We start from the raw sequence: 85,000 nt of genomic DNA, 5'->3' as shown, positions 1-85,000 counted from the left end.
CCGGGGAAAACTCGTGGCTGAGCGGCGTGTCGGGCTTCAGGCTGGCGGCAACGAAAGCGGCAAGCTGGATGATGAACAGCGCCACTGCGACGATCATGATGATACGAGAAACGAGACCAAGTTTCCTCATGGCTCAGACATCCCTCACTTCAGCGGTCAACAGATAGCCGGCATTGCGCACCGTGGTGATCAACTGTGCGCCATCCGGCAGATACTGCGCCAGCTTGGTGCGCAGCCGCGAGACAGTGACATCGATGGTGCGATCGAAGGGGTCGGCACCGCGACCGCGCGTCCAGTCAAGCAGCTGATCGCGCGACAGTACCCGGCGCGGCCGTTCGAGGAAGCAGATGAGCAGGTCGAACTCGGCAGTCGTCAGGCGCAGCGGGCCTTCGCCTTCCATCTCGATCGCCCTGCCGTCGAGATCGACGATCAGGCCGGCGAAGCTCTTGCGCCGCCGCTGGCCTCTTGCCTCTTCCGAGCGCTCCGGCCCGGCACGGCGCAGAATGGCCCGGATGCGCGCCAGAAGCTCGCGCGGATTGAAGGGCTTGCCGAGATAATCGTCGGCGCCCATTTCCAGGCCGAGAATGCGGTCGATATCCTCGGATTTCGCGGTCAGCATCAGGATCGGTACGCGACTGCGCGCCCGAATGCGGCGGCAGGCCGACAGACCGTCCTCACCGGGCAGCATCAGATCGAGGATGATGAGATCGGGAAAGCCCCTGGCCAGCGCGCGATCCATGGCGGCAGCACTTTCGACCGCCTCGACGGCAAAATCCTCGCGGCTGAGGAACTCCTCGAGGAGTGCTCTTATTTCGCGGTCGTCCTCGACCAATAGCAGCGATGCGGAAGCCATGGCACATCCATGCGAGGCAAAGGGTGTGTTTGACAACAGGGAAACGACCGACGTTACAAACTGTAACAAATTTCCGCCTTTCTGAAAAAGCCCTGAAACAGACGCCAGGCAGGTTTATCGCCGTCCCTCCGGAGCGAAGGGCGACACCGGCCCCGATGTCGTCCTACCCGACCCCATCGCCGCTCCGGCTCTCCGGTAGGGCTCGTGTCGACAAGGCGCGAGCCCTGCCAGACCTCACGCATTTCCCCGTTCCGGGATTTGCGTCGTGGCGATCCTCATGCGAAAGGATTGGCATCGTCAGGCCGGCGCGCCTGACCATGGCAGCACAAGGAGGAGGCTAGGGTGAGCCAAAGGCATTCTCCGCAGAGATCGGGCAAGCCGGCGAAGGGCCGGCAGGAGAGCGACGGCAAACGCGTGACGTTGCCGCGGGCGCTGTCGAAGCTCGGCTATTGCTCGCGTACGCAGGCGGAAGCTTTGATTGCTGCCGGCCGCGTGACGGTCGACGGCCGGGAGATCACTGACCCCACCGCCTGGATCGATCTCGACCGGGCGCGGATCGCCATCGACGGCGAGGCGATAGCTGCGGAAAAGAAGCTCTATTTCATGCTGAACAAGCCACGCGGGCTGGTGACGACGCGTGACGATCCCGAGGGGCGGCCGACGGTCTATGATTGCCTTAGGGATATCGACGCCCGGCATCTGGCGCCGGTCGGACGGCTGGACAAGGCAAGCGAAGGGCTGCTTCTCTTTACCAATGACACCGTGCTGGCGCAGACGCTGCTCGATCCGATCAGCCATGTGGGCAAGATCTATCATGTGCAAGTCAATACGATCATGGAGCAGGAACTGTTGGATCGCATGGAGCGCGGTGTGATCGACGACGGCGAACTCCTGACCGCGACCGCCGCCCGCCTGCTGCGCAGCGGCGATCGCAACGGCTGGATCGAGGTCGAGCTCAAGGAGGGCCGCAACCGGCAGATCCGCCGGATGCTGGAGGTACTCGGCGTCGAGTGCCTGCGGCTGGTGCGTGTTGCCTTTGGCGACATCGCGCTCGGCGATCTCGCGAAGGGCGCGGTCAGGGCGCTGACAGAGGCGGAGGTTCTCGGGCTGCGCCGGCGCGCCGGCATGGAAAAGACCGGACGAAACGGAATGAAGGCGGGACGCAATGGAGCCCCATGATTTCTGGCAGGAACTTCATCCACCGCAGAGCTTTCCGACATCGGGCGAATTCCGCGATGTCTACGTGGCGGAACTGCCTGACGGGCGGCAATTGCGCCTGCCGATCCGCTTGCTGGCCGACGGCGAGCACGCGCTGGCGTCGCTGATCATCAACCAGGCAGGCTTTTCCGTGCAGGAGGCGCTGGCGCAAGCACTTGCTGATCGCATCGCGGCCTATAATGTCGACGTCGTCGCCGGGCTGCCGACGCTCGGGCTGACATTGGCAAGCGCGGTCGCCCGGGCACTCGGCCACGAGCGCTATGTACCGCTCGGGACATCGCGCAAGTTCTGGTATCGCGAGGAGCTGTCGGTGCCGCTGTCCTCGATCACCACGCCGAACCAGGAGAAACGTCTTTATATAGACCCACGCATGCTGCCGCTGTTGCAAGGGAAGCGGGTGGCGCTGATTGACGACGTGATCTCCAGCGGCGCCTCGATCGTCTCGGGCCTGGAGCTTTTGAGCGCATGCGCCATCGAACCAGTGGTCATTGGTGCGGCCATGCTGCAATCCGAGCGGTGGCGGGAGCGGGTCAATGCATCCGGCAAGCCATGGAGCGAGCGGATCGTCGGCGTGTTTTCGACGCCGATCCTCGACAAGACCGGAAATGGCGGCTGGCGCCGGCCTTGATTGGCGGGTTCCGGATTTGAGGCCGCGCTTTACTTGACATCGGCGGAACACAAATTAAGGGTCCAGTGATGAAGCGTCCGCAGGGCGGATGCACGAGCTTGCTGGTGACCGTGTTGCGAATTCTCTCCGAAGCCCATTTTCCGGAACTGCCCAATTATTACCGCGGCAAGGTGCGCGAGAATTACGATCTGCCGGACGGCAGTCGCATCATCATCAGCACCGATCGGCTCAGCGCCTTCGACCGCATCCTCACCTGCATTCCTTATAAGGGCCAGGTGCTGACGCAGACGGCGCGCTACTGGTTTGAGGCCACCAAGGACATCTGCCCGAACCATGTCATCGCCTATCCCGACCCGAATGTCGTCGTCGGCAAGCGGCTCGACATATTGCCGGTGGAAGTCGTCGTGCGCGGCTACCTCGCCGGCACCACCGGCACCTCGATCCTGACACTCTATAAGAAGGGTCAGCGCGAGATGTACGGCATCACGCTGCCGGACGGCATGCGCGACAACCAGATCCTGCCGACCCCGATCATCACACCGACCAGCAAGGAATTCGACGGCGGCCACGACGAACCGCTGACGCCGGCGCAGATCATCGAAGGCGGACTTCTGACCAGGGAGCAATGGCAGACCCTGTCGGACTACGCGCTGGCCCTGTTTGCGCGCGGCCAGGAGATCGCCCGCAAGCAAGGGCTGATCCTCGTCGACACCAAGTATGAATTCGGCACCGACGAAAACGGCACCATCATCCTTGCCGACGAGATCCATACGCCGGACAGCAGCCGCTACTGGCTGGCCGACAGTTACCAGGACAGCTTCGACAAGGGCGCCCGCCCCGCAAGCTTCGACAAGGATTTTGTCCGTGCCTGGGTGGCCGAACGCTGCGACCCTTATAAGGACGAGATACCGGAGATCCCGCTTGACCTCGTTGAGCAGACTTCGAAAGTGTATATCAGCGCTTACGAGGCTATCACGGGCACGCCTTTCGTTCCCGACGACCGCGGTGCAACACCGCGCGACCGGGTTCGCGCAAGCCTCCAGCGCTATTTCTAAGCGCTGGCGGGTCGTCGTTGCGACCGCTCATCAGGCAAGAGCACCGCCCCGAAGTTGCATTTGGCGCCAAATTTAAGGCTCTCCACCGCTTTAGGTAGCGGTGGATAGGGTATGTTTTTTGCAACACTTTATAATTTTTTTACCAAAAGCCTGATATTTGTCACGATCCCCCATATGTTCGCCGACGAGAAATGGCAAAAGGTACTGTGCTATTGCAAAACTCGTTGCTAGATTGGCGCCGACTGCTTCGGGCCATTTATTGTATTGCGTAGGCAGGAGCGCCGACACATATGGGGTCATGTTGACCCCGTTAATATAATGATCATGTAAATTGAATTGTGGGATAATGTGATGGTATCCATTCGTACTGCCGCCCCCGCCCTGCTTCTTCTTCTAGCAGGTTGCGTTAGCGGCCCCGATCATAAGCCACCGGAAATGCCTCTCCCGGCCAAATTCTCGGAGGGCGGTACGAAGATCAACAATGACGTGGCCGGCTCCAAGTGGTGGACGGCCTTCGGCGACTCAAAACTGACTTCGTTTGCCGAACAGGGACTTGCAGAGAACCTTAACATCCAGCAATCGCTGGAACGCATCAATCAGGCGCAGGCCGCGGTCGTTACCGCTGGTGCTGGCGGATTGCCGAGCCTTACCGTTTCCGGCGACCATACGACCAGCGGCCAGAAGGGCAGCCTGCGCACGCAGGACGAAACGCAAAACTCCAGCAGCGGGGGAGCTTCGGCTTCATGGCTGCTCGACCTCTGGGGTCAGTACCGCCGCGCCAAGGAAGGCGCCGTGGCATCGCTTGATGCGGCCTATTCCAATGTCGACACCGCTCGCCTGACCTATCTGCAGGATCTGGCGAACAGCTACGTCAACGCTCGCTACTATCAAGCCCGCATCCGGATTGCGCAGGACAACTTGAAGTCCCGCCGCGAGACGCTGTCCCTGACCAAGTTCCAGCTTGAGGCCGGTGCCGCCTCGCGCCTCGATGTCGTCCAGGCCGAAGGTCTGGTCAATTCGACGCTTTCGGAAGTTCCTGGCCTCGAAATCAGCTATCGCCAATCCGTGCACCATATCGCAACCCTGCTCAACGTGCCGTCGGCAACCATTATTGCCCAGCTGCAGGGCGGCGGCAGCCAGCCGGTATTCCGCGGTCGCGTCAATTCGGGTATTCCAGCCGACCTGATCCGCAACCGGCCTGACATTCGCGCCGCCGAACGTACGCTCGCCGCCGCGACTGCCCAGATCGGCGTGGCGGAAGCACAGCTCTTCCCGACGATTACGCTGAGCGGCGCCATCTCGCCGTCCTACGTTCACACGTCGTCCAGGAGCGGTAGCCTGACGACCTGGTCGTTCGGTCCGACCTTGACGCTGCCGATCTTCGACGGCGGCGCACTTCGCGCCAACGTCAAGACCGCCGAATCGTCGAGCCGCGAACAGTATGTCGTCTGGAAGCAGACCGTGCTGACCGCCGTCGAACAGGTTGAAAACGCCCTGTCGGCCGTCAGCCGCGATGCCCAGACGGTCTCGGCGCTGCGTGCGCAGGTGAAGTCCTACCAGGAAGCCCTCTCGCTCTCGACGGCTAGCTATAAGGACGGCGCCTCCTCGCTGCTCGACGTTCTCGATGCTCAGCGCAACGTTTCGACCGCGCAGGAAAGCCTTGCAACGGCTATCCAGCAGAGCGCTATCGATTACATCTCGCTGAACGTCGCGATCGGCGCCGGCTATGTTCCGGCTGAAAAGGGACCTGTTGCCGCAAAGTCGGTCAAGGTCGCTGCCAAAGCCGTCAACTAAAGGATTTCGCCCGGCTGCGTCGGGCGCTTCTTTCCATGAAACCGCCGCGGGCAACCGTGGCGGTTTTTCTTTGGGCAAAATAATGGGCCAAAATAAAATGGCGCGCTCCGCTTCCGCAAAGCACGCCACCAACAGTCAATAAACAAAAAGGCCGGAATAAACCGGCCTTTCGTCATCCATCTTCACATCAGTGCCAGTACATCCGTGGTCAAAGTTGAAAGATGGATACTGCAGCCAGATTGATTGCGAAAGGTTAACACATGGTCAACGTGACTTTCGCAACATCCAGGGAATACAAGGGGCTCGCTTTGAAGCGCGCCACGCATTCATAGGCTGCATGACTGAACCCTATATCGGGTGGGAATGCGGTGATTTCAAGGTCGATAGAATGAAATCGCGATGCCGCCCGAAATAATAAGTAAACCTTCCTAAATATTCCCAGAGATTTTGATGGCTTTGCGCGCACCCGTTCAAGCTGCATTCATGCAAACTCTCTTAAAACCATGGAAAAGATTGAAAGAATGGCATTGGATCTTCCAAAATCCCGAAAATGCGCCAGCTTTGATCTTGTCGAAACTGGAAACGGCATGCCGGATCCTGTAATCGCATCGTGCGCCTCTTGCCGACTATGCGAGGCAGGCAGGCAACAACAATCGGCGTAGCCACCAGGCAATACATAAGCCGGCGGCGCGCAGGGGGAGAGCATTCATGAGACACAAGCTTCTTGCAGCCATCACGCTGACCGCACTCATTGCGCTACCGGCACTCGCGCAAGCTGCGGAAGGTTTTGCCACCGCCAACGTCAACATGCGGTCCGGCCCAAGCACGCAGTATCCAGCGGTGACCATGATTCCCGCCGGCGTACCGCTGGAGATCAACGGCTGCCTCAACGAAACGCCTTGGTGCGACGTCTCCTTCGTCGGCGGACGCGGCTGGGTCGCCGGCCGGTATATCCAGACAAGCTATCAATCGCGCCGCATCTATGTCGCCCCGCAATATTACCGCCCGCTCGGCATCCCGACCATCACCTTCAATGTCGATGACTATTGGGGTCGCTATTATCGCGGCCGCGACTTCTACCGCGATCGCGACCGTTGGCGCCGGGGACCAGGCTGGGCCGATCGCCGTCCGGATTCGAGCTGGGATCGCCGCCCCGACCGCAATCCCGGCTGGGATAATGATTCGGGCCGCAACTGGGATCGTCGCCCGGACCGGAACCGCGACTGGAACAACCAGCAGGACGGTAACGGGGATTGGGGCCGGCAACGCCAGGATCGCAATCGTGATTGGGGCAACCAACAGGACAACAATCAGGACTCGGGCCAGCCGCGCCGGGATCGCAACCGCGATTGGAACCAGCAGCCGGACGACAATCAGGGTTGGGGCGGAAACCGGCAGGATCGCCGGCGCGACGACAACCGCCAGGACAACCAGCAGCGCCGTCCAGAGCCCCAGCCGCAGCAGGCACAGCCGCAACCCCAAGCGCAGCCGCAGCCGCAACGGCAGGATAATCAACGGCCGAGTGGCCGCCCGCCAGGGCAGTACAGCCAGGACAATGTCGCTCCCTGCCCAACGTCGCAGTCCGATTGCCGCATGACCCCGAGAGGCTTCAATCGATAAGCGCCTTGATGGCGGTAAAACAACAAAGGCCAGCGATCCGCATCGCTGGCCTTTTTCATTGGTACCGTATGCATGGCAGCCGCAATGCTGCCCGCCGGCAAAGCATGATTAAAGGAAACGAATGATCTTGGCGGAGAAAGCACGCCCCAACAGGTTGCGCGACAGCGCCCGGCACCCGCCGACACGAAAGGTTTGACGATCAGGCGGCGTCATGGCGCCGCTCTGCCCTCAATGGGTTTTCAAATGCGCTTCGCGCATGGCGGAAATGAATATCTCTCGGGCTTCCTCGGCGGATTTTCGCCCGTCGATCGCGGCCCGGCAAACACTTCTCGCGGCCACATAGAACGGACCGCGCCGATCCGGCCAGAGATTGGCCATGCAATTCAGCGCCTCGGAAGGGCCGCTTACTGTCTGGAAACTGTCTTGAGCGAAGCCGATTTCGATCGGATTGCTCCATCTGATGTGTCGCATGAATACTCCTCCTCACGCGCTATCAAGTCTTAGGCACCGTGCGGCAAGACGGCCACAAGCGGTCACTATAGCCTCAATCAGTGCATTCGAAAATATGGAATTTGGCGGGAGCGGCGTATGGAGACGAAGCGCTCCAAAGAGGGTAAATGGAGGTTCGCATCCCGGGGATGAGATCTGTCATATTTCACGCCAGGATACCGCTTTATGGCGTGAAAATTCATGAGAAGGCGACATCGGAACCCAGGTGTTCCGGCCTATTTCTCGCGCGCGATGCGCTTCGCGTCATCGGCTGAAAAGCCGGCGCGGCGGGCGAGTTCTTCCAGACCGAAAACTCGGTCCAACAGATCAACCAGCCACAATTCAAAACGTTTCCACATGATAAGCCTCCACCGTAGCAGACCCCGCCGTTGTAGCGATCCCGCGATGAACATCCCATGAACACCGCTCCGGCCTGCCAAACCGGGTCAGCGGAACAGGGGTGGCCGCTGCGCGTTCGATAGCAATTCCTGCTTGGTAGCGAAGTCGCCGAACAGGGTTTTCAGCCGGACTTCCTCCTCCTTGCAGATCCTGTGCCGCCGCGCGAAATCCTCGATACTCCAGACTTCCCGAAGCTTGGTCTCGCCAACATTCTCTATCGCAACATGTGAACTCATTGCGCTCGCCCTCGTGTTTTTGTGAAAAGAGAATGCCCGAGAAGAGGAAAAGTTCCTTGCACGATACCGTCATGAACAGACAGATGCCGTCGCCACGATCCCTGGTTGAGGATTCTTAATCCCTCCTTAAATCGCCGCATTTACAGTTCACTCGGGCTTCAACGTCTTCACGACCATTTCGTGGGCGAATGCCGGCAGCGCATAAGTTCGAAAATCATCATCGATTTTCGAACTTATGCGCCGGTAGAAAGCGCTGGCTGCGTCCCTTGCGCGTCCCCAAACGGGTGCGAGGTGCGCGGTCATAGCGACGCCGGCATCAGATATCGGTCCATGGAACCATCAGGGGTACGACCAGTCCGCAATGGCAGGCAAAAGCAGATCAGGCCAGAGGGTAGAACCATCCTTCTCAAGCGGTAAGGAACGTAGCGATGATGGTTTCAGCGCCGGCGAACGCATTGCCGGCGGCGGACGCTCATCGGGACGTGAAAATTCCAAGCGCGATAACTCCCCTGAACCCGACAAACCACGGCGATCGAGCCGCCGGCGCAAGCAGCAAAAGCGGCGCTCCGGCGGCGGCTTCTTCGGCTTCATCCGCTCCGCGATCTATTGGGGCATCGTGCTCAGCATCTGGGCTGGCATCGGGCTCGCTGGACTGGTGGTCTATTACGGATCGCGCATGCCGAGCGCCAGCACCTGGGCCATTCCCGAGCGGCCGCCGAACGTCAAGATCGCCGATCTCGACGGCAGCATCATCGCCAATCGCGGCACGACCGGCGGCGAGGCCTTGGCGCTGGGCGACATGTCGCCCTACATTCCCGAGGCGCTGATCGCCATCGAGGATCATCGCTTCTATTCCCATTTCGGCTTCGATCCGATCGGCCTTGGCCGCGCGGTGGTGACGAACGTGATCACCGGCCATGCCGTTCAGGGCGGCTCAACGCTGACGCAGCAGCTCGCCAAGAACCTCTTCCTGTCGCCGGATCGCACGCTGGAGCGCAAGGTGCAGGAAGTGCTGCTCGCCATCTGGCTGGAGCACAAGTTCACCAAGGACCAGATCCTGGCGATGTATCTGAACCGCGTCTATTTCGGCTCGAACGCCTATGGCGTCGAGGCGGCCTCGCGGCGCTACTTCAACAAATCGGCGCGCGACGTCAACCTCGGCGAAGCAGCCATGCTCGCCGGCCTCGTCAAGGCACCATCAAAACTGTCGCCGGCACGCGATCCCGCCGCTGCCGAAGCCCGCGCCCAGCTCGTGCTGCAGGCCATGCGCGACCAGGGCTTCATTAGCGAGGCCGATATCAAGACGGCAATGTCGCAGCCGCCGACGCGAGCAAAGAGTTACTGGAGCGGGGCTGAAAACTATGTGGCCGACATGGTCATGGGTCAGCTTCCCGGCCTGATCGGTGGCGACGTCAAGGAAGACCTGACCGTCGACACCACCATCGACATGTCGCTGGAAGAAAAGGCCGAACAGGCGCTGAACGACGTGCTCGCCAAGGACGGCAAAAAGCTCAATGCCTCGCAGGCCTCGCTGGTTTCCGTGGACGCAACGGGTGCAATCCGCGCGCTGGTCGGCGGCCGGGATTATGCGCAGAGCCAGTTCAACCGCGCCGTCACCGCCAAGCGCCAGCCGGGCTCGGCCTTCAAGCCCTTCGTCTATACAGCCGCGCTGGAAATGGGCCTGACGCCCAACTCGATTCGCAACGATGCGCCGGTGAAGATCGGCAATTGGGCGCCGGTGAATTACGAGCAGAAATATACTGGTCCGGTCACGCTTGCGACCGCTATCGCCCACTCGCTGAACACGGTCGCCGCCCAGCTTGCGAACGAAGTTGGGCCGGATCAGGTGATCAAGGTTGCCCACAGGCTCGGCATCGAATCGGATCTGCAGGCCAATGCCTCGATCGCGCTCGGGACATCGGAAGTGTCGCTGCTGGAGCTGACCTCGGCCTATGCCTCCTTCATGAATGGCGGCTTCAAGGCGACGCCGCATGTGATCACCAAGGTGACGACGGCCTCCGGCAAGGTGCTCTACCAGGCGAATTTCGACAATCCGCCGCGGGTTCTGAACCCTGATGTCGTCACCAACATGAATTCGATGATGGCCGGCGTCATCAGTTTTGGCACCGGCAAGGCCGCTCGCATCCCCGGCTGGCAGGCCGCCGGCAAGAGCGGCACGACGCAATCCTTCCGCGACGCGCTGTTCGTCGGCTTCACCAGCCATCTGACGACGGGCGTCTGGTTCGGCAATGACGACGGCAAATCCATGAAGAAGGTGACCGGCGGCGGGCTGCCGGCCAAGGCCTGGAAGGAATTCATGATCGCCGCGCACAAGGGCCTGACGCCAACCCCGATCTTCGGCGGCGGCCAGATCATCGACAATGGTTTGCCGATGGCGCAAACCGCACCTGGCGCTGACCAGCAGCAGACGACGATCGGCAGTATCATATCCGGCACGCTCGGCGGCGGCCAGGCCGTGCAGCATCAGAACCAGCCAACGCTCCAGCAACGGCCGGCGCAACAAACGATCCAGCAGCAGGGCAATCAAACCGCTGATAACGGCGACCTCGAGGATCTGCCGCCCGCAAACCTTGCCAACGACAACAACCCGTATAGCTCAACGCCCTACGATACCAGCGATGTCCCGCCCGCCGACGTCGGCGATACCGGCCCGACGACGGCAACGGTCAGGCCGCATCGCACATCGCTTCTGGACGTCATCCTGGGACAATAACAATGCGATTCCCGTGATTGGCGCTTGCGTGGCCGAAGCAAGGCTGATCTGATACATGGTCGCTCCAATTCCTCAGATCCGCAGGCGCAATGCGGCACTGTGGAGTTTGAGCGACAAACCATTCGTTTTGCTGGATTCCGGGTAATTTCCTGCCTTGCAGTCAGTAAAACCGCTACTTATATACGCGACATCACCGCAGTCATGGCTGCGCAATCCTCAAGACCATCCCGTAAGGGGCTGTCAATGGAATGCCTGACAGGGGTTCCGATAGCTTGCTTCAAGGAGAGAATGACATGGCAAAAGTAATTGGTATCGACCTTGGAACGACAAATTCCTGCGTCGCCGTCATGGACGGTAAAGACGCGAAGGTAATCGAAAATGCCGAAGGCGCCCGCACCACCCCGTCGATGGTAGCCTTCTCGGACGACGGCGAACGCCTCGTCGGCCAGCCGGCCAAGCGCCAGGCGGTCACTAACCCCACCAATACCCTCTTCGCTGTCAAGCGCCTCATCGGCCGCCGCTACGAAGATCCGACCGTTGAAAAGGACAAGCATCTTGTCCCGTTCACGATCGTCAAGGGCGACAATGGCGACGCCTGGGTCGAAGCACAGGGCAAGGGCTATTCGCCCGCACAGATTTCCGCAATGATCCTTCAGAAGATGAAGGAAACCGCCGAAGCCTATCTCGGTGAAAAGGTCGAAAAGGCCGTCATCACCGTTCCAGCATACTTCAACGACGCACAGCGCCAGGCAACCAAGGATGGTGGCCGGATCGCCGGTCTTGAAGTCCTTCGCATCATCAACGAACCGACTGCCGCAGCACTCGCCTACGGTCTCGACAAGAAGGACGGCAAGACGATCGCCGTTTACGACCTTGGCGGCGGCACCTTCGATATCTCGATCCTGGAAATCGGCGACGGCGTCTTCGAAGTGAAGTCGACCAACGGCGACACCTTCCTGGGCGGTGAAGACTTCGACATGCGTCTCGTCGAATATCTCGTCGCCGAGTTCAAGAAGGACAATGGCATCGATCTCAAGGGCGACAAGCTTGCTCTGCAGCGCCTCAAGGAAGCTGCCGAAAAGGCGAAGATCGAACTGTCTTCGGCACAGCAGACCGAAATCAACCTGCCGTTCATCACCGCTGATGCCACCGGCCCGAAGCACCTGACGCTGAAGCTGACGCGCGCCAAGCTGGAAAGCCTGGTCGATGACCTCGTGCAGCGTACCATCGCGCCTTGCAAGGCTGCCCTCAAGGATGCCGGCGTCACGGCTGCCGAGATCGACGAAGTCGTTCTCGTCGGCGGCATGAGCCGCATGCCGAAGGTACAGGAAGTCGTCAAGCAGCTGTTCGGCAAGGAGCCGCACAAGGGCGTCAACCCGGATGAAGTCGTCGCTCTCGGCGCCGCCATCCAGGCCGGCGTTCTGCAGGGCGACGTCAAGGACGTCCTGCTGCTCGACGTGACCCCGCTGTCTCTCGGCATCGAAACTCTGGGCGGCGTCTTCACCCGTCTGATCGAGCGTAACACGACGATCCCGACGAAGAAGTCGCAGACCTTCTCGACCGCCGATGACAACCAGTCGGCCGTAACCATCCGCGTCTCGCAGGGCGAGCGCGAAATGGCTGCCGACAACAAGCTGCTCGGCCAGTTCGACCTCGTCGGCCTGCCGCCGTCCCCGCGCGGCGTCCCGCAGATCGAAGTCACCTTCGACATCGACGCCAACGGCATTGTCCAGGTTTCGGCCAAGGACAAGGGCACCAGCAAGGAACAGCAGATTCGCATCCAGGCTTCCGGTGGTCTTTCCGACGCCGACATCGAAAAGATGGTCAAGGATGCCGAATCGCACGCTGCCGAAGACAAGAAGCGCCGCGAAGGCGTGGAAGCCAAGAACCAGGCCGAAAGCCTGATTCACTCCAGCGAGAAGTCGCTGAAGGACTTTGGCGACAAGGTAACCGAAGCTGATCGCAACGCGATCTCCGAGGCTATCACGGCACTGAAGACGGCAACCGAAGCATCCGATCCGGATGCCGAAGACATCAAGGCTAAGACCCAGACGCTCATGGAAGTCTCCATGAAGCTCGGCCAGGCTATCTATGAAGCCCAGCAGTCGGAAGCTCCTTCCGCTGATGCCTCGGCAGGCGGCCATCACGACGACGTCGTCGATGCCGACTACGAGGAAATCAAGGACGAGGACGACCGCAAGCGGTCTGCATAAGCGCGAACCTTAAATGGTTTTGCGGAAACTTAGCTCCGGCTGCCTTTGGGCAGCCGGAAATCCATTTCCGGGGTCTAATCCTTAATGGCAAAAGCGGACTATTACGAGACATTGGGCGTCTCCAGGACAGCAGACGAAAAGGAGCTCAAGAGCGCTTTTCGCAAGCTGGCAATGCAATTTCATCCGGATAAAAACCCTGATGACAATGACTCCGAACGCAAGTTCAAGGAGATCAACGAAGCCTACGAAACGCTCAAGGACCCGAACAAGCGTGCGGCCTATGATCGTTACGGCCACGCCGCTTTCGAGCATGGCGGCATGGGCGGCGGCGGTTTTGGCGGCGGCGGCGGTGGCGGTTTCTCCGACATCTTCGAGGACATTTTCGGCGAGATGATGGGTGGCGGCCGCGGCCGCGCGCGCTCCTCCGGCGGTCGCGAACGCGGCGCCGATCTTCGCTACAACATGGAAATCTCGCTTGAGGAAGCCTTTACCGGCAAGACGGCGCAGATCCGTGTCCCGACCTCGATCACCTGCGACGTCTGCTCCGGCTCCGGCGCCAAGCCGGGCACGCAGCCGAAGACCTGCGGCACCTGCCAGGGCTCGGGTCGCGTGCGTGCCGCGCAAGGCTTCTTCTCGGTCGAACGCACCTGTCCGACCTGCCACGGTCGCGGCCAGACCATTCCCGATCCCTGCGGCAAGTGCCATGGCCAGGGTCGCATTACCGAAGAGCGCTCGCTCTCGGTCAACATCCCCTCGGGCATCGAGGACGGCACGCGCATCCGCCTGCAGGGCGAAGGCGAAGCCGGCACGCGCGGCGGACCATCGGGCGATCTCTACATCTTCCTCTCCGTCAAGCCGCATGAGTTCTTCCAGCGCGACGGCGCCGATCTTTATTGCGCGGTGCCGATCTCGATGACGACGGCGGCACTTGGCGGCACCTTCGATGTCGCCACGCTCGACGGCACAAAATCGCGCGTCACCGTTCCCGAAGGCACGCAGGTCGGCAAGCAATTCCGCCTGAAGGCCAAGGGCATGCCGGTGCTGCGCTCCAGCCAGATCGGCGATCTCTACATCCAGATCCAGATCGAAACCCCGCAGAAGCTGACAAAGCGCCAGCGCGAGCTGCTGCAGGAATTCGAACAGATCTCCTCGAAGGACAACAATCCCGAATCAACCGGCTTCTTCGCCCGGATGAAGGATTTCTTCGACACGTTCAGCGATTAAGCAGCAAACCACGCTGCTTTTCCTAAAGCCGGCCGGTGATTCGGCCGGTTTTTTTGTTTGCAGGCGAATCACCCGCCCTCGTGGTTCGAGACGGCCCTGTGGGCCTCCTCACCATGAGGGCTGATCTTTTGTGGCTCAATCTTGGGCGCTCCACCCTCATCCTGAGCCTGTCGAAGGACGAGGGTGGCCCTCGATGTCGGGTTGGGCAACCTCTCGTCATCGGCGCAGGCAAAATCCTTGCACTTGACCAATGTTCAGCATACCCCTCGGCCATTGACCAAGAATCCGGATGACCGATGCCGCATAAGGTTTTCATCTCGCGCCTGAAGCTGACCGACTTCCGCAATTATGCGGCGGCGGCGCTCACGCTTGACGACCGGCATGTGGTGCTGACCGGCGACAATGGCGCCGGCAAGACCAATCTGATGGAGGCGGTCTCTCTGCTCTCGCCCGGGCGCGGCCTGCGGCGCGCGGCCTATGCGGATGTCGTGCGCGTCAGCGCGCCGAACGGCTTTTCGATCTTCGCCGAGCTTGAGGGCATGGAGGACAATGTCGAGATCGGCACCGGTGTCGACGCAAGCGACGAGACGACGTCGCGCAAGCTCCGAATCAACGGCACGCAGACCAAGACTGTCGACGAACTTACCGACCATCTGCGCGTGCTCTGGCTGACGCCGGCGATGGACGGACTGTTCACCGGCGGCTCCTCCGAGCGCCGCCGTTTTCTCGATCGGCTGGTGCTGTCGCTCGATCCGGCGCATGGCCGCCGCGCCAGCGACTTCGAGCGCGCCATGCGCAGCCGCAACAAACTGCTATCCGAAAGCCGCTTCGATCCCTCCTGGCTTTCCGGCATTGAGGAGCAGATGGCAAGCCTCGGCATTGCCATGGCGCTCGCCCGGCAGGAAATGCTCGGCCTTCTCACCCGGCTGATCGCCGAGACGCGCGAGGCGACGCCCTTTCCCTCGGCGGCGCTTGAGCTCTCCGGCTTTCTTGACGGACAATTCGACCGCCCCGCCCTCGATCTCGAGGATCACTATGCCGGGATGTTGCGCGACGGGCGCTACCGCGACGCGGCCGCCGGGCGCACGCTGGACGGGCCGCACCGGACCGATCTGCTGGTGCGTCATCGCGAGAAGGACATGGAGGCGGAGCGCTGCTCGACGGGAGAGCAGAAGGCGCTGCTGGTCGGCCTCATCCTTGCGCATGCCCGCCTCGTCGGCAATCTGACCGGCCATGCGCCGATCCTGTTGCTCGACGAAATCGCCGCACATCTGGACGAAGGCCGGCGCGCCGCCCTCTTCGACCTGATCGACGGGCTCGGCGGCCAAGCCTTCATGACCGGCACCGACAAGGCGATGTTCTCCGCACTCGGCGAACGGGCGCAATTCTTCACCGTCTCGCATGGCGGCATCGCAAAATCGTAGCGACAAATTTTCCGCGGAGCGTGATATTATCATTGCCATGGACCCTTTGACCCCCGACGAAATCGCCCGTTATCAGCGCCATATCCTGCTTCCCGAAGTGGGCGGCGCGGGCCAGCAGAAATTGAAAGCAGCGCGTGTTCTGGTAATCGGCGCTGGCGGGCTCGGCGCGCCGGTGCTGCAATATCTCGCTGCCGCCGGTGTCGGCACGATCGGCATTGCCGATGACGACCGCGTCTCGCTCTCCAACCTGCAACGCCAAGTGATTCATGACACCGGCACCATCGGCGAGCTGAAGACGCAGAGTGCGGCTGACGCCATCGCGCGGCTCAACCCGCATGTACGCACGATCCGCTTCGAGGAGCGCTTTTCGACAGAGACCGCCGCGCGGCACCTCGCCGGCTTCAATCTCGTCGTCGACGGTTCCGACAATTTCGACACGCGCTACGCCGCCGCCGACGCGGCCGAATTGGCCCGACTGCCACTGGTCACCGGCGCGGTCGGCCGGTTCGACGGATCGGTGACGACGCTGAAGCCCTACGAGGCCGGCGTGGACGGCGTCTTGAACCCCGGCTATCGCGACCTCTTTCCGACGCCGCCGCCCGAAGGCCTCATTCCCGCTTGTGCCGAGACCGGCGTCATCGGCGCGCTCACCGGCGTCATCGGCACGCTGATGGCGATGGAAGCGATCAAGATCATAACCGGTACCGGCGAACCGCTGATCGGCCGGCTGCTGCTCTATGACGGACTTGCCGCACGCTTCGACACCATCCGCTATCGCCGCAAGCGCGCCAGGGCCGCCGCCGAATGAGCAAAATCATCTTGCAACGCCTCGATGACAGCTTCGACCGCTGGGATGAGCTGCTGAAGCTCATTCTCGCCTCCTTCGCCTATATGAACGACCGAATCGACCCGCCCTCCTCGGCGCTGTCGCTGACGCCGCAATCGGTGAAGGAAAAGGCGAGGAGCGAAATCGGTTATGTCGCGCTGGATGACAGTCAATTAGCCGGCTGCATATTCTGCCGCCCGGAGCCTAGCAGCCTCTATATCGGCAAGCTTGCCGTCTTGCCGGCAGCGCAGGGCAAGGGGATCGGCAAGCGCCTGCTGGAGCTTGCGGAGACGGCGGCGCGGCAGCGTGGACTCGGCGTATTGCGGCTGGAAACACGGATAGAGTTGACCGGCAATCACGCTACTTTCGCACGCTGGGGCTTCCGGAAAACCGCCGAGAACCGCCATGCGGGCTTCGACCGCACGACGTCGATCGAGATGTGCAAGGCTCTGATTTAGGCCACAGCCACGATGACGTGCGCCTGAATTTTGGCGGAAACTTCGCCGCTACCATGCCTGTCTGCAATCACTGATGTGGCGTGGTCGGTTGCAGCTTCCAGCTTTGCCGCGTCCCTCGCCTCGATTTCATTGCGAAGAAGAGTTCCCTGACAATAAGCGAGGGCCGGAATGCGCGGCGAAGATGCACGGCTTTGTTCGGCTCTCGTCTCAATCGCCACATGAGAGAAGCCTGCATCTTCCAGCTCGCTGCGAATCAGTGCCGTATCGTGATAGCCGTGCGGCGTGCGTGCCAGAAAGCGCGGCGGATCGTTCGGGAAAATCTTTGCGAGAGCATTCGTGACATCATTCGCAAATACATTCTCCTCTATCCGATCCCAGACATTGAATAGGAAATGTCCTCCGGGCTTCAGGACCCGTTTTGCTTCGCGGTAAGCAGATGACCGGTCGGGAAAGAACATCGCGCCGAACTGACAACAAACGAGATCGAAGGCCGCATCTTCAAACGGTAGCGCCAGGGCGTCCGCCTGGCGCCATTTGATGCGAATGTCGGGGCCTTGTCGCGAAGCGGCGTAGTCGAGCATCGGCTGGTTGAGATCGGTGACGATATAGCTTGCGTCGGGGGATAGTTTCGGCGCCAATGCGCGGGTGACGACCCCGGTGCCTGCGGCAATTTCCAAAACGGCACTTGGAGACAAGGACGCTGCCCGTTGTGCAAGATCCGTGGTGAACGGCTCGAAAATCAACGGCACCATATAGCGGTCGTAGTTTTCCGGGATAGAGCCGGCGAATACCTTATCCGTTTCCAGCATTGCTATCACCCGTCGTCCGTTTGATAGCTCGCAAGTATAGCACATAATTGTCGGCTTTGGTCGTTTTCGACCAAAAGATGCCCTACAGCATATGCGCCCGCGGTTTGGCTCAGCGGAACGGCAGAACGCGGTTCGGCGGGCGGTGGCCGTCGATGAAGGTGCGGATGTTGATGATCACCTTGTCGCCCATGTCGATGCGGCTTTCGAGCGTGGCCGAACTCATATGCGGCAGCAACACCACCTTACCCTCGTTGGCGAGCTTCACCAGCTTCGGATTGACTGATGGTTCGTTCTCGAAGACGTCGAGGCCGGCGCCGGCGATCTTGCCCTCGCGCAGGATCTTGATCAGCGCCGTCTCGTCGATGACATCGCCGCGCGATGTGTTGACGATGTAACTGGTTGGCTGCAACAGCGCCAGGCGGCGCGCCGAAATCAGATGGAAGGTGGCCGGCGTCGACGGGCAGTTGACCGAAACGATGTCAACGCGGGCCAGCATCTGGTCGAGGCTATCCCAATAGGTCGCCTCGAGTTCGTCTTCCGTTGCCGCGCTGACGCGCTTGCGATTGTGATAATGGATGGCAAGGCCGAAGGCCTTGGCGCGACGGGCAACGGCGGTACCGATGCGGCCCATGCCGACAATGCCGATGCGCTTGCCGTGAATGCGGCGGCCGAGCATCCATGTGGGCGACCAGCCAGCCCATTCGCCAGGCTTGTCCGTCAGCACCCGCGCACCTTCGGCAAGCCGACGCGGTACGGCGAGAATGAGCGCCATGGTCATGTCGGCCGTATCCTCGGTCAACACATTCGGTGTGTTGGTGACCGTGATGCCCTTGCGGGCGGCGGCCTCGACATCGATATGGTCGGTGCCATTGGAAAAGCTGGCAATCAGCTTCATCTGCGGCCCGGCTTCCTCGATCAGCGCGGCGTCGATGCGGTCGGTAACCGTCGGCACCAGCACGTCAACTGTCCGGACAGCTTCGGCGAGTTCCGCCTGCGTGCGCGGCTGATCGTCTATGTTGAGTTCGGCATCGAAGAGCTCGCGCATCCGCGTCTCCACCGCATCGGGCAGTTTGCGCGTGACGTAGACCTTCGGTTTTTTCTTCGTCGTCATGGCGAGCGGCGATGCCTTGTTTAGATGTTTTTAACCAAGAAGCAGGATAATTTTCCCGTTCCGGGCATTTCTACCAGACCCGCAGGCGAAGACAAACAAAACTCGCTGGCGGTGCCGAGGATTTGCCGATGGTCGGAGCGAAAAGGCAGCCTGACAGCGCCTTGATCATGATGAACGAACGGAAATCCTATGCGTGGCAAAGTATTGAAGTCCTGCGCTATTTTCGCGATCGGCCTGATGATGGCCGGCGCCACGGCCGATCTCGCCGTGGCCCAGGCCGCGAAGGGGCCGAGCGGATTGCCGCTACCGCGATTCGTTACGCTGAAGTCGAAGCGCGTCAACCTGCGCGTCGGACCGAGCGCGGACTATGCCGTCTCATGGCTCTATCTCAAGCAGGGATTGCCGGTCGAGATCATTCAGGAATACGATAATTGGCGGCGCGTGCGTGACGCCGACGGCACCGAGGGCTGGGTCAACCAGTCGCTGCTCTCCGGCCAACGCTCGGCGCTTGCAGCCCCGTGGATGAAGGGCAAGGGCAAGGCGGTCTTCGTCAACATGCGGCGCGATGCCCAACCATCCGGCACCGTCATCGCCAAGCTTCAGCCGGGCGTAATGATGAATGTCCGCGAATGCACCGGCGACTGGTGCCTTGCGACTGTCGACGGCACCGAAGGCTGGGTGGCGCAATCCGAGATCTGGGGCGCCTATCCCGGCGAAGCCTTCAAGTAAGCAAGAGCCCTCGAGCTCTATGACAGCCGCCGCGTGACTTGGCCGCGCGGTGATGCATCCGACATCGGAAGCGGAAAACAGTGATCGTGGATAATATCTTCGGGATTTTCGGCCTTGCCGTCGTCCTGTTCGTATCGACGAATGTCGATGACATCTTCGTGTTGCTCGGTTTTTTCATCGATCCCAAATTTCGTACCCGGCAGATCGTGATCGGCCAATATCTCGGCGTTGCCGCCCTTTGCGGCGCAAGCCTGCTGGCCTCCATGATCTCCCTCGTCATCCCCGCCACCTATATCGGCCTCCTCGGTTTCGCGCCGATCCTTCTTGGCCTGAAGAAGCTCTGGGAGTGGCGGAAAGGCCCAGAGATCGGCGATGATCCGCAAAATCATAACGGGGCATCCCTTGGGCACGGCAAGATCGCGGCGGTTGCGATGGTGACGATCGCGAATGGCGGCGACAATATCAGCATCTACACGCCATTATTTGCCACGCGCACTATGAGCGAGATTACGGTGATCGTCGCCATCTTCGCCTTGCTGACGGCCATGTGGATCGGTGCCGCCCACTACCTGGTCAATCACCGCACAATTGGCGCGCCGATCAGGCGCTATGGAAACCGGGTGGTGCCCTTCGTGCTCGTAGCGCTTGGGATGCTGATTATCCACGAGGCCGGAACCATTGAGCTGCTGCGCCGGTAGCATGCATCCAGGAAACATCGGAAATTATTCGCTTCAGCTTCTCGCTGACTGCGGTGACATTCATCGATCGGCAGTTCTTTCGCCGACGTATTTTGCCAACCGTGCCAGTACATCCGGAAAATCCGCGCTCACCGCTTCTCCAATCGCCTGAGCGTCAGGCCCTTGAGAGTTGACGGCATAGATGACCCGACATTGATCGTCGGCCATGGCTTCGATGCTATGCTCAACCTGAATCAGCGCTTCGCCAACCAAAGTCTCGTCGATGAAACGCTGTGGCGCACTGACATCGACAAGTTTGCTGCGGATAATGTCTCCGTCCGGCAGCTCCATCGAAAACCAGGTTCCGGTGGCGAAACTTCCATCCAACTGGACTGATTTCACGCCCGAGTTCCACAGCTTCCATCTGCCGGCGTCGGCGAGCACCTGCCAGATTGCCTGCTGCGAAGCATTGACATCGCAGCTGTAAGACTTGCTCCAAGAGACATCGCTTTTCATGGGAAACCCATTTTTGAGGCGTTCGCCCATGATGTGGGAACTTAGGAAATAGTCAACAGGCCGCACTCGCCTCATGGCTCGACAAAAAACCGCCCGCAACGATCTGCTGCGAGCGGCTTTGATTCGATTGGAAGCACGAACGGGCTTTTAGAGAAGCCCAAATTCCTTGGCGGCTTCCGACAATGATTTCATCGGCCGAGGGCCGATCTGCTCGATAACGATAGCAGCCGCGAGGTTGCCGAGCTTGCCGCAATCTTCGAGGCTGCGGCCCTGGGTATAGCCGAACAGGAAACCGGCGGCGAAGAGATCGCCGGCGCCGGTGGTGTCGACACGCTCCTCGATCGGATGAGCATCGACGACATAGCGCTCATTGCCGCGCACGATCACTGCCCCGTCCTTGCCGGTGGTGACGGCCGCAATCTTGCAGTCGGCGGCGATCAATCGCAGCGCCGTGTCGAAATCCTCGGTCTCGTAGAGCGACAGGGCCTCGTCATGATTGGCAAAGACGATGTCGACGGTGCCGGAACGCATCAGGTCAAGGAATTCGTCGCGATAACGGCCGACGCAGAAGCTGTCGGACAGCGTTATCGACACCTCCCGGCCATGGGCGTGAGCGATGCGGGCGCATTCACGGATTGCTTCCTTGGCGCGCGGCGGATCCCAGAGATAGCCCTCGAAATAGGTGACCTTGGCTTCGGCGACGACATCGGGTTCGACGTCTTCCGGGCCAAACTCGACACAGGCGCCGAGATAGGTGTTCATCGAGCGCTCGCCGTCCTCGGTGACGAAGATCATCGAGCGGGCCGTCGGCGGGAACGTGCCCTTCGGCTTGGTCTCGTAATGCACGCCCTGGGCGCGGATGTCGTGCTCGAAGATCTCTCCGAGTTGGTCTTCCGCAACCTTGCCGAAATAAGCGGCCCTGCCGCCAAAATTCGCCACACCCGCCGCCGTGTTGCCGGCGCTGCCGCCGGAGGCTTCGAGCGCCGGGCCCATGCGCGAATAGAGAAGTTCGGCGCGCTCGGCATCGATGAGATTCATCGCTGCCTTGGTGATCTTGTTGTCGATCAGAAATTGATCGTCGCAGCGCGCGATAATGTCGACGATAGCATTGCCAACGGTCAGTACATCGAAACGAGTCATCAAGAAGGAGCCCCGGTATTGGTGATAGCCGTTAATCGGTATTATCGGTTTTTCGGAAGTTTGGAAGAAGAATCCGCGTTCTGCCGAATAACAAAATCGCGCTCGGTCATTTGCCTGTCATTTTCCACCTGTAAATGCTTGTGAAGCGGCTGGCATGGGATGCTGACAAGGCATCCAAAGCCAGTCTGGGAAGGTATGATACCTTCCGCCTCACCGGTACGCGCGCTGACCACGGATGAACTGGCGGCTTGTGCACCGGGAGGACTCCGGCGGGGACCGGACGCTGAAAAGCGGGCTTTGCCCGCTTTTTTTGTTCCCGCCTGCTTTTCGGCTTTCCAGGATGAGACAAGCTGTTACAACTCTGGGATCATATCCTTGGATCCCACCCCACATATTCCTCGCCCAGCATGTCCGAAATCTTTTCCGATGTTCTCCCGGTTTTCCTGCTGATCCTCGTCGGCTGGGTGATCGTGCGCACCGGTGTACTGACGGCGAGTGTCGGCGAGGCGATGAGCGAGTTCGTTTTCAAGATCGCCGTGCCGCTCCTGTTGTTCCAGACGATTGCAACGGCAGATTTTCGCGGCGCCTCGCCGTTTCGGTTGTGGGCAGCCTATTTTGCCGGCGTCGCGGTCACCTGGACGGCCGGCCATCTGATGGCGACACGGCTGTTCGGGCGGGACGCACGCATCGGGGTGCTTGCCGGCGTGTCCTCCGCCTTCGCCAACACGATTTTCATCGGCCTGCCGCTGGTGGGACGCACCGTCGGCCCTGACGGCATCATGGCGATGTCGATCCTGATTGCCGTGCATCTGCCGACCATGATGATCGCCGGCACGCTGCTGATGGAGCAGGCCGAACGTAAGGAAAACGGCGGTGGCGGCCGCAACGTGCTGCAACTCCTGCAACATGTCGGCAAGAACCTCATCCGCAATCCGCTGGTCATCGGGCTTCTCGGCGGGCTTGTCGTGCATCTCGTCGGCATTCCCTTGCCGGCAACGCTTAGCACCGTTGTCGACAACATCGCCAATATCGCCGGCCCGGCCGCATTGATTTCACTCGGCATGGCGCTCCGGCAATATGGAGTTTCGGGCAATCTCGGCCTTGCCAGTGTCACAGCGGCCTTCAAGCTCGTCCTCTTACCGGCCTGCGTATTGGCGGCGAGCTATCTGCTCGGCCTCAGCCCGGAATGGCGGGCCGCCCTCGTGCTGACCGCCGCGGTCCCGACCGGCGTCAATGCCTGGCTGATTGCCAATCGCTTCGGTGTCGGTCACAGTCTCGCTGCATCGACGATCACGCTGACAACCGCGCTCGGCGCGTTCACGGTGTCGCTTTGGGCCTATTTGCTCGGCTAGAGCATGCGGCAGGCTTATGCCGGCTTGAATGCCGCGACGATATATCTCCGGTTTCGGAGAAGCAGGCAGGAAAATGGTCATATATTTGCGCATAGCCGCCGCTAAGAATGGAGCGCAGCTAAGGATGGAACCATGAATATTGCAGCGCCACTGACCAGCAATCCGGCCTCGGCCTATGCGCAGAAGGTTTTCGTCCTGCAGGGCGGCGGTGCGCTCGGCTCCTATCAGGCAGGCGCCTTCGAGGCGCTGAGGGAACAGAATATCGAACCGGACTGGATCGCCGGCATCTCGATCGGCGCCATCAACGCCGCGATCATGGCGGGCAATGTGCCGGGCGAGCGGCTGGAGAAGCTGCGCTCCTTCTGGAACAAGGTCAGCGTGCAGATGCCGGTCGACCTCCTGATGGAGAAGCAGCGCAGCACCAACCCCTTTTACCGTACGGTCAGCAGCTGGTGGGTCTCGACCTTTGGCGTGCCCGGCTTCTTTTCGCCCTGGCAGATCCCATCCTGGTTACAGGCGCGTGGTTCGGCGAGCGCGACCAGCATCTATGACACGGAGCAACTGCGCCAGACCCTGCTCGACCATATCGATTTCGATCGCATCAACCATGGACCGGTGCGGCTCAGCCTTGGCGCCGTCAATGTCCGAACCGGCAATTTCGCCTTCTTCGACAACCGGGAAGTCCAGATCAAACCCGAGCACATCATGGCAAGCGGCGCATTGCCGCCCGGCTTTCCGGCCATCAAGATCGGCAGCGAATATTATTGGGACGGCGGCCTGGTCTCCAACACGCCGCTGACCTACGTGCTGCGTAATGCCGCCGACGTGGATACAGTGGTCTTCCAGGTCGATCTCTTCAGCGCCGTCGGCCCGCAGCCGCAGGATCTCGAAGAAGTCGAGGAGCGGCGCAAGGATATCACCTATTCCAGCCGCACCCGGCTCAACACCGACCTGTTTCTCGAGCGCCACCGCCTGCGCCGCACCATCTCGGAGCTTTACGCGCTCCTGCCGGACGAAGCCAAGGTTGACCCCGCGATCCAGAAGCTGAAAGCGCAGTGCTCCGACTACAGCGTCACCATCATCCACCTGATCTATCGTAACAAGCAGTTCCGCTCGCATTCGAAGGACTATGAGTTTTCCGCGCTGTCGATGCACGAACATTGGGAGGCTGGCCTGTGCGACGCGCGCAAGGCGCTACGGGCGGAGGACTGGCGCGTGCCGCCGGGCGCCGAAGACGGGCTTAAGGTCTATGACCTCGATCAGAGAACGAGGTCGCGCCGGCATTCGGTCTGAAAGTCGCCGGAACGGCCAAAAGCCCGGCCGAAACGACCGGGCTTTTGGCAATCATTCGCCTGGAATTGCTCTAGTTCGTCGCGGCAGGCGCCGGCGCTGCGTTCGGATCGGGCAGCGGTACCGGCGTATCGGCCAGCGTACGCAGATAGGCGATCAGATCGGCGCGGTCCTTTTCCTTCGGCAGACCGGCAAAGCCCATGGCCGTTCCGGAAATGAACTTCTTCGGCGCGGCTACGAAGTGATAAAGATGATCGTAGGTCCACTTTTCCGCGCCGTCCTTGGAGAAGGTCTTGATGCCGGCAGAATAGGCAAAGCCCTCATGTTCGGCGACCGGACGGTCGACGATCCCCCAGAGATCGGGGCCAACCTTGTTCGGCCCTCCCTTTTCCCCGGAATGACAGGCCTGACACTTCTTGAAGATCGTTTCGCCGACCTTGGCATCGGCCGTCTGCAGCAATTGCGCGATCGGCGTTTCCTTTGCCTCGGCAGCCTTGCCGCCGGCATCCCCAGCCGGCGCCTCGGCGGCGACAATTTCGAAGCCGGGCTTTTCCGGCACCTCTGAATGGAAAATATATCCTGACGCAAGCGACACGGACTTCAGCACAAAAAGTGTGGCTAGAAGTGCCCCGACACCCATGTTCACGTAGGATGAATTCATCTGCTATGCTCCCCTCGCCTCCGGCAGTAACTGCCGGCCCATCTTGAATTCGCGCGAAACCTATGTCTTTTGGCTGTTTCTTGCAACTCTGTAAACGGTCTCCACCGTGAGACGTTTTGACACTTTTACGGCGGGAATAGAAGGCCCAACGATGACAGATTCCAACTTAGACAAGACGCTGGTGCTCATTCCGGCCCGGATGGCGTCCACACGCCTGCCGGGCAAACCGCTTGCCGATATTTGCGGCCTGCCCATGATCGTACAGGTTGCCAAGCGGGCGCGCGAGGCGGCGATCGGTCGCATCGTCGTCGCCGTCGATCATGATGACACTTATGCCGCCGTCGCCAATGCCGGTTTCGAGGTCGTCATGACGCGTAGGGATCATCAATCCGGCTCGGACCGCATTTATGAGGCCCTGAAGGCCGTCGATCCCGATGGACGCGTCGAGATCATCGTCAATGTTCAAGGCGACCTGCCAACCATCGATCCCCAGACCATTCACGCGGCGCTGCGCCCGCTCGACAATCCGGCCGTCGACATCGGAACGTTGACCGTCGAGATCAAGGATGAGGAAGAAAAGACTCTGCCGAGCGTGGTCAAGGTCGTCGGCTCGGCGATTTCCGAAAACCGGCTGCGCGCGCTCTATTTTACGCGCACCACCGCCCCTTACGGCAAGGGTCCGCTCTATCATCACATCGGCCTCTATACCTATCGTCGCGCAGCACTTGAGAAGTTCGTCAGCCTCGGCCCGTCGCCGCTCGAACTGCGCGAATCGCTGGAGCAATTGCGGGCGCTGGAAGCCAGCATGCGCATCGATGTCGAGATCGTTGACACGATCCCGCTCGGTGTCGATACTCCCGCCGACCTCGAAAAGGCCCGACGCATCCTTTCCGGCGCCTCTCGCTGACGGAACCTCTCCCCTAAAGGCAGTCCCATGACCACCATGACCAACAAGATCTCGTTCCAGGGCGAGTTTGGCGCCAATTCCGACATGGCCTGCCGCGACATGTTCCCGACCATGGAGCCGCTGCCCTGCCAGACCTTCGAGGATGCTTTCGCCGCCGTCGACAATGGTGAGGCCGATCTCGGCATGATCCCGATCGAGAACACGATCGCCGGTCGCGTTGCCGACATCCACCATATGCTGCCCGAATCGAACCTGCATATCGTCGGCGAATATTTCATGCCGATCCGCTTCCAGCTGATGGTGCTGCCGGGCGTGAAAAAGGAAGAGATCCGCACCGTACACAGCCATATCCACGCGCTCGGCCAGTGCCGCAAGATCGTGCGCGCCAATGGCTGGAAACCGGTCGTCGCCGGCGATACGGCGGGTGCTGCCAAGCTGGTGCAGGAAACCGGCGACCGTACGATGGCAGCCCTTGCACCGCGGCTTGCCGCCGACCTCTACAAGCTCGATATCATTGCCGAAAATGTCGAGGATACCGAGGACAACGTGACGCGCTTCGTCATATTGTCGCGTGAGGAGAAATGGGCGGAGCGCAGCTCACCGGAAGAAAAGATCGTCACCACCTTCGTCTTCAACGTCCGCAACATTCCGGCAGCGCTCTACAAGGCGCTCGGCGGCTTCGCCACCAACGGCATCAACATGACGAAGCTCGAAAGCTACCAGCTCGGCGGCCGTTTTGTAGCGACGCAGTTCTACGCCGACATCGAAGGCCATCCGACCGACGCGAATGTGCAACGCGCGCTGGAGGAATTGCGATTCTTCTCGGAAAAAGTCAGGATTCTGGGTGTCTATAAGGGGCACCCGATGCGGGGGCAGCTTTAGTAGCTGCCGCCAGCCCCCGGGGGCCACCTCGTGGTTCGAGGCCCTACCGTTTTCACTCCGCTCCCACCGCAGCGCACCTCACCATGAGGTGGAGTGGGCTCCGTGACGGGACCCAAAAGATCAGCCCTCATGGTGAGGTGCGAAAGCCCGGAGGGCTGTAGCCTCGAACCACGAGGGCGGGTGACAGCCTCACAACTCACTTATCCGGCTCACAAACCCTCAACCGATGCCCATCCGGATCCAGCACGACAAAGGTCGGGCCGAAATCCAGTGTCGTCAGCTCTTGTGCGACCGGCAGGCCGCGCGCTTTCCAGTCCTTGTAATGTTCCGCGACCGCGCCTTCGCCCTCGACCATGAAGGCGAGTTCGCCGCGGCTGCCGATGGCGGATGGTTGCGGTTCGACGCTGCTGCGGCGCCAGAGGCCGAGCGTGAACCCATTGTCGAGCGGAAAAGCCACGAAATTCGGCGCGGCGACGGCCGGCTCGCGGCCGAGCAGGTCGCGATAGAAGGGTATGCTTTCGGCCGGGTCCTTGACGTAGAAGATGATGAGGTTCGGGCTGGTCATTGGGATATTCCTCTTGGCATTAGGGGATATGACGGCAATATCAGCCCCGGCCGGCAGGTCATGATGGACCGTGCCGGAGCAGATATTTGTCGAGGGGTTGGCTTGGATGCTTTTCAGGGGGCGCTTATCGCAGGCGGCTGTCCTCGCGATACGGTGCGCAGCCGTCGAGAAAACCGAGATCGCGTTTCACAACATCGGGCGCTTCGTCGAGATCGAGGCGAGAATGGTGCCACGCAAAACAGTGACGTGCCGCCTGCGCAAGACGTTGCGGCCAGGCTTGCGCCCAAGACGCCTCAACTGCTGAACGACGCCTGTCCTCTCTGGCGATGAAAGCGGGGCTTTCCATGATCGGTCCTCCTTCCTGTGTGGAATGGAACCGATACTAACCGCCCATGCTGACAGTTTCTGGCAGTAGTCTACTGCTCAGGAATCAATCATGGGCAAGGCCCTGCTGCTTATGCCATTCCTTGGCCAGGACGACGCGGCGGCGCGGGTAGCGGGTCTCCAGCACCGCGAAGTCGACAATGCGATCGGCACGGAAGTGACGAAAATCCTCGCGCAATTCGCACCAGCCCATGACCATGCGTACCTCATCGAAATAGCCAAGCGCAAAGGGCCAGATGCGCCGGGTCGAAATGGCCCCGTTCACATCGCCATAGGTGAGTTGCACGATGCGTTCGGAGCGGATCGCCTTGCGCATGAGGGAGAGGTCGGCCTTGTCCTCCAGCGCGCGGCGGGTGGCAACGACAAGCGTCGCCTGCTCGACGGTCTCCCGCATCTCATCGGGCAATACGGCGGCGATCTTGGCGAGCGCGTCCGCGCCGGCGGCGGCCAGGCGCGCGTCGGCGGCACGCGCCACCCAGCGGGAGCCGAGCACCAGGGCTTCGATCTCGTCCTGGGAGAACATCATCGGCGGCAGCATGAAGCCGGGTTTCAGCACATAGCCGATGCCCGGCTCGCCCTCGATCATCGCACCCTGCGACTGGAGGCTGGCAATATCACGATAGAGCGTGCGCAGGCTGACGCCGGTTTCCTCCGCCAGAACCGCGCCGCTGACCGGACGGCGATAGCGCCGGAGCGTCTGCAGCAGGGTCAGCAAGCGTTCCGAGCGCGCCATGGGGAAGGAGTACCTATCGTTTCCATTCCACCCAATCGCGCATCAGGCGGTGGGCGATGGCGCCCTTGGGCGGGGAGGTGTTGCCGGAAGCCGAGACGCGATCGAGCATTTCGAGCGTCTCTTCCGGTGTGAACCAGCGGCAATCGTCGAGCTCGGTGGCGTCGATTTGGATCTCCGTTGACTTCGCCTCGGCATAGCAGCCGATCATCAGCGAATGTGGCATCGGCCAGGGCTGCGAGGCATGATAGCGCACGCGGCCGACCTGGATTCCCGACTCCTCATGCGTCTCGCGGCGCACGGCATTCTCGATGGTTTCCCCCGGCTCGACGAAACCGGCGAGACAGGAATACATGCCCGGCGCGAAATGGTGGCTGCGGCCGAGCAGGCAGAGATTCTTCTCCTCATCGACGGTCAGCATGATGACGACAGGATCGGTGCGCGGGAAGATCATGTGTTCGCAGCCCGTGCAGACCCGCTTGTAGCCGCCGATACGGCTTTCCATGACCGAGCCGCAGCGGCCGCAGAAGCGGTTGTCGCTGTTCCAGCGGATGAGGCTTACGCCCTGCGCCGCCTCGCCGAGAATTTCGCCTTCAAGCAGGAAATCGCGCCAGAGCGAGCGCATGTCGGCGGGCTTATAGTGGCTGGCGAGATCGTCGGCGTTGATGCGCACCGGCACGGCCAGCCGTGGCTCGCCAGTCTTGCGGTAACCGAGCAGCACGGCCGCTTCCCAATCCGGATCGAGTTCCTGCAGTTCGTAGCGCGCAAACAGCGGATCGAGCACCTGCCCGTCATGCTTCAGAACCAGCCTGTCCCTGGCAAAAGCAAGAATATGCGTGCCTTCCTTCGAAAGCGCGCGCTGGACCGATTCCTCGTCACGATGCTCAGCGTCCCGGTTTAGCTGGTTTTCCGCAAAGGCCGTGAGGCTGCTGGCTTCCGGGTGAGGCGCATCCGAAGAGAAGATCGAGTGGTTCATTGTGAAAGCGTGTCCCGCAACTTGGCTATGAAGCTGTTCATGTCTTCGTCCGTATAGGGTTCCGCCTTGCCGTGGCCCCAGATCGGACCGGGCCAGTTCGCGTCCCCTTCGAACCGTGCAATCACATGAACATGAAGCTGTCGGACGATATTTCCAAGAGCCCCGACGTTGATTTTTGTCGCCCCGGTCACCGTCTTCAGGGCAGCGGCCACCTTGTTGGTCTCGAAGGTCAGGAGAATCTGGTCGAGCGGGGTCAGCTCGAATATTTCCGATATGCCGGGCCGGCGGGGCACCAGCACCAGCCACGGCCAGCGGCTGTCCTTCGACAGGCGCACGTCGCAAAGGCCGGTGATCGTCACGGAAACGCTGTCATTCGCCAGACGATCGTCGAGCGTAAATTCCTTCAATGGTTGATCCTCCGGTGTTTTTTCAAATGTTTAGCAGTTTTTTTTGACCTTGGCTTGCTTTTGATGACGATATTGCCGATATGTGCCTCCGGGAGGTTGGTGGTGGACGAGCCACTCGCCAACTGGGTCAGGTCCGGAAGGAAGCAGCCCCAACGAGCCCGGCACGGGTCATCGTGCCAGCCTCCCACCCTTTTTGAAAGCAAGGCCCGGCTTTCTGCGGGCAATAAGCAGGGCCATGAGCGACACCGAGCGACAAGCAAAAGATGCCGCTTCGACCGGCACCGGTTACCGGGTTCTGGCCCGCAAATATCGTCCCAAGGATTTCACAGACCTGATGGTCGGCCAGGAACCGATGGTTCGCACGCTGACCAACGCGTTCGAAACCGGCCGTATAGCCCAGGCCTATATGCTGACCGGCGTGCGCGGTGTCGGCAAGACGACGACGGCCCGCATCCTGGCGCGCGCGCTCAACTATCGAACCCCCGAGATCGACCGCCCGACCATCGACCTTCGCGAGCCCGGCGAACATTGCCAGGCGATCATGGAAGGCCGGCATGTCGACGTCATCGAGATGGACGCCGCTTCGCATACCGGCATCGACGATATCCGCGAGATCATCGAGCAGGTGCGTTACCGCCCGGTTTCGGCGCGCTACAAGGTCTATATCATCGACGAAGTGCACATGCTGTCGACGGCCGCCTTCAACGGATTGTTGAAGACGCTGGAAGAGCCGCCGGAGCATGTGAAATTCATCTTCGCCACCACCGAAATCCGCAAGGTGCCGATCACCGTGCTGTCGCGCTGCCAGCGCTTCGACCTGCGCCGCATCAGCGCCTCGGATCTGGTGGGATTGTTCACCACCATTTCGGCCAAGGAAGGCATCGAGGCTGAGCCGGAAGCGCTCGCCATGATCGCCCGCGCCGCCGAAGGCTCGGCCCGCGACGGCCTGTCGCTGCTCGACCAGGCGATTGCGCATGGCAGCGGCGTGGTCGTTGCCGACGCCGTCCGCTCGATGCTCGGGCTTGCCGACCGCGCCCGCATCGTCGATCTCTTCCACCACATCATCCAGGGCGATGTCGCGGCCGCCTTGGCGGAGTTCAACAGCCAGTACGAGGCAGGCGCCAATCCCGTCGTCGTACTGACCGACCTTGCCGACTTCACCCATCTCGTCACCCGCCTGAAATATGTCCCCGACGCTGCCAACGATCCGTCGCTGAGCGAAGTGGAACGCAACAAGGCGGCGGAATTCGCACAGGGCGTGGCGGTCACCACGCTGTCGCGTATCTGGCAAATGCTGTTGAAGGGCATACCGGAAACCGAGAGCGCGGCGCGCACCGCCGGTGCCGCCGAAATGGTGCTGATCCGCCTGGCGCATGCCGCCCATCTACCGGCACCGGAAGATGCGGCGCGGCGGCTTGCCGAATTCTCCGACGGCAATGGCAATGGAGGCGCACGTCCCTCGCCCGCTTCGCCCAATGGCAATGGAGGCGGAACACAGGTTTCCTATCAGGGCAATGTCATGGCGCGGGCGGTCGAAACTGCTCCGCCACGGCCCACCCCACAGGCACCGGTCGCCATGCTGCGTGCGGTTCCGAATACCCAGCCGGATTCGGCTCCGGTCGGCCGCATCGAACAGAAGCCGGCGGAAGCACCAAAGCCGCTGGTTGCCATTAATTCGATGACCGATATTGCCGAACTCGCCGGCCAGAAGCGCGATCCGAAGCTGAAGGCGATGGTGCGCAGTTTCGTCCGTCCCGTGCGGCTGGAACCCGGCCGGCTCGACGTCAGCCTGACGCCGGGCGCGCCGGGTACGCTGCTCAACGAGCTTGCCGTCAAACTGAAGGAATGGACCGGCATCCACTGGATCGTCAGCCTCAGCCGCGACGAAGGCGAGCCGACAGTGGTGGAAGCCGAAGCGAATGCGCAGCGGCAGCGGGTCGCCGATGCCCGTCAAGACCCCGATGTCGCGGCAATCCTGACGCAATTTCCGGGCGCCAAAATCATTGACGTGCGCGTGCGTGCGCCGGATATCGAGGAAGAGGAACAGGTCGCCGCGCCGGCAGCCGCCGAATCCGACGAAGGCGATATCCTGCCGGGCGATGACATCGAATTCTAAGGGTACGGTGCGGAATCGAACAGCCACACAGTAAAATCTGTTGGGTGGCTTTCGAAACATATTGTATTAAATCATAATGAAAGACGCGGAAGAAGGACGATCGACGATGCGCGACATCATGGGCATGATGGGCAAAGTGAAAGAAATGCAGGCCAAGATGGAGAAGATGCAGGCTGAGATCGCCGACATCCGCGTCGAAGGCAAGGCAGGAGGCGGCCTCGTCACTGTCAGCGTCAACGGCAAGGGCCTGATGCTGGGCATCAAGATCGACCCGTCGCTCTTCAAGGAAGACGACGTCGAGATCCTCGAGGACCTGATCGTCGCCGCCAACAAGGACGCCCAGGACAAGGCCGAGGCGATCACCGCCGAAAAGACCCGCGAACTCACCGCCGGCCTGCCGATCCCGCCCGGCTTCAAGATGCCTTTCTGATAGGCGCACTCCCAAACAGGTTCAGCGCACCGCCGTCTTGCGGATGAGTTCGCGGCCGATCGGTTTCGCCGGCTCGTTCCGCAACACCAGCGATGTCGTCACGGCGCCATGCCGGGCGATGGAATCGACGATGGTTTCAAGGTCGGCGGGCGACGGCACCAGCACCTTGAGCAGGAAACAATCCTCGCCGGTCAGCCGCAGGACCTCGATGATCTCCGGCATTTCCGAAAACTGCTTGAGGTAGGGGCGGATATGCTCATGCGTCGTCCGCAACCGGATGACGGCCATCATGCCGAGGCCGACAGCGGCGGGATCGACGATGGCGCGATAGCCAGCGATGATGCCGCGCTCCTCCAGCCGCTTCAGGCGCTCGGACGCGGCCGGCTGCGACAGGCCAACGCGACGGCCGAGTTCCGATATGGAAATTCGCCCATCCTGCTGCAAAATCTCGATCATCGACAGATCGGTCGGATCCAGGTCTCTCTCGAAGCTTTCCATTTTGAACCTTCAATTCATCGGCGGCCCCAAGTTTTATCCGATGGATTGCAATGTCAATGACGGAAGCGACATGCCAGTCTTGCCCCGTCAACAGAAAGCAAGAGGATAAACATGAGCGATATCATCGTCCTGCCCGGCCTTGGCGGGTCCGGAGAAGGCCATTGGCAAACCCTGTGGGAACGGCAGGACCCGCGAATGCGCCGGTTTCAACCGGCGAGCTGGGACAGGCCGGAGCTTATCGACTGGATCGCCGCGCTCGATCGCGAGATCGGCCGGGCGAAGACGCCGCCGATCCTCATCGCCCATAGCCTTGCCTGCCAGTTCATCGCGCATTGGGCGGTGTCCGCGAAAACGGAAATCCTCGGAGCTTTCCTCGTCGCGGTGCCGGATCCGACAGGAGAGGTCTATCTGGGTGAAGCCCCCAGCTTCGCCAATCCACCACGCAGAAGGCTGCCGTTTCCGTCGCTTCTCGTCACCAGCACCGACGATCCCTACGGCCCGTTCGACTATGCCAAGGAAAGCGCCTCCGTCTGGGGCAGCGAATTCATCGATGTCGGCCCGCTCGGCCACATCAATTCCGCCTCGGGGATCGGCGACTGGCCCGAGGGACTGGCTCTTTTCCGGCGGTTCTCGGCAGGGCTCAGCTGAAAGACCAAAGCCGGAAGCGTCCTTGAAATAGCCGCCAGGATCTCCGTGCGGCAAGCCTAGGAACCGACGGCTTCGCTTTCGAGCATCGCCCGCAGCTTGTGGTGAATGGGTGCGGAGAGATAGCGCGCCCGGTCCTGCGGCGACAATCGCTGGCCGTGGGTGGCGATCATTTCCGGCATGGTGACCCTGGCCCCCGCATAGGGGATATGGGTCACCGCCGCTCCGGCGGCGACCGTTTCGACCTCGATGACCCTGCAATAAATGCCGGGGCGGCGCGCCTGGAAATAGCGTTTGACGAATTTCGGGTCACCCATCTTTGCCGCGAAGGTGGCACAGGGAATACGGGCCGAGGTAACCTCCAGAACAAGATCGCCGGCTATGAACCTGTCGCCGACGCTGACGTCGCAATTGTCCAGCCCTTCGATGACGATATTCTCGCCGAAAGAACCGGGCTCCAGCCGGCGTCCGAGCTCGTGCGACCACCAGTCCAGCGTCAGGGATCCCTCGACATAAACGGCCTGATCGCATCCACCATGATGCTTGCGATTGCAGATGGCGTCGCCAATGAGACCTTCGGCGTCGATCATGACGGCACCGCCAACCACATGCTTGTTGATACCAGTCCGGTATTTCTTGCCGGGCAGGATTTCGGCGGCGCCGATGCAGACGGCCAGAATTTTCATGGGGCGATCATCCCTTCGGCGATTCCGTTCCGCAAGCATATGGGCTAAAAGCCTCCCATGGCAAAGCGAGTCACCGGCCCCGAAATCGAGAAACTCATCCAGCTCCTGGCAAAGGTGCCGGGTCTTGGACCGCGCTCGGCGCGCCGCGCCGCATTGCACCTGATCAAGAAGAAGGACCAGCTGCTCGGCCCTCTCTCCCATGCCATGGGCGAGGCCTATGACAAGGTGAAGATCTGCTCGCGCTGCGGCAATGTCGATACCGTCGACCCCTGCACCGTCTGCACCGACGATCGCCGTGACCAGTCGGTCATCATCGTCGTCGAGGATGTCTCCGACCTCTGGGCGCTGGAGCGCGCCGCCGCGATGAATGTTGCCTATCATGTGCTCGGCGGCGTTCTCTCGCCGCTCGACGGCGTCGGCCCCGACGATCTCAACATTCGCGGCCTGATCCAGCGTGTTGGCGAAGGCGGCATCCGCGAAATCATCATCGCCGTCAACGCCACCGTCGAAGGACAGACCACCGCACACTATATAACAGACCAGCTCGCCGGCCTTGAGGTGAAGATCACCCGATTGGCCCACGGCGTACCCGTCGGCGGCGAACTCGACTATCTCGACGAAGGCACGCTGACGGCGGCATTACGGGCGCGGACGGCGATTTGAGGGAGGGACGGAATATGAGGAGAGTGCATACCCCCCTCTGTCACTTCGTGACATCTCCCCCACAAGTGGGGAGATTGGTAACTTGCGGCACCATCTCGCCTCAAACCGGCATCCTGTCTGCGGAAACTGAAGCGCATTGCTTCGATGGAGGGCTTGGCAAACTCCCAACGATCTCCCCTCTTGTGGGGGAGATGTCGCGAAAGCGACAGAGGGGGGTGCCGGAGGTGCGGCAAACTCGGCACTTCCTTTCCTTCATCTGCATCCTCCTCCTAACCCTCCTTCCCATTCCCGCCTTCGCCGCCTCGAAGGCCGATGTCGAAGCCCAGTTCCAGACTTGGATCCAAAGGGATCTCTGGCCCGAGGCAAAAAAGGATGGCATTTCCGAAAAGACCTTCCGCACCGCCTTCGCCGGCGTAGCGCTGAACTGGAGCCTGCCCGATCTCGCCCCGCCCGGCTTTCCGAAGCCTAAGGAGCAGAAACAGACCCAAGCGGAGTTCTCCTCGCCCGCGCCCTACTTCAATGAAGGACGGCTGCAGAGGCTGGCGACGACGGGGCGCAGCTTTGCCTCGCAATATGGCCCGGCGCTGAAGCGGATCGAGAAGGTCTATGGCGTGCCCGGTCCAATCCTGCTTGCCATCTGGGGCCGTGAGACCGGCTTCGGCGCGGCCAAACTGCCGAATTCCGCGGTGCAGGTGCTGGCGACCAAGGCCTTCATGTCGACCCGCAAGGAGATGTTTCGCACCGAGTTGATTGCCGGTCTGCAAATTCTCGAGCATGGCGATGTCGCGCCCGATCAGTTCATGGGATCCTGGGCCGGCGCACTCGGCCAGCCGCAGTTCATGCCGACCAGCTACCTGAAATATGCCGTCGATTTCGACGGCGACGGCCATCGCAACATCTGGACCTCCGTACCGGATACGCTTGCCTCCATAGCCAACTATCTTGTGCAGAAGGGCTGGCAGCGCGGCCGTGGCTGGGGTTACGAAGTGACGATCCCGGACAATGTTTCCTGCGCGCAGGAAGGGCCGGATCTCGCCAAGCCGATTTCGCAATGGACATCGCTCGGGATTACCAGAATCGCTGGGAAGGCTTTTCCCTCCGATGAACTGCGCGCCGGCGGCATGATGCTGGTGCCGGCCGGCCGGGACGGGCCGGAGTTCATCGTCACGCCGAACTTCTACACCATCAAGGAATACAATAATTCCGACCTCTACGGTCTTTATATCGGCAATCTCGCCGACCGCATCGCTTATGGCTCCGGCGCTTTCCAGGGGCAATGGGGCGATGTCGGCAAGATGCTGCGCTCCGATGTCGCCGGCATGCAGAAGACTTTGGAACGCAAGGGCTACGATGTCGGCGGCACCGACGGATTGCCCGGCTACAAGACAAGGCGGTCGATCGGCCAGTGGCAAGCAAAAAGCGGTATGAAACCGACCTGCTATCCCGACAGCTCGATGCTTGGCGTGCTGAAATAGGTGGCAGGGCGGGGTTCCGGCGTGAATGCCTTGCAATTTGGCGGGAACGGGATTATATCCGCTTCAAATTCTTGATCGTGTGATGAAGAGTGGGCCGCAAGGACCCGCTCTTTTTTATTACCTCGATCTCCCAATTGCAGCACACTGCAGGAGTGAACGCTTGTCTGAAGTGACAATCGCAGAAGATATCAATGAACCACGGCTGATCGTCGAAACCGGCCTTGACCAGCGCATCGCCGCCATCATCGAGCCCGTGCTCGTCGGCATGGACTTTCGCCTGGTGCGTGTTCGCCTCATGAACCAGAACGGCCTGACATTGCAGGTTATGGCCGAGCGCAACGACGGCACCATGAACGTCCAGGGCTGCGAAGCGGTCTCGACGGCGATTTCACCGGTACTTGATGTGGAAGATCCGGTCGATAAGGCGTATCATCTGGAAGTCTCTTCGCCCGGCATCGACCGCCCGATGGTGCGCAAGTCGGATTTCGTCCGCTGGAACGGCCACATCGTCAAGTGCGAGACCTCGATCCTGGTGGACAACCGCAAGCGGTTTCGCGGCAAGATCACCGACGTCAATGACGATGGCTTCACGATCGAGCGCGACCAGGTCGCTTATGGCGAAGAACCGAAGGTCACCATTCCGTTCAGCACGCTGGCCGAAGCCAAGCTGATCCTGACGGACGATCTTATCCGCGATGCGTTGCGCGCCGACAAGCAGGCTAAGGCCGAGGCTGCGAACCAGAACGAAGCGGACGAAGAAGAATAACCGATCAACGAACCGCCTAACGGGACGGGAACCCCAGGGCAGGAAGACGGAGACTAAACATGGCAGTCAGTGCGAACCGGCTAGAACTTCTGCAGATTGCAGATGCAGTGGCGCGCGAAAAAGTCATCGACCGCGAGATCGTGCTTGCCGCGATGGCGGACGCGATCCAGAAGGCCGCGCGCTCGCGTTACGGCACGGAATCGAACATCCGCGCCGACATCAATCCGAAGACCGGCGAAATCCGTCTGCAGCGCCTGCTCGAAGTCGTCGAAAAGGCCGAGGACTATTCCACGCAGATCCCGCTGGAACTGGCCCGCGACCGCAACCCGGACGCAGCCCTTGGCGACTTCATCGCCGATCCGCTGCCGCCGATGGATTTCGGCCGCATCGCCGCCCAGTCGGCCAAGCAGGTTATCGTGCAGAAAGTGCGCGAAGCCGAGCGTGACCGCCAGTTCGACGAATTCAAGGATCGCGTCGGCGAAATCGTCAACGGCACCGTCAAGCGCGTCGAATACGGCAACGTCATCGTCGATCTCGGCCGTGGCGAAGGCATCATCCGCCGCGACGAAATGATCCCGCGCGAAAACTTCCGCTACGGCGACCGCGTTCGCGCCTATGTCTACGACGTGCGCCGCGAACAGCGCGGCCCGCAGATCTTCCTGTCGCGTACGCATCCGCAGTTCATGGTCAAGCTCTTCACCATGGAAGTGCCGGAAATCTACGACGGCATCATCCAGGTGAAGTCGGTTGCCCGCGATCCGGGCTCGCGCGCCAAGATCGCCGTCATTTCGAACGACTCGTCGATCGATCCGGTCGGCGCTTGCGTCGGTATGCGCGGTTCGCGCGTTCAGGCCGTCGTCGCCGAGTTGCAGGGTGAAAAGATCGACATCATTCCGTGGTCCAACGAGCCGGCGAACTTCGTCGTCAACGCGTTGCAGCCGGCTGAGGTCTCCAAGGTCGTTCTCGATGAAGATGCCGAGCGCATCGAAGTCGTGGTTCCGGACGAACAGCTGTCGCTGGCCATCGGCCGTCGCGGCCAGAACGTCCGCCTCGCTTCGCAGCTGACCGGCTGGGACATCGACATCATGACGGAAGCCGAAGAGTCCGAGCGCCGTCAGAAGGAATTCAACGAGCGCACCAACCTGTTCATGGACGCGCTCGACGTCGACGAGATGGTCGGCCAGGTTCTGGCCTCGGAAGGCTTTGCCGCCGTCGAGGAACTGGCCTATGTCGAACTCGACGAAATCGCTTCCATCGATGGTTTCGACGAAGACACCGCCCAGGAAATCCAGACCCGCGCCCGCGAATATCTGGAACGCCTGGAAGCTGAAATGGACGAGAAGCGCAAGGCGCTCGGCGTTGCCGACGAACTGCGTCAGATCAACGGCATGACCGCGCAGATGATGGTCGCCCTCGGTGAGGACGGCATCAAGACGATCGAGGACTTCGCCGGCTGCGCCGCCGACGATCTCGTCGGCTGGAGCGAGCGCAAGAACGGCGAAACGAAGAAGTTCGAAGGCCTGTTCTCCAAGCTCGAAGTCTCGCGCGTCGAAGCCGAGCAGATGATCGTACAGGCTCGCCTGTCGGCCGGCTGGATCACCGAAGCCGATCTCGCCACCGAGACCGAAGAGGTCGCGGAGGATGAGACCGAGCAAGAAGCATGACGAGCACCACTGAGCCGAATGCGGCGCCTGAGGACGACGATCTCGGGACTGACGTGAACGGACGCATGTGCATCGTAACACGCGAAAGCGGATCGCCGGATGAGCTGATCCGCTTCGTTGCCGCTCCGGACGGGACCATCTTTCCCGATCTGAAGCGGCAGCTGCCGGGACGCGGTTGCTGGGTCAAGCTTGACCGGGCGCTCGTGGACAAGGCAGTGGCGAAGAAACTGTTTGCCCGCGCCCTGAAGGCGGAGGTGACGGCACCGAGCGATCTCGGCGCCACCGTCGACCGCCTTCTTGTGGTGCAGCTTGCCGGGATGATGCACATGGCGCGCAAAGCGAGCCAGTTCGTCAATGGCTCGTCGAAAGTCGATGGCTCCGTTCGCAACGGTTCGGCACTTGCCGTGTTCCATGCGATCGATGCCGCCGCCGACGGCGTTCGCAAGATCGACCAGGCCCGAAAGGCCTGGCATCTCGGGATGGAGACCGAAAAGGAAATACCGTCGTTCCGTGTCTTCACGGAGACGGAAATGGAAGAACTGATGGGCCAGAACGCTTTTATCCATGCCGCAGCGCTTGCAGGGCGGGCGGGTCAGGGTGTAGTGAAGCGCGCAAACCTGCTCGAACGGTACCGCAACGGCGGTCAGTCCCGGGCTACGGGCGGCGCTGGCCAGCGAAAACAATGACGCGGTCACCGGTGGATACCGGACGCTTCATTAAGGTACATGCATTGAACGACAGGGTCTAACGGACGTTTCCGAGGCCCTGTCCGAAGGAACGGGAACGGAATGACCGACAATCAAGACGACAAGACGCTGAGTGCATCGGGTAAGAAGACCCTCACCCTGAAGCCTTCAGGCGTGAACCAGGGCACCGTGCGCCAGGATATGGGCCGCGGTCGCACCAAGGCGGTCGTGGTTGAGACCCGCAAGCGCCGTCCGCTACGCCCAGAAGACGAAAAACCCATCGTTGCTTCGACGACAGCTGCCGCGGCACCATCCGTGACGCGTGTCGCGGAACCGACGCCGCAGCCGCCGCGCCCGCCGCAGCCGGCTTCGCGTATTCATCAGCCGGGTGGCCAGCAGCAGCGGCCGCAGCAACCCAACCAGAACAACCAGCCGCGCCCGCAGCAGGAACGTTCGTCGCGGCCGGTGGTTCTGAACCATCTGTCGGCTGGCGAAATGGATGCACGTCGCCGCGCGCTTGCCGAAGCCCAGATCCGTGACGCCGCCGACGCGGTTCGTCGCGCCGAGGAAGACGCACGCCGTGCCGAGGAAGAGGCTGCCCGCCGCATCGTAGAGCAGGCTGAAGCTGCCCGCCGCGCCGAGGAAGAGGCCGCTCGCGCCCTCGAGCCCAAGGTCGAGACGCCCGCACCGGTGGAAGCAGCAAAGCCCGCAGCGCAGACGACTGCGGCTCCGGTCGTTGCTCGTCGTCCGGATGGAACTCCACAGCCGGCGCGCCCAGGCGCTCCTGCAGCTGAAACACCGGCCAACCGCCGCCGGGTCAATGAAGAAGAAACCGATCGCGGCCCGCCGCGTGGTGGCGCCCCCGCACGCGGCAAGGTCGTTCGCCCCGAACCGGCTAAGCCCGTTACCACTCGTCCGAAGACGGACGAAGAGCGCCGCCGCGGCAAGCTGACGGTCACGACCGCCAATGTCGACGAAGACGGCAGCGCCCGTGGTCGTTCGCTGTCGGCCATGCGCCGCCGCCAGGAAAAATTCCGCCGCAGCCAGATGCAGGAAACGCGCGAGAAGATTACGCGTGAAGTCGTGCTGCCGGAAACCATCACCATCCAGGAACTGTCGCAGCGCATGTCCGAGCGCGCCGTCGACGTCATCAAGTTCCTGATGAAGGAAGGCCAGATGATGAAGCCGGGCGACGTCATCGACGCCGATCTGGCCGAACTCATCGCCGTCGAATTTGGCCACACTGTCAGGCGCGTTTCGGAATCCGACGTCGAACTTGGCATCTTCAATGTTGGCGACGAAGACGGTGAACTGGTTTCCCGTCCGCCCGTCGTCACCATCATGGGTCACGTCGACCACGGCAAGACCTCGCTGCTTGACGCCATCCGCCACGCCAATGTGGTGGCCGGTGAAGCCGGTGGCATCACCCAGCATATCGGCGCATACCAGGTCGAGCAGAACGGTCACAAGATCACCTTCATCGACACCCCCGGCCACGCCGCCTTCACGGCCATGCGTGCCCGTGGCGCCCAGGCGACCGATATCGCCATTCTGGTGGTTGCGGCCGACGACAGCGTGATGCCGCAGACGATCGAATCGATCAATCATGCGAAGGCTGCTGGCGTTCCGATCATCGTCGCGATCAACAAGGTCGACAAGCCTTCCGCCGATCCGCAGAAGGTTCGTAACCAGCTGCTGCAGCACGAAGTCTTCGTCGAAACCATGGGCGGTGAAGTGCTCGACGTGGAAGTCTCCGCGAAGAACCGCACCAACCTCGACAAGCTGCTCGAAGCCATCCTGCTGCAGGCGGAAATCCTTGATCTCAAGGCCAATCCGAACCGCACCGCTGAAGGCACTGTTATCGAAGCCCAGCTCGACCGCGGTCGCGGCTCCGTTGCCACCGTCCTCATCCAGAAGGGCACCCTGCGTCCAGGCCAGATCGTCGTTGCCGGCGATCAATGGGGCCGCGTGCGCGCTCTGGTCAACGACAAGGGCGAACATGTGAAGGAAGCCGGTCCGGCGACCCCGGTTGAGGTCCTCGGCCTTTCGGGTGCACCGCTGGCCGGCGACAAGTTCGCCGTTGTCGAGAGCGAAAGCCGTGCTCGCGAAATCTCGGAATACCGTCAGCGCCTCACCCGCGACAAGGCGGCTGCCCGTCAGTCTGTCCAGCGCGGTTCGCTGGAACAGATGATGATGACGCTGCAGAACACGGGCACCAAGGAGTTCCCGCTGGTCATCAAGGGCGACGTGCAGGGCTCGATCGAAGCCATTGCCGGCGCGCTGGACAAGCTCGGTACCGACGAAGTTCGTGCCCGTATCGTGCATTCCGGTGTCGGCGGCGTGACCGAATCCGATATCTCGCTGGCCGGAGCATCCGACGCGGCGATCATCGGCTTCAACGTCCGCGCCAATGTACAGGCTCGCACGCTGGCCGAACGCGAAGGCATCGAAATCCGCTACTACAACATCATCTACGATCTGGTGGATGACGTGAAGGCAGCGATGTCGGGCCTGCTGTCTCCGGAACGGCGCGAAACCTTCCTCGGCAATGCCGAGATCCTCGAGGTGTTCAACATCACGAAGGTCGGCAAGGTCGCGGGTTGCCGCGTCACCGAAGGCAAGGTCGAACGTGGCGTCGGCGTCCGCCTGGTGCGCGACAACGTCGTCATCCACGAAGGCAAGCTCAAGACACTCAAGCGCTTCAAGGACGAAGTCTCGGAAGTCAACGTCGGCCAGGAATGTGGTATGGCCTTCGAGAACTACGAAGACATCCGCGCCGGCGATACGATCGAATGCTTCCGCGTCGAGCATATCACCCGCACGCTGTAAAAGCGCGAAGTTGAAACAATGGAACGGGCGCCGGAACATCCAGTCCGGCGCCCGAACCTTTTGGGACCAAAGCAAATGGCAACACGACCAACTTTTTCCGCGCCTTCGCAGCGCATGCTTCGCGTTGGCGAACAGGTGCGCGCCGCGATCACCCAGGTCCTGCAGCGCGGCGAAGTGCGCGACGACCTGCTCGAGCGCACCGTGATCTCCATTTCCGAAGTGCGCATGTCACCGGATCTGAAGGTCGCAACCGCGTTTGTGACGCCGCTTGGCGTCGCCGACCACGACATCATCATCGACACGCTCAATCGTCACACGAAATATATACGCGGCCGTCTCGGGCAGCATCTTCGGCAGATGAAATTCATGCCGGAAATCCGCTTCAAAGACGATACCAGCTTCGACAACTACAAGAAGATCGATGCGCTGCTGCGTTCGCCGGAGGTCCAGCGCGATCTCAAGAGCGACGATACCGATACCGACGAAAACCGATAACAGAGACAGCCAATGTCCAAACCACGCAAGCCCAAGGGCCGCCCGATTTCGGGCTGGCTGATCCTCGACAAGCCGGTAGACTTCGGCTCGACCGAGGCCGTTTCCAAGATCAAATGGCTGTTCAAGGCGCAGAAGGCGGGCCATGCCGGCACGCTCGATCCGCTCGCCTCCGGCATGCTGCCGATCGCGCTCGGCGACGCCACCAAGACCGTTCCCTATGTCATGGATGGCCGCAAGATCTACGAATTCACCGTCAGCTGGGGCGAGGAACGCGCCACGGATGACCTTGAAGGCGAAGTGACTCAGTCCTCGGACAAGCGTCCGGGCGAAGACGATATCCGCGCGCTGCTGCCAAACTACACCGGCGTTATCAACCAGATCCCGCCGCAGTTTTCAGCGATCAAGATCGCCGGCGAGCGTGCCTACGATCTCGCCCGCGAAGGCGAAACGGTCGAAATTCCGTCACGCGAAGTCGAGATTTTTCGCCTGACGCTGCTCGCCTGTCCGGATGCCGACACGGCGCATTTCGAAGTGGAATGCGGCAAGGGTACCTATGTCCGGGCGCTCGCCCGCGATTTCGGCCGTGATCTCGGCTGCTACGGCCACATCTCCGGCCTGCGCCGCAGCTTCGTCGCCCCGTTCGCCGAGGAGGCCATGGTACCGCTCGCCGATCTCGTCGCACTTGAGGAGATCGAGGACGCGGATGAGCGGCTCGCTGCCCTCGACGCGCTGCTGATCGATACGGCCGAGGCACTGTCATCCCTGCCGCATCTCGTCATCAACGACGATCAGGCCCACCGCCTGAAGATGGGCAATCCCATTCTCGTGCGCGGCCGCGATGCGCCGGTTGCCGAAACCGAGGCCTATGCCACGGCACGCGGCAAGCTGATCGCCATCGGCGAGATCGGCGAAGGCGAATTCCGCCCGAAACGGGTTTTTGGCTGACCACCATTCGGCCGGCCGAAGAAACGGGCTATTGCGAGGCAACAGCGATGCGATATGCTTTCCGGCGGGTCATGGCGGCTCGCTCAAGGGGGAAATATGCGCAGAATTGCAATCGGAATACTGACGTTCTTTTCGTTGTTGCTCGCAGTTGCCGGCGCTCATTCCGCCGAGCGGTGGTCCAAACTTCCGCCTTTTCCTCCGACGCCTCAGTCGAAGGTGAGCGGCTTGGCCGATGTCAACGATATCAAGATGTACTATGCCGAATATGGTAAGGGCAGCCCGATCCTCTTCATCCATGGCGGACTTGGAAATGCCGATGTCTGGGGCCGCCAGATCACTGATTTTGCGAAGGATCATCTGGTCATCGTAGCAGACAGCCGCGGGCATGGTCGCTCCACGCGCAGCCAGCAACCCTTCGGCTACGATCTGATGACATCGGATTATGTTGCGCTTCTCAACTATCTGAAGATCGACAAGGTAACGCTGGTCGGATGGTCCGATGGCGGCATTATCGGCATCGACATGGCGATGAAATACCCCGACAGGCTGACGCGCGTGATCGCTCAGGCGGCAAATGTGACGACCGATGGCGTGAAGCCGGACGTCATGAACAACAAGACTTTCAACGACTACATCAATGCCGCCGGCGAATATTATAAGAAACTGTCGCCGACGCCGAACGAGTATGACGCTTTCGTCAAGCAGATCTCGGACATGTGGGCAACGCAGCCGGCATGGACGGCAACCGACCTTGGAAAGATCACGGTGCCGATCACGCTTGCCATCGGCGACCATGACGAAGCCGTCAAGCTGGACCATACGCAGATGATGGCGAAGGAAATTCCGGGCGCCAAGCTCGTCATCCTGAAGAACGCCAGCCATTTCGCCATGCTGCAAGACCCCAAGGGTTACGACGCGATGATCCGGAATGCCATGGCGGGACGCTGAAGGCCGCTTGGGAGAAGCCTCTTTCCATTACGGCTTATATGGTTTATAGGCAGCGCCAGCATCGGGCTTGCCTGATTGCATTCGCGGCCAATGCTGGACGACATCCCGGCGTTTGGCGACTTATTTTCTCCTCATAGAAAGGACCATCCGATGTCGATTACTGCTGAGCGCAAAGCTGCGCTGATCAAGGAATATGCCACCGTCGAAGGCGATACCGGTTCTCCGGAAGTCCAGGTTGCTATCCTGACCGAGCGCATCAACAACCTCACGGACCATTTCAAGGACCACAAGAAGGACAACCACTCCCGTCGTGGCCTTCTGACCATGGTCTCCAGCCGCCGTTCGCTTCTTGATTATCTCAAGAAGAAGAATGAAGGCCGCTATACCAAGCTGATCGCGAGCCTCGGCATCCGTCGCTAAAGAATTTTCCGGCGGGCGTTCACCTGAACGTCCGCCGGATGCTTTTGGAGCATAGCTGTTCCGCCCGAACATGATCTCGAAAAATGCAAAGCAATTTTCGGACACGATCATGGTACAATAAAAGACTTGTTTTCGCGGCGCGCTCCGTTTGCGCTAGATAAAACAAACCCGGCAGCCCGGATGGGCCGGTGCTGCCAACAACAACCGTTGACCTGTCATGGGGCAGGATTGCCGGATGCTTTCAGCCGAAGCCGCAAGCTTCGGCCGATCCTTGAAAGCCTCTCGTTGTCTTGCCCGTGATGCGTCACATTCGTGCGGTTGAAGATGCGCCTTGCCACCCCCGGCGACGGCGCCTTTTCCCGCATCACGCAAGGACAAGATATGTTCGATATCCATACCGTCGAAATCGAGTGGGCAGGCCGCCCGCTGAAGCTCGAAACCGGCAAGATCGCCCGCCAGGCCGATGGCGCCGTCATGGCGACCTACGGCGAGACCGTGGTTCTTGCCACCGTCGTTTCGGCCAAGTCGCCGAAGCCGGGCCAGGACTTCTTCCCGCTCACCGTCAACTACCAGGAAAAGACCTATGCAGCCGGCAAGATCCCCGGCGGCTATTTCAAGCGCGAAGGACGTCCGAGCGAAAAGGAAACCCTGGTTTCCCGCCTGATCGACCGCCCGATCCGCCCGCTCTTCCCGGAAGGCTACAAGAACGACACCCAGGTCGTCGTCACCGTCATCCAGCATGACCTCGAAAACGACCCAGACGTCCTGGCCATGGTTGCGACCTCGGCTGCCCTGACCCTGTCGGGCATTCCCTTCATGGGCCCGATCGGTGGCGCCCGCGTCGGCTACATCAACGGCGAATACGTGCTCAACCCGCATCTCGACGAGATGAACGAGTCGAGCCTCGACCTCGTCGTCGCCGGCACGCAGGAAGCCGTGCTGATGGTTGAATCCGAAGCCAAGGAACTGTCCGAAGACGTCATGCTCGGCGCCGTCATGTTCGGTCATCGCGGTTTCCAGCCGGTCATCGACGCGATCATCAAGCTCGCTGAAGTTGCTGCCAAGGAGCCCCGCGACTTCCAGCCGGAAGATCATTCCGCTCTTGAAGCCGAGATGCTGTCGATCGCCGAAGGCGAGCTGCGCACCGCCTACAAGAACACGCAGAAGGCTGAACGCTACGCTGCCGTCGACGTCGTCAAGGCCAAGGTCAAGGCACACTTCTTCCCGGAAGGCGCTGAAGCCAAGTATTCCGCCGAAGTCATCGGCGCCGTCTTCAAGCACCTGCAGGCGAAGATCGTTCGCTGGAACATCCTCGACACCAAGAGCCGTATCGACGGCCGCGACCTGTCGACCGTTCGCGCGATCGTTTCGGAAGTCGGCGTCCTGCCGCGCACGCACGGTTCGTCGCTGTTCACCCGCGGTGAAACGCAGGCGATCGTCGTTGCCACGCTGGGCACCGGCGAAGACGAGCAGTATGTCGACAGCCTGACCGGCATGTACAAGGAACGCTTCCTTCTGCATTACAACTTTCCGCCCTACTCGGTCGGTGAAACTGGTCGCATGGGCTCCCCGGGCCGCCGCGAAATCGGCCATGGCAAGCTCGCATGGCGCGCCGTTCGCCCGATGCTGCCGACGGCGGAACAGTTCCCCTACACGCTGCGCGTAGTATCCGAAATCACCGAGTCCAACGGCTCGTCCTCGATGGCAACCGTCTGCGGCACCTCGCTGGCGCTGATGGATGCCGGCGTACCGCTCGCAAAGCCAGTTGCCGGTATCGCCATGGGTCTGATCAAGGAAGACGAACGCTTCGCCGTTCTCTCCGACATCCTGGGTGACGAAGATCATCTCGGCGACATGGACTTCAAGGTTGCCGGCACCGACGGCGGTATCACTGCCCTGCAGATGGACATCAAGATCGAAGGTATTACCGAAGAGATCATGAATGTCGCCCTGAACCAGGCCAAGGGCGGCCGTCTGCACATCCTCGGCGAAATGGCCAAGGCCATCTCCGAAAGCCGTGGCCAGCTCGGCGAATTCGCACCGCGCATCGAAGTCATGAACATCCCGGTCGACAAGATCCGTGAAGTCATCGGCTCCGGCGGCAAGGTCATCCGCGAAATCGTCGAGAAGACCGGCGCCAAGATCAACATCGAAGACGACGGCACCGTCAAGATCGCCTCGGCCTCCGGTAAGGAAATCGAAGCGGCCCGCAAGTGGATCCACTCGATCGTTGCTGAGCCGGAAGTCGGCCAGGTCTACGAAGGCACTGTCGTCAAGACCGCTGACTTCGGCGCGTTCGTCAACTTCTTCGGCGCCCGCGACGGCCTCGTGCATATCTCGCAGCTCGCTTCCGAGCGTGTTGCCAAGACCCAGGACGTCGTCAAGGAAGGCGACAAGGTCTGGGTCAAGCTGCTCGGCTTCGACGAGCGTGGCAAGGTTCGCCTGTCCATGAAGGTTGTCGACCAGACGACCGGCCAGGAACTCGCCGCCAAGAAGGACGACGCGGCCGAATAAGCTGCGCCTTCATTCACGTTCCGGGGCGCGGAATTCGTTTCCGCGCCCTTTTTCTATCCGCTGACCGCACGAGACCAAGACCATGAGCCGCGACGCCCTGAAGACCCTGTTCCATCCCTTTGCCTCCGGCACCGTCGCCACGCCCGGCGAAGGCGAGCGCATCCTGTTTCTCGGCGCGGAAGCGGGATTTTCCCTGCCTGCCGATTTTGCAGCGGAGCTTTCCGCCGTCCAGGGCTTCAGGCCCTTCTACCGCCAGCTACAGGCGCAGCGGATCGAGGTGACGCCGGAGATCGAAGGCGCGGATTATGACGGCGCGCTGGTGCTCTGCACCAAGCACAAGGGCGAGAACGAAGCCTCTATCGCCACGGCGCTTTCGCGCGTGAAGGTGGGTGGGCTGATCGTCGTTGCCGGCGCCAAGGAAGACGGCATCCAGCCGCTGCGCAAGCGCGTCGAAGGTTTCGGCCTCAGTGTCGAATACATGCCGAAATATCACGGCGTCGCTTTCTGGTTTGCCCGTCCGGCCGATATCAGCGCGCCAGCCGCGCAGCTGGTGAAGCCCGCCACGCGCGTTGACGGCCGCTTTACCGCGACGGCAGGCATGTTCTCGCATGACCGCATCGATGCCGGCTCCGAGCTGCTTGCCTCGCGCCTGCCGACCGATTTCTCCGGCGATGCCGCCGATTTCGGCGCCGGCTGGGGCTATCTCTCCGTCGAATTGGCAACCAAGTCGCCACGCATGGCACGTATCGACCTCTACGAGGCCCACTACGACGCGCTGGAGGCCGCCCGGGTCAATCTCCTCGCAAACTGCCCGAAGGTCGCCCAGCGCTTCTTCTGGCACGATCTGGCCGGAGAGCCGGTCAAGGACAAGTATGATCTGGTGATCATGAACCCGCCTTTCCATGAAGGCCATGCCGCCGAGCCTTCGCTCGGCCAGGCGATGATCAAGACGGCGGCTTCGGCCCTGCGCGGCGGCGGCCGCCTGATGCTGGTCGCCAATCGCGGCCTGCCTTACGAGCCAGTGCTGGCTGAACACTTCAAGGAAAGCGGCGAGACCTGCCGCAATGCGCGCTTCAAGGTGCTGTGGGCGAAGAAGTAAACGGAGGTCTCCGCTTACGGCGCAGCGGGCGGGCGAAAGCCCGCTATGCGCCTGCTCTATCCGCCCATTCGCGGCTCAGAACCGCATAAATATACTCATCGCCCCAGACGCCGTTGAAACGGTCGTTTTCGACCAGATGCGCCTCGCGGCGCAGGCCCAGCCGTTCGACAACGCCGACGGAGGCAATGTTTTGCGTGTCCAGCCGTGCGAAAATCCGGTGCAGGCCGAAAGTGCCGAAGCTCAGATCGATGACCGCTCGCACCGCTTCGGTCGCATAGCCTTTGCCGGCATACGCCGGATTGAAGGTGTAGCCGACCTCGGCCTGGAGCGCGGCCTTGTCGGTAAGTTTCAGGCTGACCTCGCCTAAGAGAACGCCATCCTCCCGCCGAAGAACCGCCCAGCGCAACGAGCCGCCATCTTCCGAAAAGTGCGAATTCAAGCTGGCGTCGAAACGCTCCCGCAACGCCTCCGCCGACGGCGGGTCGCGGTAGAGGAAACGATAGATGACAGGCAGGGAGCGATAGGCGCTATAGGCCTCGAAATCCTCGGGCATGAAGCCGCGAAGGATGAGACGTTCGGTGGATGCGAAGGGTACGGCGTTCGTGAACGTCATCGGGAAGCCCGGCGGGATCATCCAGTAAGATTACCCCTCGCGGCGCCTGGCCGCGAGGGGTATCCAATTACGATTTACTCTGTGTCAGCGCTAGCCAATACTTCCAACGTCGGCATCGAGGTAATGTTGTAGCCGGCGTCGACAAAGTGGATTTCGCCGGTAACGCCTGCCGACAGGTCGGACAGGAGATAGAGCGACGAAGAGCCGACCTGGTCGATGGTAACAGACTTGCGCAGTGGCGCGTTGCGCTGGTTCCACGACAGGATGGCTCGGGCGTCGGAAATGCCGGCGCCGGCGAGCGTGCGGATCGGGCCGGCGGAGATAGCGTTGACCCGGATGCCGCGCGGGCCATAATCGGCGGCGAGATAGCGCACGGAAGCTTCCAGAGCCGCCTTGGCGACGCCCATGACGTTGTAGTTCGGAATGACCCGCGTCGAGCCGTTATAGGTCAGCGTCAGCATGCTACCGCCTTCCGTCATCAACTCGGCGGCGCGCTTGGCGATCTCGGTGAAGGAGAAACAGGAAATCACCATCGTGCGGGTGAAATTGTCGCGCGTGGTGTTGGCGTAAAGGCCCTTCAGCTCGTTCTTGTCGGAAAAGCCGATGGCGTGGACGATGAAATCCAGCTTGCCCCAGCGCGCCTTGATCTCCTCGAACACGGCGTCGACGGACGCCAGATCCTCAACGTCGCAAGGCAGAAGGAAATCCGAGTCAACTTCAGCTGCGAGCGGCTTGACGCGCTTGCCGAGCGCTTCGCCCTGGAAAGTGAATGCCAGTTCAGCGCCTTCGGCTGCCAGCGCCTTCGAAATGCCCCAGGCAATCGAATGATTGTTTGCGACACCCATGATGAGGCCGCGCTTACCCTGCATGAAACCCGTCATTGCTTTATCCGTTGTAGCGCTGGAACACGAGCGTGGCATTGGTGCCGCCGAAACCGAAGGAATTGGAGAGGGCGATGTCGATCTTGGCATCGTCGATGCGCTTGCGCACGACCGGCACGCCTTCGAATTCCGGGTCGAGTTCAGTGATATGGGCGCTTTCGCCGATGAAGCGCTCCTGCATCATCAGGATCGAATAGATCGATTCCTGTACGCCGGCAGCACCCAGCGAATGGCCCGTCAGCGACTTGGTCGACTGGATCGGCGGGATCTTGTTGCCGAAAACCTCGCGGATAGCGCCGATTTCCTTGCTGTCGCCGACCGGGGTCGAGGTGCCGTGGGTGTTGATGTAGTCGATATCGCCTTTCACGGTGGCGAGCGCCTGGCGCATGCAGCGTACCGCACCCTCGCCCGACGGAGCAACCATGTCGTAGCCATCGGAAGTGGCGCCGTAGCCGACGATTTCGGCATAGATCTTGGCGCCGCGCGCCTTGGCGTGTTCCAGTTCCTCGAGCACCAGCACGCCGGCGCCGCCGGCAATGACGAAGCCGTCACGGCTGGCATCATAGGCGCGCGAGGCAGTTTCCGGGTGATCCTCGTTGAACTTGGAGGACATGGCGCCCATGGCGTCGAACAGGTTCGACATGGTCCAGTCGAGATCCTCGTGGCCACCGGCGAACATGATGTCCTGCTTGCCCCACTGGATCATTTCGGCGGCGTTGCCGATGCAATGTGCCGAAGTCGAGCAGGCAGACGAGATGGAATAGTTGACGCCGTAGATCTTGAACCAGGTGGCGAGCGTCGCCGAGGCCGTCGATGACATCGCCTTCGGCACGGCAAAGGGGCCGACGCGCTTCGGGCTGTTGTTCTTGCGGGTAATGTCGGCGGCTTCGATCAGCGTGCGGGTCGAGGGGCCACCCGAGCCCATGATGATGCCGGTGCGCTCGTTGTTGCTGATGTCGCTCTCTTCGAGGCCGCTGTCGGCGATCGCCTGCTTCATGGCGACATGGTTCCAGGCACCGCCCTGCGACAGGAAGCGCATGGCGCGGCGATCCACCAGATCGGTCGTGTCGATCTTGGGCGAACCCCAGACCTGGCACTTGAAACCATGCTCGGCGAAATCGTTCGAAAACGAGATACCGGATTTGGCTTCGCGCAACGACGCCGTAACTTCTTGTGCATCGTTCCCAATAGATGAAACGATACCCAGACCCGTGACAACAACCCGTCTCATGTCGATGACCTTTTCTAAAACGTCTGTCTTTTGTGGAGGCGGCAGCGCCGCGGTTCAGGCAGCCTTGTCCTTTGCCAGGCCGACGCGCAGGTCCGACGCCTGATAGATGACCTCGCCGTCGGCTTTCAAGTAACCGTCGGCAGTGCCGAGAACAAGGCGGCCGCGCATGACACGCTTGAAGTCGATGCCGTATTCGAGGAGCTTCGTGTCCGGACGAATCATGCCCTTGAACTTCACTTCGCCGGTGGAAAGCGCCATGCCGCGGCCCGGTTCGCCGAGCCAGCCAAGGAAGAAGCCCGTCAGCTGCCACATGCCATCAAGGCCGAGGCAGCCAGGCATGATCGGATTGCCGGCAAAATGGCAAGGGAAGTACCAATCGTCGGGACGCACGTCATATTCGGCACGTATGTAGCCCTTGTCGAAGGCACCACCGGTTTCGGAAATATCTGTGATGCGATGGACCATCAGCATCGGCGGCAGGGGAAGCTGCGCGTTGCCTGGACCGAACAGTTCGCCGCGGCCGCAAGCCAGAATTTCCTCATAGTTGAAGCTGGACTGTCTCGTCGTCATAAAAATTCCGTTCCCCCGCATGGATGCCGTGGATGTGAAGCTTTAGTGCAAGATCGAGGGAAAATGAAGCGTAAGCATGACGCTCTCATTCGCCGCCCGATGGACGCACTCCACTATATGTGGTCGTCGCATACAGGAACGCTAGGGCCGCTGCCAGTGGCAAATGCGGCAAGAGCCCTATTTTTACGGCGATTGATAGCCTTCTCACCCCATCGAAACTATTGAAAGCAATCCGTGCAAAAGTTATATGGCTTAGTCAAGAATTATAGAGATCAGGAATCCGGAGTTCCCTGAATGGCGGAAAAAGCCGAAATCGCGATCGAAACCAGGCTGCGCAGCGCCGGCCTGAGGCCGACCCGACAGCGCATCGCGCTCGGCGATCTTCTTTTTGCCAAGGGTGACCGACATCTGACGGTCGAGGAGCTGCACGAGGAGGCCGTTACCGCCGGCGTTCCGGTCTCGCTCGCCACCGTCTACAACACGCTGCATCAATTCACCGAAGTCGGCATGATCCGCGTGCTCGCCGTCGAAAGCGCCAAGACCTATTTCGACACCAACGTCTCCGACCATCACCACTTCTTCGTCGAAGGCCACAATGAAGTGCTGGATATCCCGATCAGCAATCTGACGATCGCGAACCTGCCGGAGCCGCCGATGGGCATGGAAATCGCCCATGTTGACGTCGTCATCCGCCTGCGCCGCAAGCAGCGCTAAGCCTTCACGAGACCAGCTCACATCACATCGTCGGGATGCCGGCCGGGCCTATGGTGATAGGTCGGGAAGGTCCAGCCGAACCAGAGCGCGCCGCCGCGGACAATGAAGGCGGCGGTAACGCCGAGCGCCGCCGAGGCATAGAGCGGCATCATCGTTGCATTGGCGGCTGTGAAGACGCCGGCGCCGACGAGGGCAGCGGTCACATAGATTTCCGGCCGCAGCAGCACCGAGGGCTCGTTTGCAAGCAGATCACGCAGAATGCCGCCGAAGGTCGCCGTCAACGCGCCGGTGACGATGGCAACCGTCGGCGAGCCCGTCGCCGCCATGCCCTTGGCAGCACCCATGACGCAATAGGCCGACAGGCCGATCGCATCGAGCCAGATCAGCAGCCGATAGCGCGATTCGAACAGATGCGCGGTGAAGAAGACCAGAACGCCGACCAAGGCGCAGATGATGATATAGGTCGGGTTCAGCACCCAGAAGACCGGCAGGCGGCCGAGGATGATATCGCGAAGCGTGCCGCCGCCGATGCCGGTGACCGCGGCAAAGAACAGGAAGCCGATCAAATCGAGCTGCTTGCGCGAGGCCGCCAGCGCGCCGGTCGCCGCGAAGAGGGCGACGCCGGCATAATCAAGAAACGAAAGAAGCGACATCGGGAGCTCCAACAGAATGCCGGCGGCAATTTCGACGAAGTGAATCACGGCGGCAAGGGCCGCGCAAGCAGGCAGGCGTAAAGATGCCGCAACGGTCGCGGCAAACCCCTGCGGCCGTGCCGCGCTTTGAAGAGGAAACTCCGGTGAAATCCCTGCTGATCGTGATCCTGAATCTCGTTGCGTTCGTCATCATGCCCGTCGCGGCTCAAGCGCAGCAATCGCTGCTGCAGGATCCGGTGGCCTATGAGAAGGATCACTTCACCAAGCGCTGCGAGGGCCAGGCCAGTTTCGGCGACGGCTTTGCCACCGAACGGGACTTCAACAACGACAAGCTGATGGACATGGTCGTCAACGAGGGCGAGATCACCTGCAAAGGCGAAAAAGGCCCCGACTGCACCGACGAGGGCTGCCCCTATAATTTCTACGTCCATGTCGTCGAGGGTGGCTATATCCTCGTCGCCACAGCGCGGATCTACGGCTATGATTTCATCCAGCGCTTCGGCAACATGGTGCTGGTCATGAAGATGCATCCACGCTTCTGCGACCGCACCGACAGCGTTCCCTGCGAGATCACCGTCCGCGTCCGCGGCGTCAGGTTCGTCACAGTCGCGAAAAAATAGATACTACAGCACGAGCGCGCAACTACGGTCAAAATACGTAGTTGCGGCTTGCCGCGTGGTTATGGCGCGGGATAAAGCGCCGAGGTGCGGCCGACGGCGTAATAGCCGACGAGGCCGATCCATTCGCGCACGCCGGTCGAAAGCAGTTGGGCATTTAGCGACGGCTGGGTGAAATCGAAGCCGAGCGTCTCCTTGCCGGTGCTGCGGTAATCCACCGGCCATGGCACGACATCGATGCCCTGCTTGCGGAAGATGCCGATCGAGCGCGGCATGTGGAAGCCGGAGGTGATCAGCAGGCAGTTCGACAGCCCGTTCTGCGCCAGCAGCTCCTTGGTATTGACGGCATTCTCGAAGGTTGTGCGCGAGGTCTTGTCCTCGACGAGGCGATCCTTGCCGATGCCAAGCGCGGTGAAGAAGCGCTCGGAGATGACGGCATCGCCCTCGTAGTCTCCGCCGATCGAGCCATCGCCACCCGACACGATGATCCGCGCCTGCGGATATTTCTGCGCCAGCCGCAAGGCCTCGATCAGACGATCGCCGGCCGAATCGAGCTCATAGCCGCCGCGCACCGTCGTCACCTGGTTCTGCGTGGCACCACCGAGAACGATCATGCATTTCAGATCCGCCGGGTCGGCCGCGACATGCGGAAAGCGCTCCTCCAGCCCCTGGACGACATAGGCGCCCGCCGTCGTATAAAGCGCCACGAACAGGATCAGGATCGACAGCAGCGATGAGACGAGCGCGATCCCACGCCGGCGGAAGAGGACGCCGATGAAGGCCAGCACCGCGAAGAAAAAAGCCAGAGACAGCGGCTGACCGAAAATCCAGACAAGTTTGGAAAAAACGAACAAGAGGTATCCTCGCGCTTGTCGAGCCGAAGCTCCAATGGGCATGGCGGAAAACGATTCTTCTTTTCCTAGCAGATTTTTGTGCACTGCAATGTGGCTATTTCGATCTCTTCGCCATCGACGCCGTCACCACCAGGCGCTGATTGAACCGCCGCTGCAGCGGTCGCGGGATGAAAAGCGTGGCGAAGGCAAGGGCAAGCGCCACCATCGAGACCAGCCAGAGCGCATGCGAGCCGAAGGCGCCGGCCAGAAGCGCGCCGAGGATGGCGCCGATGATCATGCCGCTCCAGGGCACGATCTGCACCGTCCAGGCAAAATCGCGGTCGCCGAGGATAAAGCGGCCGATGCCGCGCCCGAAGCGCGACAGCGCGCCGGTGACATAGGTGAGCCCGATCGGCAGGCCCTCGATGTGCTCAACGGTGGCATTGACCATGCCCATGGCCAGCACGACCAGATAGAACTGCACGAGGATCAGCGACGGCGTCTCGAAGCCCGCCGCCAGGGCCAAAAGGATGCTGACGCAGGCAAGCACGACAAAGGCCCGCCGCTCTGCGGCATGGGCAACGACGATCCCCAGCGTATTGCCACCGATAAAGGCGACGATGGCCGCAAACAGCACCGCCGCATGGCTAAAATCCCCCGTCCCAAGCGCAATCGCCGCCCTCGTCGTATTGCCAGTCATGAAGGACACGAAATTCCCGGTCAGCATCAGCCCAACCGCATCGGTCATCCCGGCGACAAAGGAAATCGAGGCGACGAGAAGAAACCCCGTCACCGTACGACGGGTCTTGATGAGGCGACGGCGACGCTGTCTGGTCATGGCCGAATCGGGTTGGGTTGGTGGTGGGGGAGGCTAGCATGAAGTAGGTGGGATGCGGAGGGCTTGATCGCGACGAGTGTGCGGATGGTGGCGGCGAATGGGGATTGAGGGGCAGGTTACAATCTTTTCTTCGCGAAGGCCCGCCCTGAACCGGATTTTAGATACTTTTCGAAAGCGAAGGCCTGCGCCTCATCGGAAAAAGCTATGTAGGTTTTGAGGGACCAAGGAGCATATTTTGAAGTATGCGGGACCTCCTTGGCATTATGCTTTGCCAAGCGGGCTTTCAGGTCGCCCGTCACTCCCACGTAATGATGGTCAGGAGCCTCAATGCTCGCGAGGATGTAGACATACTTCATGCAGAAGCATGATAGTGCGCCTGAGCAGGCACGCAACCATAACGATACGACCGTGAGAATAATATTCAAAAAGGATGAGGAAGAGTTCGCGCCAAGTAGAGAAAACCCGCTTACGTTGCTTCGCAACTTCAGCGCGGCAGCCTTCGCTACCTCTCGCCTTCATCTCATCAAGCCCTCCGGGCTTGCCGAGCCGAAGCTCGACCAACTGGCAATATTCACTTCGATAGAATTGAGACACCGAAAAGAGGAGAAAAGAATTCTCGTCAAATGGAGAGAAGCCCGCTTACGTTGCTGCGCAACTTCAGCGCGGCAGCCTTCGCTGCCTTCTCGCCTTCAGCCCATCAAGCCCTCCGGGCTTGCCGAGCCGAAGCTCGCAGAGCGAAGGCTGGTGGAGCTAAGCGGGATCGAACCGCTGACCTCTTGCATGCCATGCAAGCGCTCTCCCAGCTGAGCTATAGCCCCATCAAGATGGTGCCGGTTGAACCGGCCCTGGGTCCCTTCGAAGCGTTTCGCCCGTCGGGGTGGCGGCTTATTACTTCTGGTTTTTACAGATAGCAAGCCGAAATTTTCGGCCCGGAAAACTTTTCTTGTTTTACCGGGCCGACTGTCCGTGGATCAAACGTCGTCGTCGTCGCCGTTAACGCCGATGATGTCGCTCATATCGTCGTCATCTTCGTCTTCGTCGGCTTCGAGGAAGGTATCGTCGTCATCGTCGCCGATTTCGACATCGTCATCGCCGATATCCGGGATCTCGTCGCCGGCAGCAGCCTCATCGGCGTCCTCAAGCGAGACCAGCTCGACTTCAGTGTTTTCGGTATCGACTTCAGCCACCTCTTCCTCTTCCGGAACTTCCTTGGCAGCGGAGGTTTCCTCGAAGTAGGACAAGGGCCAGGACTTGCCGGTATAGGGCGAGACGACCGGGTCCCGGTTCAGGTCATAGAACTTCTTGCCGTTGTCGGGATCGGTACGTTTTGTTCCAAGTGCCACTTTCACCACTGTCAAAGCCTCATAAGTGACCGAATCAAAATTCGGCAACGCCGTCCAAGCCGGCGATTTAAGGGAAATTATCAGCCGGTCCCCTTAATCGTTGCCGCTGTCCCTGTCAAAGATAAACTTTGTATACGCCGCGTCCAGTTTTCCCCGCATACCGGGATGACCCGGCAGCGGCACTGTGATATCGAGCCCGCGTGAACCGCAGGGCAGCTGGCGCAACCGAACCGAAGTCAGCGATAATGCGGCGTAAATAACGGCATCGCAAAGGAATTGCCCATGCCGCACGACACTCATTCGCGGCCCGCGACAGCGCGCCGCTCGACCAATCTTTCCGGCACCATCCGCGTTCCCGGCGACAAATCCATTTCGCACCGCGCCTTCATGTTCGCGGGTCTGGCCTCCGGCGAGACCCGCATCACCGGCCTGCTCGAAGGTGAGGATGTGCTCAACACCGGCAAGGCCATGCAGGCCATGGGCGCCAAAATCGAGAAAATCGGCGGCGAATGGATCATCAAGGGCGTCGGCAACGGTGCATTGCTTGCCCCACAGGCGCCACTCGACTTCGGCAATGCCGGCACCGGCAGCCGCCTGACCATGGGCCTTGTCGGCGTCTATAATTTCGAATCCACCTTTATCGGCGACGCCTCGCTCTCCAAGAGGCCGATGGGCCGCATCCTCGATCCGCTCCGGCAGATGGGCGTGCAGGTCAAATCCAGTGCCGGCGACCGGCTGCCGGTGACGCTGCATGGACCCGAGACAGCCAATCCGATCACCTATCGCGTGCCGATGGCCTCGGCGCAGGTGAAATCCGCCGTGCTGCTCGCCGGCCTCAATGCGCCCGGGATCACCACCGTCATCGAGCCGGTCATGACCCGCGACCATACGGAAAAGATGCTGGCCGGCTTCGGCGCCGAACTTTCGGTCGAGACCGACCGCGACGGCGTGCGCACCATCCGCCTTCAGGGCGAGGGCAAGCTTTCCGGCCAGACCATCGACGTTCCCGGCGATCCCTCCTCGACCGCCTTTCCGCTGGTCGCGGCACTGATCGTTCCCGGCTCCGACATCACCATCCGCAACGTGCTGATGAACCCGACCCGCACAGGCCTGATCCTGACGCTGCTGGAGATGGGCGCCGATATCGACATCCTCGACGAGCGCCTTGCCGGCGGCGAGGATGTCGCGGATCTGCGTGTGCGGTCCTCAGCGCTCAGGGGCGTCACGGTGCCGACTGAGCGCGCGCCGTCGATGATCGACGAATATCCGGTGCTCGCCGTTGCCGCCGCCTTCGCTGAGGGCACGACGGACATGCTGGGCCTCGAGGAATTGCGGGTCAAGGAATCCGATCGGCTTTCGGCGGTTGCCGAGGGGCTGGCGCTCAACGGCGTCGATTGCACGGAAGGCGATGCTTCGCTTACTGTGCGGGGCCGGCCGGATGGGAAAGGTCTCGGCAATGCCGGCGGCGAGCGGGTCAGGACCTATCTCGACCACCGCATCGCCATGAGTTTCCTCGTGATGGGACTTGCCTCGGAACATCCGGTCAGGATCGACGACAGCGCGATGATCGCAACCAGCTTTCCGGAGTTTTTCGATCTGATGGCGGAACTCGGCGCCGATATGGAAGTGGAAGGAAGCATACCTCAGTGACGACACCGTTTACGATCGCCATCGACGGACCCGCCGCGGCAGGGAAAGGAACCCTGTCGCGCCTGATCGCCGACCAGTATGGTTTCCACCATCTCGACACCGGCCTGATCTATCGGGCAACGGCCAAGGCCCTGCTCGATGCCGGTCTGCCGCTCGATGACGAGGCGATGGCGGAGACGATGGCGCGTAAGGTCGACCTTGCCGGGCTCGACCGCGCCGTCCTGTCGAAGCATGAAATCGGTGAGGCGGCGTCGAAAGTCGCCGTCATGCCGGCGGTGCGCCGGGTACTGGTCGAGGCGCAGCGCGCCTTTTCACTGAAGGAGCCGGGCACGGTTCTGGACGGACGCGACATCGGTACCGTCATCTGCCCGGATGCGCCGGTGAAAATCTACGTCACGGCCTCGGCAGAGGTAAGGGCGAAACGGCGTTACGACGAAATTATCGATGCCGGCGGCAGCGCCGACTATCAGGCTATTTTCGAGGGCGTGCAGCGGCGCGATGAACGCGATATGGGTCGGGCCGACAGCCCTTTGCGGCCAGCGGAAGACGCGCACTTGCTTGATACCTCGGAAATGAGTATAGAAGCGGCGTTTCAGGCGGCAAAGTCGATCATCGACGCCGTTCTGAGCCGAAATGCCTAACATGAGAGCGGCTATCGCGTGCCTTGCGCACGAAGCCGCTGATTTTTAAAAGCCTGACATTCCGTCCAAGCGCCGGATAGCTTTCCCAAGAGGAAGGCGGACTGGGTGCAGGCCTGTTCAACACGAACCACCGGCGCATCAGTGTCCAAAATGCATAATAAGGACACGCCAGGAGATTTTATGTCTGTAGCTACCCCCTCTCGCGAGGATTTCGCAGCTCTTCTCGAAGAGTCCTTTGCCAAGAACGACCTGGCCGAAGGCTATGTCACCAAAGGTATCGTCACCGCCATCGAGAAGGATGTCGCTGTTGTCGACGTCGGCCTCAAGGTCGAAGGCCGCATTGCACTGAAGGAATTCGGTGCACGCGCCAAGGACGGCACGCTCAAGGTTGGCGATGAAGTCGAAGTCTACGTCGAGCGTATCGAAAACGCGCTGGGCGAAGCCGTCCTGTCGCGCGAAAAGGCTCGCCGCGAAGAAAGCTGGATCAAGCTCGAAGTCAAGTTCGAAGCTGGCGAACGCGTTGAAGGCGTTATCTTCAACCAGGTCAAGGGCGGCTTCACCGTCGATCTCGACGGCGCTATCGCCTTCCTGCCGCGCTCGCAGGTCGACATTCGTCCGATCCGCGACGTGACCCCGCTGATGCACAACCCGCAGCCCTTCGAAATCCTCAAGATGGACAAGCGTCGCGGCAACATCGTCGTGTCCCGCCGTACGGTTCTGGAAGAATCCCGTGCCGAGCAGCGTTCTGAAATCGTTCAGAACCTCGAAGAAGGCCAGGTTGTTGACGGCGTCGTCAAGAACATCACCGATTACGGTGCGTTCGTTGACCTCGGCGGCATCGACGGCCTGCTGCACGTCACCGACATGGCATGGCGCCGTGTGAACCATCCGTCGGAAATCCTGTCCATCGGCCAGCAGGTCAAGGTACAGATCATCCGCATCAACCAGGAAACCCACCGTATCTCGCTCGGCATGAAGCAGCTCGAGAGCGATCCGTGGGATGGCATCCAGGCCAAGTATCCGGAAGGCAAGAAGATTTCCGGTACCGTTACGAACATCACCGACTACGGTGCGTTCGTCGAGCTGGAGCCGGGCATCGAAGGCCTGATCCACATCTCGGAAATGTCCTGGACCAAGAAGAACGTACACCCCGGCAAGATCCTGTCCACGACGCAGGAAGTCGAAGTGGTCGTTCTCGAAGTCGATCCGACCAAGCGCCGTATCTCGCTTGGCCTGAAGCAGACGCTCGAAAATCCGTGGGCTGCATTCGCTCGCAACCATCCGGCCGGCACTGAAGTCGAAGGCGAAGTCAAGAACAAGACCGAATTCGGCCTGTTCATCGGCCTCGACGGCGACGTGGACGGCATGGTGCACCTCTCCGACCTCGACTGGAACCGTCCAGGCGAACAGGTCATCGAGGAGTTCAACAAGGGTGATGTCGTCAAGGCCGTCGTTCTCGACGTCGATGTCGACAAGGAACGCATCTCGCTCGGCATCAAGCAGCTCGGCAAGGATGCGGTTGGCGAAGCCGCTGCTTCTGGCGACCTGCGCAAGAACGTAGTCGTTTCCTGCGAAGTCATCGCAGTTAACGACGGTGGCATCGAAGTGAAGCTCGTCAACCACGACGACATCACCTCGTTCATCCGCCGCGCCGATCTGTCGCGTGACCGTGACGAACAGCGTCCGGAGCGTTTCTCGGTCGGTCAGGTTGTCGACGCCCGCGTCACCAACTTCTCCAAGAAGGACCGCAAGATCATGCTGTCCATCAAGGCTCTGGAAATCGCAGAAGAGAAGGAAGCTGTTGCTCAGTTCGGTTCGTCCGACTCTGGCGCTTCGCTCGGCGACATCCTGGGCGCGGCTCTGAAGAACCGCGGCACCGAATAATCCTCGGTAAGCCTGGTAGAAAGAAAGAACCCGCCGGAGCGATCCGGCGGGTTTTTGTTTGACCTTCGTGGGGTCCGGCTACTCTATTCCCAGCCGACCATGCGCCGATAGAAATCGAAGGCGTGATCCGACAAGGGATCGGCCGGTGCGGGTGCCGGCAGCGCCGCCTGTTTCGGTGCAACAGACACGGCCGAAGCGGAAACTGCCTCAGCCGCGGCTTCCTCGGAAACTGGATCGGAGGAAGAAGAAGCCGGTTGGTCCGTCTCCTCGGGCGAGGGCTCGTCCTCGCTATCGTCGCGCGCCGCCTCTCCTCCCTGCCCCTGTTCGCGCTCCTCATCGACCAGGTCGACACGATTGACCCGCTTCGGATCGTCCTCGGCAGGGACCTCGGCCGGAAGATAGTGCGCGATCGCGAAGGGAATGCCGAGCAGCGGAGCGATCGTCGTTCCCGCCTGCGCCACGGCCTCCGACATGTCCATGATCGTCATTATCGGCGCATTGCCCGGTGATCTCACGGGAAGTGGGGCGGCGGCCTGCGCACTCTGCGCCTCCTCGGAGGAGACCGCAGCCTGGCCCGCCAAGGCGGCGGTGAGGTTCCTGACGCTCTCGTCACGGACCGTTTGCGGCAATGGTTGCAGATCCGGCTGACTAGCGGCAAGTGCCTGTGCGATGACCCGCTCGGCCAGCGGCATATCGCTCCGGGTGACCTGCGGAAGATCGGGACCGGCAAGATCAATTGCGGGGCTGATGACGACCTGCAGCCCTTGCTTGATATCGGCCTGTAGCTGCTGGATATCGCGCGGCACCGGCGGCGGCGTGAGGGGAGATCTGATCAACGCAATTTCTGTCGGGATCTTGCTTTCACCGAGCGCTGGCAGTGGGAGTGATGCGGCGGAAAGTGCCTTGTCTTCGACCATGACCGCAATCTGCGAAAGGACGCCCCTTTCAGCCGTGACGTTTGCGGCCTGCGGCGTCGCGCTGCCCTGCGGATTTGGCGTGGTTTGCGGCGTCACGACGGCCTCAAGCTCAGGCATGGCCTCCGAAACCGGGACCACTGCAGGGCTAACAATTGCCTGGATGACAGCCGCTGCTGTTTGTTGCTGAGCTTGAGCCGCAGGCGTCGAGGGAAGAGCCGTGGCAGGCGCAAGAGATGGCGCTGCCATCTTCTCTGGCAAGACCGTCGGGGCAGCCGTTCCCGTATTAGTGGGAGACAGCGCCGCCGTCTTCTCGGGTAAGGCTGATGGGGCAGCACTTGCCATGTTGGAAGCCGCCTCCGAGGTCCTCGGCATCGCCGCCGGTGACTGCTGCTGCCCGACCGCATCCGGTTCTCCGGCATTCTGGCCATAGGAATTAACGACCGCCTTGATGATCGCATCGGGCTCCTGTGTCAGGGATGCATCCAGGCTGACAGCGATCTGCACGGCTTGTGGGCTATCCGGATTGTCGAGAGCCGCAGCGAGCAGGGGCAGAGGAACCGGCATCTTTGCCTGCGTATTCAACTGCTGCTGGGCGGCGGCGAGCTGCTGGGGCGGCAGGCTGCGGATTGCGTCCACCAGTCGCTGCGCCAGGGCGGCATTGCTCTCGCCGGGTTCACGCGGAACATTCAGCGCCACGCTGGCGGCATCGATCGCCGACAGCAGACTTTCGAACATCCGATCGCGCGCAGCCATCAGCAGCATGTTCAGCTTGTCTCCGGCGCTGGCGTTCACTGCACTCGACAGGATCGCAAGCGGCGTGGCTGCGGCCTGGACGCTGGATGTTTCGGCGGTGGCGACCACCGGCTTCTCAATGGACGCACCCACAACGGAGACTGCGGCAACGGGAGACAGCATGGCATGCTCCTCTGTCTGGCAAGACGGTGTTGGAAGCGGGAGGCAGGTTCAATCAAGGCCGCTCATGCGGCCTGTCGCTATTCGAACACCGGAAGCCGGCAAGGCAACGCAAGAAGGCGCCGATCGAATGCATGCAATCAGAGGCAGAATAGCAGCGCGTTTCTTAACAGATCACTAAAGAAAAGCCGGCGCGCGGCGGCGGCACCGGCTTTTCCAATCATTTCTGAAGCAGCTGATCAGCTATGCGCGAAAATATCGGTCTCTTCCCAGCCGAGGAGATCGAGTTTGGCGCGGGTCGGGAGAAAGGTGAAGCAGGCTTCCGCATGTTCCATGCGGCCATCGCGCGCAAGGCGCTCCGTCAGCTTGGCGCTCAGCGCATGCAGATAGAGCACGTCGGAGGCGGCATATTCGAGCTGCGCCTGCGACAGTTTCACGGCGGCCCAATCGGAGGACTGCTGCGTCTTGGAAATATCGACCTCGAGAAGTTCCTTGAGATTGTCCTTCAGGCCATGGCGGTCCGTATAGGTGCGGCAGAGGCGCGAGGCGACCTTGGTGCAGAAGACCGGCGTGGTGGTGACGCCAAAGGTATGGAACAGCACGGCGATATCGAAGCGGCCGTAGTGAAAGATCTTCTGGCGGGCGGGATCGGCGAGCATGGCGACCAAATTGGGCGCCTGCTTTTGGCCCGAGGCGATGCGGATCACATCGGCGCTGCCGTCGCCCGACGAAAGCTGCACGACACAGAGCCGGTCACGGCGGGGGACGAGGCCGAGCGTTTCGGTGTCGACAGCGATGGCACCGGTGTAGCGAGCGGCAGCGGCCACGGAAATATCGCCTTCGTGATAGCGGATGGTGGCGGCCATGAAACTCTCCGGGCTTAATATCGTCTGAAACTTGTTTTCGTTCTGTTTTATAGAACAGACAGGGACATAGCGATACTACGCGAGGCCTAGAATGTCGGTGGCGTATTGATCCAGAGCAATATGGTTTCGCCATCGTGACGGTTGCGCCAGGAATGATCGCGGCGACTTTCGAAATAGAGAGAATCGCCCGGCATGAGATCGAAGAACTGGTCGCTGTCGAGCACCAGCTCCAACCGGCCGGCGAGAACATGGATGAACTCCTCGCCGTCGTGACGATAGGCACCTTCGCTGGTGGCGCCCGGCGCCAGGACGAAACGGTGGCAATCCATCATCGTCCGCCCCTCGGCCAGTAGCTGGACGGTGACGCCCGGCGTCGTTTCCGGCCAGGCACGCCATTCACCCGATCGGATCAGCACCGGAACGTCTTCTCGCTCCTCGCCCGACAGCCGCGAGACCGTCGTGCCGTAATAATCGGCGAGATCATGCAGGGTCTTGAAGCTCACGCCCTGCGAGGTTCGCTCCAGCGTCGACAGGGTCGAGGATGTCACGCCCATGTCGGCGGCGACCTGATCCAGCGTCTTGCCAGCTGCATGGCGGAGCGCCCGCAGCTTGCGGCCGATGCCGGAGGACGCCGCCTGCTCGCCATTCTCCGCACCCGGCAGGGTCGCGTCTTCCGTCTCCAGAGCTTCGCGGATCGCGGCGGGATTGAGCCCGCGCTCGGCGCGGAACCAGGAAATGCGCTTCAGCCGCGCAACATCCTCGGCGCTATATTGACGGTGTCCGGTGTCGGAGCGGCTGGGCACGACCAGTCCCTGGCTTTCCCAAAGCCTGAGCGTCGAGGCCGACACGCCCGCCAGACGCGCCGCCTCCGCCACCTTGTAGCGCACGGGCTCGATGCTGTTCATTTGCCAATGATTCCTGATCTTAGTCTTTTGATTTGCTTAGCATGGATGGCCGGCTTGCGTGAGCCTCGACGGCTTTCTTGTCACCCCTGCAAAATGTCGCTTGATATCTTGCAGGAAAAATGTAGGAATTTTTCTAAAGAACTTGCAGAAGTTCTGCAAGATAATTCTAACTCGCCCTTTCCTTGGAGTATCGCGATGACCCTGACTGATCGGAAAAACGCCGCCATTTCCCGCGGCGTCGGCATGACCACGCAAATCTATGCCGACCGCGCTGAAAATTCGGAGATCTGGGACAAGGAAGGGCGCCGTTACATCGATTTCGCCTCCGGCATCGCCGTGGTCAATACCGGCCATCGCCACCCCCGCGTCATCGACGCCGTCAAGGCGCAGCTGGATCGCTTTACCCATACCTGCCATCAGGTCGTGCCCTACGAAAACTATGTGCATCTTGCCGAGCGCCTCAATGCGCTGACGCCGGGCGATTTCGCCAAGAAGACCATCTTCGTCACCACCGGCGCCGAAGCGGTCGAGAATGCCGTGAAGATCGCCCGCGCCGCCACCGGCCGCTCGGCGATCATCGCCTTTGGCGGCGGCTTCCATGGCCGGACTTTCATGGGCATGGCGCTGACCGGCAAGGTCGTGCCCTACAAGGTCGGCTTCGGCTCTATGCCGGGCGACGTCTTCCATGCGCCATTTCCGGTGCCGCTACACGGCGTTACCGTCGAACAATCGCTGGCCGCGCTGAAGAAGCTGTTTGCCGCCGATGTCGATCCGCAACGTGTCGCCGCCATCATCATCGAGCCGGTACAGGGCGAAGGTGGGTTCTACTCAGCACCTGTCTCCTTCATGAAGGCACTGCGGGAACTTTGCGACCAGCACGGCATTCTTCTCATTGCCGATGAGGTGCAGACGGGCTTTGCCCGGACCGGCAAGATGTTTGCCATGGATCATCATGAGGTCGCGCCCGATCTCATGACGATGGCAAAGAGCCTTGCCGGCGGCTTCCCGCTGGCCGCCGTCACCGGCCGAGCCGAGATCATGGATGCGCCGGGACCGGGTGGCCTCGGCGGCACCTATGGCGGCAATCCGATCGGCATCGCCGCCGCCCATGCCGTGCTCGACGTCATCGTCGATGAAGACCTCTGCAACCGCGCCAACCAGCTCGGCTCGCGGCTGAAACAACGGCTGGAATCGCTGCGCGACAAGGTGCCGGAGATCGTCGACATTCGCGGCCCTGGCTTCATGAACGCCATCGAGTTCAACGATGTGACGACGAAGCTGCCAAGCGCGGACTTTGCCAACAGGGTGCGGCTGATCGCCCTCGACAAGGGCCTGATCCTGCTCACCTGCGGCGTCCACGGCAATGTCATCCGATTCCTCTCGCCGATCACCATCCAGGACGGCGTTTTCAGCGAGGCGCTCGACATTCTCGAGGCCTCGATGCTGAAAGCAAGCGCCGGCAAATAACGACGCCCGCGCCAAAACCGATTCTCAGAACGCCCGGCGCGATGGCCGAGCAATATCCTCTCTGGAGAGCATATCATGTCTTTCACGACCGCAATGACCAAGCATGTCCCCTTCTCCTCGCCCTTCCTGCGTGACGCCGGCTATATCAATGGCGTCTGGACGGCAGGCGGCGCGACGAAAACCTTCGATGTCCTCAATCCGGCAACTGGCGAAGTGCTGGCAAGCCTGCCCGACATGGGCGTTGCCGAGACCACGGCGGCAATCGACGCGGCCTATGCCGCGCAAGCCGCCTGGGCCGCCCGCCCGGCCAAGGAACGCAGTGCTATCCTGCGCAAGTGGTTCGACCTGATGGTTGCCAATGCCGATGAGCTGGGCGCCATCCTGACGGCGGAGATGGGCAAGCCCTTGCCCGAGGCCAAGGGCGAGATCCTTTACGCCGCGTCCTATGTCGAATGGTACGCGGAAGAGGCCAAGCGCATCTATGGCGAAACCATTCCCGCCCCATCCAACGACAAGCGCATGCTCGTCATCCGGCAACCGGTCGGTGTCGTCGGCACGATCACCCCCTGGAACTTCCCGGCGGCGATGATCGCCCGCAAGGTCGCGCCCGCGCTGGCCGTCGGCTGCACCGTCGTCTCCAAGCCCGCCGAACAGACGCCGCTATCGGCAATCGCGCTGGCGGTGCTGGCCGAGCAGGCCGGTATCCCTGCCGGCGTGTTCAACGTCATCGTCGGCGTCGACGGCCCGGCGATCGGCCGCGAGCTCTGCAGTAATGCCAAGGTGCGCAAGATCAGCTTTACCGGCTCGACCGAGGTCGGCCGCATCCTGATGCGCCAGTGCTCGGACCAGATCAAGAAAGTCAGCCTGGAGCTTGGCGGCAATGCGCCGTTCATCGTCTTTGACGACGCCGATCTCGACGCCGCCGTCGAAGGCGCGATCGCCTCCAAGTATCGCAATGCCGGCCAGACCTGCGTCTGCGCCAACCGTATCTATGTCCAGTCCAATGTCTATGATGCCTTCGCAGCCAAGCTCGCCGCCAAGGTGGCCGAGCTTGCGGTCGGAGATGGCTTCGCGCCCGGCGTCGCCATCGGCCCGCTGATCGACGAGCAGGGCATTGCCAAGGTCGAGGATCATGTGCGCGATGCCGTATCGAAGGGCGCGAAGGTGCTGACCGGCGGCAAGCGCATCGAGGGCCCCGGCACCTTCTTCACGCCGACCATCCTGACCGGCATCGACCGGACCATGAAGGTCGCCCGCGAGGAGACCTTCGGCCCGGTGGCGCCGCTCTTTCGCTTCGAGACGGTGGACGACGTGATCGCGCAGGCGAACGACACCGAATTCGGCCTCGCCGCCTATTTCTTCGCCGGCGACCTCAAGAAGGTCTGGCGGGTTGCCGAGGCGCTGGAATACGGCATGGTCGGCATCAACACCGGCCTGATGTCGGCGGAAACCGCGCCCTTCGGCGGCATCAAGCAATCCGGCCTCGGCCGCGAAGGCTCGCGCCACGGCGCCGACGACTATCTCGAAATGAAGTATCTCTGCATCGGCAATCTCTAGAGAGCCTTGCGGGCAAGACACTACATCATAGCCGGCTAATTATGTCGTTGTGATGCGAATACGGCCCTGCCAAAGACGGGCGGCCGTCAGCTTTCCGGAGCGGAAGGCCCCCGTGTCGATATTGAGCCGAAGCCCATCCGCTTCGGCTTCCTTTACCGGCGTGTGGCCGTGAATGATCAGTTTCGGCAGCGGCTGCGCGCTGTCGTAGAAGCGCGAGCGGATATAGACGAGATCGTCATCCGCCTGCTCCGCGATCGGCCGGTCGGGATCGATGCCGGCATGGACGAACAGCACCTCCGGCGTATCGAGCAGGATCGGCAGGCCGCGAAGGAAATTGATATGGTCGTCGGGCAACCAGGTCCGGATGAAGGTATCGAGTTTTTTCTGCTGGGGATATTGCTGACGCAAAGCCTGGATATCCGCACCATAGGATTTCAGCGTCGCGTCACCACCGAGCGCGATCCAGTCGTCCAGGGATGTTTCACCGTCGATATACTCGAGCATCGCCATTTCGTGATTGCCGGTGAGGCAGATCCGGTCGAAGCCATTCGGCGGTGGCGCTATCAGCCGGCTGATGACCTGCGCCGAGGCTGGGCCCCGATCGATATAATCGCCGAGCATGATGATCAGCTTGCGGCCGGGTAGCGTGGCGGCATCGTTGAAAATCTTGCGCTCCAGCGCGCTCAGGAGATCGTAGCGTCCATGCACGTCGCCGATGACATAGGTGGGCATATCGAGGACCTCGAGCCGCTCACGACGCCGCTGCTGGCCGAAGCCACGCGTCATTTTTTCGCGTATCGTATTTGCCACCATGAAATTCTCTCATCGAAGTGTCAGCATCCCGAGCGCTCCATCCCACATCTGCAAGAATAATCGAAAAACGACGATTCTGTGCCGAGTCATGGGTATAAACGCTTGCGTCGGCTCTCTACCTCGCTGGAAGCCGTCAAGAAAACGTTACCTTGCCGCAAAGCGTCCCAAATGTGGCCTTTTCGCATAGCAAAAGTTGACATGAGGCACCCACAATCCTATCGCGCTCGATAAGCCAAGAGGAGGACTTTTCATCGCTACGACCATCACCAGGCTGGGCCTTGCCGCCTTTCTCGCCCTTGGCCTTGCCGGGCAGGCCCTTGCGCATGCGCATCTGAGATTGGCCACGCCCGCGGATAAGAGCACAGTCAAAAGCTCGCCCGGTGAGCTGAACCTGATCTTTACGGAGAGCCTGAACCTCAAATTCTCCGATGTCAAAGTGACCGGCCCGGACAAGGCGGCCGTCAAGCTTGGCGATCCCGAGCTCACACGGAACGGCAAAGCTCTAACGGTTCCCGTTTCCGCACCCCTTGACGCAGGCGCCTACACTGTCGAATGGCATGTCCTTTCCACCGATGGCCATAAGACCAATGGCAGCTACACTTTCACCGTGAAGCCTTGATCGACCCGGACGCAGCGCTAGCGGCATGCCGCTTCCTTCACGATGCATCGCTGATGCTTCTGTGGGGCACCTCTGCTTATCTCTGCCTTATGGTGCCGAAAGCGTTGGCCGATAAAGTCTGGCACATGTTCGCCGGCGCATCCGTCGTCACGGCTTTGGTTGCGGTCCTTGCCACCCTCATCTCGCTGCCGCTTGCAGTGGCCAGCATCGGTGACGGCTGGAGCGACGCCATCGATGGCGGCACGCTCCACGCAGTCTTGTTCGAGACGACGGTGGGGCGAGCCTGGCAAGCGCAGGCTGCGGCCGCCCTAATCCTCCTTATCGCCTTACTGCTGCCGGGGCGTTGGCGCTACCAGGGCATCGCACTCGGCTCCGGCCTCGGCCTTGCGGCACTGGTCCTGACCGGACACGCCTCGATGTATGAGGGCGGGTTGAGGATTGCGCATCGCGCCAACGATATCCTTCATGTTCTGGCCGGCGGCGGCTGGCTGGGCGCTCTGGTGCCGCTGATCCCCATTCTCCGGCTTCTGAGCCAATCCGAATACCGGGTTGAGGCGCTGCTGGCGCTAAGGCGCTTCTCGACGGCCGGGCACATCGCCGTGGTGCTGGTCATCGTCTCCGGCATTGTCAATACGATGCTGGTCCTGAAACATTTGCCGACGGACTGGTCGTCGTCCTATCAAGCGCTGCTTGGCCTCAAGATCGCGCTTGTCGCCAGCATGAGCCTGCTGGCGATCGTCAATCGCTATGTCCTGGTGCCGCGCATCGGGCATGATCAGGCGCGCGCGTTGAATGCCATCCGCCTCGGGAGCATCGCCGAGATCGTCCTCGGTATCGCCGTCATCGCGCTGGTGGCCGTCTTCGGCATGCTCGAACCGGTCTGACGATCACGCCGATAGCAAGCTCACGACGGACCTGATCGCTTCGGCATCTTCCGTCTTCGGCCTGTATTCGAGGCCCACCCTGCCCTCATAACCATGGGCGAACAACCAGTTCAGCCGGTCAGCCAGATCGATCTCGCCCGTACCCGGATCGTTGCGGCCGGGATGATCGGCGACATGGACATGAACGATACGATCGACGCGCCCGGCGACGACCTCTTCCGTGCGCTCGCCCATCACGGCTGAGTGGTAGATATCGTAGACGATGCCCACTTCCGGCCGGCCGACCTCGTCGACGATATCGAGGCCTTCCGCCGTCGAGGACAGATAATAGCCGGCGTGGTCGACCAGCGTGTTCAGCGGCTCAAGGCCGAGACGCACGCCCGAGCCCTCCAGAATATCGGCACCGGCGCGCAGGGCGGAGACCAAGGCGGTGCGCTGCTCGGCGCGTGAAAATTCCGGCAGATCATCTCCCGCCTGCGCGATCAGAACCGGAGCACCAAGGCGTTGCGCGACCCCGACGGATACCCGCAAACCCTCCAGCCAAGCTGCCTTGTTAGCCGGATTCGTCAGCGCGATCATCGGCTCGGCAACAAGGCCGGCAACGGCTATGCCCGTTTCCGCCACCGCCGATGCAATCGCATCCACATCCTTGTTCGTCCACCACCAGAACTCGACCGCATCGAGGCCGGCCCGATGCGCCAGGCGGATGCGATCGGCGAAATCATCGCCCTCGTGGGCAAACAGCCATTCGATGCACGCCGAAAATTGCCGCATGAAAATCTCCTCCCCAAACAGATCTAGAGAAGTGCGACAGATCGATGGCGGCGGCAAGGGGCCTGCGGCTAGAATTGCGGGGCCGGTCGCCGCATCGGGGGTCTGATGGCCTCGACGTTCATCGAGGTCAGGACCCGCATGTCGCGGCGGAAGTCCGAGGGCGTCATGCCGGCAATGTGGCGGAAGGATTTGTTGAAGGCGCTGATCGAGCCGAAGCCGCTGTCCATCGCCACCTGCAGCACATTGGCGCCGTCACGCATCAACATCGCCTGGGCACGCGACAGGCGCAACAGGTTCACATATTTGCCAAGGGTCATGCCGGTGCACTTCTTGAAGAGATTCATCGCATATTTCGGATGCAGGTCCGCCGCCTTGGCGATATCGACGGTATCGATGTCGTGCAGGAAATTGCCGGCGATGAAATCGCACATCCGCGCCAGGCTGCGAGACGATTGCGGATGCACCTGCCCGCCCATCGCAGGTTCCCGTTTTTCCGGCAACATCAGATAGGGCTCGAAGGCGATGCGCTCGAGGCGCAGCAGGAGTTCGGCGACCGCATGGCCGGCCTTGGCCGGATCGCCGGAGACGGCATAGCGATGCCAGCGTGCGAAATTCTCGTTGTCGGCGGCATCAGTCGCCGAGGTCACCAGGATCTGGCCCCGCATCAACCGCCCGGAAATATCGAGCGGCAGGCGCATGCGGAAAAAATGCACCAGCGGCAGATGCGCGCCGGCATAGATCGAATCCTCCGACGAATCATCCATCTGATGCGGCTGCCCGCCCCAGAACAGACAGATATCTCCGGCACGGAGCTGAACTTCATGATCGTTCATGCGGTAATGCACGGTGCCGCGCATGATATAGTTGATCTCGACCTGCGCATGCCAATGCGGCTTCGCCATCAGGGGCGGATGGGTATGAAACATCTGCAGGGTGGTCGGCAGCCCTTCGATGCTACTTGCACCCGGCTGATAGACCGCTCGATCACCCACCTTACTTTTCGCCAAGTCAATGTTCCCTTTTTAGGAGACAGAAGCGTACCGACAGATAGTTTAAGCGCGTTCGTTAGAGGACGGCAATTGAAAAGGGAGGATTTTCAATGCGTTTAAAACTTCTTGGCGCGACTACGCTCGCCGCCATGCTTGCTTCTGGCTCCGCATTCGCCGAGCAAACCACCATTACCGTCTGGAGCTGGAACGTCGCCGCATCGGCGCTGAAATCCACGCTTGAGGGCTTCAACAAAAAATACCCTGATATCAAGGTCGATGTGCAGGACATCGGCAACCCGCAGGTCTTCGACAAGATGCTGGCTGCCTGCGCCGCCGGTGGTGACGGCCTGCCGGACATCATGTCGATCGAGAACCACAAGGCCGAGATTTTCTGGAACCGCTATCCGGACTGCATGACCGACCTGACGAAGCTGGGCTACAACGCCGATATCAAGAAGCTTTTCCCGGATTTCAAGCGCACGGAGCTGGAAGTCGGCGATGCCGCTTACGCCATGCCGTGGGATTCCGGCCCGGTCGCGATGTTCTACCGCCGCGATCTCTATGAAAAGGCCGGCATCGATCCGGCAACGATCAAGACCTGGGACGATTTCATCGCCGCCGGCAAGAAAGTTTCCGCCGCCAATCCTGGCGTGGTCATGTCGCAAGCCGACTTTAACGGCGACAGCGAATGGTTCCGCATGCTCGCCAACGAGCAGGGTTGTGGCTATTTCTCGACCGACGGCCAGAACATCAGCATCAGTCAGCCGGCCTGCGTCGCAGCGCTCGACAAGATCAAGGCGATGAAGGATGCTGGCACGCTGACGGCGGCCAACTGGGATGAGAAGATCCAGTCCAACACGGCGAACAAAGTTGCGACGCAGATGTATGGCGGCTGGTACGAAGGCACCTTGCGTTCCACTTCGCCCGATCTCTCCGGCAAATGGGGCGTCTATCTGATGCCGAGTATGACGGCCGATGGCCAGCACGCGGCCAATCTCGGTGGTTCGTCGTTGGCGATCGCCAGCAGCTCCAAGAACAAGGAAGCCGCCTGGACATATCTCAACTACGTGCTCAGCACCAATGAGGGCCAGGTCACCATGTTGAAGTCCTTCGGTCTGGTGCCGTCGCTACTGTCAGCAGTCCAGGATCCATTCGTCAACGAGCCGCTGCCCTATTGGGGCGGTCAGAAGGTCTGGGCCGATATCCTCGCGACCTTGCCGAAGATCAATCCGGGCCGCGGTACGCAATATTGGGGTGATGCCGACCCGATCTACAGGGCCGTGCAGACGAAATACCTCGCCGGCGGTTATCCCAACGGCAAGGCAGCACTTGACGACGCTGCCCAGCAGATCGCCTCGGCGACCGGACTGCCGATCGCAAAGTGAGTGACACAGCCGGGCGCGCCTCCCAAGCCGCGCCCGGCATCCCCGCCGCCCGAGAGGCGGCGGGGATGTGCCCTCGCGTGCCATCTTATGGGGTATAAAAGGAGAAGACTTTCATGCGGCTGCGAAACCGGAGCGCTTACGCGTTCCTTGCGCCCTATCTTCTGGTGTTCGCCACCTTCTGGATCTGGCCGATCATCAATTCGTTCCTGATTTCGTTCCAGAACACACGCGTCAATCCCTGGGTCTTCAGCGCTTCGGTCAATTGGGGACGCCTGTTCGGCGACCCGGCCTTCTACAACGCGCTTACCAATACGCTGATCATCCTGGTGATCCAGGTTCCGGTAATGATCTCGCTCGCCACCGTCATGGCGGTGCTGTTGAATTCGCCGCTGTTGAAGGCGCGCGGCCTCTTCCGCTTTGCCTTTTTCGCGCCGGTCGTGGTCGGCGAAGTCGCCTATGCCGCTGTCTTCCGGCTGATGTTCAACGTGGATTTCGGCATCATCAACAAGCTGTTGAACGGCGTCGGCATTGCCTCGATCTCGTGGTTTTCCGAAGCGCATGCCGCCATGCTGCTGATCATCATCGCCGTCACCTGGCGCTGGGCCGGCTACAATGCCATCATCATACTGTCCGGGCTGCAATCAATCCCCGAGGATGTCTATGAGGCCGCCACGCTCGACCGTGTCAGCCGGGTCAAGCAATTCTTCCACATCACCCTGCCGCTGTTGAAGCCGATCATCCTCTTCTGCGTGGTGTTGTCGGTCATCGGAACGATGCAGCTCTTCACCGAGCCCTTCCTGATCACAAATCGTGGTGGTCCCGGCGGCGCAACGGAAACGCTCGGCATCCTGCTCTATCGACAGGGCTTCACGTCGCTCAACTTCGGCTACGCCTCCGCAATCGCCTATACGATGGCGGCGCTCGCCGTGGTTATCTCTCTTCTTAATCTCTGGGTGGGGCGCGAACCGAAATGAAAAGCAAATCCAGATCCAATCTGATGCGCACGGTCGCCCTGCACGCGCTGCTGACGCCGCTCGCCCTTATCTGGCTGTTTCCGCTGTGGATGATGTTCATCTTCTCGACCATGCCCGACGAGGGCATCTTCAGCTCATCCATCATCCTGACGCCGTCGACGAGCTTCTTTGCCAATGTCCGCAACCTGCAGGCCGATACCAACTTTCTTGGTGCGCTGACGATCTCGATCGGCGTCGCGATCATCTATACCGTGCTGTCGGTTTTCCTGACGTCCATGGCCGGATGGGCGCTGGCCCGCTATCGCTTCCGCGGCCAGTCCCTCGTCATCGCCATCATCCTCGGAACGATCACGCTGCCCTATTCGGTCGTGGTTATTCCGCAGTTCATCATGGTGGCGCGCGACTTCGGGCTGGCGAACACCTGGGTCGCGCTGATCGTGCCGCCGTTGTTCAACTCGCTCGGCGTGCTTTTCATGCGCCAGGCCTTTTCGATGATGCCGGCCGAGCTTTTCGACGCCGCCCGCGTCGAGGGCGTCAAGGAATGGCAGATCTTCCTGCGCATCGCCCTGCCGCTCGCAAGGCCGACCATGGCCGCGCTCGCCATCATCCTGTTCCTGGCATCCTGGAATAACTACCTCTGGCCGCTGCTGATCAACTCCCGACCGGGCATGATGACGGCGCCGGTGGCATTGGGAACACTGATCGGCCTCACGAAGGTCTCCTGGGGCGGCATCATGGCCGGGGCGGTTATGCTGACAGCGCCGATCCTCGTCATCTTCGTTCTCCTGCAACGTCATTTCATCGCCGGCATCGCCGCTGGCGCAATCAAGTAATTCCGGGAGATCCCGTATGGCAGAACTGTCCCTTACCAATGTCGTCAAACGCTACGGTTCTCTGGAAATCATCCACGGCGCCAATCTCGAGGTGAAGGACGGCGAATTCGTCGTCTTCGTCGGACCTTCCGGATGCGGCAAGTCCACGCTGTTGCGCATGATCGCCGGACTGGAGGATATTACCAGCGGCGAGCTCAGCATTGGCGGCCGCGTCGTCAATGATGTCGAGCCGGCCGATCGCGGCATCGCCATGGTCTTCCAGTCCTATGCGCTCTATCCGCACCTCACCGTCGAGCAGAACCTGAATTTCGGTCTGCGCATGAACGGCAACCCCAAGGCGGATACCGACCGTCGCGTCAAGCACGCCTCCGAGATCCTGCAGATCACCGAGCTGATGCAGCGCCGGCCGAAGCAGCTCTCGGGCGGCCAGCGCCAGCGTGTCGCCATCGGCCGCGCCATCGTGCGCGAACCGGAGATCTTCCTGTTCGATGAGCCGCTTTCCAACCTCGACGCCGAACTGCGCGTGCAGATGCGCGTCGAAATCTCGCGCCTCCACAAGAAGCTCGGCACCACCATGATCTACGTGACGCACGACCAGACGGAGGCGATGACGCTCGCCGACAAGATCGTCGTGCTGCGCGGTGGTAACATCGAACAGATCGGCGCGCCGCTCGATCTCTACGACGATCCCGTCAACCAGTTCGTCGCCGGCTTCGTCGGCTCACCGAAGATGAATTTCCTGCTTGCCGAGGTCGTCGACAATCAGCCGGGCCGCGTCGCGGTGGTCCTGCGCAACCAGCGCAACGTCCGCCTGTCGCTGCCGAACACAACCGCCGGAGTCGAAATCGGCGAGCAGGTGACGCTCGGCGTTCGTCCCGAACACTTCCTCGAGGCCGGTCGCGGCGATGTCGACATGACCGTCGACGTCGATGTTGCCGAGCATCTCGGCAATACCAGCTACATCTACGCCAATGTCGCCGACGGCGAGCAGATCGTGATCGAGCGTGAGGAGTCCCGCAATGCCAGCAATCGGGACACGCTGACCGTCGCCCTCTCCGCAGCCAAGACATTCCTGTTCGACAGCGCCGGCAATCGATTGCGATAGGCGCCCATTCCAGCCCCTCCCAAGACAGCATGAAGATTGAGGAAAGGATTAGTTTCATGAGTACAGATGCACCCATCCGCTGGGGAATCATCGGTCCTGGCACGATCGCCAAAACATTTGCCGACGGCGTTGCACATTCGCGCGGCGGAAAGCTCGTGGCCATCGCCAGCCGCAACCCCGACAAGCCGGGCCTCGGCGACAATTTCCCTGGCGCACGCATCGTCAATGGCTATGAAGCGCTGCTCAGCGACAAAGACGTTGACGCCGTCTACATCGCCACGCCTCATACCGGCCATGCCGAATGGGCCATCAAGGCGATTCGCGCCGGCAAGCATGTCCTCGTTGAAAAGCCGATCGCTCTATCGGCCTATGATGCCGAGGCAATCTATTACGAAGCCAGGAAGGCCGGCGTCTTCGCCGGCGAAGCCTTCATGTACCGCGTGCATCCGCAGACGGCGAAGCTGATCGAACTGGTGAAAAGTGGCGTGATCGGTGACATCCGCATCATCCGCTCGTCCTTCGGCTTCAACATGGGCAGCGTCAAGCCGGAGCACCGGCTGTTCGCCGCCGAAACCGCTGGCGGCGGCATTCTCGATGTCGGCGGCTATCCGGTGTCGATGGCCCGGCTGATTGCCGGTGCGGCCGAGGGTAAGCCGTTCCTCGATCCTGACAAGGTCTCCGGCGTCGCTCATCTCGGCCAGACCGGCGTCGACGAATGGGCGTCCGCCGTGCTGAAGTTCCCGAACAACATCATCGCCGAAGTCTCCTGCTCGATCATGGCGAACCAGGACAATACGCTGCGCATCATCGGCTCCGAAGGCCGCATCGAGGTCAAGGATTTCTGGTTCGCCTCCGGTCACAGGGGTGGCGTCGGCAAGATCGAGCTCATCAAGGGTGGCGAGACGCAAGTCATCGAGGTCAAGGAAGACCGCTGGCTCTATTCCTTCGAAGTCGACGCTGCCGGTGACGCCATCCGGGCTGGAGCCAAGGAATTCGCCTATCCGGGTATCGGCTGGGCCGATTCGATCGGCAACCTGCGCGTTCTCGACCAATGGCGCGCCTCCATCGGTCTCGAATATGAGGTTGAAAAGGCAACGCGGCGGACGACGAACATCGCCGGCGCGCCCGTCACCAAGGGCAACAGCGTTCCGAAGCGCTCCATCCCCGGCATCGCCAAGCCGGCCTCGATCGTCACGCTCGGCTTCGAATTCTTCCCGAACTTCGCCGCGGCATCGCTGACGCTCGACGCCTTCTACGAGGCCGGCGGCAATGCCTTCGACACGGCCTATGTCTATGGCGGCGGCAAGACCGAGAGCATCTTCGGCGATTGGCACACCAGCCGGAAGGTTCCGCGCGAGGAGATCGTGCTGATCGGCAAGGGCGCACATTCGCCGCTCTGCTACCCGGATATGATCGCCAAGCAGCTCGACCAGTCGCTCAACCGGCTGAAGACCGACTATGTCGACATCTACTTCATGCATCGCGACAACACCGCCATTCCGGTCGGCGAATTCGTCGATGCCATGGATGCCGAGGTCAAGGCTGGCCGCATTCGCGGCATCTTTGGCGGCTCCAACTGGACCCGCGCCCGCTTCGACGAGGCGATCGCCTATGCCGAGAAGAATGGCAAGGCGGCACCATCAGCCCTTTCCAACAACTTCTCGCTGGCGGAAATGCTCGACCCGATCTGGGCCGGATGTGTCGCCGCCTCCGATGACGAGTGGAAGAGCTGGCTCAATGCCAAGCAGATCCCGAACTTCGCCTGGTCGAGCCAGGGCCGCGGCTTCTTCACCGACCGCGCCGGCCGCGACAAGCAGAGCGACGAGGAACTGGTGCGCGTCTGGTATTCCGACCGCAATTTCGGCCGCCGCGACCGCGCGATCGAACTGGCGCAAAAGCTCGGCCGCAACCCGATCCATATCGCACTCGCCTATGTCGTCGCCCAGCCCTTCCCGGTCATCCCACTGATCGGCCCGCGTACGATCGCCGAACTGGAAGACAGCCTCTCGGCTCTCGACATCAAGTTGACGCCGGATCAGGTGAAGTGGCTCGAAGGCTGATATCGGCCGACGATCGGCCTGGGAAACCGAGCCGATTGCCACTCTTATGGTGAAACAAAAATGGCCCGCTCCTCCAAGGAGCGGGCCATTTTGTTGTTATCGCCTCGTCGGGTCACGCCGCGAAATCGAACGCCTTGGTTTCGGAGCCTTCGAAGCCGAGAAGATAGGTCTTCCGCTCGAGACCCCCGGCAAACCCTCGCAAATCCCCCGCCGCCCCAATGACACGATGGCAAGGCGCAATAATGGAGATCGGGTTCCGGCCATTGGCGGCGCCGACCGCCCGTATCGCCTTGGGCGCATCGATTTGTTCGGCAATCTGCGTGTAGGAGCGCGTCTCGCCGAAGGGAATGGTGAGCAGCGCCTGCCAGACTTTCTTCTGGAACTCCGTACCTGAGAAATCGAGCGGAAGATCGAAGACCCGTCGTTCCCCGGCAAAATATTGCCGCAGCTGCCGCTCCGTTTCGACCAGGACCGGATGGCTCTCATCCTCCGCAAGGATGGTCAGGGGTACGCGGCCCGGCCGGTCACTATCCCAGAGGATCGCCGCAAGCCCCTTATGGCTGGCGACAAGCTTCAGCTGGCCGACTGGCGAGTCCATGAGCCGATAAAAACAATCTTTCCGCGCCTCGCGCACTGTTTTTGCCATGCCAATGTCCTCCTGCCGAAACCGGAATGAAGGGCTGGGGGCGACGCTGTTGCCGTCTTCAACCCGATAGCGGCGATTCGACCACGCCACTGACGATACCAATATGATCCGAACGACCGGCAACCGCCCACCCGAAAAGCATTTCTGTGGAACGAAAACACAATATTTTGAGGCTGCATTTTTACTGACGCGTTCAAGCGCGCGTCTTCGCAATGGCCTCCGCCGCAAGGGCACCGGTTTCGTAGGCGCCATGGGCCGTGGAATAGCGCGTTGCCGAACAGGCTTCGCCGGCAAAGAAGAGACGCTGATCGTGGGGCGCGGCAAGAACCTGCCGCAAGTCGGAGGCGCCGGGCGCCGCATAGGAATAGGATCCACCGATAAAAGGCTCGCTGGCCCAGGCAGACATGACCGCCGGCGACAGCATGCCTTCAACGTCCGAACCGAAGAAGCGCTTCAGCTGTTCCACCGAAAAATCGAATGCCGCCCCCATGCCTGCCCGCTCAAGATCAAGGGCAAGATCACCTGCAAAATAGGCTTCGATGACGGGAGCGCCGAAAGGCTTCAGCTGATAGGATCCGGTTCGGTCGCTATGATAGGAGCCGAGAATATGCGCATCGACCGGAAGGGCCTCCGGTGTCCGCAACTGCAGAAAAAGCTTGTTCGCCAAGCCTAGTGGCAGCTGTGCCGCGGCCTCGATCTTATCGGGAAGCGGTGGCCAGAAAGCAATCCTTTCGGCCGCGAGAATGTTCGTGGAGACGGTGATGATAACGGCTTTCGCCCTCAGGTCGCCCTTCGCGGTCGATAGAACAATATGATCTGCCGCACTGTGGTCGATACGGCGGACTTCCGCTCCGGTATGAACCGGAATCGGTGCCGCATATGTCGCAACCAGCGCTCCGTAACCTTGCCGCACCCGCCAATCCGGACCCGAACCTGGATCGTAACGGCTCTGATCGATGGCCGAGGACCGGTGTAACTCAGCCCCGGTGATGAAGCCGCCTAGCGCGTGGATATAAGCATTCCAGGGATTGCCGGCCGCAAGTAGCGCCGACAGAGCCGCATCCTCCTCTCCGTCATAGGCATGGACCCTCTCGAGGAATTCGTTGGCCGCGATCCGCGCCGCTTTGGCGTCGCGTTCATCCCTCTGCAATTGCAGGCCGCCTTCGCTCCAGGGCGCCGGCGTGCGGTCGACCGTCAGCCCAATCTCCTCGGCGATCCCCGTCCAGGCATTCGTTCTTGCGCCATGCAGCCAGCCGCACCCGAGGTCGAGCGCAAAGCCGCCGAGTTCGGCCGGATTGACAGTCTGGGCTCGACCGCCGATGCGCTCGGAGGCTTCGAGCAGCAGAAGCGACAGATCGGGTCGTAGCGACTGCAGCCGCCGCGCCGCGCCGACGCCTGCGGCTCCCGCGCCGATAAAGGCGACATCGACGTCGCCGCCTGCCAAGGTTTTACCAGACATTTCGTTTCCTCAGGAGACGCATCGTCTCATTGCACTATCAGGTCGGCGGAGGCATTCGGCGCTGATGTGATCGGGGCCACTTACCTTGCAATCAACCATGCTGATCGTATAGCAGGCCTGCGCGCAAAGGATTAAGTGGGGAAATCGACATAAGGTCATGATCGGCATTCATGGATTGGCCCCGGCGCTTTTGCCGATAGCTTTGCCTTTAGGTGACCGCCCACGGGCGGCATGCAGATCACGCCCGAACGGCTTTTGGTCTAGCTGGCCTTGGGGTATCTAGGGGCTTAAAAACGCAAGCATCCCGCGGGAGGCGGGCTTTTTATTGGGCTTCAGTTTTCGCGCGAGCGATAGTGGTCTTGGAGGGGAAAGATTTGGTTGCGGGGGCAGGATTTGAACCTGCGGCCTTCAGGTTATGAGCCTGACGAGCTACCGGGCTGCTCCACCCCGCGTCACCAAAGCGAACCCGAAGGGTTCGTCGAAGCTTGAGCAAGTTGGTTTACCAACTTGCGTCATCCGAGCAAATCCAAAGGATTTGTCTCGTGTTAGGCGGGCACCTTTTCAGGGTCAACCCACCTGATATTTCAGAACCGTGACGGTCCTTTGGAAAGCACAAAGGCCGCTTTGTAGCGGCCTATTGTAACACGGCTTTTGCCGCTTGGTGATGAGAAGATTTGAAGTTGCGTTTTGCAGACCTGGCAGCGACCTACTCTCCCGCGTCTTAAGACGAAGTACCATGGGCGCAGGGGCGTTTCACGGCCGTGTTCGGAAAGGGAACGGGTGCGGCCACCCCGCCATAACCACCAGGTCGGCAAAGCGCAACTTTAATTGAGAAGCTGGCAGGCTTTCGCCTGTATTTTTAAACACGTCTTTGGCGTTCATTGCGGACGAATGCGTTGCATTCGTCCGTGAGATGAACAGCGGCAATGAGAACAATCAAGCCAATCGAGCTATTAGTACCGGTAAGCTTCATGCGTTGCCGCACTTCCACACCCGGCCTATCAACGTGGTAGTCTACCACGGCTCTGATAGGGAACACTCGTTTTCAGGTTGGTTTCCCGCTTAGATGCCTTCAGCGGTTATCCATTCCATATGTAGCTACCCTGCTATGCCCTTGGCAGGACAACAGGTCCACCAGAGATATGTCCATCCCGGTCCTCTCGTACTAGGGACAGATCCTGTCAATATTCCTACACCCACGGCAGATAGGGACCGAACTGTCTCACGACGTTCTGAACCCAGCTCACGTACCGCTTTAATTGGCGAACAGCCAAACCCTTGGGACCTGCTCCAGCCCCAGGATGCGATGAGCCGACATCGAGGTGCCAAACAACCCCGTCGATATGGACTCTTGGGGGTCATCAGCCTGTTATCCCCGGCGTACCTTTTATCCGTTGAGCGATGGCCCTTCCACGCGGGACCACCGGATCACTATGACCGACTTTCGTCTCTGCTCGACTTGTCAGTCTCGCAGTCAGGCGGGCTTATGCCATTGCACTCGACGACCGATTTCCGACCGGTCTGAGCCCACCATCGCGCGCCTCCGTTACTCTTTCGGAGGCGACCGCCCCAGTCAAACTACCCACCATACACTGTCCCGGATCCGGATAACGGACCGCGGTTAGACATCCATGACGATAAGGGTGGTATTTCAAGGATGGCTCCACAAGAACTGGCGTCCCTGCTTCAAAGCCTACCACCTATCCTACACATGCCGACACGAATGCCAGTGTAAAGCTATAGTAAAGGTGCACGGGGTCTTTCCGTCTGACCGCAGGAACCCCGCATCTTCACGGGGAATTCAATTTCACTGAGTCTATGTTGGAGACAGCGGGGAAGTCGTTACGCCATTCGTGCAGGTCGGAACTTACCCGACAAGGAATTTCGCTACCTTAGGACCGTTATAGTTACGGCCGCCGTTTACTGGGGCTTCAATTCAGAGCTTGCACCCCTCCTTTTAACCTTCCAGCACCGGGCAGGCGTCAGACCCTATACGTCGTCTTGCGACTTCGCAGAGCCCTGTGTTTTTGGTAAACAGTCGCTACCCCCTGGTCTGTGCCACCCTCACATACTTGCGTATATAAGGGTCACGCTTCTTCCGAAGTTACGCGTGCAATTTGCCGAGTTCCTTCAACATAGTTCTCTCAAGCGCCTTGGTATACTCTACCTGACCACCTGTGTCGGTTTCGGGTACGGTCTATACGGTGGAGCTATTTCCTGGAACCGCGTCCCCGCACACACAATCCAATAAGTGTGTACAAGTTAAGCAATCCGTCACTACCACCAGGCCCACGAATATTAACGTGGTTCCCATCGACTACGCGTGTCCGCCTCGTCTTAGGGGCCGGCTAACCCTGCTCAGATTAACTTTAAGCAGGAACCCTTGGTCTTTCGGCGAGAGGGTCTCTCACCCTCTTTATCGTTACTCATGTCAACATTCGCACTTCCGATACCTCCAGGGCCCCTCACAGGTACCCCTTCACAGGCTTACGGAACGCTCCGCTACCACTTGCGATTGCTCGCAAATCCTCAGCTTCGGTGCATGGCTTTAGCCCCGTTACATTTTCGGCGCAAAGACCCTTGACTAGACCAGTGAGCTGTTACGCTTTCTTTAAATGATGGCTGCTTCTAAGCCAACATCCTGGTTGTTTTGGGATCCTCACATCCTTTCCCACTTAGCCATGACTTGGGGACCTTAGCTGGAGGTTAGGGTTGTTGCCCTTTTCACGACGGACGTTAGCACCCGCCGTGTGTCTGCCTGATAGTACTCCCCGGTATTCGGAGTTTGGTTAGGATCAGTAAGACGGTGAGTCCCCATAGCCCATCCAGTGCTCTACCCCCGGGGGTATTCGTCAGACGCTCTACCTAAATAGATTTCGCGGAGAACCAGCTATTTCCGAGTTTGATTGGCCTTTCACCCCTAGCCACAAGTCATCCCAATCTATTGCAACAGATGCGGGTTCGGTCCTCCAGTTGGTGTTACCCAACCTTCAACCTGCTCATGGCTAGATCACTCGGTTTCGGGTCTAATGCAACAAACTAAATCGCCCTATTCAGACTCGCTTTCGCTTCGCCTACACCTACCGGCTTAAGCTTGCTTGTTACACTAAGTCGTTGACCCATTATACAAAAGGTACGCCGTCACCCTTGCGGGCTCCGACTGTTTGTAGGCATCCAGTTTCAGGTTCTATTTCACTCCCCTTGTCGGGGTGCTTTTCACCTTTCCCTCACGGTACTGGTTCGCTATCGGTCATGCACGAGTACTTAGGCTTGGAGCGTGGTCGCCCCATGTTCAGACAGGATTTCACGTGTCCCGCCCTACTCTAGGACAATAAGTGTATTTACGCGTACGGGGCTATCACCCTCTACGGCAAACCTTTCCAGGTTCTTCCACTTTAACACTTATTGCCACTGGCCTGGTCCGCGTTCGCTCGCCACTACTTGCGGAGTCTCGGTTGATGTCCTTTCCTGCAGGTACTTAGATGTTTCAGTTCCCTGCGTTCGCTTCTTACACCCTATTTTATTCAGGTGTAGATACCTTATGATAATACCTAGAAACCTGAAGTGTTTCACCAGCCACCAAAGCGTTGAACCTACACCGCATAAGCGGTGACGGCCCTTGGCCTTGCGAAGCCCAACGGGCTTCGATCCTTTTCCCTCGCCAACCCAGAAGAGTTAAGCAGGAGACTAGGATGGTTGACTGGTCAGTCAACAATTCAGATTTTCTAGGTATTTAAGGTGGGTTTCCCCATTCGGAGATCCATGGATCAAAGCTTATTCGCAGCTCCCCACGGCTTTTCGCAGCGTATCACGTCCTTCATCGCCTGTGCATGCCTAGGCATCCACTAAATGCCCTTATAACACTTAATCGTTCTCATTGCCGATGCTCATCATCTAGTTGATGTTTCAATAGAAACAGCAACAGACCGGGTTACCTTTTACAACCCAGTCCACTCAACAATGCCATCGACGTGTTCGACAGATCTGCTTTACGCATAACCCCTTAAATCCAACGGATTTAAGGAAAGGCTTATGCGAGATATTGGAGCTACGCCGAGCAGCTCGCTTGCAGTCTGTCTTAAGACCAGCTTCTCGAGATTGGATCCGATACCGCGCGGTCAGGCAACGGTAATCCAGTCGCCGTCGAGATGCAGTCCAAAGGACTACAAACAACACGCGCA

80 protein-coding genes, 2 tRNA genes, 2 rRNA genes and 1 other RNA gene (1 of these 85 cut by a window edge) are annotated in these 85,000 nt (G+C 60.8%); 47 read left to right on the top strand and 38 right to left on the bottom strand.

The features are described from left to right. Both HB780_RS26460 and HB780_RS26455 read right to left on the bottom strand, forming a co-directional pair. Nucleotides 1–130, bottom strand: the 5' portion of a protein-coding gene (locus tag HB780_RS26460) for an ATP-binding protein (protein ID WP_183690543.1). It extends 1,226 nt beyond the left edge of the window; the window shows 130 of its 1,356 coding nt (coding positions 1–130); its start codon is at nucleotides 128–130; the stop codon falls past the left edge of the window. A gap of 3 nt (nucleotides 131–133) precedes the next feature. Beyond that, nucleotides 134–853 carry a response regulator gene (locus HB780_RS26455; RefSeq protein ID WP_183690541.1) on the bottom strand — a complete coding sequence of 240 codons (720 nt, stop codon included), beginning with the start codon at nucleotides 851–853 and terminating at the stop codon, nucleotides 134–136. Between the two features lie 342 nt (nucleotides 854–1,195). Here HB780_RS26455 and HB780_RS26450 point away from each other — a divergent pair, with 342 nt between their 5' ends. The 5 genes from HB780_RS26450 (at nucleotide 1,196) to HB780_RS26430 (ending at nucleotide 7,168) form a co-directional block, all read left to right on the top strand. After that, nucleotides 1,196–2,032 carry a pseudouridine synthase gene (locus HB780_RS26450; RefSeq protein ID WP_183690539.1) on the top strand — a complete coding sequence of 279 codons (837 nt, stop codon included), beginning with the start codon at nucleotides 1,196–1,198 and terminating at the stop codon, nucleotides 2,030–2,032. Continuing rightward, entirely contained in the window at nucleotides 2,019–2,699 is a 681-nt protein-coding gene (locus HB780_RS26445; protein WP_183690537.1) for a phosphoribosyltransferase, read from the top strand. The genes HB780_RS26450 and HB780_RS26445 overlap by 14 nt, the downstream gene beginning before the upstream one ends. 113 nt (nucleotides 2,700–2,812) lie before the next feature. Next, nucleotides 2,813–3,754: a phosphoribosylaminoimidazolesuccinocarboxamide synthase gene (locus HB780_RS26440; RefSeq protein ID WP_183697494.1), complete on the top strand. Its 942-nt coding sequence runs from the start codon at nucleotides 2,813–2,815 to the stop codon at nucleotides 3,752–3,754. A 351-nt stretch (nucleotides 3,755–4,105) separates the two neighbouring features. After that, entirely contained in the window at nucleotides 4,106–5,548 is a 1,443-nt protein-coding gene (locus HB780_RS26435; RefSeq protein ID WP_183690535.1) for an efflux transporter outer membrane subunit, read from the top strand. A 708-nt stretch (nucleotides 5,549–6,256) separates the two neighbouring features. Further along, nucleotides 6,257–7,168 carry an SH3 domain-containing protein gene (locus HB780_RS26430; protein ID WP_183690533.1) on the top strand — a complete coding sequence of 304 codons (912 nt, stop codon included), beginning with the start codon at nucleotides 6,257–6,259 and terminating at the stop codon, nucleotides 7,166–7,168. Nucleotides 7,169–7,396: 228 nt separating this feature from the next. Here HB780_RS26430 and HB780_RS26425 read toward each other — a convergent pair whose 3' ends face one another. The 3 genes from HB780_RS26425 to HB780_RS26420 all read right to left on the bottom strand — a co-directional run bounded on the left by HB780_RS26425 (nucleotide 7,397) and on the right by HB780_RS26420 (nucleotide 8,292). Further along, on the bottom strand, nucleotides 7,397–7,639 hold the full coding sequence (locus HB780_RS26425; RefSeq protein WP_183690531.1) for a DUF982 domain-containing protein: 243 nt from the start codon (nucleotides 7,637–7,639) through the stop codon (nucleotides 7,397–7,399). Between the two features lie 254 nt (nucleotides 7,640–7,893). After that, entirely contained in the window at nucleotides 7,894–8,016 is a 123-nt protein-coding gene (locus HB780_RS33245) for a hypothetical protein (protein ID WP_267884712.1), read from the bottom strand. Nucleotides 8,017–8,103: 87 nt separating this feature from the next. Next, complete coding sequence (locus HB780_RS26420) at nucleotides 8,104–8,292, bottom strand: hypothetical protein (RefSeq protein WP_183690529.1); 189 nt, start codon at nucleotides 8,290–8,292, stop codon at nucleotides 8,104–8,106. A 361-nt stretch (nucleotides 8,293–8,653) separates the two neighbouring features. On the opposite strand from HB780_RS26420, the gene HB780_RS26415 reads away from it, so the two are divergent. The 6 genes from HB780_RS26415 to HB780_RS26390 all read left to right on the top strand — a co-directional run bounded on the left by HB780_RS26415 (nucleotide 8,654) and on the right by HB780_RS26390 (nucleotide 17,171). Next, nucleotides 8,654–11,026 (top strand): transglycosylase domain-containing protein, encoded by a 2,373-nt coding sequence (locus HB780_RS26415; RefSeq protein WP_183690527.1) that lies wholly within the window; start codon nucleotides 8,654–8,656, stop codon nucleotides 11,024–11,026. 293 nt (nucleotides 11,027–11,319) lie between these two features. Further along, nucleotides 11,320–13,239 carry a molecular chaperone DnaK gene (gene dnaK / locus HB780_RS26410; protein WP_183690525.1) on the top strand — a complete coding sequence of 640 codons (1,920 nt, stop codon included), beginning with the start codon at nucleotides 11,320–11,322 and terminating at the stop codon, nucleotides 13,237–13,239. Between the two features lie 84 nt (nucleotides 13,240–13,323). Continuing rightward, nucleotides 13,324–14,463 (top strand): molecular chaperone DnaJ, encoded by a 1,140-nt coding sequence (gene dnaJ / locus HB780_RS26405; RefSeq protein WP_183690523.1) that lies wholly within the window; start codon nucleotides 13,324–13,326, stop codon nucleotides 14,461–14,463. 296 nt (nucleotides 14,464–14,759) lie between these two features. Then, nucleotides 14,760–15,887, top strand: coding sequence for a DNA replication/repair protein RecF (gene recF, locus HB780_RS26400; protein ID WP_183690521.1), 1,128 nt, complete (start codon nucleotides 14,760–14,762; stop codon nucleotides 15,885–15,887). A 37-nt stretch (nucleotides 15,888–15,924) separates the two neighbouring features. Further along, entirely contained in the window at nucleotides 15,925–16,695 is a 771-nt protein-coding gene (locus HB780_RS26395; protein WP_183690519.1) for a molybdopterin-synthase adenylyltransferase MoeB, read from the top strand. Further along, entirely contained in the window at nucleotides 16,692–17,171 is a 480-nt protein-coding gene (locus tag HB780_RS26390) for a GNAT family N-acetyltransferase (protein WP_183690517.1), read from the top strand. The genes HB780_RS26395 and HB780_RS26390 overlap by 4 nt, the downstream gene beginning before the upstream one ends. On the opposite strand, the gene HB780_RS26385 is transcribed toward HB780_RS26390, so the two are convergent. Next, nucleotides 17,168–17,980, bottom strand: coding sequence for a class I SAM-dependent methyltransferase (locus HB780_RS26385; protein WP_183690514.1), 813 nt, complete (start codon nucleotides 17,978–17,980; stop codon nucleotides 17,168–17,170). The two genes, HB780_RS26390 and HB780_RS26385, sit on opposite strands and share 4 nt — an antisense overlap. Before the next feature lie 109 nt (nucleotides 17,981–18,089). After that, nucleotides 18,090–19,091, bottom strand: coding sequence for a 2-hydroxyacid dehydrogenase (locus HB780_RS26380; RefSeq protein WP_183690513.1), 1,002 nt, complete (start codon nucleotides 19,089–19,091; stop codon nucleotides 18,090–18,092). A gap of 189 nt (nucleotides 19,092–19,280) precedes the next feature. On the opposite strand from HB780_RS26380, the gene HB780_RS26375 reads away from it, so the two are divergent. Then, nucleotides 19,281–19,820 (top strand): SH3 domain-containing protein, encoded by a 540-nt coding sequence (locus tag HB780_RS26375; RefSeq protein WP_183690511.1) that lies wholly within the window; start codon nucleotides 19,281–19,283, stop codon nucleotides 19,818–19,820. 86 nt (nucleotides 19,821–19,906) lie between these two features. Then, nucleotides 19,907–20,518, top strand: coding sequence for a cadmium resistance transporter (locus HB780_RS26370; RefSeq protein ID WP_286203072.1), 612 nt, complete (start codon nucleotides 19,907–19,909; stop codon nucleotides 20,516–20,518). Nucleotides 20,519–20,578: 60 nt separating this feature from the next. Here HB780_RS26370 and HB780_RS26365 read toward each other — a convergent pair whose 3' ends face one another. Beyond that, the gene (locus tag HB780_RS26365; RefSeq protein ID WP_210334179.1) at nucleotides 20,579–21,043 is read right to left on the bottom strand and encodes an SRPBCC family protein; all 465 of its coding nucleotides are present in this window, start codon (nucleotides 21,041–21,043) and stop codon (nucleotides 20,579–20,581) included. A gap of 117 nt (nucleotides 21,044–21,160) precedes the next feature. After that, nucleotides 21,161–22,153 carry an adenosine kinase gene (locus tag HB780_RS26360; RefSeq protein ID WP_183690507.1) on the bottom strand — a complete coding sequence of 331 codons (993 nt, stop codon included), beginning with the start codon at nucleotides 22,151–22,153 and terminating at the stop codon, nucleotides 21,161–21,163. Between the two features lie 407 nt (nucleotides 22,154–22,560). On the opposite strand from HB780_RS26360, the gene HB780_RS26355 reads away from it, so the two are divergent. After that, the gene (locus HB780_RS26355) at nucleotides 22,561–23,505 is read left to right on the top strand and encodes an AEC family transporter (RefSeq protein ID WP_183690505.1); all 945 of its coding nucleotides are present in this window, start codon (nucleotides 22,561–22,563) and stop codon (nucleotides 23,503–23,505) included. A gap of 132 nt (nucleotides 23,506–23,637) precedes the next feature. Next, nucleotides 23,638–24,798, top strand: a complete 1,161-nt coding sequence (locus HB780_RS26350; protein ID WP_183690503.1) for a patatin-like phospholipase family protein — start codon at nucleotides 23,638–23,640, stop codon at nucleotides 24,796–24,798. 70 nt (nucleotides 24,799–24,868) lie between these two features. Here HB780_RS26350 and HB780_RS26345 read toward each other — a convergent pair whose 3' ends face one another. After that, on the bottom strand, nucleotides 24,869–25,456 hold the full coding sequence (locus HB780_RS26345) for a c-type cytochrome (RefSeq protein ID WP_183690502.1): 588 nt from the start codon (nucleotides 25,454–25,456) through the stop codon (nucleotides 24,869–24,871). Nucleotides 25,457–25,607: 151 nt separating this feature from the next. Here HB780_RS26345 and HB780_RS26340 point away from each other — a divergent pair, with 151 nt between their 5' ends. Continuing rightward, complete coding sequence (locus HB780_RS26340; RefSeq protein ID WP_183690500.1) at nucleotides 25,608–26,363, top strand: 3-deoxy-manno-octulosonate cytidylyltransferase; 756 nt, start codon at nucleotides 25,608–25,610, stop codon at nucleotides 26,361–26,363. Between the two features lie 27 nt (nucleotides 26,364–26,390). Further along, nucleotides 26,391–27,245 (top strand): prephenate dehydratase, encoded by an 855-nt coding sequence (locus tag HB780_RS26335; RefSeq protein WP_183690498.1) that lies wholly within the window; start codon nucleotides 26,391–26,393, stop codon nucleotides 27,243–27,245. Between the two features lie 196 nt (nucleotides 27,246–27,441). Here HB780_RS26335 and HB780_RS26330 read toward each other — a convergent pair whose 3' ends face one another. The 5 genes from HB780_RS26330 to HB780_RS26310 all read right to left on the bottom strand — a co-directional run bounded on the left by HB780_RS26330 (nucleotide 27,442) and on the right by HB780_RS26310 (nucleotide 30,307). Further along, entirely contained in the window at nucleotides 27,442–27,810 is a 369-nt protein-coding gene (locus HB780_RS26330; protein WP_183690496.1) for a VOC family protein, read from the bottom strand. A gap of 124 nt (nucleotides 27,811–27,934) precedes the next feature. Next, the gene (locus tag HB780_RS26325; RefSeq protein WP_183697690.1) at nucleotides 27,935–28,156 is read right to left on the bottom strand and encodes a hypothetical protein; all 222 of its coding nucleotides are present in this window, start codon (nucleotides 28,154–28,156) and stop codon (nucleotides 27,935–27,937) included. Between the two features lie 84 nt (nucleotides 28,157–28,240). After that, nucleotides 28,241–28,927 (bottom strand): helix-turn-helix transcriptional regulator, encoded by a 687-nt coding sequence (locus HB780_RS26320; RefSeq protein WP_183690494.1) that lies wholly within the window; start codon nucleotides 28,925–28,927, stop codon nucleotides 28,241–28,243. A gap of 13 nt (nucleotides 28,928–28,940) precedes the next feature. Continuing rightward, complete coding sequence (gene nudC / locus HB780_RS26315) at nucleotides 28,941–29,900, bottom strand: NAD(+) diphosphatase (protein ID WP_183690492.1); 960 nt, start codon at nucleotides 29,898–29,900, stop codon at nucleotides 28,941–28,943. Then, the gene (locus HB780_RS26310; protein ID WP_153370229.1) at nucleotides 29,897–30,307 is read right to left on the bottom strand and encodes an HIT family protein; all 411 of its coding nucleotides are present in this window, start codon (nucleotides 30,305–30,307) and stop codon (nucleotides 29,897–29,899) included. Before HB780_RS26310 ends, nudC begins: the two co-directional genes overlap by 4 nt. 91 nt (nucleotides 30,308–30,398) lie before the next feature. Between HB780_RS26310 and ffs the strand changes: the two genes are divergently transcribed. The 3 genes from ffs to HB780_RS26295 all read left to right on the top strand — a co-directional run bounded on the left by ffs (nucleotide 30,399) and on the right by HB780_RS26295 (nucleotide 32,853). Beyond that, nucleotides 30,399–30,495: signal recognition particle sRNA small type (gene ffs / locus HB780_RS26305), an RNA gene on the top strand. Between the two features lie 47 nt (nucleotides 30,496–30,542). After that, a complete protein-coding gene (locus HB780_RS26300) occupies nucleotides 30,543–32,423 on the top strand; it encodes a DNA polymerase III subunit gamma/tau (protein WP_183690490.1) in 1,881 nt (626 codons plus the stop codon). 106 nt (nucleotides 32,424–32,529) lie between these two features. After that, nucleotides 32,530–32,853: a YbaB/EbfC family nucleoid-associated protein gene (locus HB780_RS26295; RefSeq protein ID WP_183690488.1), complete on the top strand. Its 324-nt coding sequence runs from the start codon at nucleotides 32,530–32,532 to the stop codon at nucleotides 32,851–32,853. Nucleotides 32,854–32,874: 21 nt separating this feature from the next. Here the strand turns inward: HB780_RS26295 and HB780_RS26290 are convergent, their stop codons facing one another. Next, on the bottom strand, nucleotides 32,875–33,351 hold the full coding sequence (locus HB780_RS26290; RefSeq protein ID WP_183690486.1) for an Lrp/AsnC family transcriptional regulator: 477 nt from the start codon (nucleotides 33,349–33,351) through the stop codon (nucleotides 32,875–32,877). 111 nt (nucleotides 33,352–33,462) lie between these two features. On the opposite strand from HB780_RS26290, the gene HB780_RS26285 reads away from it, so the two are divergent. Beyond that, nucleotides 33,463–33,999, top strand: coding sequence for an RBBP9/YdeN family alpha/beta hydrolase (locus tag HB780_RS26285; RefSeq protein WP_183690484.1), 537 nt, complete (start codon nucleotides 33,463–33,465; stop codon nucleotides 33,997–33,999). Between the two features lie 56 nt (nucleotides 34,000–34,055). Here HB780_RS26285 and HB780_RS26280 read toward each other — a convergent pair whose 3' ends face one another. After that, on the bottom strand, nucleotides 34,056–34,682 hold the full coding sequence (locus HB780_RS26280) for an MOSC domain-containing protein (RefSeq protein WP_183690482.1): 627 nt from the start codon (nucleotides 34,680–34,682) through the stop codon (nucleotides 34,056–34,058). A 57-nt stretch (nucleotides 34,683–34,739) separates the two neighbouring features. Here HB780_RS26280 and recR point away from each other — a divergent pair, with 57 nt between their 5' ends. From recR to HB780_RS26220, 12 genes are all read left to right on the top strand, one after another. Further along, nucleotides 34,740–35,345, top strand: a complete 606-nt coding sequence (recR, locus tag HB780_RS26275; RefSeq protein ID WP_183690481.1) for a recombination mediator RecR — start codon at nucleotides 34,740–34,742, stop codon at nucleotides 35,343–35,345. A 191-nt stretch (nucleotides 35,346–35,536) separates the two neighbouring features. Then, entirely contained in the window at nucleotides 35,537–36,820 is a 1,284-nt protein-coding gene (locus HB780_RS26270) for a lytic murein transglycosylase (protein ID WP_435693894.1), read from the top strand. Between the two features lie 160 nt (nucleotides 36,821–36,980). Continuing rightward, nucleotides 36,981–37,586 carry a ribosome maturation factor RimP gene (gene rimP / locus HB780_RS26265; RefSeq protein WP_183690479.1) on the top strand — a complete coding sequence of 202 codons (606 nt, stop codon included), beginning with the start codon at nucleotides 36,981–36,983 and terminating at the stop codon, nucleotides 37,584–37,586. Nucleotides 37,587–37,645: 59 nt separating this feature from the next. Next, nucleotides 37,646–39,250: a transcription termination factor NusA gene (gene nusA, locus HB780_RS26260; RefSeq protein WP_183690477.1), complete on the top strand. Its 1,605-nt coding sequence runs from the start codon at nucleotides 37,646–37,648 to the stop codon at nucleotides 39,248–39,250. Then, nucleotides 39,247–39,936: an RNA-binding protein gene (locus HB780_RS26255; RefSeq protein WP_183690475.1), complete on the top strand. Its 690-nt coding sequence runs from the start codon at nucleotides 39,247–39,249 to the stop codon at nucleotides 39,934–39,936. Before nusA ends, HB780_RS26255 begins: the two co-directional genes overlap by 4 nt. A gap of 102 nt (nucleotides 39,937–40,038) precedes the next feature. Then, nucleotides 40,039–42,765 (top strand): translation initiation factor IF-2, encoded by a 2,727-nt coding sequence (gene infB, locus HB780_RS26250; protein ID WP_183690473.1) that lies wholly within the window; start codon nucleotides 40,039–40,041, stop codon nucleotides 42,763–42,765. A gap of 75 nt (nucleotides 42,766–42,840) precedes the next feature. Continuing rightward, nucleotides 42,841–43,260 carry a 30S ribosome-binding factor RbfA gene (gene rbfA / locus HB780_RS26245; protein ID WP_183690471.1) on the top strand — a complete coding sequence of 140 codons (420 nt, stop codon included), beginning with the start codon at nucleotides 42,841–42,843 and terminating at the stop codon, nucleotides 43,258–43,260. Between the two features lie 12 nt (nucleotides 43,261–43,272). Continuing rightward, entirely contained in the window at nucleotides 43,273–44,205 is a 933-nt protein-coding gene (gene truB / locus HB780_RS26240) for a tRNA pseudouridine(55) synthase TruB (RefSeq protein WP_183690469.1), read from the top strand. Between the two features lie 96 nt (nucleotides 44,206–44,301). Further along, a complete protein-coding gene (locus HB780_RS26235) occupies nucleotides 44,302–45,153 on the top strand; it encodes an alpha/beta fold hydrolase (protein WP_183690467.1) in 852 nt (283 codons plus the stop codon). A gap of 150 nt (nucleotides 45,154–45,303) precedes the next feature. Further along, complete coding sequence (gene rpsO / locus HB780_RS26230) at nucleotides 45,304–45,573, top strand: 30S ribosomal protein S15 (protein ID WP_183690465.1); 270 nt, start codon at nucleotides 45,304–45,306, stop codon at nucleotides 45,571–45,573. A gap of 381 nt (nucleotides 45,574–45,954) precedes the next feature. After that, nucleotides 45,955–48,087: a polyribonucleotide nucleotidyltransferase gene (gene pnp, locus HB780_RS26225; RefSeq protein WP_183697484.1), complete on the top strand. Its 2,133-nt coding sequence runs from the start codon at nucleotides 45,955–45,957 to the stop codon at nucleotides 48,085–48,087. Between the two features lie 82 nt (nucleotides 48,088–48,169). After that, nucleotides 48,170–49,186: a class I SAM-dependent methyltransferase gene (locus HB780_RS26220; protein ID WP_183690463.1), complete on the top strand. Its 1,017-nt coding sequence runs from the start codon at nucleotides 48,170–48,172 to the stop codon at nucleotides 49,184–49,186. Between the two features lie 43 nt (nucleotides 49,187–49,229). Here HB780_RS26220 and HB780_RS26215 read toward each other — a convergent pair whose 3' ends face one another. The 4 genes from HB780_RS26215 to fabA are packed head-to-tail and all read right to left on the bottom strand — an operon-like array spanning nucleotide 49,230 to nucleotide 52,481. Then, the gene (locus HB780_RS26215; RefSeq protein WP_183690461.1) at nucleotides 49,230–49,820 is read right to left on the bottom strand and encodes a GNAT family N-acetyltransferase; all 591 of its coding nucleotides are present in this window, start codon (nucleotides 49,818–49,820) and stop codon (nucleotides 49,230–49,232) included. Nucleotides 49,821–49,873: 53 nt separating this feature from the next. Then, nucleotides 49,874–50,680, bottom strand: a complete 807-nt coding sequence (gene fabI / locus HB780_RS26210; RefSeq protein WP_183690460.1) for an enoyl-ACP reductase FabI — start codon at nucleotides 50,678–50,680, stop codon at nucleotides 49,874–49,876. Nucleotides 50,681–50,684: 4 nt separating this feature from the next. After that, a complete protein-coding gene (gene fabB, locus HB780_RS26205) occupies nucleotides 50,685–51,911 on the bottom strand; it encodes a beta-ketoacyl-ACP synthase I (protein ID WP_183690459.1) in 1,227 nt (408 codons plus the stop codon). Between the two features lie 54 nt (nucleotides 51,912–51,965). Beyond that, complete coding sequence (fabA, locus tag HB780_RS26200) at nucleotides 51,966–52,481, bottom strand: 3-hydroxyacyl-[acyl-carrier-protein] dehydratase FabA (protein ID WP_183690457.1); 516 nt, start codon at nucleotides 52,479–52,481, stop codon at nucleotides 51,966–51,968. Nucleotides 52,482–52,775: 294 nt separating this feature from the next. On the opposite strand from fabA, the gene irrA reads away from it, so the two are divergent. Continuing rightward, nucleotides 52,776–53,195 (top strand): iron response transcriptional regulator IrrA, encoded by a 420-nt coding sequence (gene irrA, locus HB780_RS26195; protein ID WP_183690455.1) that lies wholly within the window; start codon nucleotides 52,776–52,778, stop codon nucleotides 53,193–53,195. Nucleotides 53,196–53,212: 17 nt separating this feature from the next. On the opposite strand, the gene HB780_RS26190 is transcribed toward irrA, so the two are convergent. Beyond that, nucleotides 53,213–53,848 carry a trimeric intracellular cation channel family protein gene (locus HB780_RS26190; RefSeq protein WP_183690454.1) on the bottom strand — a complete coding sequence of 212 codons (636 nt, stop codon included), beginning with the start codon at nucleotides 53,846–53,848 and terminating at the stop codon, nucleotides 53,213–53,215. A gap of 143 nt (nucleotides 53,849–53,991) precedes the next feature. Between HB780_RS26190 and HB780_RS26185 the strand changes: the two genes are divergently transcribed. Next, nucleotides 53,992–54,468, top strand: coding sequence for a hypothetical protein (locus HB780_RS26185; protein WP_183690452.1), 477 nt, complete (start codon nucleotides 53,992–53,994; stop codon nucleotides 54,466–54,468). Nucleotides 54,469–54,527: 59 nt separating this feature from the next. Here the strand turns inward: HB780_RS26185 and HB780_RS26180 are convergent, their stop codons facing one another. The 5 genes from HB780_RS26180 to HB780_RS26160 all read right to left on the bottom strand — a co-directional run bounded on the left by HB780_RS26180 (nucleotide 54,528) and on the right by HB780_RS26160 (nucleotide 57,488). Next, nucleotides 54,528–55,319: a YdcF family protein gene (locus tag HB780_RS26180; protein ID WP_183690450.1), complete on the bottom strand. Its 792-nt coding sequence runs from the start codon at nucleotides 55,317–55,319 to the stop codon at nucleotides 54,528–54,530. A 94-nt stretch (nucleotides 55,320–55,413) separates the two neighbouring features. Continuing rightward, complete coding sequence (locus HB780_RS26175) at nucleotides 55,414–56,136, bottom strand: YoaK family protein (protein ID WP_183690448.1); 723 nt, start codon at nucleotides 56,134–56,136, stop codon at nucleotides 55,414–55,416. 116 nt (nucleotides 56,137–56,252) lie between these two features. Further along, entirely contained in the window at nucleotides 56,253–56,492 is a 240-nt protein-coding gene (locus HB780_RS26170) for a GIY-YIG nuclease family protein (RefSeq protein ID WP_183690446.1), read from the bottom strand. Nucleotides 56,493–56,878: 386 nt separating this feature from the next. Next, a tRNA-Ala gene (locus tag HB780_RS26165) sits at nucleotides 56,879–56,954 on the bottom strand. Between the two features lie 153 nt (nucleotides 56,955–57,107). Beyond that, on the bottom strand, nucleotides 57,108–57,488 hold the full coding sequence (locus HB780_RS26160) for a TIGR02300 family protein (protein WP_183690444.1): 381 nt from the start codon (nucleotides 57,486–57,488) through the stop codon (nucleotides 57,108–57,110). A gap of 273 nt (nucleotides 57,489–57,761) precedes the next feature. Between HB780_RS26160 and aroA the strand changes: the two genes are divergently transcribed. The 3 genes from aroA (at nucleotide 57,762) to rpsA (ending at nucleotide 61,654) form a co-directional block, all read left to right on the top strand. Beyond that, entirely contained in the window at nucleotides 57,762–59,129 is a 1,368-nt protein-coding gene (gene aroA, locus HB780_RS26155; protein WP_183690442.1) for a 3-phosphoshikimate 1-carboxyvinyltransferase, read from the top strand. After that, nucleotides 59,126–59,770, top strand: a complete 645-nt coding sequence (gene cmk / locus HB780_RS26150) for a (d)CMP kinase (protein WP_183690440.1) — start codon at nucleotides 59,126–59,128, stop codon at nucleotides 59,768–59,770. The genes aroA and cmk overlap by 4 nt, the downstream gene beginning before the upstream one ends. Before the next feature lie 180 nt (nucleotides 59,771–59,950). Further along, the gene (rpsA, locus tag HB780_RS26145) at nucleotides 59,951–61,654 is read left to right on the top strand and encodes a 30S ribosomal protein S1 (protein WP_183690438.1); all 1,704 of its coding nucleotides are present in this window, start codon (nucleotides 59,951–59,953) and stop codon (nucleotides 61,652–61,654) included. 83 nt (nucleotides 61,655–61,737) lie between these two features. Here rpsA and HB780_RS26140 read toward each other — a convergent pair whose 3' ends face one another. The 3 genes from HB780_RS26140 to HB780_RS26130 form a co-directional block, all read right to left on the bottom strand. Further along, a complete protein-coding gene (locus tag HB780_RS26140) occupies nucleotides 61,738–63,486 on the bottom strand; it encodes a hypothetical protein (RefSeq protein WP_183690437.1) in 1,749 nt (582 codons plus the stop codon). Between the two features lie 236 nt (nucleotides 63,487–63,722). Next, on the bottom strand, nucleotides 63,723–64,349 hold the full coding sequence (locus HB780_RS26135; protein WP_183690435.1) for a ribonuclease D: 627 nt from the start codon (nucleotides 64,347–64,349) through the stop codon (nucleotides 63,723–63,725). Between the two features lie 86 nt (nucleotides 64,350–64,435). Next, a complete protein-coding gene (locus HB780_RS26130) occupies nucleotides 64,436–65,254 on the bottom strand; it encodes a MerR family transcriptional regulator (RefSeq protein WP_183690433.1) in 819 nt (272 codons plus the stop codon). Nucleotides 65,255–65,449: 195 nt separating this feature from the next. On the opposite strand from HB780_RS26130, the gene HB780_RS26125 reads away from it, so the two are divergent. Together HB780_RS26125 and HB780_RS26120 are read left to right on the top strand one after the other, a co-directional pair. Next, nucleotides 65,450–66,721, top strand: a complete 1,272-nt coding sequence (locus HB780_RS26125) for a 4-aminobutyrate--2-oxoglutarate transaminase (protein ID WP_183690431.1) — start codon at nucleotides 65,450–65,452, stop codon at nucleotides 66,719–66,721. 75 nt (nucleotides 66,722–66,796) lie between these two features. Beyond that, complete coding sequence (locus HB780_RS26120) at nucleotides 66,797–68,278, top strand: NAD-dependent succinate-semialdehyde dehydrogenase (RefSeq protein WP_183690429.1); 1,482 nt, start codon at nucleotides 66,797–66,799, stop codon at nucleotides 68,276–68,278. A gap of 39 nt (nucleotides 68,279–68,317) precedes the next feature. Here the strand turns inward: HB780_RS26120 and HB780_RS26115 are convergent, their stop codons facing one another. After that, nucleotides 68,318–69,091: a metallophosphoesterase family protein gene (locus HB780_RS26115; protein WP_435693893.1), complete on the bottom strand. Its 774-nt coding sequence runs from the start codon at nucleotides 69,089–69,091 to the stop codon at nucleotides 68,318–68,320. Between the two features lie 337 nt (nucleotides 69,092–69,428). Here HB780_RS26115 and copC point away from each other — a divergent pair, with 337 nt between their 5' ends. Next, nucleotides 69,429–69,710, top strand: a complete 282-nt coding sequence (gene copC, locus HB780_RS26110) for a copper homeostasis periplasmic binding protein CopC (protein WP_435693892.1) — start codon at nucleotides 69,429–69,431, stop codon at nucleotides 69,708–69,710. Nucleotides 69,711–69,763: 53 nt separating this feature from the next. Further along, the gene (gene copD / locus HB780_RS26105; protein ID WP_286203070.1) at nucleotides 69,764–70,594 is read left to right on the top strand and encodes a copper homeostasis membrane protein CopD; all 831 of its coding nucleotides are present in this window, start codon (nucleotides 69,764–69,766) and stop codon (nucleotides 70,592–70,594) included. A 3-nt stretch (nucleotides 70,595–70,597) separates the two neighbouring features. Here copD and HB780_RS26100 read toward each other — a convergent pair whose 3' ends face one another. Then, nucleotides 70,598–71,368: a TIM barrel protein gene (locus HB780_RS26100; RefSeq protein ID WP_183690425.1), complete on the bottom strand. Its 771-nt coding sequence runs from the start codon at nucleotides 71,366–71,368 to the stop codon at nucleotides 70,598–70,600. 68 nt (nucleotides 71,369–71,436) lie between these two features. Next, a complete protein-coding gene (locus HB780_RS26095; protein WP_183697476.1) occupies nucleotides 71,437–72,381 on the bottom strand; it encodes a helix-turn-helix domain-containing protein in 945 nt (314 codons plus the stop codon). Between the two features lie 86 nt (nucleotides 72,382–72,467). Between HB780_RS26095 and HB780_RS26090 the strand changes: the two genes are divergently transcribed. From HB780_RS26090 to HB780_RS26070, 5 genes are all read left to right on the top strand, one after another. After that, on the top strand, nucleotides 72,468–73,742 hold the full coding sequence (locus HB780_RS26090; protein WP_183690423.1) for an ABC transporter substrate-binding protein: 1,275 nt from the start codon (nucleotides 72,468–72,470) through the stop codon (nucleotides 73,740–73,742). A gap of 113 nt (nucleotides 73,743–73,855) precedes the next feature. Continuing rightward, nucleotides 73,856–74,716: a carbohydrate ABC transporter permease gene (locus HB780_RS26085; protein WP_183690421.1), complete on the top strand. Its 861-nt coding sequence runs from the start codon at nucleotides 73,856–73,858 to the stop codon at nucleotides 74,714–74,716. Beyond that, the gene (locus HB780_RS26080; RefSeq protein WP_183690419.1) at nucleotides 74,713–75,549 is read left to right on the top strand and encodes a carbohydrate ABC transporter permease; all 837 of its coding nucleotides are present in this window, start codon (nucleotides 74,713–74,715) and stop codon (nucleotides 75,547–75,549) included. The genes HB780_RS26085 and HB780_RS26080 overlap by 4 nt, the downstream gene beginning before the upstream one ends. Before the next feature lie 16 nt (nucleotides 75,550–75,565). Continuing rightward, nucleotides 75,566–76,654: an ABC transporter ATP-binding protein gene (locus tag HB780_RS26075; protein ID WP_183690417.1), complete on the top strand. Its 1,089-nt coding sequence runs from the start codon at nucleotides 75,566–75,568 to the stop codon at nucleotides 76,652–76,654. A 56-nt stretch (nucleotides 76,655–76,710) separates the two neighbouring features. After that, nucleotides 76,711–78,714 carry an aldo/keto reductase gene (locus HB780_RS26070; protein ID WP_183690415.1) on the top strand — a complete coding sequence of 668 codons (2,004 nt, stop codon included), beginning with the start codon at nucleotides 76,711–76,713 and terminating at the stop codon, nucleotides 78,712–78,714. Between the two features lie 112 nt (nucleotides 78,715–78,826). Here HB780_RS26070 and HB780_RS26065 read toward each other — a convergent pair whose 3' ends face one another. The 5 genes from HB780_RS26065 to HB780_RS26045 all read right to left on the bottom strand — a co-directional run bounded on the left by HB780_RS26065 (nucleotide 78,827) and on the right by HB780_RS26045 (nucleotide 84,689). After that, entirely contained in the window at nucleotides 78,827–79,360 is a 534-nt protein-coding gene (locus HB780_RS26065; protein ID WP_183690413.1) for a methylated-DNA--[protein]-cysteine S-methyltransferase, read from the bottom strand. Between the two features lie 193 nt (nucleotides 79,361–79,553). After that, nucleotides 79,554–80,819 carry a flavin monoamine oxidase family protein gene (locus tag HB780_RS26060; RefSeq protein WP_183690411.1) on the bottom strand — a complete coding sequence of 422 codons (1,266 nt, stop codon included), beginning with the start codon at nucleotides 80,817–80,819 and terminating at the stop codon, nucleotides 79,554–79,556. A 375-nt stretch (nucleotides 80,820–81,194) separates the two neighbouring features. Continuing rightward, nucleotides 81,195–81,271 (bottom strand) — tRNA-Met (locus tag HB780_RS26055). 241 nt (nucleotides 81,272–81,512) lie between these two features. Next, nucleotides 81,513–81,627: ribosomal RNA gene (gene rrf, locus HB780_RS26050) — 5S ribosomal RNA — on the bottom strand. A 124-nt stretch (nucleotides 81,628–81,751) separates the two neighbouring features. Next, a 23S ribosomal RNA gene (locus HB780_RS26045) occupies nucleotides 81,752–84,689 on the bottom strand. Between the last annotated feature and the right edge of the window lie 311 nt (nucleotides 84,690–85,000).

Origin of the sequence: Rhizobium lusitanum, assembly GCF_014189535.1 — a bacterium.
Classification (GTDB): domain Bacteria; phylum Pseudomonadota; class Alphaproteobacteria; order Rhizobiales; family Rhizobiaceae; genus Rhizobium; species Rhizobium lusitanum_C.
The sequence above is the reverse complement of the archived record's forward strand: the minus strand, read 5'-3'. Positions and strand labels throughout refer to the sequence as shown.

Bases quoted from the DNA above. Each gene is read 5' to 3' on its own strand.
- HB780_RS26455 (WP_183690541.1), bottom strand. From the start codon at position 853: ATGGCTTCCGCATCGCTGCTATTGGTCGAGGACGACCGCGAAATAAGA.
- HB780_RS26445 (WP_183690537.1), top strand. From the start codon at position 2,019: ATGGAGCCCCATGATTTCTGGCAGGAACTTCATCCACCGCAGAGCTTT.
- HB780_RS26435 (WP_183690535.1), top strand. From the start codon at position 4,106: ATGGTATCCATTCGTACTGCCGCCCCCGCCCTGCTTCTTCTTCTAGCA.
- HB780_RS26430 (WP_183690533.1), top strand. From the start codon at position 6,257: ATGAGACACAAGCTTCTTGCAGCCATCACGCTGACCGCACTCATTGCG.
- HB780_RS26425 (WP_183690531.1), bottom strand. From the start codon at position 7,639: ATGCGACACATCAGATGGAGCAATCCGATCGAAATCGGCTTCGCTCAA.
- HB780_RS33245 (WP_267884712.1), bottom strand. From the start codon at position 8,016: ATGTGGAAACGTTTTGAATTGTGGCTGGTTGATCTGTTGGACCGAGTT.
- HB780_RS26420 (WP_183690529.1), bottom strand. From the start codon at position 8,292: ATGAGTTCACATGTTGCGATAGAGAATGTTGGCGAGACCAAGCTTCGG.
- HB780_RS26415 (WP_183690527.1), top strand. From the start codon at position 8,654: ATGGCAGGCAAAAGCAGATCAGGCCAGAGGGTAGAACCATCCTTCTCA.
- dnaK (WP_183690525.1), top strand. From the start codon at position 11,320: ATGGCAAAAGTAATTGGTATCGACCTTGGAACGACAAATTCCTGCGTC.
- dnaJ (WP_183690523.1), top strand. From the start codon at position 13,324: ATGGCAAAAGCGGACTATTACGAGACATTGGGCGTCTCCAGGACAGCA.
- recF (WP_183690521.1), top strand. From the start codon at position 14,760: ATGCCGCATAAGGTTTTCATCTCGCGCCTGAAGCTGACCGACTTCCGC.
- HB780_RS26395 (WP_183690519.1), top strand. From the start codon at position 15,925: ATGGACCCTTTGACCCCCGACGAAATCGCCCGTTATCAGCGCCATATC.
- HB780_RS26390 (WP_183690517.1), top strand. From the start codon at position 16,692: ATGAGCAAAATCATCTTGCAACGCCTCGATGACAGCTTCGACCGCTGG.
- HB780_RS26385 (WP_183690514.1), bottom strand. From the start codon at position 17,980: ATGCTGGAAACGGATAAGGTATTCGCCGGCTCTATCCCGGAAAACTAC.
- HB780_RS26380 (WP_183690513.1), bottom strand. From the start codon at position 19,091: ATGACGACGAAGAAAAAACCGAAGGTCTACGTCACGCGCAAACTGCCC.
- HB780_RS26375 (WP_183690511.1), top strand. From the start codon at position 19,281: ATGCGTGGCAAAGTATTGAAGTCCTGCGCTATTTTCGCGATCGGCCTG.
- HB780_RS26365 (WP_210334179.1), bottom strand. From the start codon at position 21,043: ATGGGCGAACGCCTCAAAAATGGGTTTCCCATGAAAAGCGATGTCTCT.
- HB780_RS26360 (WP_183690507.1), bottom strand. From the start codon at position 22,153: ATGACTCGTTTCGATGTACTGACCGTTGGCAATGCTATCGTCGACATT.
- HB780_RS26355 (WP_183690505.1), top strand. From the start codon at position 22,561: ATGTCCGAAATCTTTTCCGATGTTCTCCCGGTTTTCCTGCTGATCCTC.
- HB780_RS26350 (WP_183690503.1), top strand. From the start codon at position 23,638: ATGAATATTGCAGCGCCACTGACCAGCAATCCGGCCTCGGCCTATGCG.
- HB780_RS26345 (WP_183690502.1), bottom strand. From the start codon at position 25,456: ATGAATTCATCCTACGTGAACATGGGTGTCGGGGCACTTCTAGCCACA.
- HB780_RS26340 (WP_183690500.1), top strand. From the start codon at position 25,608: ATGACAGATTCCAACTTAGACAAGACGCTGGTGCTCATTCCGGCCCGG.
- HB780_RS26335 (WP_183690498.1), top strand. From the start codon at position 26,391: ATGACCACCATGACCAACAAGATCTCGTTCCAGGGCGAGTTTGGCGCC.
- HB780_RS26330 (WP_183690496.1), bottom strand. From the start codon at position 27,810: ATGACCAGCCCGAACCTCATCATCTTCTACGTCAAGGACCCGGCCGAA.
- HB780_RS26325 (WP_183697690.1), bottom strand. From the start codon at position 28,156: ATGGAAAGCCCCGCTTTCATCGCCAGAGAGGACAGGCGTCGTTCAGCA.
- HB780_RS26320 (WP_183690494.1), bottom strand. From the start codon at position 28,927: ATGGCGCGCTCGGAACGCTTGCTGACCCTGCTGCAGACGCTCCGGCGC.
- nudC (WP_183690492.1), bottom strand. From the start codon at position 29,900: ATGAACCACTCGATCTTCTCTTCGGATGCGCCTCACCCGGAAGCCAGC.
- HB780_RS26300 (WP_183690490.1), top strand. From the start codon at position 30,543: ATGAGCGACACCGAGCGACAAGCAAAAGATGCCGCTTCGACCGGCACC.
- HB780_RS26295 (WP_183690488.1), top strand. From the start codon at position 32,530: ATGCGCGACATCATGGGCATGATGGGCAAAGTGAAAGAAATGCAGGCC.
- HB780_RS26290 (WP_183690486.1), bottom strand. From the start codon at position 33,351: ATGGAAAGCTTCGAGAGAGACCTGGATCCGACCGATCTGTCGATGATC.
- HB780_RS26285 (WP_183690484.1), top strand. From the start codon at position 33,463: ATGAGCGATATCATCGTCCTGCCCGGCCTTGGCGGGTCCGGAGAAGGC.
- HB780_RS26280 (WP_183690482.1), bottom strand. From the start codon at position 34,682: ATGAAAATTCTGGCCGTCTGCATCGGCGCCGCCGAAATCCTGCCCGGC.
- recR (WP_183690481.1), top strand. From the start codon at position 34,740: ATGGCAAAGCGAGTCACCGGCCCCGAAATCGAGAAACTCATCCAGCTC.
- HB780_RS26270 (WP_435693894.1), top strand. From the start codon at position 35,537: ATGTCGCGAAAGCGACAGAGGGGGGTGCCGGAGGTGCGGCAAACTCGG.
- nusA (WP_183690477.1), top strand. From the start codon at position 37,646: ATGGCAGTCAGTGCGAACCGGCTAGAACTTCTGCAGATTGCAGATGCA.
- HB780_RS26255 (WP_183690475.1), top strand. From the start codon at position 39,247: ATGACGAGCACCACTGAGCCGAATGCGGCGCCTGAGGACGACGATCTC.
- infB (WP_183690473.1), top strand. From the start codon at position 40,039: ATGACCGACAATCAAGACGACAAGACGCTGAGTGCATCGGGTAAGAAG.
- rbfA (WP_183690471.1), top strand. From the start codon at position 42,841: ATGGCAACACGACCAACTTTTTCCGCGCCTTCGCAGCGCATGCTTCGC.
- truB (WP_183690469.1), top strand. From the start codon at position 43,273: ATGTCCAAACCACGCAAGCCCAAGGGCCGCCCGATTTCGGGCTGGCTG.
- HB780_RS26235 (WP_183690467.1), top strand. From the start codon at position 44,302: ATGCGCAGAATTGCAATCGGAATACTGACGTTCTTTTCGTTGTTGCTC.
- rpsO (WP_183690465.1), top strand. From the start codon at position 45,304: ATGTCGATTACTGCTGAGCGCAAAGCTGCGCTGATCAAGGAATATGCC.
- pnp (WP_183697484.1), top strand. From the start codon at position 45,955: ATGTTCGATATCCATACCGTCGAAATCGAGTGGGCAGGCCGCCCGCTG.
- HB780_RS26220 (WP_183690463.1), top strand. From the start codon at position 48,170: ATGAGCCGCGACGCCCTGAAGACCCTGTTCCATCCCTTTGCCTCCGGC.
- HB780_RS26215 (WP_183690461.1), bottom strand. From the start codon at position 49,820: ATGATCCCGCCGGGCTTCCCGATGACGTTCACGAACGCCGTACCCTTC.
- fabI (WP_183690460.1), bottom strand. From the start codon at position 50,680: ATGACGGGTTTCATGCAGGGTAAGCGCGGCCTCATCATGGGTGTCGCA.
- fabB (WP_183690459.1), bottom strand. From the start codon at position 51,911: ATGAGACGGGTTGTTGTCACGGGTCTGGGTATCGTTTCATCTATTGGG.
- fabA (WP_183690457.1), bottom strand. From the start codon at position 52,481: ATGACGACGAGACAGTCCAGCTTCAACTATGAGGAAATTCTGGCTTGC.
- irrA (WP_183690455.1), top strand. From the start codon at position 52,776: ATGGCGGAAAAAGCCGAAATCGCGATCGAAACCAGGCTGCGCAGCGCC.
- HB780_RS26190 (WP_183690454.1), bottom strand. From the start codon at position 53,848: ATGTCGCTTCTTTCGTTTCTTGATTATGCCGGCGTCGCCCTCTTCGCG.
- HB780_RS26175 (WP_183690448.1), bottom strand. From the start codon at position 56,136: ATGACCAGACAGCGTCGCCGTCGCCTCATCAAGACCCGTCGTACGGTG.
- HB780_RS26170 (WP_183690446.1), bottom strand. From the start codon at position 56,492: ATGAAGTATGTCTACATCCTCGCGAGCATTGAGGCTCCTGACCATCAT.
- aroA (WP_183690442.1), top strand. From the start codon at position 57,762: ATGCCGCACGACACTCATTCGCGGCCCGCGACAGCGCGCCGCTCGACC.
- rpsA (WP_183690438.1), top strand. From the start codon at position 59,951: ATGTCTGTAGCTACCCCCTCTCGCGAGGATTTCGCAGCTCTTCTCGAA.
- HB780_RS26140 (WP_183690437.1), bottom strand. From the start codon at position 63,486: ATGCTGTCTCCCGTTGCCGCAGTCTCCGTTGTGGGTGCGTCCATTGAG.
- HB780_RS26135 (WP_183690435.1), bottom strand. From the start codon at position 64,349: ATGGCCGCCACCATCCGCTATCACGAAGGCGATATTTCCGTGGCCGCT.
- HB780_RS26130 (WP_183690433.1), bottom strand. From the start codon at position 65,254: ATGAACAGCATCGAGCCCGTGCGCTACAAGGTGGCGGAGGCGGCGCGT.
- HB780_RS26125 (WP_183690431.1), top strand. From the start codon at position 65,450: ATGACCCTGACTGATCGGAAAAACGCCGCCATTTCCCGCGGCGTCGGC.
- HB780_RS26120 (WP_183690429.1), top strand. From the start codon at position 66,797: ATGTCTTTCACGACCGCAATGACCAAGCATGTCCCCTTCTCCTCGCCC.
- HB780_RS26115 (WP_435693893.1), bottom strand. From the start codon at position 69,091: ATGGTGGCAAATACGATACGCGAAAAAATGACGCGTGGCTTCGGCCAG.
- copD (WP_286203070.1), top strand. From the start codon at position 69,764: ATGCTTCTGTGGGGCACCTCTGCTTATCTCTGCCTTATGGTGCCGAAA.
- HB780_RS26100 (WP_183690425.1), bottom strand. From the start codon at position 71,368: ATGCGGCAATTTTCGGCGTGCATCGAATGGCTGTTTGCCCACGAGGGC.
- HB780_RS26090 (WP_183690423.1), top strand. From the start codon at position 72,468: ATGCGTTTAAAACTTCTTGGCGCGACTACGCTCGCCGCCATGCTTGCT.
- HB780_RS26085 (WP_183690421.1), top strand. From the start codon at position 73,856: ATGCGGCTGCGAAACCGGAGCGCTTACGCGTTCCTTGCGCCCTATCTT.
- HB780_RS26080 (WP_183690419.1), top strand. From the start codon at position 74,713: ATGAAAAGCAAATCCAGATCCAATCTGATGCGCACGGTCGCCCTGCAC.
- HB780_RS26075 (WP_183690417.1), top strand. From the start codon at position 75,566: ATGGCAGAACTGTCCCTTACCAATGTCGTCAAACGCTACGGTTCTCTG.
- HB780_RS26070 (WP_183690415.1), top strand. From the start codon at position 76,711: ATGAGTACAGATGCACCCATCCGCTGGGGAATCATCGGTCCTGGCACG.
- HB780_RS26065 (WP_183690413.1), bottom strand. From the start codon at position 79,360: ATGGCAAAAACAGTGCGCGAGGCGCGGAAAGATTGTTTTTATCGGCTC.
- HB780_RS26060 (WP_183690411.1), bottom strand. From the start codon at position 80,819: ATGTCTGGTAAAACCTTGGCAGGCGGCGACGTCGATGTCGCCTTTATC.